The sequence below is a fragment of the Pseudoflavitalea rhizosphaerae genome (assembly GCF_003991355.1).
GTDB lineage: Bacteria > Bacteroidota > Bacteroidia > Chitinophagales > Chitinophagaceae > Pseudobacter > Pseudobacter rhizosphaerae.
In genome coordinates, this window is sequence record NZ_RCSU01000001.1 from 115,344 (window position 1) to 230,686 (window position 115,343).

Consider the following 115,343-nt stretch of genomic DNA (forward strand, 5'->3'; position numbering starts at 1 on the left):
TGTGTGATCAGTTTTGAAAGCTCAGGTTGGAAACAATAAATGGCACCGGTGAGGCCCATAACAAAAACAACCAGCCCGGTAGCGAGACCGAGCCAGAGATGTATTTGCAATATGAGCTTTTTCAGGGTCATGTTAGAATTTCAGTCCAAGGCTCACCAGGAAATTGAAAGGTTTCTGGGCGATGCCATTGGAATTCCAGTATTCTTCGTTCAATAAATTATTTCCCTTTAGAGAAATACGGTAAGCAGGCTGGTCATAGAAAACAGTTGCATACAGTAAGGTATAAGCAGGCAGTATGAACTGGTTGCCTGAATCATACCAACTATCGCTAACATAGTTGCCGCCGGCGCCGATACCGAATCCTTTCATACTGCCTTTCAACAAGGTGTAGCTCACCCAGAGATTTGCTGTGTTTTTCGGGCTGGCCATAACATATTTTCCCGTAAGCGCAGGACTGGCCTTTTTGTACCTGTTCTCGTTGAAAGCGTATCCTGCATTGATGTTCAGGCCGGCAACAGGAGCGGCGATCAGTTCCACTTCAACTCCCTTGCTGCGTTGTGTACCATCCTGCAAAGTGAATATCTTTCCATCGATCGTTTCATTCCGGGTGGAATTGGTAACGGCAATATCGTACACACTCACAGAACCGATCAGCTTGTTATGGAACAATTCCATTTTCACACCAGCTTCCATTTGGTTCCCGTATTGAGGTTTCAATACCAGGATGGTCCCGTCCGGTTGAGCAGCAGGAGCCAGGTTAAGGAAGCCATTCATGTAATTGGTGAAGAGAGACAACCGGTCTTTCACAACCTGGTACACCAGGCCGAACTTGGGACTCCAGGAAGTTTGATTGTAGCCACCCGCATATTTCCCGGTAGCGGGAGAAAAAGTTCCATCAGTGGTGAACCTGTCCATACGAAGACTAGCCATTGCTGTCAGCTCCGGTGTGATATTGAAGAGGTCCGACACATACACACTGTATGTGTTCGATTTGGTTTTGCTGGCGGCGAAGCCTCGCTGCTGGCTCAATACCTCTAGTTGATCTGCACTGAAGCCGGGCGTATTGTACCTGAGGTTCACAGTATCCACGGGTATGCTCACACGATAAAGATCGTTGTAATTGTAATTGTAATCCAGCCCTATCACTACCCTGTTGCGGAATTTACCGATCATGAAATCACCCACAAAATTCTGTTGGGCCTGGATATTACCAAATGTTTCAGGGGTCTGGTTCCTGGTGCTGCGCGCAACTGTTGAATCCGTCAATAAAGTAAGTGTTGTCCAAAGGAAGTCTTTATAAAATCCTTGTGAGTACAGGTAATTGGTCTGCGATTTCCATTTTTCAGAAATCTTGTACTCTATCTGTGCCTGCACATTGTTGATACCATTATTGATATCGATACTGTTATTGATCAGCGATTGTTTATAACCGATAGGAATATCCTTCATGTTCCGGGCAGTGATCTTTGAAAGATTGCCCAGTGCAAATGAAGTGGTAGTATAATTGCCACGCGTGAATTCAGCGTCGAGATTGATGGTCAGTCGGTCGTTTACGATGTATTTGAAACTGGGTGCGATTGTATAATTCTTTGCGAAGCCCTGGTCCTGGAACGAGCCTTCATTTTGAAATGCGCCAACGAAGCGAAAATATGCGTTCTCTTTTCCTTTAATGGTTAATGGCGTATTCACATCTGCTATGATACGGTTGAACCCGTAGCTGCCACCGGTATAGCTGATCTCGCCACCAAAGGTTTCATAGGGTTTCTTTGTTACATAGTTGTAATTACCACCGAACGTGATACCACGTCCGCCACCGAATACAGTGCCAACGGGTCCTTTGATGAATTCGATCCTGTCTATGATGACGGCGTTCATCGGAACGATGGCGCTGGTGGCCAATCCATTCCTGGTACCCTGCGTATTCTGGAAACCGCGCATGGTCAGCCCTTGTGAACCACCTGCTGAAAAGTTTGGAACTGCACCGGGAATGTTACGGTATACTTCATTTCGCTCAATAATATTCTGCTCAGTCATCAGGCTTTGCGCCACCACATTGTATACCTGTGGATTTTCCAGGTTACGCAGAGGCATACGCGCAACCGTTTCAGTTCTCTTTGTGGCAAATCGATTCTTCGCATGCACCACAATCACCTCGGTCAACTGCTGGCTGGATACATTCAGTTGCAGGTTCAATGCGGTTGTTTGATTGCTTCCAACAATTACTTCCTGCACCAATGGTTCATAACCTACAAGCGTAACCTCCAATTGATAAGTTCCGGGCTTTACTTTTTGAATAAGAAAACTTCCGTCATCCTCTGTAACAACGGAGCGTTTGGTGCCTTTCAGGGAAACGGTTACGAAAGCTGCGGGTTTATTGTCGCTGGTGGTAACCTGTCCTTTGATGATACCAAAATCAGGTTCATTGCTGTTGCTATTGCCAAAGCTGAAGAAGGGAATTGCTGCTAAAAGCCAAACCAAGAATCTCATAACCGGTTTTGTATTTGCCGGCAAATTTCACTACGGTTTGCCGCAGGAAACATCCCAATCAGGAAAAAGCAGTTACGCGAAGCGGAAAAATGCTGAAAATCAGCGGCAATGGCAACAAAAAAGGGCCTGACTGCTGGAGTCTGTCCCTCCCGGGGTGCAGTCCCATCGGTGCAGTCGCTCGCGTCTCCGCGAGTGACTTTTGTTTAGTCGCCTCCGGCGACGCGGGGTTCGCCGGAGGCGAACAAATAGAAGTCACTCGCGGGGACGCGAGCGACTGGGCACACCCTGATAACTTAAAACAGTTCCGGCTGGTCGTTCGCTTCTTCTTTCTTTTCTTTCATCACCCACTCAAACTCGGTGCTTTTGCTGAAATCCGCGAGCTTGTTCCCCACGGCTTTCCAGCCCATCACTTCAACAAAATCATTGATCTTGATCTTTGATGTCCGTTGCTGCTGACCGCGCCCCTGCCTGATGAGTACGATGGGTTCAGGATGGGTGCTCACCGCTTCGAGATAATTGTCGGGCCCTTCCTTGATCATCGTGAATTTATTGAACAGCGTGGTGGTCTCGATACGGAAACGCTTCACGTTGAACTGTTGTTTATCGTAATCCAGATAAATGGCGGTAACTGTTTTTTCCGGGTTGAACTTCTCGATCCTGATCACGTTCTCGGGATCGAAACGCTGGGTCACTTCCTGGTCTGTGATCATGTAAGTACCATCGTGGTAGAAAACCAGCAGTCTGTCTTCCGCCTGGAAGCTGCCCAGGTACTCCCCTTTCTCTTCGGTGTTGAGCCTTCCGAACTGGTCGTCGAACCAGAGCTTGCGGCCACCGAGCGTGGATTTACCGGCTTCCTTGAACTTCACGTTCTTGACCGGGTACTTGGTCACCTGGTTGCCCATGCTGCTGCGTCCCTTGATCTCTAGTTCTTCAAAATAGAAATCGAATTCCTTGATACGCGCGCTGGCATTAGGACTGAGGATCACTTTCACTACTTCGGCTTCACCATTGGGATTTGCAGTGAAATAATGCACTTTGCTTTTCTCAGCCCCCTTGGTGAGGTCGTATTCTTTATCACGGGTGATACCGGTAACATTGAATCGCTTCGCGAAGCTGATGCCGCTCTTCGCATCAACATAGATCATGTTGTAAGTAGTGCGTTCATCGTTCTTCTGGAAGATGGCGATATGGATGATGTCTTTCCCGATGAATGTTTTGTCAGACACTTTCACGATCTTCATCTTACCGGCCCTTGTGAACACGATCACATCATCCAGGTCGGAACAGTCGGCCACAAATTCATCTTTCTTCAAACCTGTGCCCACAAAGCCGTCTGCACGGTTTACATAGAGCTTGGCATTGGCGATGGCCACGGCTTTCGCTTGTACCACTTCAAAAGGCTTGATCTCCGTTTTGCGCTCTCTTGTTTTACCGTATTTCTCTTTAAGCCGCTCATAATATGCCACGGCGAAATCTACCAGGTTATTGAGATCATGCTTCACCTGTTTGATCTCTTTCTCCAAACCTTTGATCTGGTTGATCAGGTCATCGATATCGAGTTTGTAAATTCTGCGTACAGGCTTCTCCGTGAGCTTGATGAGGTCTTCGCGGGTGATCTCGCGTTTCAGTTGGGCCTTGAAAGGATTGAATGCCTTATCGATGGCGTCCAGTACCTTATCCCAGGTCTCATGTCTTTTCTCCAGCTCTTTGTAGATCTTTTCTTCGAAGAAGATCTTTTCGAGAGAAGTATAATGCCATTTTTCCTGCAGTTCCGCGAGTTTGATCTCGAGTTCACGTTTGAGGAGGTCTTTTGTTTTCTCCACGGAAACGCGCAGCAGTTCGTGAACGCCGAGGAACACGGGCTTCTTGTCTACGATCACGCAGGCGTTGGGAGAAATGCTCACTTCGCAATCGGTGAATGCGTAGAGGGCATCGATGGTGATATCGGGAGAGATGCCGGGGGCCAGGTCAACCTGGATCTCCACATCGGCAGCGGTATTATCCGTTACTTTTTTGATCTTGATCTTACCCTGATCGTTGGCTTTGATGATGCTCTCGATGAGCGAAGTAGTAGTAACGCCGTAGGGTACATTTTTGATGAGCAGGGTCTTCTTATCGAACTCCTCGATATTGGCGCGCACACGCACTTTGCCGCCGCGTTTACCTTCATTGTAATTGGTAACGTCTATCATTCCGCCGGTCTGGAAATCGGGATAGAGTTCGAATTTCTTTCCGCGGAGGTATTTGATGGCAGCGTCTATGAGCTCATTGAAGTTATGCGGCAGGATCTTGGTAGCCAGACCAACCGCGATACCTTCAGCTCCGTGGGCCAGCAGCAGCGGGAATTTCATGGGAAGCGTTACCGGCTCGTTCTTGCGGCCGTCATAACTGGTTGCCCAATCAGTTGTTTTATTATTGAAAGCAACGTCCAGCGCAAATTTGCTGAGGCGCGCCTCGATATAACGGGGTGCAGCCGCATCGTCTCCGGTGCGAACATCGCCCCAGTTACCCTGGGTATCGATCATCAGGTCCTTCTGTCCCATATTCACCAGTGCATCACCGATACTTGCATCACCGTGTGGGTGGTACTGCATCGCCTGACCGATGATATTGGCCACTTTGTTGAACCTGCCATCATCCATTTCTTTCATGGCATGCAGGATACGGCGCTGTACGGGTTTCAATCCGTCTTCCACAGCCGGTACCGCACGCTCCAGGATCACATAAGAAGCATAATCAAGGAACCAGGTCTTGTATTGTCCGGATACACCTGAATTGCTTTCCAAAGCCTGCTCTGATATTTTCGATTTAGCCATAAGATTCTTTCAGCCTGAGCTCTTGTATATTTTTATATTATTGTTCCTGTTCTGAATTGGCCTGAACTGCCGACTTTCCTTTCACTTCAAAGTCCTTCATTCCTTTTAGTTCACCCTGCACATCGTATTCGCCGGCAGCGAGGATCTGCTTCAATCTCCACAGCATATACGCGTCACCGGTAGTTTGCTTGTTTTTGGTGAGGAAATTATGGATGATCTTGCTTGCCTTCTGCCAGTCGTTGGTAATGTACTTTTTCAGATCGGCATCATAGAAATCATAATCAAAATGACCGAGCTTCTTACCACCTTCAAGGATGCGGACCCCTTTGTCCTCCTGCATCAGTTTCTTCCATTCGTCGGGGTCCACTTCAAATTCGCTGAGTGTGACAGGGCGCGCCAGTTTCCTGGCTTTCAGGAATTCCTTCGGAGGAATTACGGATAACCATTCGGGATAGAAGATGAGACCTTTTTCATTGATGAAAGGCAGGTTGTTCAGGTAAAGGATGAATACCCTACCCTGGAATTCCGCCATATAGTTGAGCAGCCAGTAATAGCCACATACATCATGTTTATTTTGTGCAGCCCAGATCCAGATGATCTCATCGGGATTGCGGCGCATGGTGCCCACCAGTTCGGCAATGGTCTTGTAATCGTTCACTTCATCGGTTTCCACTTTTCCATCATAATCACCGCCGGCCAGTACTTCTTTCCACCATTGCTTCCTGGCTTCGATGCCTTCGCCTACATAGATATCGGCAATAGGACCAACAGCGTAATCATCCCTGATCAATACGATATCGCCCTGCATGGATTCCTCCAGCTCGATGGCTTTCTGAAGCACGGCTATATCAGGTTCATTGAAAACGATATGAATCATAAATTCTGGTTTGTGCCTATTTAGCAGTTTCAGTTTCTTCGGCCAGGTCCAGCTCTACGCGCAGGTTATCGATGATGAACTCCTGGCGTTCCTGGGTGTTCTTGCCCATATAGTATTCCAGCAGCGCCTGCACGTGTTCGCCCTGCTCGATGATCACGGGTTGCTTACGCATTTCAGGACCGATGAACCTTCCGAACTCGTCCGGAGAGATCTCGCCCAGTCCTTTGAAGCGTGTGATCTCGGGTTTACCACCTAGTTTTTTGATAGCCTTCTGCTTTTCTTCTTCGTCATAACAATAGATGGTCTCCTTCTTGTCCCGTACACGGAACAATGGAGTTTCCAGGATGTACACGTGCTGGTTCTTCACCAGGTCAGGGAAGAACTGCAGGAAGAAGGTCATCATCAGTAAACGGATATGCATACCGTCTACATCAGCATCGGTAGCGATCACGATATTATTGTAACGAAGCCCTTCATAACCTTCTTCGATATTCAATGCATGCTGAAGCAGGTTGAACTCTTCGTTCTCGTACACAACTTTTTTGGTGAGGCCAAAACAGTTGAGTGGTTTACCGCGAAGACTGAACACCGCCTGTGATTCAACGTTGCGGCTCTTGGTGATGCTTCCGCTGGCTGAATCACCTTCGGTGATGAAGATGGTGCTCTCCGCTTGTTTTTCGCGAATGGCATCTTTATCTTTTCCTGTGGGCTCGTCGTTGTAATGATAGCGGCAGTCGCGCAGTTTCCTGTTGTGCAGGTTGGCTTTTTTTGCGCGCTCGTTGGCGAGTTTCTTGATGCCAGCCAGTTCCTTGCGCTCGCGCTCACTCTGCTCGATACGCTTTTTGAGCGCTTCAGCAGTAGTTGGATTGCGGTGCAGGAAATTATCCAGTTCCCTGGCGAGAAAATCGTTCACGAAATTCTTCATGGTAGGCCCATTCTCATACACTACCTGTGAACCGAGCTTGGTCTTGGTCTGGCTTTCGAACACGGGCTCCTGCACACGAACGGAGATGGCGGCGCAGATGCTGCCACGGATATCGGCGGCATCATAGTCCTTTTTATAGAACTCGCGGATGGTTTTCACGAAGGCTTCGCGGAAAGCGGCGAGGTGTGTACCGCCCTGCGTGGTATACTGTCCGTTAACGAAAGAGTAATATTCTTCACCGTAAGAATTCTCGTGTGTGATGGCCACTTCTATATCCTCCCCTTTGAGGTGGATCACCGGGTAGCGGATCTCGTCTTCATTGGTCTTGCGCTGGAGAAGGTCCAGCAGGCCGTTCTTGCTAACGTATTTTTTACCGTTGAGGTTCATCACCAGGCCGGCATTGAGGTAGCAATAGTTCCAGAGCTGTCCATCGAGGTATTCGTGGAGGAAGTGGAAGTTCTTGAAGACTGTTTCGTCGGGGATGAAGGTGATGAGTGTGCCGTTAGGTTCGTCGGTCTTTTGTTCTTTGTGTTCTTTGGTGAGCACGCCTTTCTCGAACTCGGCGGTCTTCTCTTTTCCGTCGCGGTAAGCAGTCACTTTGAAATAGGTGCTGAGGGCGTTCACGGCCTTGGTACCCACACCATTCAATCCAACAGATTTTTGGAAAGCTTTGCTATCGTATTTGGCCCCTGTATTGATCTTGCTCACAACGTCCACCACTTTTCCGAGAGGGATGCCCCGGCCATAGTCGCGTACAGACACATTTTTGCCTTCTATAGAGATCTCAACCTGTTTACCATAGCCCATTGTATGTTCATCGATACAGTTGTCGATCACCTCTTTGAGCAATACATAGATCCCGTCATCTGGACTGGATCCGTCGCCGAGTTTCCCGATGTACATCCCGGGTCGGAGGCGGATATGTTCCCTCCAGTCGAGACTGCGTATCGAGTCTTCGGTATACTCGCCTTGAACGGTGGTTTCTTTTTCTTTTGCCATAGTCTAGTCCTGTTCGTAAGCTACTTATATATTAAAATAAATCAGTTGCAATAGTAAGGGATGCTGTAGAACGGGCAAATATAGCAAAACAGGAGCAGAAGGTTTTTGTGTGAGATATTCAGGTATGTGGAAAATTGGGTTTGCAGCGTGCTGGCAGTCGCTCGCCTCCGGCGAGTGACTTTTGTTTAGTCGCCTCCGGCGACGCCGGGGTTCGCCGGAGGCGAACAAATAGAAGTCACTCGTCAGAGGCGAGCGACTGCCAGCTCTCCGCCCTTTTTAGTCAGCCCCCAAATAAAAAGGGCCAACTCTGAAAGCTGGCCCTCCTGAGAATGGTTGAATGGATCATGGTCTTGCTTCCTCTACTTCCGTTTGTTCGGAGTAGGTGGTGCTAACCTTAAAGATCCGGGCTATTTGTTTTCGATTAATGGCAAGGACAAACTGAACTGATCTGATATCACCTTTTTCGATCTTGAAGCGGCGAAGGTTATTGCCTTCATAGTACACTTCGCGGTGGAGATCCTGGCCGGCTTCGTTTCTGATGGTGAAATATGACTTTCCGGGTACAGAGGTCTTCACTGTGAAGATTAGGAAATTGCCTTCTGTTCCGTTGAAGGTCACATCAATCATGGGAGCAACAGGATCAGTGGTGTTAGCGGCAGCCAGGGGTTGGGTCTGTACTGCGGCAAATCCATTCGCTGCAAAAAACATTGAACTGATCAGGAGAAGGTTGTACAACCATTTTGTGGTTTTCATAATCCAGTTTTTTGTTTGTGATTTGTTTTTTTTGATCACAGCACAAAATTGCGATACGTTCATTACCACAATATGACCTGATATTAAAGGATACGTTAAGAAATAAAAATGCGCGGAAACATGTAACCGGTGTGGATTTTCTTGCTCATACATTATGAAACAAAAAAAATACTCCGTTCTAAATAATCATGCCATCGTTTTTTTATTCACCAAAAATATTTATGGCACAGTCATTGTTTTCTTGCAACACAGAACTAACCACCCCACCTGCTCTAACGTGTGAATGAAAATGTTGAAGAAAGATTGTTGAAGAAAATAGCAAACCATTTTTATTAACCTATAATTTTTCATTTATGAAAAGCATCAAGGTAAGCTTGGTAGCGCTCACTATTGCTACCGCTGGATTATTTGCGTTCAAAGGCATCCAAACAGGATCCATCAAAGGAACAGTATCTCCTGCAGACGGCGCTGAGCGCGTGTGGGCATTGTCCGGAACTGATACGCTGAAAGCGACAGTTGAGTCAGGTGCATTCACGATCACCGGCGCAAAAGCAGGTACTTACAGAGTGATTGTAGAAGCTAAACCACCTTATAAGAATGCTGCTAAGGATGGTGTAACAGTTACTGATGGTCAACCTACCGATGTTGGCGAAATCAAACTGGAACAATAAGCAGTTCCTATAATTTTCCTCTTTGCAAAAAGGAAAACAGTGCATCGCGCTGTTTTTCTTTTTTATGCTCATCTGTTTGTAGATTGCAGGATGCAACAGCCTCCCATCCTACAACTGATCGATGTTTCCGTAAAGCTCGGTGCACAGCAGGTACTGGCCGGCATTACCTTCAGCATCCATAACGGTGAGCAATGGGCGCTTATTGGAGATTCAGGCAGCGGCAAGACCGTTCTCGCCCAAACCATTGCAGGTCGCCACTTCTACAGCGGGCATATCCGGGCTGCATTTGGTACGCCGGAAACCTATCATCACCAGATAGTGCTGGTGGAACAACAACACAAATTCAAAGCACGCAACAATACGAACAACCTGTATTACCAGCAGCGTTACAATTCATTTGATGCGGAAGATACCATCACTGCCGCTGAAGCGCTCGGTGTTGCTATTGACTTACCACATGTTGCAGCTATTATTTCCACACTGCAATTGCAACAGTTACTGCATGAACCGATCATCCAACTCAGCAACGGCGAGAATAAGAGATTGCAGATTGCGAAAGCATTGTTGCAGCAACCATCCTTTCTCATTCTCGATAACCCTTTTCTGGGACTCGATACACATGGCCGCGCCATCCTGAACGAGATCTTAACCAGGCTCAGTGAACAAAAGATCCCGTTCCTGCTCATCACCACGCCGCATGAGATCCCTGCCTGCATCACGCATGTGGCTACGCTTTCATTGGGCAACCTGGTTACCGCGCTTCCTAAAGCAGAGTATATTCCACCGGTTCAGCAACAGCTGCCTGCATTCTCGCCGGAACTCCTGCGATCTTTGATACAACCTGTAAAAGCGGAATTTACATTCGCTATCAGGTTGAAAAATGTAAATGTGAGCTATGAAGGAAAACAGATCCTGAAAAATATCAACTGGGAAGTGAGAAAGGGAGAACACTGGAGTGTAGCCGGACCAAATGGCGCCGGCAAATCCACCTTACTGAGCCTGCTCACCGGAGATAACCCTCTCGCCTATGCGAATGAAATATATCTGTTCGACAGAAGAAGAGGCAGCGGGGAAAGTATTTGGGATATCAAGAAAAGGATCGGCTATGTTTCGCCGGAACTCCACCTTCACTTTGACCCGCTGGCCACCACTTTCCAGGCCGTAGCAAGCGGGCTTTTCGATACTATCGGATTGTTCAGGCAACTGAGCACAGAAACCGAAGCACTGGTGATGCAATGGCTGAAATTATTTGAACTGGATAAGAAAGCACACCGGTTGTTGAATATGCTTTCCGCAGGAGAACAGCGCCTCGCATTGCTGGCGCGCGCCCTCATCAAGAACCCACCAGTATTGATTTTGGACGAACCATGCCAGGGACTGGATGAAATCACCACTGCACGCTTCCGGCAATCCGTAAACGAGATCTGCTTATTGTCAGGTACTACCCTGCTGTATGTAAGCCATTACCAGCAGGAATGGCCGGAGTGTATCGATAAACATCTATCATTGAATAAGGGCGAAGCCAGTATCAGTTACTCATAGAGCAATCTTTCTTTCCACATTTATCTCTTTCAGAAAATAAGCATCGTGCGAGACTACCAGCAGCGTTCCTTCATACTCGTTGATTGCTGTGGTAAGGATAGCAATATTCTGAATATCCAGGTTATTGGTCGGTTCGTCCAAAACTATCAGGTCCGGCGCTTCGCCGCTGATGGTCAAACAACATAACATCAGCCGCATTTTCTCGCCGCCACTGAGCGTTGCGCAGGGTTTGTCCCAGTACTCCTGCGTGAACAGGAACCTGGTGAGCCTTATCTTTATTTCGTGTTCCTGCAACCCGGATTGATTGAACTTTTCTGCCTGCTCGAATACATTCAAACGGTCATCTATCAACGAATAATCCTGGTCTACATACAGGGCCTTGTTCATAGCCCTGTAAATGGTCCCCGATGCGGGTTCCAGCTGCCCGAGTATCAATTTTACCAAAGATGTTTTGCCGGACCCGTTGGCGCCTGTGATCACAATCCTCTCACCGCTGTTGATCTGGAAGTTCAACGGCTCGGGCCAAAGTGGTTTTGTATGGTATTGCAGGTTTACATTTTTTGCCTCTGCAAGGATCTTCCCTTTGTGCAAACCAGAATGATCGAAGCCTATCCTCATCTTGTCTTTATCCGGTAATTCTTTCCTGAGCTCGTTCAGCTCCTGCGAGATATTTCCTGTTTTTTCCTCATGAACTGATTTGATCCGTGCGGTGCTTTTTTCTGCATTGTTCCTGAGCGTGTTCATGGAGATGGTGGGCAGTCCTGCTTTTTCCTGTTTCTTTTTACCCCGCGCGTCGAGTTTCTGCTGACGCTCGATACTTTCTCTTTCCACTTCTTTCGCTTTGCGTAAGGCCTTCTCTTTGCTTTTTACATCCTGCGCCAGTGCGCCAGCTTCCAGTTCCTTTTGTTCCAGGTAGAAATCATAATTGCCGCCGTATTGCGTGATGCCGCGTTTGCTGAGCTCGGCTACTGTATCCAGCAGGTTCAGCAGGGTTCTGTCGTGGCTCACTACCACCATTGTGCTCCTGCTGTTTTTGATGAGCTCATACAGTTGTTGCCTGGACTGCATATCCAGGTGATTACTGGGTTCATCCAGCAGGATGATCTCCGGTTGATGAATAGCGATGCCTGCCAGGAAGACCTTTGTTTTTTGTCCACCGCTGAGCGATGCCAGGGATTGATCAAACTCAAGCCCTGCCAGTCCCCAATGGGCAAGCGCTTCACGGGCTCTTTCTTCGATGGTCCAGTCGTCGTCCAGAATAGTGAGATTTGCTTCTGTGACCTGTCCGGCAAGGATCTCCTGCAATGCTTTCAATTTACTTTCTATCTGCAGCGCAGCAGCTACGGAGAGATGATTGAACTGACCGAATACCTGTGGCATGTAGTAAGACCTGGAATCAGCCACCATATTACCTTCCGTGGGAACCAGCTGCCCTGCCATGATACGCAGCAAGGTTGATTTACCCGCTCCATTGTTGCCGATCAATGCCAGTTTCTGATGAGCGCCGATATTGAACTGAATATTGCTGAACAACACATCCTTATTGGGATGCATATAAGTCACTTGCTGTAAGGATAACATAATTTCTTTCTTCAGGAGTGAGAAATGTAAATGGCCCGTAAGCCGGATACCTGTCTGATTTGTTGAAAGAAATTAAATTCTACATGGAGATTATCAATTGTAAGAGTCACAAAATTACGGGGAACTTTGTAAAAAACAAAACAGGCTCGCGAATGCGAACCTGTTTTTCCATATTAGCTTGTAACATTGAAGCTATCATCATATTCCACAGTCCCTTCCGGTATATTTCCAGTAAATGAAAGAACCTGGAAATACTCAGCAGGGGCATGCAGGTACTGCAAACGGTCATCGGTACTGAATCCGAAGCGGCCATAATAAGAAGGCTCGCCAAGCACTACACAGCCGGCAGCATGCATTTCCTTCAAAGCATCGATAGCTGCCCTGATGAGGCCGGAACCCACGCCAGATCCCTGTTTGGAAGGGGCCACCGATACGGGCCCCAATCCATACCAGCCTGAACGTCCTGATGAAACAGTTACAGGCGATATTGCAATATGTCCTATCAAATCACCCTCATCCTCTGCAACCAGGGAAACTGTCAGTTGACCACTTATGCGCAGGGCTTTGATGATGAACGATTCTGTTCCACTGCTATATGCTGCGGAGGCAAACGCCGCCTTTGTTACCTGATCGATAGCATCGATATCAGAAGGCTCTTCCCTCCTGATAGTATAATTATATTTGTGCATCACTGTTAGAGTTGAATAAAAATAAGAGAGTACTCCTCTGCTAAATCAGCAGAGGCCATGAATAAAATTCTCAGTTGAAGATGTAATTACCTCTAATGGTAATTACTGTAATACAATATCCATCATACGCTCAAATTGAAGAAAAGTGGAATTCCATCCGAAAATAAAGAAAACGGAGGGAATGGCATTTCAATACATAAAAAAAGCGGCCGAAGCCGCTCTGGTGACCCCCCTGGGGCTCGAACCCAGGACCTACTGATTAAGAGTCAGTAGCTCTAACCAACTGAGCTAGGGAGTCAGATGGGTTGCAAAAATAAACAAAGTAGTAATATCTACCTAATAGTTTACAAATATTTTGCACCCAAGATATTAAGCCTCAGTGTCTGAGGAAATAATCAAGCATCTGGTATTTCTGGTTCTACCAGTTTGGCAAGTTTCTCCAGCGATTCCTGCCAGCCCAAATAACACATTTCAACCGGGATCTGAGCAGGAATTCCCTCCTGGGTGATCTTTATTTCCGTACCGGCAATATTCTTATTGAGAGAAACAGTAGTGATCATTTCACCCGGCAGATTGGGGTCGTCGAACTTATCAGAATATTTTAAGAATTCATTCGGCCTGAGCTCGAGATATTCTCCACCAAATGAATGACTGTTGCCGGTTGAAAAATTCTGGAAAGACATCTTAAACGTTCCTCCTTTCTCCACTTTCATTTCATGAACGGTACAAAGAAATCCATAAGGAGGCAACCAGGCAGCCATTGCAGCAGCTTCCGTAAATGCACGGTATACCTTTTCAGGCGAAGTTTTTATTACCCTGTGTAATGAAACAGCATTGCTAGACATAAGATAAATATTTATTCCTACTCATCTGGCTTTTCGGTACCGCCCGTTTTTGTAGTGGTCACTGCTCCACTTTTTACTAATCTGATAGAACAAAGTTAAAACCTGCAGACTTCTCAAATCAGGTGTACTTGCGGCAATATGGAGGTGGTTTGCGGCTACCACTTCACCTGAGCCGCGCAGACAAGCAAAATGAGCTATGGAAGAAAACAGCCCCCTGCACCCTGGCCGATCTTTGTATCCTCATTTTAAAAAAACAGTACAATGATCTCAAAGATTGCTTTAGGAAAGAACGGACCAATTGTGTCGAAGCTCGGATTAGGTTGTATGCGCATGTCTTCCGTATGGGGAGGTGAAACGAAGGATGAAAGCGAAAGCATCGCCACCATTCAATCAGCACTGGACAATGGTATCAACTTTTTGAACACAGGAGATTTCTATGGAAGCGGCCACAATGAGCTACTGGTAGGGAAAGCCATCAAAGGAAGAAGGGACGATGCATTTATCAGTGTAAAGTTTGGGGCTGTGTTTTATGGCGGCCATTTACTTGGACTGGACCTTCGTCCCATGTCCATCAAAAACTTCATCAATTATTCCCTGGTGAGATTGGGCGTAGACACAATCGATCTCTATCAACCCTGCAGGCTTGACAACAGTGTTCCCATGGAAGATGTGATCGGAACCGTTGCCGACCTCATCAAAGAAGGGAAAGTGCGCTATCTCGGCGTTTCTGAAATTACAGCAGATCAATTGCGCAAGGCCAATAGTATTCACCCTATAACTGCACTTGAAATAGGTTATTCCCTGGCAGACCGCCAGATTGAAAGCGACCTGCTCCCTGTTGCCTATGAGCTTGGCATCGGTGTAGTAGCCTTTGCCAATACAGCAGAAGGACTGTTAACCGGCGCAATGCAAGCACCTCTTCCTGACGATTCTTACCTTAACCATTTTTCCCGTTTTCAGGGAGAGAACCTGATAAAGAATCTGGAAAAAGTAGAAACATTGAAACAAATGGCAAATGAAAAAGGCTACACACCGGCACAGCTGGCCATCGCCTGGGTGAACCTGCAGGGAGGCCATATCATGCCATTGGTTAGCATGAGCCGCAGATCAAGACTGCCGGAGAATATGCAGGCCATGGATATCACATTCAGCTCAGAAGAATTGAATACACTCGATACAGTATTTGCTCCGGGCGCGATTACAGGCAGCACCTATCTTCAGCGATAACAGAATTGAACATAAGGCGTGCAGTTTTGTATTTTTATAGAATGATGAATCCAACTGAAATACTTCCGGGGGTCATTTTTTTCTCTTACTACTCCACCATGCGAAAGGAGAAATGTGCGTTCATGGAGGACAATACGCTTGTATTGCAGGTCCTTGGCCGGTTTACCCTGGAAACCGCGAATCAGAAGATATCGATGGGCGGTGGTCAGATGATGCTGATTAGAAAGAATCAACTCGGTGAGCTTACCAAAACACCTGAGGATTTACAGGGTTATCAAACCATTGTCATTCGGCTGAAAGAAGAATTACTCAGGAAAATTGCTCTTGAAGAGCAAATAGTGATAGCTCAAAAATATACAGGCCCTTCCAACTTACTGATCCCCGGAAATGATTTCCTGCACGCTTTTTTTCAATCCACTCTTCCCTATGTACGCCATCCGGAGAAAAAGATAACCACCGAAGTAGGTATGCTCAAAGTAAAAGAAGCCGTATACCTTCTTTTGGATGCCATGCCGGAGCTGAAGGAATTTCTGTTCGATTTTTCCGAACCTCATAAAATAGACCTGGAAAAATTCATGCACAGCAATTTTCATTACAATATCCCGGTTGAGCAATTCGCAAGGCTGACAGGAAGAAGCCTTGCCGGCTTCAAGCGGGATTTTCAAAAAACTTTCGGGATGCCGCCACGGCAATGGTTACTTGAAAAACGTTTATCTGAAGCAAGGTACCTGATAGAAAAAAAGAACAGGAAACCATCGGCCATATACCTCGACCTTGGCTTTGAAAGCCTGTCGCATTTTTCGCATTCCTTCAAAAAGAAGTTTGGCAAAGCACCTACGGAATGGCTGGCACAGTACTGAGCCTTAAAGCTGGACTGCTTTTACTATCCTGCCTTCAACATAAACACGCAAAATATTCCCGGCAATCCTTACCAGGCTATCTCCTCCCCCCTGAATACAAATTTTCCTGTAGGCAGATCTTCTTTCAACAGGAACTCAACTATCGGCTCAATGGCTTCCGGGATTTCCAATGGAGCATATTCACTTCCCATATCTGTTTTCACCCAGCCGGGATGAACAGCGTTCACTTTTACATTTTTATCCCTCAGAGCATTGGCCAGATGAATGGTATACATATTCAGTGCTGCCTTGCTGGCATTGTAAGCAAAAGTGCGGGCCAGCGGGTGCTGCCGTGCATGCAATTGCAATGAGCCCATATCACTGGAGATATTCAATATGCGGGAATCAGGTGTTTGCAATAAAAAAGGCAATACCTGGTTTGTCAGTTCCACCAATCCAAAGAAATTGGTATCGAAAGTTTTCCGTAGGCGCTCTACCGCTATATCTGTAGTGGAATCTTTCATTACATCACCATCCATCATTATACCGGCATTATTAACGAGGATCTGTAAACGATAATCTGCGTGATCCAACTGTTTTACTGCACTGCCCACTGAAGCAGGATCTGAAACATCCAGCAACAGCAATGTTGCCCGGTCAGGATTTGGCAGGGTCTGCAATGCCAATTCTCCTTTTTTCAAATCCCGCACGCCCATGAAAACGAAGTACCCTTTTTTATTAAGCTGCTTGCAAAGCTCCAGTCCCAGTCCACGGTTGGCGCCGGTGATCAGCGCTGCCCTCTTATCGATAGTATTGTGCATGAAATGTTTTTGGCCACAAGTATAGCAGGCTGTCCATGTATTCCAAACCAATCAGCATCGAAGCAGGAATAATTCAATCCCGGTTGAAGGAATCGCATGCTGGCGAAAAATCGATTTCATCTCTAAAGGTCAATATCAATACCAGCGGATGGGACCTGCCCAACCAGGAAATTACAGTTATGGGCAATGTAATAATGTAAAAGACTATCTTTGTATCGCCCTCCTTTAAACGTAGTAAGCCCTGATCATTCCTGCGGATTTTATTAAATACAGGTATCAATTCCTGGTACCATCTTTTCACTAAAAAAATCGCGCAATGAAATCACTGTTCCTCACAACCACTTTGTTTTTCTGCAGCTTCGCAAACCAGTCGGATGCCTGTACCCGTGTGATGTACAAGGGTCTGAACAACCTTATCCTTACAGCCAGATCAATGGACTGGAAAGAGGATATCATGCCCAGTTTGTGGATCTTCCCCAAAGGCATGCAAAGATCAGGAGAAGCAGGTCCCAACTCACTGAAATGGACATCCCAATATGGCAGCGTTGTCTGCTCCGCCTACGAATTCTGCAGCACCGATGGCATGAACGAAAAAGGCCTGGTGGCTAATCTCCTCTGGTTGGCAGAATCGGAATACCCAACTTATACATCCGGCAAACCCGCACTCAGCATTGCGGCCTGGGTGCAGTATGTTCTGGATAAATTCTCCACTGTGGCCGAAGCAGTAAAAGAACTGGAACAGGAGAAATTCATCGTGGTATCTGATAAAGTACCGGGAGAAGACCGTATGGCTAACCTGCATCTATCGATCTCCGATCCATCGGGCGACAATGCGGTTCTTGAATACATCAAGGGAAAACTGATCATTCACCATAGCAAGGATTACCTGGTAATGACCAATTCTCCCACCTACGACAAGCAGCTTGCACTGAATGAGTACTGGAAAGAGATAGGCGGCACCGTTATGCTTCCCGGCACCAACCGCGCCTCGGACAGGTTTGTACGCGCTTCCTTTTACACCGAAGCCATTCCCAAAACAGATAATACGCGTGTAGCCGTTGCCAGTGTATTCAGCGTGATCCGAAATGCTTCCACACCTTATGGCATAACAACGCCGGACCAGCCAAATATCTCATCAACACGTTGGAGATCCGTTTCCGATCACAAGAACCTGGTGTATTACTTTGAAACTGTACTTACCCCCAATACCTTTTGGGTGAACTTCAAAGACGTAGATTTTTCTGCAAATGGAAAAGTGAAAAAACTTCCGCTGTCTAACGGAGAAATGTATGCGGGAAATGCAGCTGCACAGTTCCGGGATTCAGCGCCATTCAAATTCCTGGGATTGACTCTGTGACCGTCACAATGAAGGTATTATTTGGATAATCCGGAATGGAGAGCCCAGTTTGCAGATAACTGGCAAACCTAATCCTTTACCAGAGCTATGGCCTCATTCAATATCTCCTGAATGGTCTTTACGGGGAAATCTTTATCCATATCTATCAAGAATATCTTCATCCGGGACCGCTTCTCCGTAAGCTGTTCTATCTTTTTAATACGAGCTGGTATAATTTTTTTATGGTTCCCTGTAAAACTTCATATGATCGATCAACAATACAGGGATTGCATTGAAGCCTGCCTGGCCTGCGCCAGCGCCTGCCGTCAATGCACTGTGGAATGCCTGAAGGAACAGGATGTTCAGATGCTCACCAATTGCATCCGGTCCAATCTCGAATGCGCCGCAATCTGCGAAGCCGCTGCTGAGATAATGAGCCTTGAAGGCGCTTTCTCCGAACAGCTCTGCCAGCTTTGCGCCGCTGTTTGTGAGCGCTGCGCGGATATCTGCGATGAACATGCCCGGCATGGCATGGAGCATTGCAGGATTTGTGCGGAAGAATGTCGTCGTTGTATGAAGGTCTGCCTGCAAATGATCAATCTCTGAACAAACCGAAACCACAATAAGGGAACCAGGTAGCTTAACAAACACTGGTATTTTCCGATCCTGCCAGCTATACTCCGGGCCCTGTAAACCTGCCTCAGGAATGTTCAGGAGGATCATTCTTTTCAGCCGGCATGCTTACTTTTCTATTTTTCTTTTTTTGCGGGTATCTCTCAGGATGCAATGTTCTTCTGAAGATGCCCCATAACTGTTCCTGCCAGCCGATCAGCTGACCGATCAGAAAATAATCCTTGAGGTTGTTTCGGATACTGCTGCGCATCACACGCATCACTTCATCCCTGTCCACCTCCCCGGTTTCCTTCACCCGCACCAGGAACTCCAGTGAAATAAAGGCAAGCACCGCCCCTATCAGGAAGAGGAAATTCCATTCATGCAGGCTGATCAGATGTAATACCTTATTGACCTTCGGGCCTGTGTATTCGATATTGATCACGATCTTCCTGCTGGTGAAATAATCTGCCAGCAATCCGCCCACCAGCGGAGCCAGGGATGAGAAAACGGATGTAACGATATTCTTCGCTGACAGGTAAACGATAGACTCATTGCGGGTTGCCAGTTTCAGCCCGATATTGGTAAGCGACAAATTAATCCCCGCAGTAGCAATTCCACTTGCGATGAAAAGCAGTACCAGCAAAGCAAAATTCACATAAAAGCTGGAATAGATCCCCACAAAACACCAGCCGATCAACACCAGGATATACAGAGGCGCACAGATGGCAAGTATGGTCTTGTTACTGTAGCGGTCTGAGAACACGCCCCACATCCTTACTGTCAGGATACTGGCAAGCTGGCTCAGGATGGTCAGCCCGATGATATAGGATAACGACATACCCAGCGTCTTCATCATAAACACATTGAAGAACGGGGTTGCCAGGTTGAAAGCAAAGATCCAGGCAGAGTTGAACATCAGTAGCTTCCTGAAATTCGCGTCCTTCAACGGTTTGGCCAGCAGTTTGAAAATATTCTCGTTGGTGAGTGTTGATCTCGGCTCAGGCGCTTTGGACAAAACAATGGCGCCAATGACGCCTGCAAGACCTGCACCGATGAACATCACAGAATAAGTGGGGAGTTCATATTGCGGGAAATAATCTTTTACATAATCGATAGACAGGGCCAGGGTAAGGCTCAGCAGCACATTCAGCAATTGCATATTCCTGGCCCTTCTTGCAAAGTAAGAACCCAGCAGGGATTCAGGCACCAGGTCCTTCATCCATGCATTCCAGCTCGGACCTGCAATGCTTCCGAAGAGAAAATAAAAAAAAAGGAAAAAGATAACAGGCTCAACGGTAGTAACTCCGCCCATCAACGGCAGGCACCCGATCAGTATCAGCGGTGTTCTGGCAAGCAGGGAACAGATCACACTGATGGCTCTCCGGTTATTGTACCGCCTTACCAGCCAGATGGAGATCAACTGGAATACATTCACTAAAGTGGGAAGCGCAGCCAGTAATCCGATCTCGAAGTTATTGGCACCAAGCAAGAGCGCAAATGCAACCATGAAGGCGCCGCCGGTAAGCGTATTCATCGCTTCCGTTGCCAATCCATCCCCTATCACATACCTCAATCCCGTCTTGATCTCCTGTTCGGTCAGTGTGTCCTTCGGTGAAAGCCTCATAGGTATCGATTACTTGTTTCAAGTTACAAAATCCTTGCTCAAAACGATCAGACCAACCGCGCTGGTATTTGGAGAAAAAAAAATCCCTTACACAATTGTATAAGGGACTACAGTCTGGACAGGTAATAATTACTTTCCCAGCGCTGTGGGTGGAATAGCGGCTGGCACTACATTCTTCACACCGGTTGTTTTCAGGTATGCGTAGATCGATTTAAGATCGATGTCTTTCATTCTTGTATAATTCATCCAGGGCATGGGCGGCAGCAGGGGTCTGCTGTTCTCAAGGCCTTTGTATTTTCCTTCACGCATGGCGCGGAAGAACTGCGCTTCTGTCCAGCCACCGATACCGGTGGAATCACCAGTAATATTGGCTGCGAAAGAAACGCCCCAGGGACCCGCCACGGCTGTGTTACTGTGGTTGAACAATGCCCATGACTTCAGCTCGCTGGTATCCACTTTCGGAACGGGTTGACTGGCAGGATGGCCGGACAATTCCAGTCCAGGCGCCGGCATCGGGCCCTGCGGTCCCATTACTTTAGGAGAATGGCAATCGCCGCAGCCGATCACCGTTACAAGATACTCGCCACGCTTCACCAGGCTGTCTGCACTCAGTGATGCATCTGCAAGCGGCTCCTGCACTTGCTGATTATTACAGGAAACTACAATGGCCAGGCCAATTGAAACGGCGCTAAAAAACAAAACACTCTTTTTCATTAGACTTGTTGATTGAATATGGGATGATTGATAAAAGGATACCGTTGTTTTGTTTTCCCGGAATTAAGGATGTGTAAATTGAAACCAGGATGCTTAACAGACATGCTACCTGAGCTTCGCAAAGGTAGAGCGATCCTGCACCACTACCTATCGCCCAAATATGTGATTTTTTACGAAAAATTCATAACAAAAAAGCGTAACACGGACCTTGGTCCATGTTACGCTTATCAAATATCAAATGCTATGGTGTTTTACATTCTGAATGAAGTGGCAAACAAATTCAGCTCTTCCGGACTGAGTGTTTTGTTTCCATTCTGGACTACGATGAGATAACGGAAGGTTACTCTGTCACCCGCCTTCAATGTCAGATTGGTGGCCCCCTTCCCATTAGTGAATACTGCTTCGCCCAGCGGATTGGCGGCAAAAAGACCGTAACCTCGCGCATGCCACCAGGTGGGATAGTTCACATTCTTAGGATGATCGATTATGGTTACGCTTACTGAATCATTTCCCATTTTTCCATAGAGTTTGCACCAGCCGCCCCTTGTGCCCCAGGCATCATTGCCCTGCTTTCCTTCACTGGTGAGGTAATTGCCATTGGCGATACTGTCCACCTGCCCTTTCACCAGCGTTACCACGCCATGTTCATCTTTATATTCCTTGTCTTTCAGTTCCGGGATCTGCAATGCATGCGCCACGCGAAAACCGAGCATTCCATCCTTTACATCTTTGAAAACAACATCAGTTCTTGCCTTGAGCTCGGTGATGCGTTCAATGATACGGATCCCATCCCTGCCACTGAATTGAAGTGTTGTGGATTCTTCCAGCAAAACATCCTTTGCCTGGTTGGTCCAGTTGGCGCGGTAGCTTAGCTGGTTGCCTTTGACAACGGGTTCAGGAAGTGTTTTGATCCAGCCATATTTCGGTTTACGTGCCGGAGGAATGGCGTAAGAGTTGTTCCAGAAATCAAGACCATTCACGCTTTCGTAATTGAACCAGATACCGATATGATGCGGATGGTCCGTGGGATCACCCGGCTGCGGGATCATGGGAAAGCCGCGCGTGACCATTGTTCCTGCCGATGTATGCACAGGGAACAATACCGGCTTTTCCAAAGAATCCGGATATAGAAAAGACGTGAAGAACTTGCCACCGATCAGCACATCGATCTTTTTTTCATTTTTCTTCTTTTCAAATTTCACGGCGTCCTGTGCAGATGCGCTGGCTGCAATGCCCAGTGCAAACAGGATGCCGCTGACCGGTTTGTTAAGGTTTCTCATGTTACAGGCTTTGAGGATCAGTATTTGAAAATTTTACCGCCGGCCATCACTTCCTGCGTTTTGGCATCGAAAGTGGCTTTCTCGCCGGTACGCGCTGCAGCTGTGGTCATGATGGTTGCGATGGAATGACTGTATCCTGCTTCCACCGGCGCATTGGGCTGCTTTCGGCTGCGCACGCATTCCATCCAGTTGCGCACATGGTTACTCGTTAGTATATCGCCACCGGTATTGGCTGAAGCAGATACAGCAACGGAAGCGCCAAGGCTTTGTTCCGGTAACAGGTTTGCCTCCATTTTCATGGCCTTTGCATGATTGGCGGTAAGGCCACCGGCGGGAGAAACTTTATTGGTATTGAGATTGAGTTCACCGCCATTGGAGTAATAGATCTCAGCAGGACGTTCATCACCGTTATGCATACGCGAACCGAAGGTTACCTGGAAACCTTTGCTCAGATCATCCAACGGACCGTAATCGAAAGCGGCCATCAGCGTATCCCAGTTCTTCCTTCCATCCTTCCACATGTAGATGCCGCCATTGGCCACCACGCTGCGCGGATGCGGGAGGTTGGTGAACCAGTGTACCGTATCGATCTGGTGGCTCATCCATTGACCGGGCAGCCCGGATGAATAAGGCCAGAACAAGCGATACTCAAGATATAAGCGCGGATCGAATGGCTCATAGGGCCTGTTGAGCAGGTATCGCTTCCAGTCCGTATCCGATTCTTTGATCTGGTCCAGCAATCCAGGTCTTCTCCAGCGTCCGGGCTGGTTCACATTCCAGGTGAGCTCTACCATGGTAATCGGACCAAACCTGCCGCTGCGGATGAATTCATTGGCTGCATGATAATTGGTGCCGCTTCTGCGTTGTGAACCGATCTGCACGATCTTTCCGGTTTCCTTCACGGCTTTGAGCGCAGCACGGTTGTCTTCCATCGTTTCGGCAAAAGGTTTTTCCACGTACGCATCGCAACCTGCCTTCACTGCTTCGATGGTATGCAGCGCATGTTGGAAATCAGCCGTACTGATGAACACAGCGTCCACTATTTTCTTTCCATACATTTCTTCATTGTTGCGGCAGGCGATCACATCACGCATCATCTTTTCCTTCCAGGCCGATGCGCCCTCATCACGTCTTTTATTCCATATATCGGATACAGCCACTATTTCGAAATTCAATTCCTTATAATGGTTCATGAAACAAGGCATATGGGATTGACGATGGCGGTCTGAATAACCTACCACGCCTACGCGTACGCGGTCATTGGCTCCCAGGATCCGGCGATAATGAAGTGCGCTGATTCCGGAATGGGCTGCCAGCACGCCTGCGCCGGCAAGTGCAGTATTTCTCAAGAACGATCTGCGGGACTTTTTCATATCAGGGACATTTGTGTGAATGTATTGTTGCAAAACATACCAATTGTCAATCATATTGCCATACTTGTCCGGCCAATTGGCAATATCCATTACCGGAGCAGGTAAAAAATTACTAAAAAATCGGAAAGGAAGGAAAGCTAAATTCATTATCTTCGGCATCAAACCAACCAGGACGCATCAAAAAGCGAGCTCCCGCTTTTTATTTTTACCTTTTTTCTGATATGAAACTGGCAATGCCATGATCTGCTTTGCAATGGCCGCTGTGCCTGCATTCCGCAGTTCTGTTATTCCATTTTCAAACAAAAAACAATTTTTTCATGTCAGAAAAAAAGCATCGTCCCATCAGGCTACCGGCCAATCCTCCCAGAAAGATCCCCCAGATCGTAAAAGAGCTGGTGAAAGCAATGAACCAGCAGCAAACAGATGTGCGCAGTTTTGCCGCTTCCCAGAAGATCAGTTTCTCGAAAGTGTACAACTGGATTGCCGGTAAGGCAGAACCGAAAAGGAATTCTACGGATATCATTCTCCGTTATTTCAAAAAGATCAGGTACGATTATGTTCCCATCGCAGAAAAACAAATTCCCGCCAAAACCGGGAAGGCCCTTCCCTGCCGTATCGATCCATCCATTGCTGTAAACATGAAACAAATTGTAATATCATTGAAGGAACAATCAGAACAATTGAAGTTACTACAGGAGCTGGTAGAGAAACTGGCAGAAAATACAGAAAGGATTCCGGCAATTGTGAAAGTGAAGAAAGCCGTAAAGGCAAGAAAAAAGGAAATGTAGATACATTTCCTTAGTGACTTAAACGGGGTTGTCACACTAATTTCCTGCGATTCGAAACCAGATAGACTTCTCGCGGAAAATCAGTTTCAAACTGTACATGAGAAAAACCAAATGCCATAACGGCACGGTTTATATCAAAGTAACATTGATTCTGTTTCATTTTGCGAGATAGTACACGAATACGCCAATACATTCCATCAACGGGGTTGTTTTCCGCATGAACAGGCCGGATAACCGAAAAAGACAATTTGAGGAATGTCAATAAATAAAAAACCACTCTTTCCTGAGCCCCGTGAAAACGGGGCCAGGATAAGAATGGAACCTTTACAAGAAACCCTTGGATGCTTATTCCTTGTACCTCTGGAATAGCATCCGATTTTGAACCATGATCCAAGAACTATCTTAATAGCTCAGTTTGAGCTCTACGCGTCTGTTGAGTGTTCTGCCTTTGGCAGTTTTGTTGTCTGCGATGGGGTTGGAAGAACCAAAACCGGCTGCAGTCATCCTGCTTTCGTCAACACCTTTTGATTTCAGATAAGCCAGTACTGCCTGTGCACGTTTTTCGCTCAGCGGCTGGTTTACTTTATCAGTACCGGTATTGTCGGTATGACCTTCAATGCTCAGTTTGAGGTCGGCATCTTTCTTCATTTCAGCAGCTACCAGGTCCAGAGAGGCATTTGATTTTGCCATCAGTTTGGAAGTACCGGTGGAGAAGAAGATCTTTCCGGCTGCTACATTCACTTTTTTCACTACTTCCTCTTTCACTACGGGGCAACCATTGTTCTCTTTGGGGCCAGGCAGGTTGGGGCATTTATCTTCTTCGTCGTTCACGCCATCCTTGTCGGTATCGGGGATTGGACAACCATTGTAACGGGCAACGCCGGCTACATTGGGACATTTGTCTTCTTCGTCGTTCACACCATCCTTATCGGTATCAGGGATTGGGCAACCGTTGTAGCGCACCAGTCCTTTTACATCAGGGCATTTGTCGTCTTTATCAGGAACACCATCGCCATCAGTATCAGGGCAACCCTGGAACTGGGCCAGGCCTTTGATATCAGGGCATGCGTCCAGGCTGTCTACCACGCCATCGCCATCTGTGTCTTTCGGCGCTTCGATAACGGGAATGGGTACTGTTTTAACAGGCGCGGATTTTTTGGGCTTGGAGATATTTTCTGTGAAGCCGATAGACCAGAAAAGGTTATCGTCATGTTTTTTCTGGTTGAATGCCAGGCGGTAATTGGCCTGTACAAAGAGATAGGTAAGGCCAGCGAGATTCACCTGTGCGCCGATACCGAGTGGAGCGTAAGGAGACCATCTGCTGCCGTAATTGCCAACACCAACACCAGCTGTGAGGAAGGGGTTCACGGTATAGTTATCGTTCAACAGGCGTGCATGCAGTGAACCCTCAAACTCGTTGGAATACTCATTGGAAGAACCGTTTTTGGAGTAGTTGGTGAATAATCCATTGTAACGGCCTGAGAAGTCGATCTTGTTGGTGATTCCCTGCCAGTACATAAGCGAGAATCCAAAATCATGATTCTTGAAATTGTGCCAGTCACCTTTTTTCCAGGTGTCTTTGAAAGAAGTGGCTTTGATGTCGTTAGGAGTTTTGAAGTCGGTAGCGTTTACGCTGAATCCGATAAGCTTTCCTTTCTTTTTGGAGATTTCCTGGCCTGATGCTACAGAAGCGAAAAGCATCGCGAAGGCCGCGAGAGGTAAAATTCTTCTTATCATTTATATTATTTTAGATCCGGACGGTTACATCACATGATGATACATTCCAATCCTGACGGCTGCAAAATTACTTAATGAAGGAAAAGAATCAGGTAAGATATCTACGAAGATATTGTAGTATTACTTCTATTTCACAGTAATAGCTCTATATAGTTCCAGTACTTATGCTATAACAAAAATGGCTCCGGGAAACCGGAACCATCAGTCATTAGTTATACAGTTCTTCTGACCTGCGAATAAAAACCGGTAGCATAGAAATGCACCAGGCAAGCACGTGTTTTCGAAATGATATTGGAAAATACTATACTGCCGCAATACATGCGCAGCAGGCTTTACAAAGGATTGGCGATTGGTATAGAGAAAATGAAATAATGAAAATTCCGGCAGGATTGCCGTTGAACTAAGTGGAGCTGCTATCAGAGTAAGTAACCTATGATCAATCCTCTACTGTAACTATGACTGATCTACGTGTGTTGAGAACCGGTATATCCGATTGACCACACAAATATATTTTAACATTTCATAAGCAGATGTAGTAAGTGTTCAAATTTCGTGTAGTAAAACTTCGATATTGTAGCAGAGATACGTGTAGAAATAATATTGTATCTTGGCATCGTTTTTAGCAACTTGGTTATAACGGGTAACCTGGTTTGGCAACGCTCTGTACTGAAAACCATTGAAACACACACTATGCCGAACATCTTGATTGCGGATGATCACGCGATCGTACGCTACGGAACTACCCTGATCATCAAAGACCTTATGCCTGGTGTTCACGTATCCGAAGCAGAAAACTTCAGCCTGGTCCTCAAATTACTGAACCAACAAAGGTTCGACCTGCTTATCCTCGACATCAATATCCCCGGCGGAAACAATCTCCAGATGATTGATGTAGTACGACTTCACCAGCCCCAGATCCGGATCCTTATTTTCTCCGGCTATGATGAACAACTCTTCGCACTTCGTTACCTGCAGGCAGGAGTAGACGGATACCTGGTGAAACATTCACCTGAAGAAGACCTCAAAACGGCTATCCGTACCATTCTAAACAACGAGAAATACATCAGCTCCACCGTGAGGCAGCACCTGCTCAACGGCCTCAATACAAAATCAGACATTGCAAAGAATCCCCTGCAAGCCCTTTCCAACCGGGAAATGGAAGTGATGCAATTACTCATTAAAGGTTCAAGTGTTGCCGATATCGGCAGCATGCTCAGCCTGCAGATTTCTACAGTGAGCACATACAAAGCGAGGATCTTCGATAAACTGGATGTTGCCAATGTAATAGACCTGGCAGAAAAAGTAAGATTGTACGGCGGACAGGCATCCTGATCCGCTGCTATCATTTTGTAAAGATCAGCTCCACAACTGTTCCTCCTTCTTTCCCGTCTCTGACCCTCACACGCCCCTGCATCTGCGCCACAAGGTCTTTGACAATGATAAGTCCCAAACCCGATTTGCTGCTAACGCCATTGGTGGCTACCGCAGTACCCGCTTCATCATTACACCATTCCTGCGTTTGCTTGTTCATACCAAAGCCACTGTCCTCCACAAGGATACTAACAGTATCTTCATCTGTAGTTGCCGATATTTTCACAACACCTTCGAAAGTAGCCTTCACTGCATTGTCGATCAGGTTATGCACTATGATCCCCAGCAGGTGATGATTGCTCAGCACATAAGTTTCCCTGGGAATATTGTTCTCGATCCTGGTGGATTGCTCCGCAGCGATCTCATTGAAGATCTGCAGCTTGTTTTCCACCAGTTCATTCAAACAAAGCTTATCCATTACGATGCTGCCCTGTGAAGAGTTCAGCTTGATATATTGAAGCAGGTTATCTGTCAGGTGGTACATCCTGTATCCCGATTCGTAGATCAGGTGGGCGCTTCGTTTCTTATCATCCATCGCCTTCTCCCCTTCGGTGCTTTCGAACAATCTTCTGGCTGCGCCGGTAAGATATTTGAGCGGCGTTTTAATATCATGCGTGATAGCAGCAATCAGCCGTTCCTGCATCCGCGTTTGCCTGCGCATACTTTCTTCCGATTGCTGCAATTCCTTCAGTGTTGCCTGCAACGCCTTTGTTCGTTCATCGATCTTCTCCTCCAGTTGCGCATTCTTCCTGCGGATATACCGCAGTTTGATCCGCATGTACAAAAAGAACCCGATGATCACAAGCAATGCTATCAGCAAACGGAACCAGGCAGTTTCATAAAAAGCCAGCGGCACTACCAGCAACACGCTTTTCACCAGGTGGTTATTGGCGCCAAACCCATTCGCCTTCCGGATCCTGATCTCATAAGAACCCGAAGCCAGCGAAGAAAGCTTGATACTTCCATCACCATCAACCGGCAACCAGGTGCCGGCATTCCCATCTTTCACCAGTGAAAAATCGAGATGCCTGTTATAAGGATTACCAAAATAAGGGGTAGTAACGAAGAGCCGGAAGAAATCGAAATGTTTGTCCAGCGAAATGGTATCGGCCAGCGGAATGGAGTTGCCATCAATCTCGATCCTGTCTATAAAGAGATTGAGTGAAGGCACTTCCGGCACAAGCTTCGATGGATTACCCACCACCAGCCCATTTAGAGAAGGCAGCGAGAAATAACCACCCTTGAGTTTCAGGCCACAGGGCTGGCATCCGCCGTTGAATTCATTCGTATTGAAACCGGTGTATTTATCGTAATACAGGTAGTACGGACTGTGCAGTTTACCTGCGGCATAATCCAGCAGGTCCTGCCTGGCAGTCTGGAACAATCCCTTATTGGTGGTGATCCAGAAAAAACCATTTTCATCTTCGATCACACAATGCGCTGATGCGAGGTATCCCCCTTTGTCCATCGGCATGGCAACCAGCTTTTTTCCATCGTAGAGGTAAAATCCATCTTCATGAGTGCTGACCCAGAGCTCGCCTTCCTGCCGCACATACAAACTTCGTATATACTTGCCCGATAATTCTTTAATGGAATCGATCTTTCCGGTTGCCTTATCGATGCAGTACAAACCATTTCCGCAGCCCATCCACATCCTTTTTGCCCCTTCTTCCTGAATATAACAGAGATCCTTAATCGCAGGATATACGATGGCAGGTTTTGAGCGGGGATCATTCAGACTGAATCGCCAGGCAGGATGCCTTTTGGCGCCAACGATCAGGTTACTGTCCTGGTCTTCATACAACATGGTGATATTATGAGGAAAACTGAACTCCCTCAACAGCTTCCTGCCTTCCGGATCGAAGCAATACAACTTCATCCGGTGCTTCACCCAGATATTCTTATCATGGTCCAGCACCATACTGGACCTGTCTTCCTTCATTCTTTTATTGAGTTCAGGCAACACTTCATGAATATCCTGCAGGTTGAACAGGTACCCCTGGGGCGTGATTATTCTATTATTCCCCAATTCAGCCTGTGCATAATACACTTCATCTGCGTCGGACTGACCAGAGCGTATCGTAAAGAAAGGCTTCCTCGTAAACAGGAACAGCCCACGGGTTTGGCTTCCCATGAAGAGCCGCTTGAAACGGGTATCATAGCAGATAGTTGTGATCCTGTTGGCTTCATAATCGAATTCCCGCATCAGCAGTTCAGTGGTAAGCCCTTTCTTTGCTCCCGGCTTCACCATGTACAGAGTTTTATCCATTACAACAAATACCTGATCGGCACAGGTACTCCAGTAAACCTTCGGTTTCTCCTTCCCGTTAAGGAACCCGGGATGAAGACGAATATCTCCCTGCAATTCTCCCGTTGCAATATCACGCCCGGCTTCTATTAATGTGATCTGTGTACCCTGGATCTGGTATAACCTGCTTCCCATCAGGAAAAACTGCCAGAAATTTCCAGACTTGTACTGTAAGGAAAACTCCATTTTTCCCTTGTCCCAGGCATAGACGGAATCATTAGTGAGCAAATAGTACCTGTCAGCCGTTGGGCTCATCTTATATCTTTCAACATGGATCAGGCTGGCGTACACATTGGGAAGGCCCAGTGCACTGTATGTTTTGAAGTTTTCATCTTTTGTATCAGGCTCAAGATCAACTTCAGAGAATAATGGATGGTCCGATAACAATGTAGCCTGTCCATCCTGCATCCGGATCAGCTGGTTCCTTTCAGTAACGCTGATCAATGCCCCTGTCCGGAGATCAGGATGCAGCCAGGACATGCGACTGCTTACAAGCGGTAGCTGATTCTTATTGAAGGAGCGGAAGAATTGTCCATCAAATCGTACAACGCCATTCTCCGTGTTCATCCAGAGAAAACCGCTTCTGTCGAAGCCCATTGCCTTGACGCTGTTTTGCGGCAGACCATTCTCATCAGTATACTGCCGGACAGTGTACTGCAGGGAATCATGCGCAAGAATACAGGTTGGAAATAATAAAAGGATAGAATACAGTACAACTACTTTCATAAAGTACAGGCCCGGTTTGAGCGGGCGGGTTTAATGTAATGGTTTCGAAAGGGAGCGTTGCCGGTATTACCTGTGTAACGGAAGGATAAGGTTTGAAAAGGTATGCGCAAAACTACAATAATATCTTTCCCGGCAATAAAAATACTACAGCGATTATGAAAGCAAAAAATAAAGTGGAATAGAAGAAAGGAAATTCATCAGCAATACGGGAAGCACCAGCCTGGATGCCGGGAAATCTTTCCGGCAAAGCTTCAATACAATGAACTCTACCAGCAGCGCCTGCGCGCAAAAGATCAGCACCAGGTTCCAGGGAAAGGAAGAAGATGCCAACAGCGGTTCAGCAAACTGCATCAACAACAATCCACCTGTAACAACTGAAATGGTATTGGCCAGCGAAGCAAATACCAGACAGGCCAGCATGGAATGGTACCTGAACCTATACAGCAACAGGGATTCTATTACAACGGTGATGAGTAATTGAAACAGGAAGAGGGGTATTACAAGAAGGTCTGTATTCATGAATGTTCTGATAACTCTTGTTAAGACGATAATCCGGGCTAAAACAGGCTTTCCCGCAACGATTTTACGGCAAATCATTTGCAACCATCAATTATTGTCCCACTTTCCCAACAACTTTCACCACTTTTTGTGCCTGAAGCTTACCCTGATTAGCGAATTATAAACAGAAATTGTCCGGCATTTGGCAGATTTCTGCAAAAATTGGTAATATTGGTTTAATGAAAGTCCTCCAATTTACAGTTCCGATTGTCCAAAAAGGCTCTCTGGCGGTACAGGAAGACATACTTCCCTACTTTTACAATTATTATCACCGCCACGCCGAAGCCCAGATCACGCTGATCATCAAGGGCGAAGGCACTTTCATTGCCGGAAATTACACACAGCCATTCAAACCAGGTGAAGTTTATCTGCTTGGCGCCAATCAACCTCATATCTTCAAGGCCGACGCACATTATTTCGAAAACCAGCAGGAAAATAATATACATGCCATACATGTTTATTTCGACCAGGACTCGCTCCTCAAAGGCATCCTGAACCTGCAGGAGTTGGATGGGATCAGGAAATTCCTGCTCAATGCCGGTAATGGCTATCAGTTACCGGAACAATATTGCGGCATGGCTTCGCTCATGATCAAGAGGATCAATACTACGGACAGGGCAGAAAGATTGTTCGAATTTTTCAGGCTCCTGCAATTTTTTGCCAATGAAGTGAAAGACTGGAAATCCCTGTCGAATGGATTCTCCAAATATTCATTTACAGATAGTGAGGGCCTGCGCATGAACGATATCTATCAGTATACCGTAGAGCATTATGCGGAAAACATATCCCTGAAGAAAGTTTCTGAAGTAGCCCATATCACTCCGCATGCTTTTTGCAAGTACTTCAAGAAACATACAAGGAAAACCTATATGAGTTTCCTGAACGAGATCCGCATCAATGAAGCCTGTAAAAGGATCATCAACGGCGATTTCGATTCCATCTCTTCTATCGCCTATTCCATCGGCTTCAACAATACCATTACATTCAACAGGGTATTCAAGAAAGTAACTGGTATGACGCCTTCAAACTATATCTCCGGTTATAAACGGAAATAGCAACTTACCTGAGCATTTCATTGATATCGCCATAACTCAGCGTTCCAGCATTATAAGAGAAAGTCCCGTTTTGTTTTATTTCCTCTGCTGCCTTGTAGAAACCGCTATAGGCGGCCCTTACAAGAGATGAACCCAGACTCACTCTTTTTACACCGAAGGATGCCAGCTCTTCCAGCGTGAATCGGGTGATGCCCAGTCCGATTACAATATTCACAGGTTTGGGAGCTACTGCTTTCACTACTGTTTCAATTTCTTCGCGGGTAGAAAGCCCCGGAGCAAAAAGCACATCCGCACCTGCTTCAGCATAAGCAACGAGACGTTTCACCGTATCTTTCAGATCTGGCCTGCCATAGATCAGGTTTTCAGCCCTCGCGGTCAGAGTGAATTCAAAGGGAAGATCACGGGCTGCATTCACGGCAGCGCGTACGCGCTCCACCGCCAGTTCAAAGGGGTAGATCGGATCACCGGGCCGGCCTGTGGCATCTTCGATGGAACCACCGGCAAGCCCAAGCACAGCTCCTTCCAGGATGGTCTTTGCACAATCCTCCGGCTCATCGCCATATCCATTTTCCAGGTCTGCAGAAACGGGCAGATGCGTAGCAGCAATGATCTCCGCTACATTCTCGAAGGTTTCGCCTTTGGTTAGAGCTCCTTCCCCATCCGGTTTTCCCCTGGCAAATGCCAGTCCTGCACTGGTGGTGGCGATAGCTTCAAAACCAATGCCTGTCAATATTCTGGCCGAACCTGCATCCCAGGCATTAGGGATAACGAATATGCCTGAACGCTGATGCAGTTTCTTCAGCGCTTCTCCTTTCTGCAATTGCGAAACTGTTTGCATATTATTCCTTATTGATTAAAAATGCATCCTGAAGTTAACAAGCATTGGGATGACGATGGAAAAAATATTAAATTTGTTTTATCCGCTTTCCAATTTTGTTTTGTATGACGAAGACAGACAGCCCGATACATATTGTTATGGCAGATGATGATGCAGAGGATCTTGAGCTGCTGCAGACAGCTATTCATTCCATCGAACCGGAGGTACAATTACACCTGTTCAACAATGGGATTACCGCTTTAGAATATTTGATGGGGAGTGATACAATACCAATGCCTTCCCTGATCATTTTCGATTACAATATGCCTCAGAAGAATGGCGCACAGTTGCTGCTTTCGCTGAATGAAGATGCACGCTATTCCAGTACACCCAAAATAATCCTCAGTACTTCCAATGCGCCATTGCACATCGAGGAATGTTTGAATAACGGCGCTACCGATTACCTGATCAAGCCCTTCCACCTCCAGGAATGTTATGAACTGGCGCGGAAGCTATTGCGGTTATGCAGGGCCTGATCCACCAGGGGAAAGTATATTCTGAAACTGGCCCCCTCTCCCGGTATACCATCGGCTTCTATGGCCCCATTATGGTTCTGCATGATCCTTTTGCAGATAGCCAGCCCGATCCCAGATCCCCTTATCGAAGCAGCAGGAATCAATCGCTGGAAGATCTCGAAGATCTTCTGAGAATATTCCGGATCGAAACCAACTCCATTGTCCTTCACCGTTAGTTCCAGGTAATCTTTGGAAACATCAGGCAATTGACTCAGTGCTGTTCCTTTTACTAACCGGTAATTTATATCGATCTCCACTTCCCTGTCAGGATGTTTGTACTTGATGGCATTGTCGATCAGGTTGTAAAAAAGTTGTTTTAACTGAAAGGAAACGCCGGCAATTTTCGGAAGATCATTCCTGCGAATCACAAGGCCGTTCATTTTCGGATCTTCCTTGTAACCTGTTTCGATCTCATCGATGATCTGCTGCAGGTCTGCAACTGATTCCTGGTTGGTTTTGGCAGTTGCCCTGGAATAAGCCAGCAGGTCTTCGATCAATTTGTTCATCCTGCTGGCGGCCTTGATGGAACGGTCCAGGAATATCCTGGATTGATCATCGAGTGTATTTTCATTATTTTCCGCAATGTAACTATTGTACAAATGGATCTTCCGCAATGGCTCCCGCATATCGTGCGATGCCGCGTACACGAATTGCTCCAACTCGCGATTCTGGAATTCCAGTTGCTGAAGATATTCTTTCACACGGTCTTCAGTCAGTTTCCTTTCTGTAAGATCGCGGGTGACTTTTGAAAAACCGATGGTCTTGCCTGCTTCATCATGCAATGCAGTGAGCACGATACTTCCCCAGAACGCACTTCCATCTTTTCTTTTACGCCATCCTTCATGGATTGCTTTTCCATTTGTTCTTGCATTCTCCAGCAGGCTCAATGGCAATCCCCCATTCCTGTCAGCTTCGAGATAAAATTCCTGGAAACTTTTTCCTATTATTTCATGGTCGCGATAACCTTTGATCTTTTCCGCTCCTTTATTCCAGTTACGGATGATGCCATTGGCATCCAGCAGGATGATGGCATAGTCCTCCACTTCTTCGATCATCTTATGGTACATTTCCTCCATCTCGGTGAGCTCGGAAGCTTTTGCGCGGAGCAGTTGCAGTTCAGATTCCTTCAAATCGGATGTATCCAGGAAAACATTCACCGCTCCCATCAATTGTCCATTATCATCAAAGATCGGATTGACATTTACTGTAGCATGGAACTTAGTTCCATCAGGCCTTTCCACGATCGCCTGAACATTCCTGAACGACTGTCCGCTTTGGAGTGCAATGGCCATTGGTGTCTGGTGCGGGTGGACATACGCACCATCCACGAAAACTTTACAGCAGGCGCAATACCTTAATGTTTCATCGGCTATGCCTGGTGTATAACCCCAAAGATTCACAGCGGCTTCATTGAAAAAAGTGATCCGCCCTTCCACATTACAGGTATACACTGCAACGGGTAATGCATTCAGGATCGATTTGCCGGCGGATGAGATCGGAAGCAGGGATGAGAAGGGAAGCTCCCAGTTTTGCATTCACGTCTATTTTGTTTAAAGTTAGGTAATTATTGTTGCCGAATTTGTAAACATCATTTTGTGTAAATCAAAAAGCAGCCCGGGCGGAGACTGCTTTATCAGGAATCGATCAGTTTGTAGAATTCATTCCACAAGGGGGCTTCCGGTTGCGGAGATTGTATCGCCCAACCAGATCCATTCACCGGAAGTCTGACCAGTCACTTTGATCTCATATTGTTTGATTGTTCTGCGCTGTAATTTCTCTCCATAATGAATTTCCACTTTTGCCTCATCGGCAATTCCTGGCAGTTTGGGCAAATTAGTATACACACCCTTCTTGTACAATTCAAGTTCTCACATGACCTTTACCCATATTGAATAATCCGCTTCAGGAAATTGAAAGCTGAGAACTCATCTGTTCACCTGATCATCCACTCCGGAATCAAAGAAGACGCCTGGATAAGGATCACCGATATTTCAGGACGCATCATCGCCGCAGAAAAAGTAAAACTGGAAAAGGGAACAAATAGGGTGAGGATACCTGCATCCATCATAAATGGTAATGTGTACATCGCTACGATGAACATGAATGGTCAGACACAAACGGTAAAATTCCTGAAGAAATAGAATAAAATCGCTTCAAATCGGCACTGAAAAGGCCTTCCCAATTCTTTGGGAGGGCCTTGCCATTTGTACAGTATTATCTTTTTTATTTTTCTATTTTTGTTCCTCACATAATCAATTCATTTCAATTCAAGGTATTCAGATGCAAGAACAACTGACAGATTTGATCCAAAGCCTCAATGCCAATGCAATTCCTTTCAAAGAAGTGATCGGCTTCATTGAAGCCCGCTACAAACACCAGCCTGCTGCCTTCAAAAACGGCGAAGCTTATAATGAAGCAACGCAGAACCAGGGCAGTGCAAAAGTTTTCTCCTTTGCTCAACTGAACAACCTGAGCAAAGAAGACACCTTGTTATTATTTGCGGAACATTATCAGTCTGTGCTGAATACGCCCGATGGAACGGACCACCAGAACATCAGGCAGTTCATGAAACATGGATGGGAAGGGATCGCTTTTGAAGGGCCGGCCCTTTCAGCTAAATAATGCATCTTCAAATTCTTGTTCAGTGAAATCACTTAGCTGATTGACAACCCATTTACCAGAAAACGAGAGAGCATTACTGATGCTGGTTGCCGAAGGTGATGAAACCGCCTTCAGCCAGATATTCCATGACTATTATCCCCGCCTCCTCCATTTCCTCAAACGCTTCGATCAAAACCCTGACCAGGTGGATGAAGCTGTTCAGGAAACTTTTATCAAAGTATGGCTCTCGCGCGACCAGCTCCCGCAGATCGAAAATTTCCGCGCCTGGATCTTTACCATCGCATCGAGAGAAGCCATTGCACTGATCCGGAAAAACCTGCTGAAAGAAAGAACAAGCCAGACATTTTCCATGAACCAGTCCGGCCTCGACCTGGAAACCCCGGCTGAGCTTACACATGCAGGGGAAGTAAAACGCCTTGTGGCTGAGGCCATAGCAGAAATGCCGCCCGCCAGGCGCCGTATTTTCCTGATGAGCCGCGAAGAAGGATTAAAGCCCGCAGAGATCGCATCCCGCCTGAATCTTTCGGTCAGCACGGTTAAAAACTCATTGGTTACGGCTTTGCAGGATATCCGTCAGTTCCTGCAGGAACAAGGCCATATTTTTCTTCCACTATTTTTTATTGATTTTTTCTTCAATGCAATAGTACGTTCCGGCACACCACTCTTCTATTAATATACAAAGCGATCAAATGGCCATGAAAGCAACCGCCAAAGATCTTATAGCCAAATATTGCAACGGCACCCTCACAGATGAGGAAAAGCTGCAGCTACTTCGAATAACCGATAACGTTAGTGATGAAGCAATGCAGGAACTTTTCCGTGAAATGACTGAAGAGCCTGTAAGCCCTGTTGACAGCAACCGCCTCAGGCTTTCCCTGGAAAAAGTACTGGCAGTTGATAAGGACCTGGCCCTGCCGGAATCCCGGTCAGACCTTGCACGTACCCGCAGGATATGGGGATTGGGAACAGCCTGGGTCCGTTATGCCGCAGCCATTGTTTTGATAGCAGGTGCAGCCATATACCTTTGGTCAGGGAAAGACAGATCACCAGCGAAGGAAACAGTGATTGCACAACCGGTGAAAGATATCGCGCCCGGTGGACAGAAAGCCGTACTCACATTGGCTGATGGAACTGCCATTACATTAGACAGTAGCAACAATGGTCAACTGGCCATTCAACAGGGCAGCCAGATTCAGAACAGTAACGGACAGGTGATCTATGCTCCGTCAAATAATAAACAAGCCGCCCCGGCATTCAATACATTGCGTACACCCAGAGGCGGAACTTACCGGCTCACACTGTCTGACGGCACTACAGTATGGTTGAATGCCGCAAGCTCTATCAGTTATCCTGTAACGTTCTCGGGCAGGGAAAGATTAGTGGAAATGTCAGGAGAAGTTTATTTCGATATTGCCCCGCATGCAAAGATGCCATTCAAGGTAAAGATCAACGATAAGAACATTGTGGAAGTGCTGGGCACACAGTTTAACGTGAAAGCTTATGCGGAGGATGAGGTTGTTAATACTACCCTCATGCAGGGTGCCGTTCGCGTTACCGGCAACGGACAACAGGTAACATTGAAGCCCGGACAACAAGCGCAGGCTTTCGCTCAGCAATTGTCTGTAAAAAAACTGGATCAGAAAGGCCTTGCACAGGCCATCGCCTGGAAAGAAGGACGATTCAATTTCCAGGATGTAAATCTGCAGGAGATCATGCGACAGCTGGCACGCTGGTACGACCTGGAAGTAGTGTATGAGAATGGAGTGCCCAACCTGGATTTCATTGGTGAAATAGAAAGATCACTGCCCCTTTCCGAAGTACTGAAAGGCTTGAAAATGTCCGGCGTTAATTTCCGGCTGGATGGAAAACGCCTGATAATATTTCCTTAAAGAACCTCTTCCTCTATAGGATCAACGATGCACCAGGACCGGTCATTGCTGTATCACGGTTGGCGCCGGCCGTGATCGGAATAGCTATTGCTCATTTTTTCAACCAAAACTGTCTTTTAATGATTGCTCAATCAAAACCTGTAGCATTGCAATGGAAAGCCGTATGGCTTGCTGCACTGCTACTGGTAACCAACCTGGGTCTGAATGCCCAGACTTCCGGGCCGCAGATCACTTATACGGGTAAAGATGTACCACTTGTAACCGTTTTCCAGGTTATCAGGGAACAAACAGGATACAGTGTATTTGCAGGCAAGGACCTGCTGAAGCATACCCAGCCCGTTACCTGTGCAGTACGCGATATCTCGCTGACAGCATTTCTCAACCTCATACTGCGAAACCAGCAACTCTCTTATGAGATCAGCAACAAAACGATCTTTCTAAAAGTCCGTCCTGCTACGCCTTCAAGCGAAAAATCAGGAGACACGGGCTCGCTCGATGGCACTGTGAAAAATGAAGCAGGGATTCCCGTAAACAGGGCTACAATCATACTCGAACCACTACAAAAAGGTTCGGTAACGAATGAGCAGGGTGAATACAGGTTCACGGGCCTGCCTGAAGGATTCTATACAGTAAAGATTTCCTGCATTGGTTACCGGGCAGAAGAGAAAAAAATATTCATCAGCAAAGGCTCCACCTTACATACAGATTTTGTATTGAGCGAAGCATCCAGCCAGCTACAGGAAATTGTTGTGAATAGCGGCTATCAGACATTTTCAGTAAAACGAAGCGCAGGGGCCTATGCCAAACCCGATATGCAAACGCTGCGCAACAGAACTACTTCCATGAATATCCTGCAACGGCTGGATGGCCTGGTCCCCGGACTCACGGTAAATAATGCTCCTTCTGCTTCAGCCACGCCGGTGCTGATCCGCGGCCTTACTTCCATCAACAGCAATAAGTCGCCGCTGGTAGTGGTAGATGGTGTGCCGCTGGACAATATCAATTCCCTCAATCCGCAGGACGTTGAAGATATTACTGTTTTGAAAGATGCCTCTGCAGCATCGATCTGGGGTGCAAGAGCCGCCAACGGTGTGATTGTGATCACAACACGCAAAGGTGGCAGGAACGAAAAGCTGGCCATCGAATACGACGGGTTCGTGAATTTCCAGGGACGGCCCGACCTGGATTACTATCCTGTTCTCAGCAGCCGGCAGTTCATGCAGGCCGCTACAGAGATCTTCAGGCCCGATCTCTATCCCTGGTCTAACGTCAGCGCATATACGGGATTAGGGTCTACAGGCGTGCCGCCACATAACGTTATCCTCTACAACCGCCACAGGGGGCTAATTTCAGAAGCACAGGCAGCCGCCAGTCTCGACAGTCTGGCATCCATCAATAACCTCAGCCAGATCCGCGAGATCTGGTACCGTCCTGCCCTGCTCACCAATCAAACCCTCTCTGTACGAGCAGGCGGAAAGTCTTACGGCATCTATGGCTCACTCGCCTACACCGGCACACAAAGCAACAGACCCGGTGAAACGAACAACGCATACAAGATCAATATCAGGCAGGACTATAACGTGAACAAACACCTGGACCTGTACCTCATCACAGACCTTACCAAAATAAATACCAGCGCACACAGGAATATCGAAGTGGATAATCGCGCCCTGCCTTACCAGTTGTTCAGGGATGCAGCAGGCAACCCGCTTTCCATTCCCTATGTAAAGCAGCTTTCGGATTCAACAAGAAAAGCCTTCGAAGAAAAAAGCGGTATCAATCTTGATTACAATCCACTCAGGGAATACGATTACGGCTATACCAAAAGCGATCAGATGATTGCAAGGGTCACCGGTGGACTAACGCTGAGATTGATAGAAGGGTTATCTTTCTCCGGCGTATATGGACTTTTCCGGACATCAGAAAGAACGCGTTCCTTCGACGATAGCCGCAGCTATCTCGTCCGCAATGAAGCCGTACAGTTTACAGTGCCTTCAGCCACACCCGGGCAAAAGCCCGTATACTATCTTCCCGTGGAAGGAGGAAGGTATGCGCTCAGTAATGCTACACAAAACAACTGGACAGTTCGAAATCAACTGGCCTATGAACGGTCATGGAACAACAAACAGCACCAGCTTTCGCTGCTCGCAGGTCAGGAAGCCCAGGAGCAGCTCATAGAAAACAGCCAGTCCCTGACAAGAGGATATAACGAACTGTTGCAAACCTACCCTGCTATCGATTATGCAACACTGTCTACTACCGGTGTGGCCAAACCGGTAATGCCCAACAATGGCACCAGGAGTTTACTCTCCGCAGCACAGCCTTTCGGCGAAACAGAAACAAGGATCCGTTTTCTTTCTTATTTCGGCAACCTGGGTTATACATACAACCGGCGCTACACAGTCACCGGCAGTATTCGTATCGATCAATCCAACCTGTTCGGCAAAGACCGCTCTTCACAGAACAAACCGGTTTGGAGCGTTGGCGTCCGCTGGGAGCTGGGTGAAGAACCATTTATGGAACAAGGAATTTTCAACCAGCTTTCTGTAAGAACTTCGTATGGCCTTACAGGTAATTCCCCTATTCCCGGAACCGCTGCCTCCTATGATATCCTGGCCGCTCAGTCCGGCAATGCCCTGCCCGGTAATACCGGGCTTACCATCAGTACGCCCGCCAATTCAGCGCTCACCTGGGAAAGCTCACGCACACTGAATATTGGTATCGGCTTCGGTACTCTCGCTGGTAACAGGCTTAGCGGCTCCGTTGATTTTTACAGCAAACAAACAGACAACCTGATTGGCCGCATGGAAGTGAATCCCCTCTCTGGTTATAGTACCGTAACAGGCAACTTCGGAAATATGCGCAATACCGGTATCGAGATTGCCCTGCGATCAGTGAATATGGAATCAGGTAAGTTCCGCTGGATCAGTCAACTGGTACTTGCCTACAATCAAAATAAGATCACCAGGCTCAACCAGCCTGCCGCCATCGCCACAGGGACGCAGAAAGCAAGCAGCATCTATCTTGCAGGCCAACCGGCCTTTGCCATTTTTGCTTATGATTTTGCAGGACTCAACAACGAGGGTGACCCGCAGATCAGGCTGGCATCAGGCAAACTCACCACAGAAAGGAATGCAGCCCTGCCGGAAGATATAATGTATATAGGCACCTACCAACCTGTATGGAACGGCGGGTTGACCAATATCCTTACATTCGGTGATCTTGAACTAGCCGCCAACATCGTCTACAATTTCGGCAACGTAATGCGACGCGATGTGAATGACTTTTACGCCGGCAACGGATTGATACCACTCACCGCCAACAATGCCATGCAAAGCGGTGATCTCCGCTTCCGCAGCGGCAATGTGCATGCTGAATTTGCCAACAGATGGATGCAGCCGGGTGATGAACTGAAAACGAATGTGCCCTCCTGGATCCCCGTGAACAGTGTGAACACCAGCAGGCGGGACACGCGATATTATACGCAAGGGGACATCAACGTAGTAAGCGCCGCTTTCATCAAGCTGCGCGACATATCCCTTTCCTACAACCTTCCCCGCACGCTGATATCCCGCGCCAGATTGAACGGCGTAAGGTTTCGCCTTCAATTCTCGAACCTGATGTTATGGAAAGCCAATCAATATGGGATCGATCCTGAATTCCAGGACGCAGCAGGTGGCAGCATTGCCGGAGAAAGGGCCGGAGGTATCCGTTACATGCGCAGCAATCAGGGTACTGTAACCGCCGGCGTGAACATCCGTTTTTGATAAACCGATTTCTGTAAAAACGAAATAAAGGACATGAAAAATTATATCGCACCGGTTTTCCTGTTACTGATAGCCGGCATATCCTGCAATAAAGATTTCCTGGAAGTGCTGCCGAAAGGCAAAGTGATTGCAGTGAACTATAAGGATTACGAACTGATGCTGAACAATACCAACCTGCAGAACACAGGCACAGATGCACAATTGTTATTGGGTGATGAAGTAACTGCCGAAGAACCCTATTACAGCGGTCTAACCCTGCGCGAGCAACGCCTGTTCAGCTGGAGCGCGCAGGTGTACCAGCCTGATGAGGAAGGCCCGGAAACAAATGGTCCTCTTTCCGCCATCTATACTTACAACAAGATCATCCGGGAAGTGATGGATGCCCCGGACGGAACAGCCGAACAGAAAAAAATGGTACTGGCGGAAGCGCTTGCAGGCAGGGCCTGGACCTATTTCCTGCTGATCAACTATTACGGTAAGCCATACCTGAAATCCACAGCTGCCAGCGATCCCGGCTTCCCTATCATTTCAACAGCGGATATCACTGTGAACCATTTTACACGCGCCACTGTGCAGGAAGTGTATGATCTCATCACCACCGATCTTCAAAAAGCGATACCGGACCTGTCGCCAACAGTTTTCCATCGCCTCCGCATGAGCAGGCCCGCCGCTCAGGCGCTGCTGGGAAAAGTGTATGTTTTCATGCAACGATTCGATGAAGCATTACCCCTGCTGGAATCTGCCATGCAGGGACTCGCCACGGCACAGGCGCCTGTTCGATTGTATAATTACAACGAGACTTTTGCACCCGATGGAATTTTTATGCCACTCAGTATATTCGGCCCCAATTATCCTGTTACCAGCAATAACGAGGAAGTGATGTACCTGCGCCAGTTCTCGAATTTCCATACCCTGTTCAACACATTACAGGTGAACAGCGCAACCATGGAACTATACGAACCGTCCGATTTACGATTGCTGCTTTACGCCAAAGAGCCCTTTCCCACCGGCGCTGCATTTCAGGCAGGAGCGCACAGAAGAACAGCGCCAGGCATCGTTCCCTTTGGAGTTGGCGTACCTGAGCTCTACCTGTTACTGGCGGAATGCCAGGCGCGTCTGAATGATCTTGATGGCGCACAAACCACATTGAAAGCCCTCCGCTCCAACCGCATGCCACCAACCGATGCAGCCCTACCCGGCGCTGTAGCAGGTAATCGGCAACTGTTACTGGAATTTGTATTGGAGGAGCGATTGAGGGAATTTGCCGGGCTTGGGTATCGTTGGTTCGATATGCGAAGACTTTCTGTGGATCCATTGTTCCCTACTCACGCATATACACATACGCTTCGTCTTCCGGATGGGAACTTCACTGAATACAACCTGGACCCTAAGCGCTTTGTGCTGAGGATACCACCGAAAATATTGCTGGCCAATCCGGGAATGGAAGACAATCCATGATAATCCGTGCATGGCCCAATCGTCTCATACAAAAAACTTACCTGAAGTATAAAAGATTACAACATGATTAGGATCAAACTCTCATTACTTGCTCTGCTTTGCAGTTTTACATTATTAGTGAATGCACAACAGGAAAACAAACTGATGGCGCAAATGAAGCAACTGAACAGTGAACGTGACCCGGAAAAAAGTGTGGCGCTCATGAAAAAGATCATTGCAGATAATAAGCTTCACAAGGAAAGGGACGCTTCCACCATGAATATGCTGAATGGTACAGTGGCGCTCAATTTTCTCCGCAATCAACAATACAAGGAATTTGAAAAGTACATCGGTAAGATCAATAGCAAGTTTGACCAGACTTCCTATATGAACATGGGTGCGGACATTCTTCTGCGTGAGAAGATCGATCCCGTGAAGGCAGAGCAATTATCAAAGCAAACCCTCGATCTCTATTTTTCCTATAAGGATGATCCCAAAGCAAAGCCAAAGGATATGCCTGAAGCCGACTGGAAACGTTTCATGGATTTCGCACAGTATCCCTATTACGACACTTATGCCGCCGCGCTGACCGCCAACGGTAAATTCAAAGAAGCCTTATCATTCCAGGAGAAAGCTTTCAATGGACCTGTGGAGGAAGGTTTCGGTAATTCCATTGAGCGATATACGTTATTACTGGCTAAGAATGGTCAGGAAGATAAGGCTTATCAAATATTGGAGATGATGGCTAAAACCGGCAAATCAAGCGCAGCCATGAACGCCCAACTGAAAGCACTCTATGATAGAAAACATGGCAATACCAAAGACTTCGGGGAATATTTTGGTAAACTGCAGGAAAGCGTTCAGGCATCACTGAAAGAAACACTTCAACCTAAAATGAAGGATACAATTGCGCCAGCCTTTACATTATTTGACTTGAATGGAAAAAAAGTATCCCTTTCTGATTTCCGCGGCAAAGTGGTAGTGTTGGATTTCTGGGCTACCTGGTGCATGCCCTGTATCGCCTCATTCCCGGGGATGCAAAAAATGGTGCAGCAGCATCCTGAAGTGGTATTCCTGTTCATCGCCACACAGGAAAAAGAAGCAGGCGCACTGGAAAGAGTGAAAGCATTCATGGAAAAGAACAAGTATCCCTTCCGGGTACTGATGGACAAACCGGAAGCGGGAGTTTACAAAGTTGTTGCACAATATAAGGTGAAAGGCATACCTGCCAAGATGGTGATAGATGGAAAGGGCAGGCTGCGTTTTGTGAGCACAGGCTTCTCCTCTGATTCAGAACTGATCAATGAGTTGGAAGCGATGATAGAACTGGCGAAGGAACAATCCTGAAGACAAAAAGGAATTGATAACCCGCTTGCATAAACGAAAAAAGGAGACCTGGCTGGTCTCCTTTTTTGTGGAGCTGGCGGGACTCGAACCCGCGTCCAAACATATCCTCCAAAAGCTTTCTACATGCTTATCCGATTATTATTTGTCGGGAACAGGCAGGGAAACGGCAAACCAATCTGTTCCTTAGTTGCGATAGTCTTAAGCTGCAGTCACAACACCCTGCAGCAGCAACCTGTTTTGGTTTGTTAGTCGGCGGCGGGGCGTGGTAACAGGTCAACCTGCCCGGTTCCGGAGAACCCCTTGCGGACGCGGCCCTAATGACTACTTAATCACTGATTAAGCGGCCATGGCATACTGAGTATTGCCATATAAAAGTTTGAATATTCAGATTTACGTGCTAATTATCCAACGCACGACATGCTTACACTTTCAAAGATCTACGCTGTCGAAACCAGTACAGCCCCTGAAAAAGAACAGGCTCTGTGTTATACAGAGCCTGCAAATTTAATGCTATTTAGGGCTCCTGCCAAATCTGCAGAAACTATCCTTTTCCTGTGATCGTTCTCCAGATATCCAGGCCGAACGCATAGGCCATCAAAGCCAGCAGCAGCACCATGCCCACCATCTGCGCATACTCCAGGAATTTCTCGCCGGGCTTTCTGCCGGTGATCATTTCATAGAGGGTGAACATCACGTGACCGCCATCCAGCGCAGGGATCGGCAGGATATTCATGAAGGCCAGCACCATGCTCAACAGGGCTGTCATGGTCCAGAACCTTTCCCAATCCCACTGATCGGCAAACATATTGCCGATGCTGATGAAGCTGCCGAGCGATTCACTCGCTTTCACTTCATCGGAAGTGAAGAGCAGTTTGAAATTCTTCACATTCATGCTCAGTGTTTCCCAGCCCTTACGGATTCCGGCGGGGATAGAAGCGAAGAAACCATATTTCTGATCATAGGCGCCTGCCTGTTTGTAAATATCGGTATTGAAACCAACGGAAGCGTTGCTGTCTGTTTTCGCACGCACTTCAACGGTGTCGGCTCCACGAAGAACGGTCATGCTGATCTCCTGGTTCTTCAGTTCTTTTTTGGATTTGAGGAACTCATCGAAGTAAGTAACAGCTGATCCGTTCAGGGCAATGATCTTATCGCCTTTCACCAGGCTGTCCTGCGTGAAGTTGGTCACTGCTCTCACAACGGTGTCCACTATGGGATATACCCTGGGTTCAACCAGTTGTGCCTTGCGTTTGATCAGGCTATTGATGGTTCCTTTTGGAACAGGGATATCCATTTTCTGGCCATCACGCTCCACCTGCAAAACCTGTGCTTCATCGAGGATCACATCTTTGGTGAGGGAGAAGAAATCGTCAACAGGCCGGCCATCGATGCTGAGAATCCTGTCGCCACTCTTCAGTCCTGCATTCTCACTGATCACATTGGTGGCAATGCCATGCGGCAGATTGGCCATGGGCAATTTTCTTTCACCCCAAACAAACAGGATCATCGCAAAAAGCAGGAAGCCGAGGATCACGTTCACGGTAACACCGCCGATCATGATGATCAGTCGCTGCCAGGCTGGTTTACTGCGGAACTCCCAGGGCTGCGGCTCTTTTTTCATCTGTTCTTTGTCCATGCTCTCGTCTATCATACCGGAGATCTTCACATAACCACCAAGCGGCAGCCAGCCGATCCCGTAAACGGTATCACCTATTTTCTTTTTAACGATGGAAAAGTAAGGATCGAAGAAGAGGTAGAATTTTTCAACTCTGCACTTAAACCATTTGGCCGGAAGAAAATGGCCCATCTCGTGAAGCACTACCAGGATGGACAAACACAATAGTAACTGTACCGCCTTAATGCCTACTACTGCCCAATCGATTGCTAACAATGTTATCATATAAATCAGAATCCTGTTGTAAAATTTTTAAGTGAATAATTCCAGGTTTTCAATGTACGATTAAAAATGCTGAAATCATTACATATCAGTGTTCCGGTGCTGCCGTTGAGATAAATTGCCAATTTCTTAACGGAGATCAAAAACACCCGCCGCCCGGCTGATGGCCTGAAAATCAAAGTTTAATTGCCGAAGCCGCGAAATTACGGGCCTCCGCATCACTCTCAAAATATTCTTCCAGTGTGGGATGCTCAATGAATGGGATCGCCTCCATGGTTTTCTCTATCAGGTCCGTCATGTCCAGGAAGCCGATCCTGTTGCGCAGGAAGGCATATACCGCAATTTCATTGGCCGCATTCAGCACACAGGGAAGATTACCACCTTTGAAGAGGGCGTCTGTGGCCAGTGTGAGATTGCGGAATGTTTTCACATCGGGCTCTTCGAAGTTCAGTTGTGAAGGTTTGCGGAAATCATATCTGGGGAAATCATTCGGGATCCTTTGCGGGAATGCCATCGCATACTGGATGGGCAGTTTCATATCGGGCAGACCCATCTGCGCTTTGACGCTGCCATCTTCGAACATCACCATACTATGGATGATGCTCTGCGGATGCACCAGCACTTCTATCTGCTCAGGCTTCAGGTTGAACAGCCATTTGGCTTCGATCATTTCCAGCCCCTTGTTCATGAGCGTAGCGGAGTCGATAGTGATCTTCGCTCCCATATTCCAGTTAGGATGTTGCAAAGCATGATCGCGCTTCACATTCACCAGGTAATTCGGTTTCTTCCCGAGGAAGGGGCCGCCGGAAGCTGTGAGTACTATCTTCTCGATGCGGTTGCGTGTTTCGCCTACCAGGCATTGAAAGATGGCGGAATGCTCGGAGTCTACCGGTATCACGGGCGCGCGGTACTCCACGGCTTTCTGCATCACGATATCCCCTGCCACTACCAGTGTTTCTTTATTGGCGAGCGCAATCGCCTTGCCGATCTCCAAAGCTTTGAGGGTTGGCCGAAGGCCGGCAAATCCAACGATGGCGGCCAGCATCATATCATAACAATCCATCGCCGCCACTTCTTCCAGCGCCTGTTCACCTGCAAATACTTTCACGTCCGTGGAAGCCAGTGCCGCTTTCACTTTGGCATATTTCTTATCGTCGCCGATAACAACAATATTAGGCTGGAACTGTAATGCCTGCCTGATCAGCAATTCATCATTGCTGTGCGCAGTCAGAACCTCGGCAGTGAACTTGTCGGGATTGGCCGCAATCACTTCCAAAGCCTGTGTTCCGATAGAACCTGTGGATCCAAATAATGCAATACGTTTCTGAGGAAAACTGTTTGGCATGTCTTAAATAGAATTGGTCAATCGTCTGATGAAAATTCAATCGCTTACTCAATGAACTGCTCGAGTGCAGTTGCGATCTTACGGTCGTTGCTTAAACGGGGCACTTTGTTCTGTCCTCCCAGCTTCCCGATGGATTTCATGTAATCTATGAAACCATTTTTCTTCACAGAACGGATATGAAGCGGTAACAGTATATTACCTGTGATCAGATCGTTGTAATAAATATTCTTCTGACGAAGATAATTGTCAACCCTGTTGGCGAAGCCACTCAGGTCAGCCGGCGCATTCTCGAATTCAATGAACCATTCATGATAGCTCTTCCCTTTGCCCTGCTGAACAAATGGCGCCACGGTGAATTCTGTGATATGTACTCCTGCCTCTTCCGCAGCCTTGATGAGACTGTATTCCACTTCTTCACCGATCACATGCTCACCGAAAGCGGAGATGAAATGCTTTGTCCTCCCGGTAACCACCAACCGATAAGGATTGGTAGACACAAACTTCACGGTATCCCCGATATTATAACCCCAGAGCCCTGCATTGCTGTTCACGATCAGGGCATAGTTCTCTCCCACTTTCACATCCTTCAGGCTGAGCCTGGTTGGATTGGGTGAGAAGATCTCTCCTGCCGGAACAAATTCAAAGAAGATGCCACTGTTGGTATTGAGCAATAATCCTTCTGCGTTCTGGCTGTCCTGGAATGCAAAGAACCCTTCAGATGCAGGAAATGTTTCCACTGCTGCGATCTTTTGCCCGATGCTCTCGAACAATTTCTGGCGGTAAGGCTCAAAATTCACGCCACCATGCACCATCACTGAGAAATTGGGAAAGATATCTTTGATTTTTTTACCATCGCTGCGTTCCATCAGCCGGTCGAAATACATTTGCATCCACGGTGGAATGCCGCTGATGAGCGTCATATCCTGTTTGATGGTCTCTTCCACAATTTTGTCCAGTTTGGTTTCCCAGTCTTCTACACAATTGGTTTCGTAGGAAGGCAGCTGGTTGCGGCGGAGATAACTGGGCACGTGATGGTTCACGATGCCGCTGAGCCTTCCGGTGGGGATGCCTCCCAGTCTTTCCAGTTCGGGAGAACCGGAGAGGAAGATCATTTTCCCGTTGGTGAACTGGCTGTTACCGCTCTCTGCGATGTAGCAGAGCAGGGCATTACGCGCCGAGTTGATATGATTGGAGATCGATTCTTTGGAGATGGGGATATATTTCACTCCGCTGGTAGTGCCGGAAGTTTTGGCAAGATAGATGGGCTTGCCTTTCCAGAGCACATTGTGTTTGCCTTCCTTGATCTTTTCGATATAAGGTTTGAACTGTTCGTAATCACGGATGGGGACGGCCTGGATGAACTCTTCGTATACGGAAACCTGTTGCAGGTTATGGTCTTTGCCGAATTCGGTCAGTTTAACCGTTTTGAGAAGTTCTTTGAAGATATTCTCCTGATCTTCCACTGCCGTGTGCATTCCCTTCCTGATACCTTTATATATGTAGTGGGCAAATGGTTTTGCCAGTAAAGATTTGATCTGCATAAGTCCCAATCAACGTTAAAAAACAAACCTACGTCAATTCATTAAATGAAACAAAGGTTTACGGGTCGAGTTTACATGATTTGAAAACCAGGGTGATGAAGATGCAACTTTGTGAGACTGAACAACATCTTTGTAATACGATCTGAATGGATCGTCCCTTTTTATTCCCACCCTGGACCGGCTACAAAACTATACTGAAACGGGCCTGATAATCAGCATATTGCGTTTATGACGACGATCAGGCCCGTAATATTTGAAAAAAACTATCTCTAAATCCTTCACAATCTGTTACAAAACCCTACCTTTGCACTCCTAATTTTTGGAAACCTATGTTCGCAGTTGTTAAAATCGCAGGCCAGCAATTCAAGGTTCAGAAGGACCAGACTTTATATGTTCCGCGCGTAAGTGGAAACTCCGGAGACAATGTGTCTTTCGCTGAAGTATTGCTGACAGATTCCGATGGAAATGTATCCGTGGGCGGTAATGTAAAGGCTACCGTAAAAGCCGAGATCCTGGAGCAAGTACAGGGAGATAAGGTGATTGCCTTCAAAATGAAAAGAAGGAAAGGCTTCCGCAAGAAGCATGGTCACCGCACTCAGTATACCAAGATCAAAGTAACTGAAATCGCATAAGCCAACGGTGATTATCACACGGAGTTGTTCATGCAATACATGAGCATGCCTTGTGATGAACCTGAAGCTCCTGACAATCCAGATTTAAAAATTCTCAAACTCTTTTATCATGGCACATAAAAAAGGGGAAGGTAGCGTAAAGAACGGTCGTGACTCACAAAGCAAACGCCTTGGCGTTAAGATCTTCGGTGGTCAACCTGCTATCTCCGGTAACATCATCGTTCGTCAACGCGGTACTCAATACCATCCTGGAAAAAATGTTGGTGTTGGTAAAGACTTCACGCTCTTCGCACTTAGTGATGGCGTTGTAGAATTCAGAAAGACGAAGGAAGATAAGACTGTAGTGAGCGTTGTAGCGATGTCTTAGGACATGCCATAGCGCTTTTTTGTCATTTTTTGTGAAATTTTTTTTGGTGATTTGAAATTAGTTTATACTTTTACCTTAGAAAGTTTCTATTTACTAACCGTTAAATTCACAAAAACATGGCAACTAAGAAAGCTGCAAAAAAAGCCGCTCCAAAGAAAGCCGCTAAGAAAGCTGCTCCTAAAAAAGCTGCAAAGAAAGCTGCACCTAAGAAAGCTGCAAAGAAAGCCGCTAAGAAAGCTGCTCCTAAAAAAGCTGCAAAGAAAGCTGCACCTAAGAAAGCTGCAAAGAAAGCCGCTAAGAAAGCTGCTCCTAAAAAAGCTGCAAAGAAAGCTGCACCTAAGAAAGCTGCAAAGAAAGCCGCTAAGAAAGCTGCTCCTAAAAAAGCCGCTAAGAAAGCTGCAAAGAAGGCTTCTAAGTAATCCTTTGGAACGCAGAACATATCAAGTCCCGGAGTTTCTTCGGGACTTTTTCTTTGTATATACTGCTCAAATCTGCACCTGGCCAAGCTTTCAAGCCAGCACCACTTCGCTTCAGGTCCGCATCAAGCTCCGCCTCTCTCCACCATTCTCCTGTTATTGATCCATCACAATCTCCTGTATTTTCTTTTCAGTTTCTCTTCTGTTTAACGTTCCCTACCTTCTCATTCCGAAAACGACATTCTATCATTATCCTCTCCCACTTAACAGAGTACCATCTCCGTTTACTATTTTTGTTGTATCATGACTATCGACAATTACTTTATCGCCGACCAGTTCTCCCTGCTTGCAAAACTGATGGACATACATGGAGAGAATAGTTTCAAAGCGAAATCCTATTCAACTGCTGCCTTTACCATAGAAAAACTGCCACAGCAACTGTCAGATATACCCGCAGATAAGTTAAGCTCCATTAAAGGTATCGGAGATTCCGCCGCAAAGAAGATCAGCGAGATCCTGCAGACGGGAGAACTGAGTGTATTACATGAGATCATCGCCAAAACGCCTCCGGGTGTTATCGAGATGCTCAACATAAAAGGCCTCGGCCCCAAAAAGATCGCTACAGTGTGGAAGGAAATGGGAATCGAATCGCTCGGTGAATTGCTCTATGCCTGTAACGAGAATCGCCTCACTCTTTATAAAGGCTTTGGCGAGAAAACACAGAAGAACGTTCAGGACGCGATAGAGTTTTATTTCCGCAACCAGGGCAGTCATCTTTATGCGGAGATCGAAAAATATGCAATGGACGTTCAGCAATTACTTTCCGCCCGGTTCCAGGGCCAACAGTTTGCCCATACCGGTCCCTTCCGCCGTCAACTGGAGATCATTGATGAACTGGCATGGGTAACCACCGCCTCTAACGATGAACTGCAACCGTTCTTTGAAGCGAATAATTATGCTACGGTCGATACAACAGAAAACACATTCACCGTCAAAGGAGCCGAAAATATTCCGCTGAAATTTTACCTGGCGAGGCCAGATAATTTCTTTGCCACACTTTTCAGCACCAGCAGCAGCGAAGATTTCAGCCAGGCATGGCAATCCCTTCCCGGCGCATTGGAATCCGCCACACAATCCTTCCCTTCCGAAGAAGCCATCTTTGAATCGGTGAAGCTCCCCTGGATCGCGCCTGCATTGCGGGAAACCGCAGCCATCCTGCAATCCCCGGCCAATGGCCAGCTCATCCAGCCAACAGATATCAAAGGCATCATTCACAGCCACAGCAAGTGGAGCGATGGTTCCAACACACTCGAAGAAATGGCCCTGGCCTGCATCGCGCTCGGCTACGAATACCTGGTGATCAGCGACCACAGTAAAAGCGCCTTCTACGCCAATGGACTAACGGAAGAGCGTATCCGCGCGCAACACCAGGAAATAGATGAGCTCAATGCGAAACTCGCGCCCTTCCGCATCTTCAAAAGCATCGAATGCGATATCCTCAACGATGGCACCCTGGATTACCAAGACAATATCCTTTCCAGCTTCGATCTTGTTATCGCTTCTGTGCATTCCAACCTTAAAATGACGGAAGAGAAAGCAATGATGCGCCTGCTCACGGCTATCAAAAATCCTTACACCACTATCCTTGGGCATATGACCGGAAGACTGTTGCTTAGCCGTCCGGGTTACCCCGTGAACCACCAGCAGATCATAGAAGCCTGTGCAGCACACCAGGTGGTGCTTGAGATCAACGCGCACCCGCGCAGGCTGGACATCGACTGGCGTTTCATCAATGCCGCTATTCAGCAGAATGTGTTGCTCTCCGTGGATCCGGATGCGCATACTATTGATGGTTATGCCGATTGCAGGTTTGGTGTGTTGGCTGCCCAGAAAGGCGGACTGACGCGCGAGAAGAACCTGAGCAGTTTCAGCAGAACAGAACTGGAGAACTATCTGGCGGCAAGAAAAGCGAAGTACTCGCTGTAAGCAATTCAAATCTTGGTAAGCAAGTCAATTGCAAGCGGCACTTTATCGATGCTTTCAAAGTACGGGATGAGGTCAGGGTTGATCCATCTTATCAGGTCATAGAGTTGTGCATGGATGATTTGGGCGGTAGTGCAGTCGGTGGTATATCCCTGGAAGCAGAGCGGTTCGCAATGATTCATGCGGTTGCGGAAGTCTCTTATCAGTTTTAGTCTGCTATAAAGACTGGCCCGGTTTTCTGAAAGGGGCTTATTGCCAAACACTGCAATTGAGCGTCCCTCCACCAATGTATAATGATGAGGAAGAAAAAAAGCGAGCCAAAACCCAAACATTTGATTGGAAATAATCTTGTCTGTTGTTATCGGAATATTTTGACGCCTTAACTGCCGTACCGTTCTAAAAATGCTTTCTCTCAAAAAATAATCGGAAGACGCCAGTGTAGGATTATTCATAAATCCGGTTCTTTGATTAATAATCCAATCCGGATCAGAAAAATAATTGGTCAATACCTTATTTAGCGCATTTCGCAGAACAACTTCAAACTGACTGACAATAGGATGAAATGCCTGCGCAAGGCGCAGATTTGCCACATACAATTTCTTTGCTTTATCCTCCTGATTTCCCGTTGCCAGCAGGTAACGTTTGAATCGCGGCGATGACAAATACTTTTCCCTTAAAATTTCTTCCATACCTTGGGTGGATTAATAAATAATAGTAAATTTGAGGTATCCGGACTTGGTAAAGCCTCTTTCCTTCGTGGAAACGTAACCAAGCAATAAGACTAAGGATTCACTTTTTGTGGGTCCTTAATCTTTTTAGTATATCCCTGGTATGGATAGAATTGTGTGAAAGTCAATGTCAGAAAATCAGAAGATTACAGGGAATCTTACCTACCTTGAATAAGCGATTCCAAATTAAGCAAGTTTTCAGTCTTCACAAAACAGATTTGATCATCTCCTCGCATTGCATGCAGAAAATTATTTCGTATATCCATGATAGTTTGCTGGATCAATGAAATCGATCTTCATCAATTGGACGTCCTCAACACTGGCAGCTTCACATAAAACGCAGTTCCTTCTCCTTCAACGGTGCTGAACCAGATCTCCCCCCTCGCCTGTTCAACGATGCCTTTGCTCATAGCAAGCCCCAGGCCCGTTCCGGAAGATTTTGTAGTGAAATTAGGGGTGAAAATTTTCGACCTGGTCTGCTCCGGAATGCCTTCACCATTATCGGAAATACTCACAATGATATGATCGTCTTCCAGCTCCTCACGCATGCGAACGATCCGCAGATCATGGCTGGAAGCGGCTTCCAGCGCGTTCTGCATCAGGTTCGTGAACAAACGGTTGAGTTGCGTTTTATCGGCAAACACCATCACTTTGGACGATACAGGCTCCCAGGCAAAATCCAGGTTCTCTGTAGCTGTATAGAGAGAAGATAAAGAATATAAAAGTTCATGAAGGTCGAACACTTCATTGCGCGGGTTGCCGATATTGGCAAACTGCGAGAAATCAGAAGCGATCTTGCTCAGGTGATCGATCTGCTCCACCAGCGTGCGGGCCACATTGCCCGTCATGGTCTTCACATCGGGCGAATTGTTGTCGATCGCTTTCTGCAGGTACTGGATGCTCAGCTTCATTGGCGTGAGCGGGTTCTTGATCTCATGAGCTACCTGCCGCGCCATTTGTCTCCAGGCGCCTTCGCGTTCGCTCTTGGCGAGCGCATCGGCGCTCTCTTCCAGTTTCTGCACCATCTTGTTGTACTCTTTCACCAATACACCGATCTCATCATTTCGTTTCCATTCGATTTCCTGGTTCACCTGCCGCAGGTTGATATCGCGCATCTTCTGGGTGATGATGGTGAAGCTCGATGTGATCCGGTTGGTGATGAACACCGCGATGGCCCCGGAGATGAGGAAGATGAAAGCATTCAGGGTAATGATGGTTACCAGGAAATTGGAGATCTCCTGTTTCAGTTCTCCCTGCGTACTGTAAGAAGGGATATTGAGATAAGCCACGGCATTGCCCGATTCATCACGCACCGGGCTGTAAATACTGAGGTAATTGATCTTGCCCACCTGTTCATCGGTTACAGCCTGCACCTGGTGCAGGTTATTGAGCCGGTAGAAAGCCAGCGGGTTCATCTTTTCGCTCAATACTCCCCGGTAGTAAATATCGGCATGCGAGCTCACTTTGAGATTGCCGAGTGTATCGTAAAGGTTTACATCGGTGCCATGGATCTCGGAGATCTCTCCCATGAGGTCTTTCATCTCATCGTTGAAACCGGGCTCATAGAGCATTACGCCGTCGTTGAAAATGGCATGGTCCACGATCTTCTTCTTCACTTCATTGCCCATGATCTGGATGGCGCGGGAAAGCCTGTCCTGGTTATTGCGATGGTACCTGTTCACGAAAAACAGAATAGTTGCAATCCCGATCACCACAAAGGAAAGCAGGCTCACGCTGATGATGGTGCTATGGATCTGAGAGCGGATGCTGAGTTGCCAGCTTTGTTTGATGGCCGACCATTGCAGGCGGCTCTTGATCAGCAGGCTCACCAGCCGATAGGAAGCCAGCAGGAAAAGGAAAGTACTGAACAGGTAAGCGAACAATGTGATCGCTTCCATGAAGGAACTGTTCTTCTGTGCAATCACCACTACTTTATCCGGTAGCCCGCGGTACCAGAGCTCTTCATAATCACCTTGGCTCACTACCCTGAACTCATCGCGCGAGATCTGTCCGGGTTGCAGTTCTGTCGGGAAAGGATAATCGTTATAATGGTTCACCAGCCGCAGCGAGTCATAGATACCATAAGAGTACACAGTGCTGTACTCCGGCACCAGCTCCCTGGATTGCTTGAACAGTTCGGGGATCAGCGCATCGCTCTTGTATCTTTTGGGGTCGGAGAGAATGAAGAAATAACCGATGGCGCTGTCGTTCGCATCACGCACTTCCTTGCGGAAAATATAGGAATATTTGTCAAAGCTGCGTTCGAAATAAGCCATATCGGGAATGGAGGTAGGCTTACCCTGGATCCGGAAAATAGTATTGAGTGTATCGAAGGAGCCTGGGTCTGAGTTGAACAGCGGCTCAGTTTCTTTATTGAATGTATAGACCTTGGTATCGTACTTGTTCAGGTAGGCTGTGAAATTGGTTTTCACGATACTGTCCTTCAACATGGCATTGCTCTGCCGGTCTTCAAACCGGTGGAAGTTCGGGGCCAGGAAATTGTTATCGAGATAGGCCATGGCGATGCTCAGCAGCCTTTCGCCGGAGGGATCGGCCTGCATTGTGAGCTTTTCCGCAAAACGTTTGCGCTGTTCAAATTCGATCTTCCTGTTCTCGAAAATGATCACGGCGGAAATGGAAGAAGAAAAGAGGGCGAGCCAGAACAATACTTCCGAAACATTCAATCGCAGGTTGAGGCCTGCAAAGATTTTCAATTGCATCAGCCACACGAATATCACCAGCCAGGGCAAAACAAAAAGATTGAGCTCCACAACGGAATTATTTCGGTTGAAACTGAGCAGCAGTAACCCGATAAATCCTGTAATGATGAAGGTGATATAATTCCTGTCGCCCACCAGTCGTCCTGCGATCGTGAGGAGGATCTGTGATAAAAAGAAATAGCTCAGCGCCAGTGTGGCGAGGATCACAAAGCCGATGAAACTGTATTGTGTAAGACTGAAGAAATTGGTTACGTTGAAAGAAATCTGCGCATCAGCAACAAGGCTTTGTACGATGCCTGCGAATGTGAAAGTGAAAATAACCTGTGCTGTGAGGATCACGCAGAGCAGCATCCAGTTTTTCCAGGGCTCGCTGTACGGATTGATGCGCGAGGTATCGAAGCGGCGGTTGATGAACACGATGATCCAGGTAAAGAGCAAAGAGTTGATCAGCAGATCTCCCAGGGAGCTCAGCACAAAGCTCGATCCGTAAATTGCGGGATCGAAGAGCTCGAACTGCCGCAGGTCCAGCACATCAGGGAAATAATAGGTACCAAGGCGAAGCAATACAATGGAACCGATAAGGAACAGCACACCGTACCAGAGCCCATACATTTCGCGAACGCGGTCTGCCACCTGGTGCAGGTAAAGGAACAGGAAAAAGAAACCGATGGCCACCAGTGCAATGCTCCAGTTGCTGTGCTGTAACTGGTGTACGCTGGTGCGTTGCAGGTAGAGCAGCACATCGCCATTGAGATCGCTCACAGGGAATTCTGTAATTGAATTGGCAATATCCACTCTGCGCACGGCATCGGGTGCATCTGCAAATTCTTTGCGCAGGTTTTCGTTTTCTACAAAATATTTGTGCAATACAGGAATGAGCGCTTCCACTGAATAATTCTTTCCATCTTCCAGCTTCATCAGTTTCACCACATGGATGTATACGCCATTATTGAGACGCAGTACCTGGCTGGTGTCTCTATACTGAGGCACGGCCGGCGGTATGGCCATTTGCGTATTCCAGAATTTGAGTTGGGGTTCAACAAAAGCTTCATGGCGGAAAATGAAGATACCATAGCCTTTTCGGGTATCCAGTACCGATTGAAGGGTAGCTTCTGTATAAGAACGGTCTGCCAGTGAACTGAGGAGGTCCACATCGGCGGCAACCTTATTGAAATCTTTTTCTTTTTCCTGGATCTTCTTTTCGATCTGGCGGGCGTAGTAGCGGGCCGCCGTATTATCGATCACATATTTATTGAGGATGAATGCTGCAGCAAAGAGTGCGATAGCCGCCAGCAGGTATACATTCTTTAATAGCCAGTTTTGCTTCAAATGCCTCGATTTTGTTTTTTAATGAGGTCCCAGATGGCATCCATTTCAGCCAGGGACATTTCATTAAGGTTTTTTCCCTGCTCCATGGCCATGGCTTCCATTTTGGTGAAACGCGCCATGAACTTCTTATTGGTCCTTTCCAGCGCATTTTCGGCATCTATCCGCAAAAACCGTGCGTAATTGATGAGGCTGAACAGGAGATCGCCGAATTCCTCTTCCATCTTACCGTGATCATTCAGTCCCACGGCCTCTTTCAGCTCAGCAGTCTCCTCTTCCACTTTTTCCCAGACCTGTTCTTTGGTATCCCATTCAAAGCCCACCTGTTTTGCTTTCTCCTGGATCCGGGTAGCTTTCACCACGGCAGGAAGTGATACCGGCACACCGCTGAAAATGGATTTCTTTCCTTCTTTCAATTTCAGTTTCTCCCAGTTCTGTTTTACTTCTTCCTCGTCTTTTACGGTGATATCGCCGTAGATATGGGGATGGCGGCTGATCAGTTTTTCACAGATGCCATTAAGCGCTTCTTCCAGTGTGAACTGGTTCTGCTCGGCGCCGATCTTTGAATAGAACACCATGTGCAGCATGAGGTCCCCTATCTCCTCTTTGATGCCTTTCCAGTCTTTGTCTGTAATGGCATCGGCCAGTTCATAGGTTTCTTCGATAGTCATCTGGCGAAGGGTTTGCTCGGTCTGCTTCCTGTCCCAGGGACATTTCACTCTCAGATCGTCCATGATATTCACCAGCCTCATGAATGCTAAAGCAACAGGTTTCTTTTCCATGCTATCAATTTAGGTACGAAATAATGACAAGAACAGGAAAGCAACAAAAAGAAGTACCAGTGAAACACCACAGAGCATATTGAGCAGGATGAACTTCAGGAAGGTCTTTCCTCTCCCCTGTTCATAGAACTTGCGCATCGCTTTATAAGTATAATAGATACCGGCCAGGTATTGCAGGAAGATCAGCCATCCCAGCCAGAGCCATTCGTATTCCTCATATAACTTGACCATAGCTATCTGGACCAGCAGGAACAGGAATGTAAAAATGTACAAATGGATCAGGAAGAGTGCATGGTCAACATACAGGAACTGTTTCCTCCGTATGTACAATAATTTCAGGAACAATGCATATAAGGGCAATGATACAAAGAGCAGGTAGGGGAACATGTGCAGGAACTTGTTGATCACATCCACCGTATATGCTTTGTTATCTCCCTGGTATTTGTCCTGCACTTCTATTCTGCGGTACTGGAGCTTTCTCTTGATGAAACCATCCTTCTCAGATTCAGGAAGTGTTGCCTGCACTGAATCGTAGGCTTCTTTGGACCGATATACGGAATCAACAAAATTGAAACCCTCCCCTTCAGGTTTGAATTTCAGTTCCTGATTCCGGGGGTTCAGGAGCACCTGTTCACGCATTTTCCGGATGGCGTCGTAAGCGGCTATCACATCTGCCGAATCCGTTGCGCTCTTTGCCTTCTTCAGCATTTTCTTTTCCGCTTTATCCAGGTCCAGATTGTTGGTGCCCTGCATCACAGCAGTCACTTTTCCATCGAAGTCGTCCCGCTCAATCTGGAAAGTGGAAAAGAAGATCAGGAAGAACAATGCCGATGTGAATACATACATCCTGATCGGATGCAGGTAACTGGCCCTTCTTCCCGCGATATATTCTTTGGAAAGGAAACCGGGACGGGTTACCAGATAGCGGACAGTGCTGAAGAATTTGCCGTCGAAATGCGTGATATCAGCAAAAAAATGACTTACCAGGCTCCAGACAGTCTCATGCGGTTCGATATTTTCCTGGCCGCAGTTTTGACAGAATCTCCCAATAAGTTCGGACTTGCAGTTTAAGCAGATTTTCTCGTGACGTTCTTTACCGTGGGACACTTGAGGGTTATTTTTGTCTAAAAATAAGGAAAGACGCTATTTTGGAGAAAATTTTGCGATGCCTGTATAAAAAGAAGGCACACCTACGTTAATAACCGTATATGAAAGCACTAACTTTGATCGTTTTGGGATTGCTCAGTTTTTACACCGGTTTCAGCCAGTTCTGGTACAATGATGTGCTGATGACCAAAGAAACCATGAAAAGAAGGGACCTGCTGGTACAGAACCGCGTGAGCAGTGTAGACTTCCTCAGTTTCGACGGCGCCAACCAGCCCATCGAAGGTTTTTCCAGCCAGCAGGTGATCACCGGTAATGGTTCTATTCTAACCACCACTACAACTACTCCCCTCAGCGGCGCCAACCGCAATATTGCAGAATACGATACAAAAGGTTTACTCAGGTCTACCATTGACACCAGCGATGGCAACAGGACCAGCATTGAATATTATTACCTGCCCTCCAACAAACTCAGCAGGCTGATCAGCTCTTCCACTTCAGACGGACAATTCATCCTGAAAGAAGAACATATCTGGACCTGGAACAATAATGGGAAACCGGAAAAAATGCTGAAGATCAAAAACGGTAAAGACACCACGCAGGTGAACTTTGTTTTTGATGAAGAAGGCAACCTGGTAGAGGAAAGAAGTTATTTCCGTGGCAGGGAACAACCTGCTGTTTTCTATTATTATGATGAGCAGAAACGCCTGACCGATATCGTTCGATTTAATGAAAGGGCACAACGGCTCATCCCTGATTACATCTTCGAATACGATACCAATGGCCGTATCGCTACAATGCTTGTGACTTCAGAAGGGGATTACCAGAAATGGTTCTACACATACGATGAAAAAGGACTGAAAGCAAAAGATGAATGCTATTCCAAATCAAAAGTGCTGATCGGGAAAATCCAATACCAGTACAAGTACTGATGCAATCAAAGGCAAAAGCCGCTCAAGATAAAGCGGCTTTTTATTTTTCAAACACTACAGCATCGGGCTGAACACCCATTTGCTCCAGTGCGCCATTGACATCTGAAATCATTTTATCAGGGCCGCAAACATAGAAGTGCTTGCGGAGATCGGTAATATTGGTATCGAGAAAAGCCTTGTTGATGTATCCGTGCTCGTAACCTGGGGTTTCATTTTTGGTCAGAATGAAATGAGCATCTTTGCCAAGGATCTCGTACAACTCCTTTTCAAGGATTACATCAAAGGCCGTCTTATTGGAAAAATACAACACATTCCCCGAAGCCCGTCCATCTTTTTTCAATAGTCGCAGAATTGCGATAAATGGGGTAATTCCCGCCCCACCAGCAATGAAATATCCCGGGCCTTTATATTCGATGGCTCCCCACACATCGCGCAGGATCAGCTCATCGCCGGGAACCAGTTGATGGATCTGGTTGGTAACTCCGTTGTGGTCTGCATATCGCTTGATGGTAAATTCCAGCGAAGCCTCGTCATTCAGCGAGGTGAAAGTGAATGGCCTCCGCTCCTTTTCCCATCCCGGCTTGTTCACAGAAACCTCCGTTGCCTGGCCAGGCGTAAACCCGTACCCAGACGGCTTTTCGATGCGAAAACTTTTTACATCATGAGTAACTTCTGTGATCGAGAGGATCTTAACGATATGCTTCTCCATAAGATGTATAGCAAGCTAATGATTTTTTTGATTCATCACTCACCAATATTCTCTATATTGGGCAAAATCCCCTGGTATGAAAAAGTTCTTCTGGCTACTCCTGCTTGCACTGGTAATCATTCAATTCTTCAGACCCGAAAAAAATATTGCCGCAGCGGCCTCCCCCAAAGATATCGCCACTAAATATGCAATTCCCGCAGAGGTGAAACCCATACTGGACAAAGCCTGTTACGATTGCCATTCCAATAACACAAATTACCCCTGGTACAGTAATATCCAACCCGTTGCCTGGTGGCTGGCCAGTCATATCAAAGATGGTAAACGCCATCTCAATTTCTCAACCTTCACCGCTTACTCATACAAACGAGCCGATCACAAAATGGAAGAAGTGATCGAAACTGTGGAAAAACAGGAAATGCCGCTCCCCTCTTATACCTGGACGCATAAAGACGCCAAACTCACAGACGCCGAAAGGACCACACTGAAAAACTGGGCGCAACAGGTGAGAGACCAGATCCGGAAAGACACCAGTTTCTGAGCCACCGGAAAATGTTGCAACAGCAAATGAATTAAGCATCAGTTACGCCCTGTTCTGCAACTTATAAGCCCGATGCCCTCCCGATTTTTTCGATTACACTATCCTGTTATACTAACAGTCATGCACAGGGTATTATCATCAATTCAAAAGACAGCGATCGATCTTTTGCGTGAAGATTCATCAGCCGCCAGGAAGACGCCGCAACAAAAGTCTGGCAGGAATTTCCGGAAATTGGAAAATTCTCTCCCATTATTAGACCATTTCCTTTTTTTTCGTTTTTCCATTATTACTGGGAATCAATCCTTTCGGATTGAAAATCCTGCTGGCACAGATATGGAGATATACCAGATGGTAAACGAAGCATATGAAAAAGCCAGTACATAAGCCCCAACAACACAGCACTTCCGCCTGGTTCCGGAAAGCATTCAACCTGGACCTCCCGCATCTTGGCACTGCCTGTACTGTTTTGATGATCTCATCTCTCAATAACCGGATGGCAAATGGTCATTTTTTAAATATCGCTTCAAAAATGCCGGGCATCCGTTTCAAACTTATGTTGATTGAACCCATCAATGAAGATGTGGTCCGCAATCATATGGGTATGTTGCCGGCTAACTGCAATGTATTTGGAGCTCAGCCTGATCTTCTGCCATTTTACAAGGAAGCCCACCTCGTACTCAACCTCACTGCTCCCGGTGATGACTCCACGATTTCCGACCGGAGTATCCTGGAAGCGATGGCCTGCGGCCGCCCGGTGATAGTGCCGGACCAGGATGGGAAATATGATATGGTAACAGATGGCTGTGAAGGATTCCATATCGATCCAAACAATGAGGATAAATTACTGACAGTGGTCCGCGAACTTTGCTCGGATTCAAAGACATTTCATCGTTTTTCAATAGCAGCAAGGGAAACAGCGCTTCACTTTCCGTTGAAGCAAATCAGTCAACATTGAGAATTATTCCGGCTCTTCCGCGTTAGTCAGTCCGAATCTTTAGCCGTTCCGCGCCGGAAGGAACGGCTATTTTTTGAACACTTGTTGATAATGGATGCAACGAAACAGATTGGTTATTGATCCGTATTGGATACTTTTGATATAACCAAAAAGTAAAAACATGAAGAAGACCATCTTACCTGCATTCATTTCTTTTTGTGTAGTGGCGGCATTCAGCTGCAATAACCAGTCGCAAACCAGCGAACCGGGAACTGATACAGTAAAAGTGAACAGTAATACAGCTGCACCCGCTGCCGCTCCGATGGCGTCAACCGACAGTACAGGACTGAAGGAAAAATACTGGAAGCTGACTGAGATCAATGGCAAGCCGGTGAAAGTGGACAGTACATTCATGAAAGAGCCGCATGTGATCTTCAAAACAGACCAGAACCAGGTAAATGGCAACGGTGGCTGTAACGGATTCGGAGGCCAGTACGAACTCAAAGCTCCCAACCGGATCAAGATCGACAGGCTTGTATCCACTCAAATGGCCTGCCCCGCACTGGACATAGAGAACCAGTTCACAAAGGCGCTGACCGAAGCAGACAATTATTATGTCAACGGGGATACGCTTGTACTCAACAAGGCCCGTATGGCGCCACTGGCAAGATTTGTGGCCGTGTACTTGAAGTAGCGACACCAATGAATCGTTTCTGAACAGGTTGACAGGGTTCAACCATGAATTTACAGAGCCGCAATGTTTGCGGCTTTTCTTTTTTCCATCTTATCCTTCCCATAATACTTTAGTCCCTCCTATTGGTGATTTATCGGAATTATTGAAATGCAAAAGAAGTGTCCGCTACTTTCGCTCCCGCATTTTTGCCCCGTTTCAACTTAAACCACCATCATGAAAAGGATCATGCTGCTTTCCCTGATCGTACTTACTTGCTTACACTCCAATGCACAGGGCATTGCCATCACAACAGACAATACCGATCCGCACACAAGCGCCATGCTGGACATAAAAAGTGATAATAAAGGGTTCCTGCCGCCACGTCTGACCGAGGCACAAAAAAAATCGATCAGTTCTCCGGCAAACGGCCTGATCATTTTCCAGACAGACGGACAGAAAGGCCTGTATATCTTCGAGGACTCCTGGAAACCATTGTCTGATCAGTTGGGCAAACACCAGGCAACAGAAAATCTTCGGCTTGGCGGGTATCGGCTCAGCAATTCCGATACAACTGTAGGGATCAGTATCGATGAAAATAGTGCAGTGCTCATCAAATCGAAATTCCAAAACGGATTACCTGTGAACCGTTTTCAGTTCGATCCCTCCGGCGCCATCACTTCCAATGGAAAATTAAGCGAAGGCAGTATCCCTGAAACCGGCGCAGGCGCCAGGTTTATGTGGTATCCTGGAAAAGCCGCTCTAAGAGCTGGTTCATTGGAGGAGAGTAAAGGGCATCTATGGAACGAAGACAGCATTGGCTTGCATTCCTTTGCATTCGGACAGAATAACGCAGCGGCCGGGCTGAACTCCTTTGCATTGGGCAGTCTCAATTCCAGCGCCGGGGCGGGATCAATATCCATTGGCGTATCAAACCAAATGTATGGCCAGGGCAGTATTGGTGTGGGAAGAATGAATACTATTCATGGGAATCAGGCTATGGCTCTGGGTCGTTTCATAACTATCAATGGCGCTTACTCGTTTGGAATTGGTACGCAACTCACCACCGGACCAAATGCTCTTTACTCCCTTGTAATGGGAATGGATATGAAAGCAGACCATCGTGGCACAGTTTTGATCGGGGACGCATCCGCAGTTTCAACTGTTTCGAGCACTTCCGATAATCAGTTCACAAGCAGATTTGGTGGAGGTTATCGCTTGTACAGCGCCGGCAACCTAAGTGCCGGGGTTATATTATCGCCGAACGGCAACAGTTGGAGTATCTTGTCTGATTCCACAAAAAAGGAAAGGTTCGTTCCCGCCAATGGTATGGAAATGCTGAGCAAATTACGCAACCTGAAGATGGGAACCTGGAATTATAAAGGCATGCCGCAAAGACATTATGGCCTTATGGCGCAGGAGTTCTTTGCCGCTTACGGAAAAGATCAATATGGTGTGATTGGAAACGACACTACCATCAACCAGGCAGACCTGGAAGGTGTAATGATGATTTTGATCCATGCCCTGGAAGAACGCAGCAATCAGCAATGGCAGGAAATCATCAAACTGAAACAAACGAATCATTCATTGCAGGAAAGGCTTTCAGCCGCTGAAGAACAAACCAAAAAAATCGATCTGTTGATTGCGCTCCTGAAAAATAACCATGCCACCCAAGCCCTCGTTGCTCAGTTGGAAACACTCCTGCCTTCAAGGGAAAAAAGTTGCTGCGAAAAGTAAAGATCATGAAATCAATCTTAAGCTGTTTTATACCCGTTTGTTTAGCCATTGCCGGAAATGCACAGCAGATCAAGGTTACAGAAGGAACTACCATAACAACAGCCAACCAGTTACAACTGGTGCTCAGTAATGGAATGAATTTTGAAAACAATGCAGACCTCGAATTACCTACTCTTACGGTTTTGGCATCCGGCGCCGCCGACAACCGGATCACCGGATCAGGAATGCTGACCATCGGTCAGTTAAAGATCAACAAACAAGCGGGTGCAAAACTGATTTTAGAGAAAGACTGCAGTATAGCAACCGAAGTAAATTTCATGAAAGGATTTCTCGATTTGAATGAACATACATTGTATCTGCAACCGAATGCCATACTGAAAAATGAACAGGCCGGAAGCCGTATTATTGGGAATAATGGAGGTGCGGTGCAACTGACAATCCTCCTGAAACAACCATCCAACTTAAACCCCGGCAACCTGGGCCTTATCATCAGTACAGCCACAGACCCCGGACTAACGGTGATCCGCCGCAGCCATCAGGTTTTCAGGAATGGTGGTGGCAGCAGTATCAACAGAAGCTTTGAACTATCACCAGCCAGTAATACAGGATTGAACGCCTCCATCACGTTGCAGTATTTCGATGAAGAACTGAACGGATTGAATGAAAGCCTGCTGGAATTATACCAGTCGCCCAACAATGGTAAAAGCTGGTACCCCAGGGGATTCAGTGAAAGGAATATTGTTTCCAATGAGGTCAGCGCAGACTTCATTGCTTCTCTGAATACTTTCACACTTTCAACCATCAATAATCCGCTGCCAGTAAAACTGTCTTCACTTTCTATCAGTTGCAACAACGATCAACCAACCATAAAATGGAAAACTGTAAATCCGCAGGATGTTCAATCATTCCGTATCCAAAAAAGTTCCAGTGGCCTTCTATGGGAAACGGTTAGCGGAAGTATTCAGCCACAACCCCACACCCAACATGAATACAGTTACACAGACCAGCAAATTCCTGCAAAATATTACCGGATTCAAAGTTTGGAACAAAACGGAGAAATCAGCTATTCCCCGCAACTCCGGACTGATTGTAAAGTGAAAGAGAATTCATTTTCCTTACTTCTCAATCCTGTAAGGGAAAATTTACAGTTGAAAATTACAGCGGGTAATCCAAAACAATTGCAACTTCAGATTATCGATCCCCAGGGACGCATCATTAGGAAAATGAATTTAGAAATTCATAGCGGTCATACAATCCAAGCCATACCGTTACCAGCAGGGACCAAAGGCCTGTACCATATCCGGATTTCTGAAAAAGGAGAAACTCTGTGGACGAAAACATTCCTGAAAATGTAAAGAGGAAATTATTGGAAGGCTTTCTCATGATCCAGCAACCACTGTTTACGATGAAGGCCTCCCCCATAACCTGTAAGCTTTCCATCTTCCCCTATCACCCTATGACAGGGCACCAGTATCGAGATCCTGTTCATGCCATTTGCATTGGCTACGGCACGGATGGCTTCAGGCCTTTCCAGTTTCATTGCCTGCATCTTGTAAGTCCTTGTATCGCCATAAGGAATTGTGATCAGCATCTTCCAAACGGACTGCTGGAATATTGTTCCGGGCATGAAGAGCGGTACCGAGAACTCTTTTCTTTTTCCATCGAAATATTCCTGCAGTTCCTTTTGCAATTGATCAAAATGTTTGTTGGCACCCTGCACAATGCTTGCATTGAGGTGCTTGCTCAACCATTTCAGTTCTGTTTCCAGCATCTTGCGGTCTGTGAATTCCAGCAAACAAATTCCCTCTTCCGTGGCACAGGCAAACATGCTGCCCAATGGTGTTTCAAGCCTGGTGATATTGATAAGCCCTTTCTGTTTGCTATTGGATGGAGATACCCCGTAAACAGTCCTGAAAGAATCTCCGAAAGCACTGAGTGATTCATAACCTGCATCATAGGCTGCTGCTGTTACGCTTTCGCCATTCCGGATCTTTGTGAATGCAGTATTCAAACGGAACATCCGCTGGTAGGCATGAAATGTGATCCCATGATTTTTAAGAAACCAACGGCGCACCTGGCTGGGCTCAAGTCCCAGCTGCAAGAGGTCCCAGTCTTTCAATTTAGTGGCGGGGTCATCCTGTATTTTCTTCATGAGGGCTCTGATCTGCCCAGGCGCTTCGCCCATGCTCTCCAGCGGATGGCAGACCTTGCAGGGCCTGTATCCCCTGCGCATGGCTTCAGCTGTGGAAGGCAGGAATTCCACGTTCTCGGGTTTAGGCTTACGAGCCGTACAGGTAGGCCGGCAGAAAATGCCGGTGGTTTTTACTGCCGTGATAAATTGCCCTTCAAAGGAAGGGTCCTTATCGATAATGGCCTGGTACATTCTTTCATTCGTCAACATCTTCTTTTCTTTTTTGCTCAAAGGTAGAAGGGTGCAAAAGCCTGAACAACCGGAAAATTGACAAGTATTTTTCTTATGCCAGCCACTATGCTTACCAGTTATTCTCCTGGTCTTTATTGGACCTCTCCAATGGTGCCGGAGGATTGGTTTTCCAGTCTATATCGTAGCGGACAAAGAATGCCAGCCAGCCGGTACGGGCCACGCGCATCAGGTACGGCTGCAGCAGTATCAGCAAGCCCGCATTGATGCCGAGCCACCAGAAGAAACGGTTATCATAAACAGAAAAACCTATCAGCACCCACCAGGCAACGAAAGTTGCTGCGCTGATTGCGATGGAAAGCGCGTAGCTGACATAGCTGGAACCATAATAGAAGCCCACTTCAATGTTAAACGGTTGTTTACACACTGGGCACACATTGTGCATTTTCATGGTTGTTTTCAGGTTCCAGGGATTTTTGGCAGCGAACATATCGCCCTGCCTGCACCTGGGGCATTTGCATGCCAGCAGATTTAAAATGGTTGGTTTCTTTTCCGTTGCTGTCAGGTCCATATTTTCAGAATGTGGGATCATATAGAACTATTTATCGAGTATACTTTTTCTGAATGCTTCGGGTGTTTGTCCTGTATATTTCCTGAAGAATTTCGAGAAATAGGAATTGTCTTCAAACTCCAGTTCAGAGGCCACTTCCGCAATGCTCATATCTTCGTTTACCAGTAACCGTTTTGCTTCCAGGACCACACGGTCGCGGATCAGTTCCCCTGCCGGCTTGCCTGTTACATGTTTGCTTAATGCATTGAGGTGATTGGGCGTTACAAACAGCATGGCCGCATAATCCCTGGTAAGCTTTTTTTCCCTGTAATGCAGATCAATCAGCTTCTGGAAATTTTTCAGCAATACTGAATTGTAGTTGGCTACAGGTATTTTTTCAGCAGGCGTTGCCAGCCTGTTCACATGAATGAACAATTGTATCATCGCCGTTCTGATCATATCATCTTTCAGGTCCGCTCCAGCTGCTTCTTCACGCAATATCTTTTCCAAAAGTTGCACCAGCTGCGGCCGCTCCTGTTTCGGAATTTTGATCACCTGTTCAATGGCATTACCGGAAAAGAATAGGAACTGGTCCAGGTAACGCGCATTCATCAACAGGGTATTGATATAGTTTTCGGAGAAATTGATGATATATCCTTCAGGAGTTTTTTTGAAATTCCATTCATGGACCTGGCCCGGCGTCATGAAATAGATCTGGCCGGGCTCCACGGGGAAATTGATGAAATCGATGGAATGACTACCGCTTCCTTCAGTAAAAAACACCAGGTGATAGAACGAGTGCTTATGGGGGAAATGCAGGTCTTTGTGTGCTTCCAGGTAATGGGAGAAACGGTCTGTCATGAAATCGTTCTTCGTTACCGGGGTATCAGCGATGCTGCAAATACTGTATGTAGGAAGGGGCTGCTTTGCCATTGCCTTAAATTCTTGCACAAAGCTATGAATACTACAATGGCTTTGGAGGTAGTTTTTAATGGATTTATGGTACTTTTTACTGATCCCGGGAAAATACCCGGGATGGAATTCAGGAATCAGGATTTCCTTGTGATCAGCAGCTTATCGATCCGCGGCCCATCCATATCCATCACTTCAAATGCAAAATCACGCCACCTGATCTTCTCACCGGCAATTGGGATATGGTTCACCTGGTCCAGGAAAAGACCACTCAGTGTATTGTAATTCCCCATGGCATCATCTTCCTCGATATCGAAATAATGCAGGAACTCGAAGAAGGGATATTGTCCATCTGCCAGCCAGCTATGATCATCCCGCTGCTGGATGGAATATTCCTCCTGGTTGTATTCGGTGGAATCACCCAGCAGTGCGTCCAGTACGTCGTCCATCGCCACCATACCCTGTACGGTACCATATTCATCCACCACTACGGCATAGTGCAGTTTCTTTTCTTTGAATTGTTCCAGCACTTTGTAAGCTGGGGTTGATTCATGAACCATCAGCGGCGCCCTGAGATAACCGGTCAAACTGAAGGTTTCATTACTCAGTTCATCCGGGAAAATATCTTTCACGGATACTATACCCGCGATATCATCGAGATTACTCTTACGGCAGACGATGTAAACCGAATGTTTCTCTGCGCCTGCTTTTCTTTTTACCGTTTTCAGGTCATCATCCAGGTTGAACCAGATGAGATCTCCCCGATGCGTCATCAGTTCGCTTACACGGCGGTCGCCCAATGCAAACACGCGGTGCACGATGGTTTGCTCGATCTCGTCTATCTCACCGCCTTCAGCGCTTTCCAGTACCATTGCCTTGATTTCCTCTTCGCTGATGATACCCTCTTTCTGCCCTTTCAATCCAAAGATGGCCAGGAAAAGATCATTCGTTTTCGTAAGCAACCAGATAAATGGCTTGGTGATCACAGATACGAGGGTCATCGGTTTGGCTACTGTTGCCGCAATCTTTTCCGGGAACATCAATCCGATCCTTTTGGGCAAGAGTTCTCCGAATACGATACTCAGGAAAGTAACAACCACCACAACCGCTGCCACTGCAATGGTATTGGCATAAGGACGGAGTATGTCTATTTTCTCAACTGCCATTTTTAGTGAAACAGTTATGGTATCACCGCTGAAAATACCTGTGAGAATGCCTATCAGCGTAATGCCGATCTGAACGGTAGACAAAAATGTATTTGGACTATTTGCCAGCTCCAGGGCTTTTCGTGCATTGCTGTTGCCTTTCCTGGCAGCAGCTTCCAGCTTGAATTTGCGTGAAGACACCAGCGCGATCTCGCTCATCGAGAATATGCCATTGAGCAAAATCAGAAAAAGGATGATGAGAATTTCCATGATATATTTTATTAGGGTAAGGGCCGGGGATTATGCTTTTACTGCTCCATTATCCTGGAATAGTAAACAAAAGAAATTGTAAGCAGTTCGATCACAACCATATTTCAGACCGGGTTCGATGCAATGGGTATTTCCGGAGGTGGCGAGAAGATATTCAGAAATCCTTTAAGCAGGTGGGCAGTCTGCGCATTTTGGTACAATGCACAGGAATAGTTGGTGGATGGGGAATATACAGTATGAGGTCTGTTCACAGGAAGCAGAATTGGATATGCTTCCAGCTTCTCCTGTCCGGCAAAGACGGGATAACCGCTATCGTCATCCTCATCTGGCACCAGTTGGTCATTGCCGCAGATTTTTTCAAGGAAGAATTCTGCGATGGTATCGATATCATCCAGTTCGCCGGAATGATAAAAAGCAAAATCAGCACGGATAGAATAATCGAGATCGATGCTCTGATTAAGGACATTGAATGCTGTAAGGACCAGTATCCAGGTGGATAGTATTTTTTTCAGGCGTTTCACCGTTCAGGCAAAATTAGTGGAATCAGGGCAGGAAAAAGAGTATAAATAAATGATAAAATAATACCATTTAATTCTGCCGCTTGTCTATTCTATACCCCGAATTGCCTGAGGTGGTGGTCGGCATGCTTATAAGCGAATATGCCGATCTGTTCATCGGTCATCTTTCCAAAGAAATCATGTACGAACCGTGGATTGGAATAATTCGCATAGGCTTCAACGTTCTCTATCCAGGCTTTCTTTTGCATTTCCAGATCACCGGAAAATTTCTTTATTACATGAGGACCGGCGGGCATTCCTTTTCTCATGGGTGTATTATCTTTAGTCTGAGATCTGAGCGCCAGTTTGCCAAAGATCTTTCCCAGCAGGTCCTGTCTGTACGCTTGTCCTTCTTTCTTACCCAGCACCCATTCATTCCAGTTATTCATGTGCTTTGCCATTTCACAGACAGTCATCTTCCCCCATTGCCTTTGGCTGTTATCATTCAATGATTGAATGCGAAGGATCAATGCTTTCCGGATAGCAGGATCAAAAATAGATGTGATCATTGGTGGATGTTTTTATCGATATACTATTGATTCAACACCACAAATTTGCACGGAAATGCAATAGGAAAGCGGGTGCAACGCTGTCAAATAAAGGGTGTAAATGCGGCACGGCGGCCTCAGAGGCTTTCAGCCGGAATCTGCGCTTCCAGGTGAGTGATCAGATTTCTTTTGATTTGCGCGTAAGCATCATCCTTAGCTTCAGCGAAACTGACATTGTATTTCCTGGTGATCTGCTGCAGGTCTTCCGGAAACTTAGCCAGTAAACTATCATAGTAATTCTCCAGTTCTGTTTCATTGGGCATTTCGTAGGAGATACGGAACTGGAAGCGGCGCAGCAATGCGCTATCGATGATATCAGCGTGGTTGGTAGCGCAGATCAGCAATGATTTTTCGGGAAAATAATCGATAAGCTGAATGATCGTGTTCACCAGTCGCCTCATCTCACCCACATCCTGTTCCTGGTTATCACGGGATTTACCGATCAGGTCGAATTCATCCAGGAACAGTACAGCACGCTCCTTTGCAGCCTTATCGAAGATCTGCTTCATGTTCTGGGAAGTTTCACCGATACGGGAATTGATCACATTGCTCAGGTTGAGGATCAGGATCGGCCTGCCCAATGCATTGGCAATGGCTTTGGCGGTGGTGGTCTTTCCGCATCCGGAACTACCGTGCAACAGGAGTTTGTTGCTAACGGGCAGGCCATACTTATGTAGTTCTTCTATGTATTTGTGCTCCCTGATCAGTTGCAGGATAAAGGCCCTGCTTTCTTCTTTCAAAAAAACTTCGTCCAGTTTTACTGTTTCCTTGTCGTTAATGATCAGATCGAATACGTTCATAGACCGCCTGCATTTTCAGGCCGCAAGATACAACAGCCTTCAGTTTTGCAGGCCATCTTTATTTTTTATTGGTCAAAGGCTGGTATTCGCCATACACTGCATCCCTGAAAGTCTTGTGTAGTTTGACGGGGTCGTAAGGGAAAAGCTGAGTGAATAAAACTACCGTGATCTCATTCACAGGATCCACCCAGAACAATGTGCTGGCCGCCCCATCCCAATAAAACTCGCCCGTGGCGCCATTCGTCTCTTCCCTGGTAGCTGGCGGGCCAACTCGCACGGCAAAATCGATACCGAATCCAACATTGCCTTTTCCCGGCAGCCAGCTTCTTTTGGTAAGCGTATCCGGCAATTGGTTGGTGGCCATCAGCGCTATGGTTTCCGGTTTGAGTATCCTCACTTTACCGAGCGCTCCTTTGTTCACCAGCATCTGAGCAAATTTTGTATAGTCGTCAAGCGTGGAGGTTAGCCCCCATCCTCCCGGTTTCAATGTCCAGTTCTTTAAATTGAATGTGCTTGCCTGCTCGTCCGGTACGCGGGACAAAACGCCTTCATTGTTTCTGAAATACACCGCGGCAAATTGTTTCCTGTCTTTTTCCGGCACTACATAATGTGTATGCTTCATACCGAGCGGATCGAGGATGTTTTTCTGAATATACTGATCGAAAGGTTTTCCGGAAATACGCTCTACCAGGTATGCCTGCACGTCAACCGAAGGGCCATACAACCATTCATCGCCGGGATGGAATTGTAATGGAACGCTGGCGAGTTTGGCAGCCATCTGCGCCAGTGAGTTGTTTGGATTGAATGCATCTGCATTTTTCACCAGTGTAGCCAGCGCTGGAATATCCGTTCCGGGAAAACCGGCCGTATGGCGGGTTATATCGCGAATGGTGATCGGTCTTTTAGCAGGTTCCAGGATCATTTTCCCGTTGGCATCTACGCCTTTGTACACCTGCATATTGGCAAACTCCGGTGCATATTTTGCCAGGGGTTCATCCAGATGAAAAGCGCCTTGCTCATAAAGTGTCATCAGTGCAACACCGGTTATGGGTTTTGTCATAGAGAAAATGCGGACGATAGTGTTCCTGTTCATTGGAACATTCGCTTCTTTGTCTGCAAACCCAAAAGCATTGAAATATATTTCTTTTCCTTTTTCGAAGATCAGTGCGGAGAGTCCGGCGGTTTTACCTGCATCGATAAAATGAGTGAGTGTGGAATCGATCCTTTTTTTGACAGCAGCACTGATAAGGGGATCTGACTTTTTATTAGTTGATTGACCTGTGACTGGTTGAATACCGGAGAACAGGAAAATGACCAGGAGAAGGGAAATGATGATTTTCATTTTTTTCGTTTTGTCTGTGCATGGGAAAACAATCTGAATGTAATGAATTTTAAAGGAAAGTCCAATGCATGTACAAAACGAAAATGGCCACCCGGAGGCGGCCATTATTACTTATTGATCTGTTGTACCCCGGACAGGAGTTGAACCTGCACTTCCCTTTCGGGAAAAAGGATTTTAAGTCCTTCGCGTCTACCGATTCCGCCACCGGGGTGTTTACATTCACTAATGAATCTAAACAAAAAATTCCATTCAACATTTTCAGTAGAATGGAATTTATCTGAGCGGAAGACGAGATTCGAACCCGCGACCCTCACCTTGGCAAGGTGATGCTCTACCAGCTGAGCTACTTCCGCATTTGCTACTTTTTACAGCAGCGATATTTTTATAAAGAACTGATTATCAATCGTTATTGGGAGTGCAAAGATAGGGATTTTTTTATTCTGCCAAAATTTTTTTCCCTTTTTTTCTCCCTTTTTTATTTGTACTCGGGAGTGTACAGGGTGCTGGGTTGCACAGTAACTTCAGGCTTACCCTTGTACTTGTGTTTGTACAGGTTGTAGCAACCGCCCAGCACAAAAGCCATTACACAAAAAACCTGCAAATAAAACAGAAACGAAGAGGAGTTTACCCAATTGCGTTTGAAGTCTTTGTCGCGATAGTCTTTTTCTTCCAGATGTTGTTCCATATGAGTGAATTGCGATGCAAAAGTAATAATTCAGTTCCAAAAAAATCAACATTTTGACGAAACAATTTTCACAAAAGTTTTTTTACCGTGCACAAAGTAGGCCCACACAACACTCTTGTGTAAATACCCCTGCAATTTGCGATGCTTGTTCAACCCTGTCCTGTCCATTTTCTTATGAGCACATAACCAATACAGGAATGCCCAGTGAGCTTTCACTACGGCAACAAAATACGTAACCTCCCCTGCCATCAGGCTTTTGAATGCAGAGATGGCATCCAGCCAGAACCGCCAGGCGATCTTTACAAATGCTTGTCCGGCAGGAAGGTTCTTTGCCATCATCACTAAATTATTTCTGAAATTCAGGAACACTTTGCGCGCATTCCCTTTAGGTAGCGTTCCGCCGCCAACATGGTAAACAACGGACTGTGGGCAAACATATACCTGGTAGCCTGCCAGCTGCATACGCCAGCAAAGATCGATCTCTTCCTGGTGCGCAAAGAAGAACTCATCAAAGCCATGCAGCCTGTGAAATAGTTCCGCCTGCACAAACATCGCTGCACCACTGGCCCAGAAGACGGGAGCAGCATCATCGAATTGACCTTCATCTTTTTCACACTCGTCGAACACCCTTCCTCTCGCAAATGGATAACCGAGATAGTCCAGCCACCCTCCTGCAGCTCCGGCATATTCGAAATATTCACGTTGATGGAACTGCCGTAATTTCGGTTGACAGGCCCCGATAGTTTTGTCGGACTCCATCAATGCAATCACCGGCTCAACCCATCCCGCCTCCACTTCCACATCTGAATTGAGCAATACATAATAATCGGCCTTCACCTGTTTCAGTCCTTCATTGTATCCTTTTGCAAAACCATGGTTCTTTGTAAGCAATACTACCTTTACAGCCGGAAAGGATTCACGCAGGAACTCCACTGAATCATCGGTAGAGGCATTATCGATCACCACCACTTCCTTATTGGCATAAGTGGTGCCCATCACAGAAGGCAGGAACTGCTCCAGGTAACGGCGGCCGTTCCAGTTGAGGATTACGATCGATACTAAAGGTTGATTCATGAATGCGCTGAATTGACAACTGTTATAACGGATGCAAAGGAACGTTATTTTGGGGATTCGTTCAAACGGCGACTACCACCCCATCCTGCAAATTAACTTTACGTATATTAGTTGCATGATCCAACCGCTATTCAACTGGAGAACAGGCCTGGCGATAATTGCCATCGCAATCGTCAGCGGCACTATCTTCTATTCACAATTCCTCGCCCGTAAAATCGCACGTGAGGAAAGAGCAAAAGTGGAACAATGGGTGGAAGCCGGCAAACTCCTCCTGAACGATACAACGGGGCTGAGTGACCAGCTTGCCGGTATGATCATCACAGAAAATACCACCATCCCCATCATCGAAACGGATGAGAAAGATCAGATCACGCAATACGTGAACTTAGATTCAGCTTCCATTGCAGAAGACAGTACCTGGCTGCAAAAGAAAAAAGAAAAATTCCAGAGCGATAATGATCCCATCATCTGGACGGACCCCCGCGACAGCACCCGCATCAACCATTATTATTATGGTCATACTTCTTTACTCAACCAGATCCGTTATTATCCGATCGTGCAATTAATGATAGTTGGGCTCTTCATCATCATCACACTCACAGCGCTCACAACCAGCTTCCGAAGTTCGCAGAACCAGGTATGGGCCGGCATGGCAAAAGAGACCGCACACCAGTTGGGCACTCCCCTCACCTCTTTGCAAGGCTGGATGGAAATGCTGCGCGAAGAAAAAGCCAATGAAAAGATCGTGGCCGAACTGGAAAAAGATATCGACAGGCTCAAACTGGTGTCTGACCGCTTCAGCAAGATCGGCAGCGCGCCCAAACTGGAATCACACAATCTTGTTACTCAGGTAGGCGGCATGATCGAATACATCCGCAAGCGGGCAACAGGAAAAGTGCAATTCAGTCTGGATGTGAACAACCAGGAAAACATTTCAGCGCTGATCTCCCCTCCGCTGTTCGACTGGGTGATAGAGAACCTGCTCAAGAATGCACTGGATGCGATGGAGGGAAAAGGACAGATCAGTATTCAAATACAGCAAAACCCCAACAATATTATTATAGATGTGACCGATACCGGTAAAGGCATCAGCAGTCAGCATATCAGCAAAGTGTTCAAACCCGGCTTCACTACCAAGAAACGAGGATGGGGACTGGGACTGAGCCTTAGCAAGAGGATCATTGAACAATATCACCGGGGTGAACTGTTCGTAAAGCAATCAGAGCCGGGAAAGGGCACAACTTTCAGGATCGTGCTGAAGAACAAAACGCAGGTCAGATAAGGATTGCACGCATAATCGATTAAAACAGACCGGTTTATTCCAAAAAAATATTCAAGTTTTTTGAAAAAGAATTTCGTGGATTGCAAAAAGGTTTTACATTTGCAACCCCGAAAGGGAATGGCGCCCAGGTGTTGAAACTGGTAGACAAGCCACTTTGAGGTGGTGGTGTTCGAAAGGACGTGCAAGTTCGAATCTTGTCCTGGGCACAAAAAAGGTTGTAAGTGATTGCTTACAACCTTTTTTCTTTTAGTCAAAAGCTTTCCAGCATATCCATCTATTTCCACCAATAATAATAATTGTGGTTGCCATCATACTCAAACCCACAACGTGGATAGAGCTTGTTTCCTATGTCATTTGATTTTTCAGTTTCAAGCATAAGTCCACAAGCACCTGTTTCATCACACCACTGTTTGGCCCGGTCAATCAAGGCCACAGACAGTCCTTTGCCTCTGTAACCAGGATGAACGAACAAATCGCTTAACAGCCATTGCTTGGCAAGTTTGATATAGTGATATAATTTATACAATTGAACAAATCCCGCCGCTTTCCCATCAACATAAATCATAAAGAAATTGGACTGATCGTTATCCAGCCTTGCCTTGATAAAATTCCTGCATTTTTCTAAATCGTCTGCCTGACGATAAAAAATCCGATATTGATTGAACAACTCCGCAGCTGTATCTAAATCTTCAAGATTTGCCTTTTTGATGTTGAAATCCATTTTCAAGTATTTTGTTTTAAAGTGCAAATCTATTTTTTAATAGGACTACCTTTATGATCCAGTTTCAACAAACACAGTAGTCCAGATGCTTCCGTACGATCGAATTATAAATATTGATAGAGACCTGAAAATCCCCGTTTACAGACAGATAGCCGTATCAATAACCAATGCTATCAGGAATGGCGTATTAAAGGCGGGTACTCATCTACCCGGAAGCCGTGAGCTTGCAAATTTTTTGGATGTACACCGAAAAACGGTAATAGCTGCTTATGAAGAATTGAACGCACAGGACTGGATTGTGGTTACCCCAAGAAAACACGTTGCTGTATCGGAACATATACCAGTTTTGAAACCACGGAACTGGAGCAACTTAGTTCCTCCAAAGGCGTACAGAAATAATTTCAGTTTACCGTTTAGGATTGTGGAGAAGAATGGATTAGTAAGCAATATTACATCCGCTTCTGATATTGTTATTGACGATGGACATCCCGATACAAGGTTATCACCGATAGATAATCTGCTGAAAAATTACCGAATGCTGACTACACGTAAACATGCCATAAAGGATGCACATATCGGCACAGCACAGGGAACATTGAAGCTAAGGGAAGAACTGGTTGCTTATCTGTCAGAAACAAGGGGATTGAGTATCACTTCCGAAAACCTGCTCATTACGCATGGTGCGCAAATGAGCATCTACCTTTCATCACAGTTGTTATTACACAACAGCACAACCATGATAATTGGAAAGCCTAACTATCCAATTGCAAATAGTGCCTTCAAAGAAACAGGAAGTAAAATCATAGAGGTCAATGTAGATGACAACGGTATAGACGTGAATGCCATTGAAAATATATGTAAAAAGAAAAAAATAGACGCAGTATACGTCATTCCGCATCATCATTATCCTACAACGGTTACTTTAAGTGTAGAAAGACGGATGAAATTACTGGAACTTTCAAATGAGTTTTCGTTTACCATCATAGAAGATGATTACGACTATGATTATCACTATAGCTCATCACCGTACCTGCCATTAGCAAGTGCAGGTCATAACGGGAATGTAATTTACATAGGCTCGTTCTCAAAATTGTTAGACCCGGCCATAAGGATTGGATTTATGGTAGCTCCGAAAAATTTCATAATTCAATGTACTGCCTTACGAAACGCGATAGATGTGGGAGGGGATGGATATATGCAAAATGCGCTCGCCATGATGATAAAAGAAGGTGAACTGAAAAGACATATTAAAAAAGCAAAGAAAATATATCATGATCGCAGAGATATTCTGGACAGTCTCTTAAAAGAAAAACTGGATCAATACATTACCTATTCACTACCAACAGGCGGTATGGCGATCTGGGTAAAACTGCTTTCTCAATATCCCATCAGTGAGTTGGCAGTGATGACTGGATTAAAAATAAAACAAATCAACATAGAGCAAAATGCATTTCGCTTTGGGTTTGCTTCAATGGATGAAATGGAACTTAAAAATGCCGTTGAACAATTAGCATATCAATTTCGAAAAGCACACTTATTAATATAACACGTTGGTCAAAAAGATTGGAATGATCAAATAATTTCTTTGGATGCTATTTTCTTCCCGGCGGTATCGGGAAATACAGATGTTTCTTGAAATAATCCCTGAGCCGCCGTTGATAATAGAGTTTGTAATCGCCCTCATAGCTATGGCTTTGGCCGGGAAGGATAAGCATATCAAAGTCCTTCCCGGCATGAATCAGAGCATCAGCCATTCTGTACGTATTACCCGGATGTACGTTCTGGTCCACCTCGCCGGCAACAAGCAATAAATGTCCATTTATGGAAGAAGCGAGTTCCTGGTTAGTTTTTACTTTAAAATTGAAACTGGAATCGGTCCCCTGGTAGGTTTCGCCCCATGTACGGTTATAAATCCTGTTATCATGATTACCAGCTGAAGCAACTCCTACTTTGTAGAAATCCGGATACTTACCCAGGGCTGCCACTGCCATCATTCCTCCACCTGAATGTCCGAAAATGCCTACCCTGCCTGTATCCATGAAAAGATAACGTTTGCTTAGCTGCTCAAGGCCTGCTTTGTCATCTTCCAGGGCATAGTCGCGCAGGTTTCCGTATCCATAAGTATGATAAGCCTTGCTTCTGTAGGGAGATCCGCCACGATGACCCATCACTACAACAATGAACCCTTCCTGCGCCAGCGAAGTATTGTTATAGCGGTCCAGCACCGTGAACTCAGACCAAACGGTTTCTATCTGAGGGCCCGGATATACCTGGGATATCACGGGATATTTTTTAGTGGAATCGAAACTGAACGGCTTCCACATCAGGCCATAGAGATCCGTTATTCCATCGGCCGCTTTTATAGTGAACATTTGTGGTTGCTTCCAGCCATACCTGTATAAGCGGCTCATATCTGGTTTCCAGGCTTCCATGATCTCGTTACCATTCATATCCCTCACTACTGTACGGGGCTCCAGATCGATGCGGGAATAGGTATCCACCATATACTTTCCATTGACGCCGAAGAACACCTTGTGCGTGGCATTGCCCGGAGTAAGCAGGGTGATCTTGTTCCCTGAGAGATCCGCCCTGTATAACTGTGAGTAGTAAGGATTGATCCCCTTCTCCCTGCCATATCCATAACAATATATCGCGTTGGACAATGTATCAACCCTTACGATCTTTCCTGCCGTCCAGTCGCCGGAGGTAACGGCTCCCTGTAACCGCCCTTCCCCATTATAGCGATAATAATGTCCCCAACCTGAGCGGTCGGACCACCAGAGGATGGTTTTCCCGTCCTGCAGGATATGCACTTTGAAAAGATCTTCATTGATGAATGGTTTGCTTACTTCATGGATCAGTATTTTCACGGCGCCGGTTGCTGTATCCACGGCACAAAGCTCCACTTCATCCCTGGTCCGTTTGTACCGGAGAAAATAAACTTTACTTCCTGCATACAAAACTTCCAGCTGCTGGTCCTTCCAGCGCTCCGTGTTTACACGCAGGAAAGTTCCTTTGGCCGCGTTACCGATATAGAGCTCATATTGCGTAACATCTTTATCCAGGGGCGTTTCATACTTGTATGATACCGTTCTCGGCCTCGGCTGGGAAAGCGTATGCACCACCGTCATCGTGCCCACTTTTCTTCTATCCTTCCTGACTGCATAATAGCATTCCGATCCCTTTATCCAAACGGCCTCCGAATTTGTTTCCCGCCTGCTGCTGGTATCTTCATCATTTACATTGAACGAGTAATACAAACCGGCATCACTGGTGAGCGGTTGCTCCAGGCTGTCTGCCGTACGTTTCAACCACAGGTTGTGTTCCCGTGCAAACAATTGCCATTTTTTGTTGGTGGAAATCCCGATCCGGTAATCCCCGTTGTACGAGATCCTGCCCGTGTCCTTTACCAGTTTGCCTATGGCAAACAAATAGTTGTATTTGTCGGTCCTGTATTGAATGCCCAGACCACGTTGGAAGTTCAGTCCCGGGCCTGTAATTTTAATAGCAGAGGTATCGATCTTTTCCTTCCTGATCCTGGCCAGTTCTTTTGCCAGGAATAATTTGTCCGATATATTCCATCGTTTCCTTTTTGAAGGATCCACCAGGAAATAATTCTTTTCAGAACTGTCTGAAGCCACAAACCAGAACCTGTCTTCTTTGCCGGCAAAAAAAGGAACAATGGCCATGGAGCCGATCTGCTTACTCAGATTGTGGGCATCAAAGTAAGTGGCAGGATTTTCCTGCGCGTGAGCAAAGCCAGGGATCAGTACAGTCATGATCAGTGTACTACAAATAAGTCTTTGCATGCCTTACCAGGTTTGGGTTTTTTGAATGTGCTGCCGTTTCTTTGATTACCTCTATCCAGCGGGGAAAATCTTTCCTTTTATAAGCAGGTATAAAAGAGACGAAATCAAAAACGATATTCATGTTATCGCTGTTGAACTTACCAACATGATCGGCCAGCAGGTTTACCACTTTGTTACCGTCTTTCTTACACGCAGCTTCCGCAATATCCATCATCACCAGCAGGTCTTTTTTATCGGGTACCCGTGTACGTTTGATCTGTTTGCGGTACCTGGCAAAATCTTCTTTATTGTAGCCGAAGTTTTTCTGGTAATATCCTCTCAGACAATAGCCTGTCATTTTCCGGAACACCCCCGATATCTTCTGGTCCACCACTTCCTTACCCTGCACAGCCGCAAAGGTTTTCCAGTTGTCTACCAGGTAATTGAAATTATGACTGTTCATATCAGAGAGCTCGCGGGAATAATTATTCTCTCCAAAGAGGAACCAGTTCTCTTTGACCGTTCTTTCTGCCGGGGTTAACAGGTTGAAGTATTCGAGCGCCAGTTCCTGCGCAGGTTTTCTTTCCAGCATTTTCAGGGATTCCCAGATATAGTCGCGCATCAGCTGGTGAGAGCGGTCGCCTGCATTGTACCTGCGCCAGATCTTAACTATCTCATTGTCCGGATCGATACCTGTTCTGATCTTTTTCATGAATTCGGGAGCAGAAAGGCCTCCCACGAATTTGTACAACAAGGCTCCTTCACCATCGAAGATCAGGAAACTGGGATAGGCGCCAACCTTATATTTCTTACCGGCTTCCGGTCCTTCTCCCTTTTCCATATCCAGTTTCAGGTTGACGAAACGGCTATTGAAGAAATCCGCTATGGAGTCGAGGGTGAATACATATTTCGACATCTGTTTGCAGGGTCCGCACCATTCCGTGTAGCAGTCTACAAACACGAGCTTATTTTCCGCTTTTGCACGGGCAATGATACCTGGCAGGTCTTTGTGCTCGAAATTGATCTCCCTGTTCTGTGAAAAACCAGGCTGCAGGATCATCAATAACGGTAATAAACATACGATCTTCATCATTTTTACTTGTTTATTTTGGCAAAGAATTCTTTTTCGATCTTCATTGTCATCAGGCTATAGTTTTCTTTCGTGAGCAATTGAGTATGTTCCCTGCTCATTTCGTTCACCTTTCCGGCCAGTCGCTTAATATAATAGTGCAGCAACATATTGCCGTCGCCAAGTCCCTGACTGATATTGTTCTTAAAAGCGGCCTGACTCAGGTTAGTTACAAAACCGAGCTGTGTAGCCCGTTGCGCGGCAGTCAGGTTTTTATTCTTATCAAATGAGAAGAATATTTCCTTATCCAGGAAATCAAAAAGTGCTGATGTGGTCAAAGCATCTTTACTTTTCTCTTCCGCAGCGGCCAGGTTACCGAGTACCTGCACGGAAACGATCTTATTCAGCACCGCATCTTTGAGTTGCATATTCCACTCCTGCACATCCAGCACTTTCCCATTGGGCGCCAGTTTTACATTCATCCACGATGGAGGGCCGTTAAAAACCTGGTCTGCCAGGAATTGAAGCGCTTTCTTTTGCTGAACAGCCGGCACTTCAATACGCTTTCTTTTACGTACAGAAACCCCGCCAACCTGATCAGCCACTTCCATTACATATTTGGTGAACTCTTTTTGCAGGGCGCCATACAGTGTTCCATTTACATTGAAGAGATCTTCCGTACCATCGAGGAGAGAGGATATATTTCCCAAATGCGGATACAGCGCTTTCAGGTTATTGATGCCGAGCGCAGCTGCTTCAGTGATATCATTGGACAAATCAGCGCGGCGAACGATGGGATCATCCTTTTCGGAAGTTTGGCTAATATCATTAACAGGATATGTACCAGTGCCATAGGCCCATTGAATGGCTGCAATATCATCTGCTCCTATCCGTGGGATCAGTTCATCCACGGGGATTCTGTCAGCAGGCTGCGCCAGGTAGTTGAAACCAAGCTCATCCATAATGGAACCGCTGATGCCATTTTGCCGGAGGAATGCGGCATTACGCAACTGTGCAGGTGAATAGCGGGTACTGCCCAGCAGGTTGTCTTTCAGCCCCAGCACTTCACCCATCGCACGCATCACTTTCCATTGTATGATAGCTGATGCAATCTCTTTGTTTTTGAGGTCTTTGGTGATACGTGGATCTGTTGCTCCGCATTGCACCAGGTATTTCAGCATCCATTCGTCCAGCAGTCCATTGGTTAGGTTGACCCTGGCCGTTATGATCTCGCCGGTTTCAGGATTATCCACTGTAGCTGTGAGTACGCTCATATAAGCATTGGCCCAGTTGACCACCACTTTTCCAGGAGCCAGTTGCAGGTTCTTTCCCGTACTCACTTCAATCACATCCTGGAAACCGGCTGCATTGAACGCTTTATTCCAGGCCAGTATGCCGTACTTTACGGCATTACGGTAGAGTGCTGGAGTTGCCTCATCGATCACCACATCGATCTTCCTTTCCGGCGCCACCATGCCCTTATGTTTCTTTGAACCCGGACGGATATCCCACTTACGGATAAACGAAGTTTTACGGGCTGTATAGGCTGCCTTGCCATAATCGATAAAACTGAAGGTTTCAAAACCGGTTTCTCCTTCAGCGATCTTCCTGGGCATTTTTTCTACCGGTAGCAGGGAGATCAGCAGTTCTACCTCAAAACTGGAATAGTTTGCGGATTTGGGTCCCGCACTGGAGCGGGCCAGGTAATCCGTTTGAGAACGCTCCACCAGGAAACGGACCCCTTCTTTTTCCGGCGACACCTGCTGCACAAAAGATCTTTGCGGATCAGGGCTGCTCAGGTAACTCTTATCTGCAAAACTAAACCAGTCGCCACTTTCCATGAGCTGCCTGGTGATCTCTATGATATAACTTTCCTGTTGTTTTCCATATGCTTCTATCCTGTAACCATAGTTCACCGGTAACATTGCGGAACGTTGCATTGATCTCTCCATTTCACCATTGGCATCGCCTGAAGCGCCTTCACTGAAAAAGGGCCTGGTCACATTCATGAAATCGTTGGTCCCTTTACTGAAACGGATGATGCCGGTGGATTTGGCAATGGCAGAAGCATTGCCCCGGCTTACATATGCCATAACCAGAACATCCCTGTTCAGGTACTCAGCAGGTATTTCCAGGTAAAAGCTTTTTCCTTTCTGGTACACAGGAAAAACTCCTCCGGTCATCTTCATCTCATTGGTAAAGAACTTATCGAAGTCAACCGGACTTTTAGCGGGCACCTGGGCCTGTGCAGTCATTACCAGCAGGTAGGCTGAAAATATCATCGTTCTTATAAACATCAGTCCTGTTTTATTGCATTATTTGTTTGCCATTATTGTTGTTACAGCGCCTGTTTTCCAGATACTCACCAGATCAGACAGGGATTCCAGATGCGTTTGGGTAAGCAGGTCACTGGTTACAGGAATTCCTTTTTTAATTTTATCCTGTATAGCATCAACCAGTATCGACATCTGTAATGCGATATCATTTGAGTAGTTTGCTTTTGACTCAGCAGAAGTGATGAGGTTCACCAGTAATGTCCGCTGCTGGACCCTCCGGAACGTATTCACCGGCTGACCATTACCGATACCGTCAAAGATCTTATCGGATAAACGCCTGATGAAATCCATCGGATCGATGTTTGTCTGTCCGGAAGCCAGGTAGTTCTGTCTGACCTGTGCAAAACTGAAGAATAGTTTTCCCAGGCCTTTTGCGAAGGACGGCATTCCATCTTCTTCAAAGGAGAACCCTGCTTTCTGCAACACTGCCGGAGGGAAGAGCCAATCCGGGTATTGGATAAGGTATTCTTCAAGAAAGGCAAGTGCATCCAGCTGGTCATTGATGCTGGCGGCCTCAGAAGGTTTCATGCCTTCTTCCGGAAGCGCATCCTGGTTATTGTACCGTGCGCCGATCATTCTTTCCACATGCCCGATATAAGAATGGAATCTTCCCACCATACTACGGTACTGTTGCGCATAATAAACATCATCCGCTTTCATCTCTTTCATCCAGGAATCGAAATGCTGCATGATCAGCTTCAGGTTCTTCATACCCAGCCTGCCTGCTATTGCAGCATTATGCCCTACATCTTCCGATTGAATGCGGGGATCATACAATTCACTTTCACTTCCAAAAACAAGCCGTGGATCTTTTCTTTTTGCAGACACCCATTTGCTCAGTGAATCAGCTTCCTGCCTGGGAGAATTGAATTGCGGCAGGTAGCGATAGCCCCATTCAATAGCAAAACGGTCGTATATGCCGATACTTGGCAGCAGCAGTTCCACCGGCATTTTATCTTCCGGCTGCACTACATAATTATAACGCATATAATCCATCACGGATGCGCCGAATCCATTGCGTTTCACAAATTCCGGATTGCGGATACTGTCTGTATTATAACAGGAGCTGCCGGCAAAATTGTGACGAAGTCCCAGGGCATGTCCCACTTCATGCGTGATCACATTTTTGAGGAGTTTACCAACCAGTTCTTTATTCATCGGAAATTGCCTGGCAGCAGGGTCAAGCGTAGCGCACATCGTAAAGTACCAGCGTGAAACAAGGTCCATGATATTATGGAATACCGCCACCCTGGAACTGATGATCTCTCCTGAACGGGGATCGCAAACCATCGGGCCATAGGCATTGGGCACCTGTGAGGGCTTGTAGGAGATATAAGAATAACGTACATCCTCAATCGAATAGCTGCTATCAGTTTCCGCCGGTTCCGGTTTGGCGCTGATCGCATTTCTGAACCCAGCCTGTTCAAATACTTTGGACCATTCATTCACGCCATCAATGAAGAATGGTACCAGGTAGGCGGGAAGGTCACGGTCGATATAGAACAGGATGGGTTTTTCAGGTACCACCAGTTCACCAGCCAGGTATTTCTGAAGGTCCTGTGGTTTAGGTTTGAGGTTCCACCTGGTGGCCAGCTGAACGAAGCGCGGATTATCGGGGTAATTGTCCAGATCACGTATGCTCCTGGTAAAGTACCCTACTCTCTTGTCGAAGAAACGCTGGGGCATTGGGTTTTCAGGCAACAATATCCAGCTGGCCCCAACCTCCCAGATGGAGGCATCCAATGGTTTTTTTCCTGACCCCGCCCCTGGCATCAATCCGCCTTGTCTGGAGGCAGCCGGTACACCGGCGCCATAACTCCTAATGGAACGGAAATTGATATTGCCCGGGAAGGTTTTCACACCGGTTATATAGGATTTGTCTTTTTGCATTTCACCAATGCCCAATTCATCTTTGGCACCTTTGAGGGAGAACAGTTCCGCATCGGCATTGTACAGGTCTGTGATATCGATGAGCACGGCATTGGCGGACACAGCTTTCACATCAAAACTGTGCATCACCGGCAGGAGCTTGTCTGCAAGAGGTTTGTAGTACGGCGTACTGCTGTCTTTCGCATTGAGGAAATAAGGCTGAACAAAAGTCATGCGCTTTCCATCATCCGATTTCTTGAATTGAAAAACGGTTTCGAAAACAGCGTCGCCTGAAAAGCCATATCGTTTATCGGCGCCGCGCTCTTTCTGCGCTGATCCTTTTACGATAGTGATGGCTGCCAGTACATCGCGGCCATTCAAAGCATCCGGTATTTCCATCAGGTACCGGCCTTCCTGTACATAAATATTGCACATTCCTTTCTGCAACTTTGCTCCGGGCTTTATAAAAGTTGTCAATGGTGGCAAAGCACCCGGCTTGCCGGCCACCTGCCCTAAGGACAGTAAGGAAGCAGGCACCAGCATGGCTGATAACATTATGGTACGAAGTATATTCATGGTTTTATTTCCTTTTCCGGCAATTCACTGCATGTTGCATTCCGTTGCCGGATGCATTCATAAATGCTGGTGTTGTTATTTATCTGGATAAAGAAGCGTTACCGATCTTTTGCAGATCTATATTGTACTTTTCGATAAAATAATTGCGAACGATATTATACCGTTGCCTGATCTTTCCGAAGCGGTCCTTGGTTGGATTCAAAATACCCACGAAAGATTTTGTGGTATTGGGAGCGCTGGTATTCAATACAGATTCCGGGTAACCTGTCATGGCCAGGATATATTCTTCCCAATCCTGCACTGGTCCTGAACCATAATAATTGGTAATGGTCCCTGCATCATACGCAGCCGGCTGTGAAGCAAAATTGGAGGCATAAGATGTCACTTTCACAAAATCAGCGGGAGGATCAATAGGTTTGCGGGCAAAAATATTCCGCATGAACATATTGTTCACCTTAAAGATGAAGGTGCCGGAATCCAGGGCAGTCATATTTTCAACGGCCGCACTGCCATAGTTCACACAGATATTATCGAGATTGAACCAGGCCCCTACTGCTTTATTTACCTGCGTGATGGTAATAGGGGTTGTACTGAAATCGTATTTTAGCGAGGAAGAGTCCACTGAAGAACACAAGAGGACCTTTGCCGGCAAAAATGTTTTCAGGAACTCATCTGAATAATACCCAAACCAGCAGGTCTGTATAAGGTTGAGTTGTTTGGTGATATACGGTTCTTCGGCGGGTTTCACCAGAAATCCTGTGGTCCAGGCTTTGGTAGCTTCATTGTACCTGGTATTCTTCCAGCCGGAGGGGGTCCAGTAAGCATCCCTGTCGGAAAATTTATACAGCATATAGGAGCCGTATTTATCGAAGTACTGGACAATAGTTTTGTCGAAATCGTTATTACCCTGCGGCAACGTATATCCCTGGCTGCTTTCGGTTGGTTGCAGTTTATCCTCTTTTTTGCAGGCTCCTGCCAGCAATACAAAAACGCAGACTATATATAAGTTGAGTTTCATGATTGATGAAAATTTAACGTGGGTTAGGGATCAGGTTATTGTTCCTGTCTATGGCGGTAGCTGGTATGGGCAGTGCATAAAGCGGGCTGTTGGCCGGAAGCACAAATTGCCTGGTATCCCCTTCAGCATCCACCAGGTTATGGGTAACGGAAAGGCCTAAACGCTTGATATCTGCCCATCTGGTATTCTCTTCAAAACTGAGTTCCCTTCTGCGTTCTTCCAGCACAAATGTCAGCAATGCATCTCCGTTGCTGAGATCAACCGGATCATAGGTGGTATTGCGCGTATCGTACCTGCTTTCGCGGAGATCATTGAGATCTTTGAGGGCAAGAATACGGTCTGCATCCTGTGCTGTTCGCAGAAATCTTCTTGTGAATGCTTCTGCCCGGATAATGTATACTTCGCCGGTGCGGATACCTTTATCACCGGCTGTGATATTCATGCCGATTTTAGCAGTACGGGAGGGGTATTGGACACCTCCGTTGGTGTATTTGAAGAAGTTCAGCGTGTAGCGGAGGTCTCCAAAATTATTATTGTCTGGTCCTATAAAGTAACTGTTGCGCAATTCATCTGAAACCGAGAAAGGTGGATTCAGGTTGGAGAAGGAATTGGCCGCGGGATAGAATGTTGCCAGCGAGTTGGGGTTGGACCCATACTGCCAAAGAATTTCAGTACTCCTTTGCGGATCATAGATTCCCGACATGGAGATCACATTTCCGGTGCCGATATAATTCTTCAGTAAGGTCAGTTGGGGGCGTTCACTGATCACCAGTCCGGCGTACTCGATGGCTTTGTCCATATCCGAATCCTCCCCCCTGTACAGGTAAAAACGGGCCAGCATGGCATAGGCTGTAAGATGCCCCACTCTGAAAGTGGAAGGCGCTACGAAATTATCTTTCAGCAATTGCGCTGCTTCCAGCAGGTCAGCCTCGATCTGGTCGAATGTTCTGCGCAAAGTATGACGTGCAACATGTTCATCGCTCACCTGCATAGTAAGAATAAGAGGTAATCCAGGTGTGGTTTCCGGGTTCACTCCGGCGCCCCTGTAAGGCAGGCAGTAAAGCTGTGCCAGTTTGAGGTAGTAATAGCCGCGCAGGAACAATGCCTGACCACGCAATGCCATTTTCTTCGTATCCAGCCCATCCACTTCAGGCGTGTAATCGATAACAATATTACAGCCTTTGATCTTGTTGTAATAGTTCTTCCAGGCATCCACGGCGGTAGCAACAGATCCTGTAGTTCCTTCCAGTTCCAATGGATCGAACCCAAAAACGCCCTTACCATTTTCCTGGAATGGTATGTATGTAGTATTGATGGTACCGTTGGTATTTTTAGGAAGGCCATTTGATTTAACATCATCCGTAAGCATATCTGAAAACCACTCCAGTGCTGTTGTATACGGGTAGGCATCACTGTGCATGAATGCCGTCATGTCTTCCACTGAAGATGGCCTGATCTCATCAGAACTGGTTTCTTCAAGGAATTTTTTACAGGAAGTGGCAAGCAAACAAACCGGCAACAGGTATATGAATATTTTTTTCATTTCAATGTCAGATTTTAAGATTAGAAACTGGCGGAAACGGTGAGTGTATACGTTCTCGTACGCGGTTGCTGGCCTGTAGCCACTTCCGCATCCCGGCCTTTGAAATCTTTACTTACAATCGAAAACAACTGACTCACACCGCCTCCGAAATTGATGGCATTACACCTGAGCTTTCGGGCAACACTTTCGGGCATGCTATAGTTGATGCCAAGGTTATTACATTGAAGAGATGTGGCATCCACTACCCTTGCGCTGCTGTTATTGTACATTTCATACACCTGAGTAAAAGTGCGCTTGTCGGGCAACTGGAATGACGCGAGTGTATAATCCGGTAATCCGGGAAATGAAGCGGTTTTGTTAGAGGGAGTCCATCTTGCCAGCAACTCTGCTGAGATGTTTTCGTACTCAGACGGCAATCTTCCGCCGGTTGCATTATAAGCAGGGAGCAGGAATTTTTTTCCGCCCAACCGCAGATTGAGGGAAGTGTTGAGCGACCAACGTTTGTACCTGAAGCTCATTCCGATTCCAGCCGTAAAATCAGGGTCCAGTTTTCCCATGTATTTCATGTAAGTGGTAGGATCGCCGATGGAGTCTGCACCCTTTGCCACCTGTGTGTTGAAAACAGGGTAACCATTTTCTGCATTGATACCTGTATAATCGAAAGCCCAGAACCCTGTTACCGGGTATCCCGCTTTATAGTACGTTCCACTTACAGCAGATTTCCAGTTGACAAGCTGCGTACCTGTTCTGGTGATCTCGTTGAAGTTCTTAGAGGTATTCATACTGAGATTCCAGGTAAAGTCCTTTGTACGCACCGGAGTAAAACTGGCGCTGATCTCAAGTCCGCGATTGATCATGCTGCCTCCATTGATGGGCATGCTTTCCACACCATACTCAACCGGTACTTTCAACTCAGTGATGAGGTCGCGGCCTCTCTTTTCGTAATATTCAACTGTGGCCATTACCTTTCCATGGAAAAGACTGAGGTCTACTCCGAAGTTGGCGGAGGAGTTCTTTTCCCAGCGAAGGTCCGCATAAGGCAGCTTGCTTAATGTGAGCAGGTCTTCTCCCGTGAATACATCAACGCTGTTGGCAGCGGCTCCGGTGGGAATGCGCACGATCAGATCAGGACTGACGCTGCTCACGATATTACGCTGATAACCGAAGCTGGCGCGCAGATTGAGGTCTGCCAGCCAGTTCGTCCTGTCGAACCATTTTTCACGCGCCATATTCCATCGGACACCACCTGCCCAAACGGGATTGAATTTTTCACCGGTGTATTGACCAAAACGGTTGGAAGCATCTGAACGCACGCTGGCATTAAGCACATACCTGCTATCGTAGGAATAGTTCATTGTTGCGTAGTACCCCATATTATTGGTTAGCCTGTCAACATTCCTGCGGGATGCCTGCATATCCGTATACAATGCATTGGGCGTTCTGTTGGCAGTGTAAGTAAGCGGAACGGTGGCAAAGGATTTACCACGATAGTGCATATAGCCGTATGTAGTGGCGCTGCCTCCTGTGAGCCTGGTACTGTTGGCTTCCTGACCCACCATCACAGTGAGCGCATGCACCTGCCTGAATACCCTGGAAAAAGACAAACTGTTCCGCCAGTTCCAGGAAGTGGAGGAACTCCTGTTTTCATTCAACTCTCCACCAACCGGTAAACGGCTGTTGATATATCTTGTATCGGTTGGGTTTACAGTTCCATATTCGTAATTCCTGATTTTGGCAATATAAGCCGTCCTTTCAGTAGCCCATGATTTACCTTCCACAGTGGTGGTATTGTAACCGAACATCGTTTGAAAACGAAGTCCGGGGAGAATATCATAATTCACATCGATGCTGGTGTTGATGCCAAGGGTTGAGTTTTCCAGCCCGGTATTGTCGCGCTCATTGAGAAAGTTGAACCTGAAACCACTCTCATTGGGGTAGTAAGACAATGCACCGGTTTCATCGTATGCTTCCAGGGCGCGGTTGATCTTTGTGGCGTAAGCATAAGGACTAACCAGATAGAAGCCTTTTGTTTTTTTCTGCGAACCAGATAAACGCAAGTTCACATTCAGCTTGCTGGTAAGACGGGAATTGATGCTCACATTACCTGTATACCCTGTATTATCGTTACCAATGGCGGTGCCTTTGGTGGAATTATATCCGACAGATGCATAATACCTGGTATTGGCATTGCCCCCGGAAATACTCAGGTTATGGTTCATACTTACGGGTGCCCGGAAAATCATGTCGAACCAGTCTGTATTCACCGTTTCCAACCTGGCAACTTTCTGATTGAATTCATCATAAGTGATCCGCTTGTTGAGAAAGTCATTCAATACACCTGCATACCCAATGGTATTGTTCAGGTTATTGGTGATCAACCCACGCTCATAAATCTCTTTGGAAACAGCCACACGTTCCTTGGAATTCATCATTTCAAGGCGGTCATAGGTTACTTTTTCCGTGATGCTGGTGTTAACAGAGTAGTTGATGGAAGCCGGGCCTATCTTTCCTTTCTTGGTAGTGATCACAATTACGCCATTGGCTGCACGGACACCATAGATGGCGGTGGCAGAAGCGTCTTTGAGAACAGTAATATCTTCAATGTCGTTCGGATTCAGCCAGCTGATGGAATTGCCTACAAAATCCCTGATATAATCGAAATTATCCTGGTTGATCTCACCCAGTGCATTGAGAGTGGCGGTTTTGAAAGGCAGGGGATCTTCCTGGATAATGCCATCCACCACCCATACAGGTTCCTGCGTTCCCAGTAAGGTTGAAGTTCCGCGCACGCGAGTACGCTGGCGGACACCGGTAAGACCTGTAGGATTGGAGACCACCACGCCTGGCAGTTTACCTTGTAATGCCTGTTCCAATGTATTGACACCATTGAGATAAAGCTCTTCCGCTTTGATGGTGCTTACAGATCCTGCCACTGTGGTTTTTTTGAGCGATTGATAACCGGTAACTACCATTTCATTCATGGTAGCTATGTCTTGCTGCAGGACAATGAACATTTCTCCTGAAATGGCCTTTACAATATTACTTCCGGAAAGAGTGATGGATTTGCCGGCTGAAAGGGCTGCGTATTTGTCGAGTGGCATTTCAAGTTTAGCATGGCCAACATAAGAAACGATGAGGATGTCATCATCTTCTGCATCGATGGTAAACCTGCCCTGGGCATCGGTTTGCACGGTACGTTTCTTGTTTTTCACCATAACAGTTGCACCCACCAAAGGCGTGGCCACATTGTTGCTCACCCGGCCTTTTATGGGATCCCTTTTTTCAGCTATAACAAGCGGCTGAAAAAGGTTCATGGGTTTGGCGGTGATCACAATTGTGTTGCCCTGGATCTCGTAAGAAAAGGGCTGATTGCCCAACACTGAAGTAAGTGCTTCACGGATCGTAACTCCATTCAATTCCACTGATACAGGCCTTGCGTTCTTAAGCTCTGCGTCATCATAAAAGAAAACATAGCCTGTTTGCTTTTTGATCACTTCAAATACCTGTTGTAAACTCACCGACTTTGCAGTGTAATTTACCAGTTGGGCTTTGGTGCCGGCGCTCACATGAAGGAATGCGCCCAATAATAAGATCGTCGTTAGTTTCATGACTAACAGTAGTTTGGTTGAAAACTGCGACTTCGGTTTTCTCCATATGGATAACCCGTCGCAGTACGCATGAATTTGCATACTTTCGCAATGTTTAGGTTGATATTAAGCAGTACAATTCCTGTAAGAGATCGATCTTAAACTAACCGGGGCAGGGTGCAATCTGATCCCCGGTTTTGTTTTGATCCGTCTCTTTTTGCTTCCGTGGCCAGCAATAGCCGGAAGCGGGTTTTTCAAAAGTTTGTTCAGCTTTTTTTAATGGTGATCTGTTTATCGTTGTCGATAGTATAATTGATGCGGATGGTGCGCAGGATAGCCAATACCTGTTGAAGGCTTAGCTGCCGCCCGATCTCGCCGGAGAAGGTTCTTACAGGAATACCGCCATCGTACTTCACTTCCACATCATACCACCTGCTTAACTGCCGCATGATCTCTTCCACATTGGCGTTGCTGAAATGGAAAAGTCCATTTCTCCAGGCAGTCACTTCATTGATGTTTGCGATGCCGGTACTTATCTTTCCGTTCTTATCCAATTTTGCCAATTGCCCGGGTTTCAGGATTTCCGACTGGCTCCTGTTCCCATTCAATACTTTAACAGCGCCATCAACCAGTGTTGTTTTAATAATGGGCTCATCCTGGTAGGCGTTTATATTGAAACTTGTTCCCAGCACTTCCACTTCCGCACGGTCATCCACATTTACCTGAAAAGGACTGTTCGCTATTTTTGCAACATCTATATATACTTCTCCTGTGACCTTCACTTTTCTGATACCTTTTGTAAAGGCCATGGGATAAGTAACAGAGCTTCCGGCATTGAGCCATACCCTGGACCCATCTTCCAGCAAAACCTGGAATGTTTTTCCGTTGGGAGTGGATATGGTGTTCAGGCTGGTCACATCCGCGACTGTATTATTTGTGTAAGTGATCTTTCCGTTATCAAGCAGCATACTGGCGCCGGAAGGATCTTTTATCTCTCTTTTACCTGATTGGTCCAGCACCAGTTTGCTCCCATCGGTACGGGTGAGAATAGCCCCTTCTTTCCCCGGAGCAATATCGTTCACTGGTTTCACGTCCGCCACCGCCGGCGGTTGTTCCGGGGCGCGGTCCCACCACCAGATACCGGTTGCCAGCGCCAGCAACACGGCAGCCGCTGCTATCCTGGCAAGGTGCGCCATACGTAACAGTCTGCCTTTTTTTTGCGGCTGCAATTCCACACGATCAGTATCCAAAATTTGCTGCGCAATGGTTGAATAAGGTAACAGATCGGTACGGCTATGTACATGAGCATCCAGGAAGGCCTCTCCTGCTTCGAGCGCCAGTTCCTGATCTTCACCTGATTGAAGAAAAGTGATCAATACTTCTTTTTCACTTTCCGAAATGGTGTTATCAGCGTATCTGTTCAGTAAATAGGCAAGTTCAGATTTGTCCATGGTGTATAGTACTTGTACATTAACCCTCCAAATGAACAATTAGGGGGTATAGGTCAAAAAAAAAAAATAAAAGAAAGATAAGATGGCAGGTAAAAGCCGGCCCGATTGACGAAGTTTTTTGCGGATCTTCTTTAAGGCGGTGGCCAGTGTTTTCTTTACGTAATCCTCCGAGAGGTGTAGCGAATCAGCAATTTCAGAGATGCGCTTTCCCTGTTCACGACTGAGTGCATAGATAGTGTATTGCCTGGGCGACATTTCACCGATCGCCTGTTGGATAAGCACCCTCGTCTCGGAAAGTTCAACCCGCTGTTCAGTCGGGTGTGTTGCATGCAGGCTCCCGGATGTATCGAGGTTATGATGCAGTTTGTCCCGTACCTGGCTTTTCTTGATATGCCGGTAACATTCATTGATAATGATCCTTCGTACATATCCGCCAGGTTGCGCAATTTCCGGGAATTTATCCCGGTTCAGCCAAACGCGCATAAAGGATTCCTGCAGCACTTCAGCCACATCAGCTTCAGATTTCACCAGCTGCATCACCGCTCCACTAATAATGGTCATGAAGTGCTGGTATACCTGTTTAAAAGCCTCTTCATCCCCATTAGCTATCCGGTTGAACAGTTCCCTTTCCCGGAGATGATCATACATACCGTCAGTGGACATTTACATTTACTTTGGATTGCATTCAATGTACAATGATACCCAAAATTGCGGATAGGCGCAGTTTTTTGAGCGAAGTTCTCTGGCTTGTAAATGAACTGAAAGGATTTCAGAAGATCATGCTGAAGAAAGGTGAATCGAAAACGATCCAGTCATTCTGGTTGAAGTAAAGCACTAATTTGAAGAAGGGGTTTCATGCAAAACACAAACACGCATGAAACCCCTTCCTTATGCAGGATACCAAACAATTTCATCACCAGAACCTGACATACAGCAGTGTCAGCAAAATGATCGTTATCACAATCAGCAATGCCGTACGATTATTGATCCTGAACATCTCCCGGTCAAGCACAAATGCTTTCGGATTTATCTTCGGACCGGCAAGGCTCATACTGATCATGACCAGCATCGTAAAGAAGAACGACCATCCCATATTGATGAGAAAGGGAATTCTCCAGACAGTCTTTACAATATCCCCGGATTTCTCCTGTGTTTCGAAAGCTGTATACAACCAGGTCTCATGTCCAAATACCGATGGAGCATAGTTATTGAAGAATACAGACAGTACAAACCCGGTGATCACGCCTGCAATGGCCGCTGCACCGGTGGTCCGCTTCCAGAACATCCCAAGTATGAACATGGCAAATACGCCGGGACTGATAAAGCCGGTATATTTCTGAATGAAGGTGAATCCACCTTCCCCTCCTATTCCCAGAAGATCTTTCCATGTGAAGAGCAAGGCCACGATCATCGCCACCAATACCGTTAATCTTCCTATCCAAACCTGCTGCTTCTCACTTGAATTACGCGCGAAGTATTTTTTATGGATATCGAGGGTATAGATGGTAGAGATACTATTGAGCTTTCCTGCCAGCGAAGCCACGATGGCTGCTGTTAAAGCGGCCACCGACAAACCCTTTAAACCTGCTGGTAAAAAGCTCAGAATGGCAGCATAAGCACCATCTTTGCTTCCGCCTTCCAATTGCGGAAGCTGTCCATTTTTATATAAAACGTATGCAGCAATTCCTGGCAGCATTACAATCAATGGCATCAGCAATTTGAGAAAACCGGCAAACAAAATACCCGTCCGTGCTGTCTGCAGATCGGCTCCCAGTGCGCGTTGCGTTATATATTGATTACATCCCCAATAATTGAGGTTCACGATCCACTGACCTGCAGCATACATGGCAATGCCCGGTAATACCAGGTATTTGTCCACTTCTATCTGCGGAGTACCGGCCGTTGGTTTATCAAAGATCATATGAAAATGGTCCGGTGCATCTCGCATCAGGATCTCAAAGCCCCTGATGGCGCTGGCGCCTTCACCGGCCCGTTCAGCAACAATACTAAGTGCGAGATAGGTTGTGGCCAGGCCACCTACAATGAGTACGGCCACCTGGATCACATCAGTATAGCCGATCACCTTCATGCCTCCCAGTGTAATGAGCAATGCAAACACCGCCAGGCCGATCATGATCACATGCAGAGAACCTCCACCCATCAGACCGTTGATCGCAACAGCTCCCAGGTATAATATTGATGTAAGGTTCACAAACACGTACAGGAAAAGCCAGAATATAGCCATGATCACCGCCACCGTTTCATTGTATCGCCTTGTGAGAAACTGCGGCATCGTGTAAATCTTATTCTTCAGATACACAGGTATGAACCAAACAGCAATAATGATCAGGGCAATAGCAGCGATCCATTCATAAGCAGCCACAGCTATACCTGCAAAAAAACCTTCACCGCTCATTCCGATGAATTGTTCCGCAGAAATGTTCGAGGCAATCAGCGATGCGCCGATAGCCCACCATGTCAGTGAGCCTTCTGCAAGAAAGAAGTCCTTGGTATCGGCCACTTCTTTTTTCTTTTTACGGTAGATCCAGTAACCATAACCGGCAACGATCAGGAAATAAACAAGAAAAATGCAATAATCAATTGGCAGCAATTGTGAATTCATGTTAGTATTAGCTTAATGGAGTAAGGTAAAAATGAGTACAGGAATTTTTTTATCGAAAAGAAGCGTCATTCCATCGCAACTCGTTCCTGAAGTATCTTAGTTTCGTTTCCTTATCTATCAGCACCAGCTCCATTCCCGCCATCAGAGAAAGATCCTCCAGGTGCTGTGCTGTAAGATTCTGACTGAAACAGGTATGATGTGCGCCACCAGCCAGGATCCAGGCAGTACAGGCGGTATTGATATCCGGATAAGGTTCCCACAGCACCCTGGCCACCGGTAATTTTGGCAGTTCGTTTTCGGGAGTCACAGCATTTACTGTATTCACCAGCAAACGGAAGCGGTTCCCCATATCGATGATGGACGCATTCAACGCCTCCCCGCCTCCTGCATTGAATACCAACCGAACCGGATCTGCTTTTCCTCCAATTCCCAACGGATGCAATTCACAGTTCGGTTTTCCATTTGCAATAGATGGACAAATTTCGAGCATATGCGCACCGAGCACCAGCGGCTGGCCGGGCGACTTCGCAAAGTGATAGGTATAATCTTCCATAAAAGAATTCCCTCCCGGTAGTCCTGCAGCCATCGTTTTCATGATACGCACCAACGCCGCTGTTTTCCAGTCACCCTCTGCTCCAAAGCCATAACCATCTTTCATCAATCGCTGCACCGCCAGTCCTGGCAGTTGCTTCAGTCCATGAAGATCCTCAAAGGTGGTGGTGAAGCCCTTATAATTCCCAGCCTCCAGAAACCTGCGCAATCCAATCTCGATCCTTGCAGCTTCCCGGAGAGCAGGATTGTTCTTCAGAGAAGCAGCCAGCGTATATTCATCAGCGTAATGCCGGCATAGTGTATCTATTGCATCCTGTTCAACGGCATCCACAAATTTGACCAGGTCACCCACCCCATGCGTATTTACCGAATAACCGAATTTCATTTCCGCCTCCACTTTATCCCCTTCGGTAACGGCAACATAACGCATGTTATCGCCGAAACGGACAAACTTCGCACCCTGCCAGTCGTGCCATCCTGCTGCCGCCCTCATCCAGGTATCAAGCTGCTTCAACACAATATCATCCTGCCAAAAGCCGGTCACTACTTTTCTTTCCAGGCGCATCCGGCTCATGATAAAACCAAACTCCCTGTCGCCGTGCGCCGACTGGTTCAGGTTCATGAAATCCATATCGATCTCATTCCACGGGATTTCCCTGTTGAATTGCGTATGCAGATGCAGTAGCGGCTTTTGAAGAATTTTCAAGCCCTGGATCCACATCTTGGCAGGTGAGAAAGTGTGCATCCAGGTGATCAGTCCAATACAGTTCTTTATTGCATTGGCATCGATACAGAGCTGGGCGATCTCTTCAGGTGTTTTGACAATTGGTTTATAAACTATCGTAACCGGTATGCTTTCATTCGAATCAAGATATCCGGCAATGTGTTGCGCATGTTCCGCTACCTGCCGCAGTGTAGCTTCTCCGTACAAATGCTGGCTGCCGGTCACAAACCAGCACTCCAGCTGTTCAAAGGGTTTACTCATTGTATGTTGATGAATTTGTAGATGGTAGTTTGTGTATACACCTGTCCGGGCTGAAGAATGGCGCCGGGAAAAGATGGTTGATTGGGACTATCAGGGAAATGCTGTGCTTCAAGGCAAAGTGCGGCATACTGCACATAGGGCTTTCCATTTTTTGTTTGCTTCAGGGAACCATCCAGAAAATTGCCGGAATAGAATTGCAAGCCGGGTTCTGTGGTCCAGACTTCCATTGCTCTTCCGCTTTTTGTGTGCGACAATACAGCTGCTTTCTGAAGAGATGCTCCAGTTTTGTTCAATACCCAGTTGTGATCATATCCACCAGGAACCAGTGCAATATCACGGCCAATGAGTTTGGCGCTACGGAAGTCCAGTGGAGCCGTAACACTATCGATCCTGCCGGTGGGTATCAACAATGAATCAACCGGCGTATATCCATCAGCGTTGATCTGTAGCTCATGGTCCAGAATGGTAGAATCGGGCCCTCCAGATAAATTGAAATACGCATGCTGTGTGAGATTTACAGGCGTGGGTTTGTCGGTGGTGGCTTTGTACTCTATCCTCCAGGTGTTATCATTGGTCAATGTATACACCACTTCTATATCCAGGTTGCCCGGATATCCTTCTTCCCCGTCTTTGCTTTTGTAAGTGAGCAGCAGGCTGCTATCGCCCGGCAGCTTTTCAATCTCCCAATAAACCTTATCGAAGCCTTTATTACCACCATGCAATGAATTACCGTGATCATTGGCCACCAGTTGGAACTGTTGTTCGTTCAATTTGAATGTTGCCTGGCGGATCCTGTTGGCATAGCGACCTACCAGGGCTCCGAAATAAGGATTGTTTTTTTGCAGGTAGCCTTCCAGGCTTTCAAACCCCGCTACAACATCTCCGGGTTCTCCATTGCTGCCCGGAACCACCAACCGCGTAACAGCCCCACCATAATTGATCACATTTAATTCCATTCCCTGCTCATTGGTGAGGGTGTATTCTGTTACAGCTTTCGATTCATAGGTACCAAAGGGCTTAGTCATAATGGACCTGGCTTTTTTTTGTGGAGCCTGCCCGCAGGCTGCCAGTAATAAGAAAAGGGATAAATATTTCATTGGCTTGATCGTTGAATAAGTTTATTGACCGTAGTAAGAATGAGGACCATGTTTCCGTTCAAAATGTTTTTGGATCAGGGCATCTTTCATTTGACCGGATTGCGAATTGATCTGCAGTGTCAGTAATGCCATTTTTGCCATCTGCTCCAGCACGATGCTATTGTATATAGCCTTCGCAGCATCACGGCCCCAGGTGAATGGAGCATGATTCCCCACGAGGACCATTTCGATCTCCCTGTGATCGAGCCCCCGTTCCAGCAGGCATTCCATGATCTGAAAGCCGGTAGAATATTCGTAGTCTCCTTTGATCAGTTCATCGCGCATCGGCGCTGCACAGGGAACAGCAGTGGTGCAATGATCTGCGTGTGTGGTGCCAAACAAGGGAATATCTTTCAGTGCCTGCGCCCATGCTGTGGCATAAGTGGAATGCGTATGGCAAATCCCTGCCACCTGTGGCCAGTGCTTGTACAACACAGCATGCGTGAGTGTATCGGAAGAAGGCCTGAGTGAACCTTCTATAACCCGGCCATCAAAATCCACGATCACCATTTTTGCAGGAGAGAGCTGATCGTAAGGAACGCCGCTTGGCTTGATGGCAAATAATCCCGCAGACTGATCGGCAGCGCTCACATTACCAAATGTGGCCACCACCAGCCCTGCAGCAGGTAATTGCATATTGGTCTCCCAGGCCTGTTCCCTGATTGCCTGAAAACGATCATTGACTTTTTTTCGTTTAATGGACTGCGCACCAAGGGCCTGGTATCGTTGATATCTTGCCGCGTAGTATGCGGTAAGTTCTGTGCGGGGATGGTAAGTATGCTCAAATCCCTGGCCCATAGCCTCCATAGCCGCTTCCGCTGTGGGATGGATTTTGGCAACTACGGCAGCAAACATGGCGGCGCCGGCAGCACAGGTCTGCTCCGACCTGTGTATTCGTATAGGCATCCCTGTTACATCCGCCATCAGTTGCATGATATAGGGAGATTTACGGGCCACTCCTCCCAACCCTATCAATCCTTTGATAGGTACTCCTTCAGAAACAAATCTTTCCACTATCGCCCTTGCTCCAAAGCAGGTGGCCTCCACCAATGCCTTGAATATCCTTACTGCATCACTGCCCAGATCCAAATTGCTGATTGTGGCTTTCAATTCCTGGTTGGCATCCGGCGTACGCCTTCCATTGAGCCAGTCCACCGCAATCTCATCGTTTTCTCCCAATGGCAAAGCAGCAGCAGCACCGGACAATTCAGTGATGGAGCGGTTCACCAGATTACTGAACCAGGCATAGGTATCGCCAAAAGCAGACTGACCTGCTTCAAGGCCGGTCATACCGGGGATCACAGAGCCAGGGACTTGTCCACATATACCTTTCACAACAACATCCTGCATTTCATCCTCTGGTATCGCCAGCATATCGCAGGTGGAAGTGCCCATTACCTTACTGAGGTAATAAGGTTCAATTTGTCCTCCCACAGCTCCCATATGCGCGTCGAATGCGCCAATCCCAATAATCACATCCGTGCTAAGCCCCAGTCTTCCGGCCCAGTCGGCACACAATGTTCCGGCAGGAACATCGGAAGTATAAGTGGTGGTAAAAAGATGATCTGTAAGTCCATCCAGCAGGGGATCAATTTCCGCAAAGAAACTGTTCGGAGGAAGGCCGCCAAATGATTCAGACCATAAGGCTTTATGACCTGCCGCGCAAATGCTCCGTTTCAAAGCATGCACATCCTTCCCACCCGTCAGCAGGAAAGGCATCCAGTCGCAATGCTCTACTAACGAGTATCCCTCAGCGCGGATCTGCTCATCATTTCTCAACAGGTATAACCATTTAGCCCAGAACCATTCCGAAGAATAGATCCCGCCGCAATACTGCAAGTATTTAGCGGCCTCCGGATGACGGTTGATATCGGCCGCTTCCCGGATGGCGGAATGATCTTTCCATAATACGAACATGGCATTGGGATGCTCTTCAAAACCCGGCAACAATGATAATGGTATTCCTTCCCGGTTCACCACTACAGGTGTGGAGCCCGTTGTATCCACCGAGATGGCCCTCACCTGCGCTGCCGCAGCCGCTCCTGCCTGTTCCAGGCAATCTTTTACCACAAACTCCAATCCTTCCATATAATCCAGGGGATGCTGCCGGTATTGCTGCCGGGAAGCATTACAATAAAGCTGCTGCTTCCAGCGAGGATAAGCGAATACGGAAGATGACAGCTCTTTTCCATTGCCGGCATCAACCAGTATGGCCCTTACAGAGTCTGTTCCGTAATCGACCCCAATAACGTAATTCTTGATTTCTTTATTAAGTGTCATATTAACATTTATAAACCGGGGCAAAAAAAATCCCTATTGGAAAATCTCTTTGTTCGGTAAAAAACTGATAAAAGACCGCAGGCTTGAAGGGTACTTGCGTTTATCCGGTTTGAATAAGAAGGAGCCCTTCTTTGACGACGCCTTTTCTTTTTCTTTTTGACGGATGATAAGACCTGAGCTTTTCAACTTCCGGACGAAGTTCCGCTTATCCAGTTCTTTACCGTAAACAGCTTCATAAAGATCTAACAATTGACGGATCGTGAATCTTTCAGGCAATAGTTCAAACAGAATGGGATGCAGCGCAGCCTTGTATTGCAGCCTTTCCCTGGCTCTTTCCACCATCTGCTGGTGATCGAAGATCAGGAGTGGTATAGCTGCCATCGGAAACCATTCGGCATGAAAATCTTCACTCAGTTGTTTTCTGTACCGGCCGATATCCACCAATGCATAATATACAACCGAAATAGTCCGTTCCATTGGGTCCCTTGAAGGATCTCCGAAGGCAGCGAGCTGCTCCATGAACACACCTTTGAGACCTGTAAGTTGTTCAAGGATACGGATAGCGGCGTTATCGAGACTTTCCTTTGGCCGTACGAAACCGCCCATCAAACTCCATTTGTTCATCTGAGGTTCAAATCCCCTTTTGATCAGTAACAATTTCAGTTTTTCTCCGTCGAATCCGAAGATCACGCAATCCACCGCTACGAGCATTTTATCAACCGGGTAATGTGTTACAGCCATTTCTATTTATTGGGAAGCGGTGTATTTTCAGTGAATCTAAGATGATATTTTCAAAATTCAAATTTTAAGTGTCTGTTTTACACTTATTTTTTTGATTCCGGGCAGTCATTCATTTTTCAAATTTCCAGCGATCGAAATTGAAGAGCTCACGCCCGGCCACCAGGTTCCTGCCATTGAAAGAAAAATAGAGATCGTGTATACCTGTAAGAGGCGTCAGAACCGGCGCTGTAAAGGTTTTCCATTTATCCCACCCGCCGGTTCGTGTAATTTGGATGGTAGTCAGTTTAACCCCACCGATACTGTCTGCAAACACTTCCAGGATGCCACCGCTCAGGCCGGCAGCCAGATCTGCCGAAAATTTTTTTGGAGCGCTTTTTCCGAAATCCACTGCACGCACTTTTATCCATCCTTTTGAGCGGATACCGGTAACAAAAACGCCGGTGCGCGTGTCCTGCCCTGTAGTGCAATTCTCTGCCCAGGCAATGGTCTCGGCCTCAACAGAACGATAAGGATCGATGGAACCAACTGCCTCAGGACCGGTTGCAGATATGGTAATGGCAGGAATGGTGCCATCATCATTATACCTGAAAGATTCTATGGCAGTGGAACGCCCGAAACTCCCTCCACCTTTCAGCAACCCTGTATGATAGAACAGATATGACCGGCCTTTGAAATCGATGATCCCGCCATGATTGGTGAAACTGTTGGTTGGCTGTTTGGTCATGATCTTCCCCTGGTAGGTCCAGGGACCTTCAGGAGATGTACTCATCGAGTAGGAAAGACATTCGGTCCCATTTTCCATTCCTGCAAACATCTGGTAATAATGACCATTCCTTTTGTAGAACCAGGGGCCTTCCACAAACATGTCTTTGTTCTGTTCTGCCTGTCTGTTTTGACTGGAATCCCTGTTGGGCGCCCTTCTCACACCACCAAATGAAGCCACAGACAAGGGAACTTCATTGATATTCCCTGTATAGCTGATCATATCGGAATTGAGCTTCACGTAATAAAGCTGGCCATTCCCCCAGTACAGGTATGCCTGACCGTTATCATCAATAAAAACGGTCGGATCTATATTGGACCAGCTGTTGGTTGTGATCAGCGGCTTGCCGATTGCATCCCTGAAAGGTCCGGTAGGTCCGTCACTCACTGCTACCCCGATAGCCATATTGTTCTTGTCCGTTTGCATACAAACGTACCAGTAAAATTTCCCGTTACGCCGGATACATTGAGCAGCCCAGGCCCTGTCTACCCCCCAGGAGAAACTTTCCAGTGAAATGGGCGCGCCATGATCAGTCCAGTTGACCATATCGGCTGATGAGAAAACCCTCCATTTTGTCATGTAATAAAATCCGTGTCCCGGAATATCGTCTCCCGTATATACATAAACGCTGTCTTTGTATACCATCGGCGCCGGATCAGGAGTATAATGCGTTTGGATAACAGGATTCTGCGCATGCAAGAGGTTGCCTGTAACAAGTGCAGACAGCAGGAAAATCATCGATCTCATCATTACAATTATTTTTTTTAAACGAAGAGCTTCCATATTATGGGACCACCACATCATTGGCAGAAGTAGCATACAGGCCGATGAGCGCACCTGTAAAACCTCCTGCCACATCAGTGCTCAGGATGTCACCCGAAACTACGCCTCCAATATTTTTGAACTGCTGGCCATCCGGAGAAAAACTGAAAGAATAATCATCGCCCTGTGCCGCCACTCTCAACAAAATACCGTTCCCGGAGGCGATCTTTTCACTGCCCAGGATCGTGGATTTACCATGACCGGTCCTTTCCAGAACGAGGTAGAGATCATCCCCTTTCCGTGTTATTCCGAATACATAATTGAAAGTTTCCTTCTGATAACAAACGATCCCTGCCAGGTCCTTTTCCGATTGTGGATTGTATTTCATCTTTACAGTTGCTTCAAAGCTGGCATGCTGTTGCCTGCAAAACAAAGTGGAAGTAGGTTCTGTAGCTTTGATAGTAACCGGCAGGGGTCTTATTTTCACGCCTTCCTTAGATGTGCTGATAAAATTTTCACGTGCTCCTCTTACTCCGATCCACCTGTAATCGAGTGAAGAAGCCGAAAGGTCATCCGTATAGGTAAAGTTGCCATTGGGAAGAAATCCATTCTGCCCGGTAAGATTGGTAACGCCTTTAGGCATCCGCACCCTGGGCTTCATCGGCACCAGTCCGTTCTCGAAAACGGGAAACTCCCCGCTCCAGTCAACAGGCAGGATAAAGGTTTCCCTGCCGGTATTCACCCTGTTCTTTTCATTGGGTCTAACGGCCAGGAATACCCCATAATATTTTCCATCCGGTCCTTCCACCAGGTCTGCATGACCTGCCCAATCCACCTTATTGTTCCTGTCTCTCGGAAAATAGCGCTGGGTGAGGATCGGATTACCGGGTGCTGGTTTGAAAGGTCCTTTTGGATCATCGCTCACGAAGATCACTTCACTATGCCATCCGCCTGTTCCACCTTCCGCACACATGAGATAATACTTTCCATTTTTCTTATAAAGATGTGGTCCTTCGATCCAGATGGGTTTCTGCGTTATATCCACGCCGCCATCCACGATGATCCTGTCTGTTCCAGCCACCACGGCATCTTTTTCCAGGTCGTATTCCCATAGCTTGATCACCCTGTGTCCATTATATAACTCTTTACCTCTGGGCGGGGCATCATTATGTACAATATAGGCTTTACCATTATCATCGAAGAACAGGGCCGGGTCGATGCCATCGAATTGCAGTTTGATGGGATCGCTCCACCCTTTAGCGGGGTCCTGTGATTTCACTACCATGTTACCGATGCCGCCGGCAATTTGGGTAGTGATCATATAGAATGTATTGTTATGCGGATTGTATTTGATGTCCGGAGCATAGATCCCTGCTGAGGTCCCGGCTTTCTCCACTTTCAATTGAGATGGCCTGTCTAGCACATGTCCGATCTGTTTCCAGTTCACCAGGTCTTTTGAATGAAACAAAGGAACGCCGGGCACCATTGAAAAAGAGGAATTGATCAGGTAATAATCATCTCCTTTTCGTGTAATGCTGGGATCGGGGTAGCATCCCTGCAAGATCGGACCGTAAAACTCTCCCTCATTCAATGGATTGTTCCTGTAGATCCTGTCGTTGCCCTGGTAAGTGAATTGTGTGAAAACAGGTTGGTTACCGGCGCTTATCCTTTTCTGTGAGAAAGCAGCAAAAGCGGACAGAACAGCTATCAATATACCTGACATTGACAGCAGTTTTCCGGAATTAATTTTACCGATGATCTTCTTCATTATTGAATTGCTTAATTATGCTTTGATATTTGAGGCTGAATTCTTTTATGCGTGGCTACGCTTAAATTCAATGAGGGCTTTTATATTCAGGCAATGCCAGCATCCTGTCTGCATACCGGGCTCCCAGGACCCTATACCCTTCAGCATTGAAGTGTAATTTGTCCGGAGCGGCAGCACATCCCTCCGATGATATTACCGAGGCTGATGGGATCAACCGGGGAAGTGTTGCAATGATCCTGTTCATGCTTGCGCAAACTCCACCCTGGTCTGCATGCACCAGCTCTCCGGCCAGGAGCGGCAGGCTATTGGGAGGCAGCTCCAGGTCCTTTAGAAGATTGTCGTATACCTTTTTTACTTTCAAAGGCCATAGTGTATCGTTGGTATTGGATTCACCCTGATGCAACAGGATGCCTTTGATAACACCATCGCGTTGCGCCAGTCTGGCCACTTCTACCAACCGGGCATAGGGATTACCCCCGTATTCATTAGCCATATTCTTTAACCAATCCGGGGCGGTGGCTATATAAGACAGGCAGCTATCTTTATCGAAGAGTTCAATTTTACAGCCGCCAACGGATACGTTGATCACTCCCACGCGTATATCGTCAGGCAGGTTGGCCACCAGTTTTCTTCCGAAATAATCTGCCGGCGTGAGGCCGGTATGGCAACGGCATAATGGAGGCCTGGCTGTATACCATTTTCCCATAGACCTGCCCAGCCTGGGACAATCCACCGCTTCCATTACCTGGAATCGTTCATTCACGGTAGTATCCTGCGGTTCAATCCTGGCGCTGCCTTCCATGTTCGACTGGCCGAGGCATAGATAGATATGGAATTTTTTGTCCTGCGCGTAAGAAGTTGCGTCTAACAAAACAATAAAAAAGAGCAGAGAACAGGACGATCTGATCAGCTTGCGTAGTAATTCTTTTTTCATACGAGTTCATATGGCATTCTGATCAAAAGTAAACCGGTGGTATTCTCTTTGTTGGGAGAAATGGAGAAAACAGTAGCACAAATGTTCATCAACAAGATGCCCGGCCATTCAACATTTGTGCTACACATTTTGACATCATACCCATTCCCGTTTTTTCTGTTCGGCTACATTTGTTGGTGATCGAATCTTACGCTCTTCCGCGCTATCCCGGCTATTTGCGTATGGCTGGCCAGGTTACCATCTAAAATCATAACGATCATGATATTGATCCATAAAGCAATTGTTTCATTACTGATATTCCTGATAGTTGTGCAGGCTAAAGCCCAGGATGGGGCCGGAGAACAGGCAAAGAACCCGGTAATATTTGCAGATGTTCCTGATATGTCCGTCATCCGCGTTGGCGACACCTATTACATGAGCAGCACCACGATGCATATGAGTCCCGGTGTTCCAATCATGAGATCGAAAGACATGGTGAACTGGACCATCGTTTCCTATGCATATGATATCCTCGATGATATGGGCCCCCTCAACCTGGAAAACGGGAAAAACAGCTACGGTCATGGTTCCTGGGCCAGCAGTCTGCGTTATCATAAAGGAACTTTTTATGTAAGCACTTTTGCAGGCAATACCGGCAAAACCTATATCTACACTACAAAAGATATTGAGAAAGGGCCCTGGAAGAAGATCAGCTTCGCTCCTTCCCTTCATGACCATTCTCTCTACTTCGCAGAAGATGGCAGGATCTTTATGGTGTATGGCGCTGGTAAGATCATGATCGCGGAGTTGGCAGAGGATCTTTCCGGCATCAAGCCGGGGACCATACCAACAGTGCTGATAGAGAATGCCAGCGCACCTGCCGGCAGCAATGTTGGTTTACAGGCGGAAGGTTCACAATTGTTCCGCATCAATAATAAGTTCTATCTCTTCAATATCTGCTGGCCGCGAGGCGGTATGCGTACCGTCATCATTCATCGTGCAGATAAACTGGAAGCCCCCTGGGAAGGACGGGTTGGCCTGCAGGACCTGGGCGTGGCGCAGGGCGGACTGATCAGTACGCCTGAAGGTAACTGGTATGCCTACCTGTTCCGGGATTACGGCGCAGTTGGACGGATCCCCTATTGGGTCCCTGTAAAATGGGAAAACGACTGGCCGGTATTGGGTGAGAATGGAAAAGTTCCTGTTCAATTGAACCTGCCTGCCAGCAAAGGATTGGAACCCGGTATCGTTACATCGGATGAGTTCAAACGCAAAAAAGGAGAACCAGCTCTTCCACTCGCCTGGCAATGGAACCATAACCCGGATAATAATAACTGGTCGCTCACCAAACGCCCTGGTTTTCTCCGTCTCACCACGGGCAGGATAGACTCTTCCATAATACAGGCACGCAATACGCTTACACAGCGGACCTTCGGTCCGCAATCATCCGGGGCTACGGCTATAGATGTATCGAATATGAAAGACGGTGATTGTGCAGGTCTGCTGCTATTGCAAAAAAAATATGGATGGGCAGGCGTTAAGATGGAGAATGGTGAACCATATATTGTGATGGTTAGTGCTGAATCAGGAACCCCCATCGAAATGCAACGGGTAGTGCTGAAAGGGAAAACGGTACATCTCAGGGCTGACTGCAACTTCATGGATCTTGCGGATAAAGCCGATTTCTATTACAGTTTGGATGGGAAAAAATGGACACAGATCGGAGGATCACTGAAGATGTCGTACACCATTCCCCATTTCATGGGTTACAGATTCGGGTTATTCAATTACGCTACGCTTTCAACAGGCGGATTTGCAGATTTCGATTATTTCCACATCGGTAAAACATTATGATGCAAGAGATCACTTACCAATAGTGGTAGTTTCATATAGCAATGAGCCCGATGTTTTTACATCGGGTATTTTTTTTAGAACAAGCCCGGACTATGGTATTGCTCACGATATTTTCCCGGAGTAAGACTGGTAACTTTTTTGAAAACTTTCATGAAATGCGGGAGGGTGTCAAAACCCAATACCTCACTGATCTGGGCAAGAGACTGATCAGTGGTTACCATCAGGTATTGCGCTCTTTCGATCCTCTTGGTGTGAATATAAGACAAGGGCCGCTCCCCTGTCATTTTCAAAAACAATCTTGAAAGATAATCCGGATGCAGGTTCACCATATTGGCAAGCATCTGTACAGTGAGGGTTTTATGAAGGTTCAGCTCGATATACCCTATCAGGTCCACCACTTTGGAAGGCAGTCCGGCAGCATTCGACTGCTGCAGTTGTTCAGGCACCAGGAATCTTGAAACGAGTTGCAGGAGAATACCCTGGGACTCCATAAACAGCGCATATCCCTGATTGTTATTCAGCTCTGCATATTCCTTATAATAAATGTTTTTCTCATATACCCTGGGATTATCGGAACGGTTGATCTTCCGGAATGGGTTGATCTCCAAAAGCCGTTGAACATTCAGTATGTCCTGCCGGCCGGCTTTTAGCTTCACTATTTTTCGCCTGTTATGGAACAATGAGATCCCTTCAGCTGTATCCTCGAAAAAATGAATGAAATATTGTTTCATCGATCCCGCACAATAAAGATTGCATAACGTAAAGGCAGGGATCAGGTACATAAAACCCGGTTCCAGCATACAGGTCCCGTCCTGATCAGAAACCTCTCCATGCCCTTCATCGATATAGTAAAGGCGGTAATAGGGACTCAAAACATTTTTGTAATTCCACTTTTTGCCCAACTGAACATGGTCTACGTTGAGCAGTGTGAAAGAATGCCTGAGGATCCTTTTGATCATAAGAGTTGAAGTCGGATTTATATAATGTAAAGTCGAATCTATGTATTTTTTCCTGCTTCCTTCGATTTTAGATTTAGACTGCAAATCCAAAGAATAGCAATATGGTACAACTCCCTCCTGTGATAGCGGGGACCAGTTCACTTGGCAATCTCTACACAGCTCTTCCTCCTGAAAAAAAGAAACAGATCGTGGCAGCATACCTGGAAACAGCTGGCAGGCCTGCAGTATTCGACTGTGCCGGAAAATATGGTGCGGGCCTTGCATTGGAGGCACTGGGCCGGTGTCTGAAAGAACTGGGTGTTCCTCCTGAAGAAGTGATGATCAGCAATAAGCTCGGCTGGGTCCGGACACCTCTTGAATCAGCTGAACCGGTTTTTGAACCGGGAATTTGGAAAGACCTCAGGCATGATGCCCGGCAGCAGATCGGTTATGATGAGATCATGGAATGTTTTGAACAGGGCAATGAGCTGCTGGGAGATTATAACGCAGGAATGGTTTCCATTCATGATCCGGATGAATATCTTTTTGCTGCCGGCAGTGAAGAAGATGCTGAAGTACGGTACACAAATATTCTCGATGGATACCGGGCCCTTACGGACCTGAAGCAACAGGGGTTGGTGGATTCCATCGGCATAGGTTCAAAAGACTGGAAAACGATACAAAGGATCAGCGGGGATATAATGCTGGATTGGGTGATGTTTGCCAATAGTCTTACAATATACAGTCATCCCACGGCATTGATGAATTTCGTGAATGAACTATCGGCTAATGGGGTCACAGTGATCAACTCTGCCGTGTTCCATGGAGGCTTTCTCACAGGTGGTGATTATTTCAACTATCGGCGGGTATCCAGGGATATTGAAGCACACCGGGATTTGTTTGTATGGAGGGACCGCTTTTATACCATCTGCAGGGAGTTTGGGATCAATCCTGCTTCAGCCGCCATCAGGTTTGCACTCGATATTCCCGGCGTGCACAGTATCGCGCTTAGCAGCAGCTCGCCGGCCCGCACCAGGGAGAACCTGTTGATGACTGATGCAGTTATCCCACAGGAGTTTTGGCAGGAAATGAAGGTACGGGGACTTCTATCTGAAAATGTCAGCAACAGCATCGATCAATAACCAATACTTGAATAAGCAATGAAATTCTTAAGTTGTCAGGAACCCGGCAAACTTGAATATGGCACAGCGACTGACCCAATCCCGCAGGAAGGGCATGTAATCATCAAAGTGAAGCATATCGGCGTTTGCGGAACCGACTTACATGCATACGAAGGCACCCAGCCCTATTTCACCTATCCAAGGATACTGGGTCATGAAATAGCCGGTGAGCTGGCAGACAATAATGGAATTACGGATTTAAAAGTTGGTGAGGCAGTCACCATCGTGCCATATTTTTCCTGCGGACATTGTATAGCCTGTCGCAGTGGAGCATTCAACTGCTGTGTATCCATCAAGGTATTTGGTGTACATATCGATGGAGGGATGCAGGAGTATATCAGCGTTCCCGCCAACAGCCTGGTGAAAGGTGAAGGATTATCGTTGCAGGAACTTGCACTAACGGAGCCGCTGGCCATCGGCGCTCACGCAGTACAAAGAGCGGCCATCTCTCCCGGCAACACGGTTGTAGTCTGCGGTGCAGGCGCTATTGGCCTTGGCATCATGGAAATGGCCAGGCTGGCCGGCGCCACCATTATTGCCATCGATGTAAATGAAAGAAGACTTGAATTCTGCCGGGAAAAAACGGGCGTCACGCACACCATTCATGCAGGCAGAACCAATGCGGTGGAAGCAGTAAGCGATATCACATCCGGCGATATGTCAGCTATTGTATTTGATGCAACAGGGAACCTCCAAGCCATCGAAAAAGGGCTCCAATACCTGGCACACAGCGGGAAATATATCCTGGTTGGTTTGCAAAAACAAGCGTTCAGTTTTTCCCACCCTGAGTTCCACAAAAGAGAAACAACGTTGATGAGCAGCCGAAATGCACTACGAAAAGATTTTGAAGCGGTTGTTTTGGCAATACGCAATAAAAAGATCGACCCGGCGTCCTTCATAACGCATACAGTACAATTCAGTGAGGTTGCGAATAATTTCGAAAGCTGGCTGAAACCGGAAAGCGGGGTGATCAAACCTATGGTCCGGTTTGACTGACCACAGACCGGCACGGTCAGCTCTAATAACCGATCAAGCTGTAAACACTTCCCTTCTGCGTATGCAGATCATATTCCCTTGTTGCCCTGATAACGGGAGCAGTGATAGTGGCTTTGGGTGAAACAACTGCCGGAGCTGTTTCTATAATTTGGAAGAAAGGGTTTTTATTTTCTCCCTTCGCAGGAGTAATTGTGAAGCGGCCTGCGGGCTTCAATCCATTGGGAGTCCGCAGCCGCAGGTTGCCTCCCAGCGTTGAGCGGATAACCAGTTTTGAAACCTTTCCATCTTTCCACTCCATTTGCACAATTTCAAAACCTCCCCATGCCCGCAGCCCTGATATTTTTCCTGAAGGCCAGGCATCGGGTAAGGCAGGTAAAAGATCGATGGCGCCATCTGCACATTGCAGCAGCATCTCGGTTATCCCTGATGTACAACCGAAATTCCCATCTATCTGGAATGGGGGATGTGCATCGAACAGGTTATTATAAGTTCCTCCACCGTCACGAATGACACCTACTGGTGTAAGCTGATTACGGATCAGCCTATAAGCATGATTGCCATCACGCATACGTGCCCACCAGTTCACTTTCCAACCCATGCTCCAGCCGGTTGAAACATCTGAACGCTGGATCAGGGTGTTCCTGGCAGCGCTGTACAGGGCTGGTGTTCTAAATGCAGAGATCTGATTGGATGGAAAGAGGCCATACAGGTGGGAGATATGACGGTGATGATCATTCGGATCATCGATATCATCCAGCCACTCCTGCAATTGCCCGTGTTGTCCAACCTGCATGGGCGGCAGGCGGTCCCGCATTCTTTTAAGTGTATCACAGAGAAGTTGATCTTTCCCCAGGATCCTTGCTGCACGGATCACCGTGTTGAATACATCGAAGACGATCTGGTTATCCATGGTAACACCTGCATCCAGTGATGAGCCCTGATGCGCGGCAGGCGCATTCTCCGGCGACAAACCAGGATTAACAACCAACCAGCGCCGCGCAGGATGCTCTACGAGGAAATCCACATAGAATAAAGCTGCATCACGTAACACAGGGTATACAGAGTCAAGGAACTTCTTATCTCCGTTATATAAGAAATGTTCCCAGAGATGCTGTACCAACCATCCCCCACCGGCGGTCCATGCCCCCCATTGTGCGCCATCAACAGCTCCCGTGACGCGCCAGATATCAGTATTGTGGTGGGCCATCCATCCTCGGGCGCCATACATCACGCGGGCTGTTTCACGTCCAGTAACAGCCAGTTCCCTGATCATTCGCAGGAAGGGCTCATGCAATTCAGAAAGATTGGTCCGTTCAGCCGGCCAGTAATTCATTTCAGCATTGATATTGATCGTATACTTGCTATCCCATGGTGGGCGCATGTGCTGGTTCCAGATCCCCTGCAGGTTGGCAGGCTGCCCGCCGGGTTGCGAGGAAGAGATCAGCAGATAACGGCCGAACTGATAATAGAGTGTCACCAGGTGTGGGTCCTCCGTGCTGTTGAAAAGTTTCAACCTCTGGTCGGTTGGTAATTTCGCAGCATCCGTATGTCCAAGGTCCAGCTTCACCCTGTTGAAATAATGGCGGTAAGCGGCTATATGTGCCGACCTGATAGCGTCATATGAAAAAACAGCAGCCTTCTTCAAAGCTGCTGCTGCCCGCTCATGCTCATTCCCACTGAGATCATTGTAATGTTTGAAATTGGATGCGATCGAAATATAGATGGTGGCAGAATTGGCTCCCTGCACAATCAATGCAGTATCATTCGAAACCAGTTTACCACCTTCCTGCTTCACACGAACCAGTCCTTTGAATTTTATCTTTCCGGTTACTCCTTCATGATCGATGGTAGTACCGGCAATCTCAAGCTCCATATTGGCCGATACATGTGTTGTTGCCCCGGGCTGCGGCGTAGTAAAAAATGCTTTGAAAGAAAGCTGTCCGGGTTTTGAAGCAGTCAACCTCACCACTACAACAGGATGCGCCAATGATGCCAACACTTCCCTCGTATACAACACATCCCCTGATGTATAAGAAGTTTTGGTTACTGCATTTTCTATATCCAGTTCCCGGTAATAATCAGCGTACGACTCATGACCTTCGAACAGCAGTTGCAAACTGCCAACAGGCTGAAACATCTGGCCATGTGATCCTTTGCTAATGATAGCTTTGTCCGCCAGTTTTTCCGCTTCTTTTTGTTTGCCTTCAAAAATAAGTTTCCTGATCTCCGGCAACGCTTCAAGAGCAGCCGGGTTATCATTCCTGTTAGGGCTGCCACTCCATACCGTATGTTCATTCAACTGAATGGTCTCGCGGGATACATTGCCATACACCATCGCCCCCATCCGTCCGTTACCAACTGGTAATGCATTTTCCCAGGTTTGACCTGCAGGGTGGTTGTACCACAATTTCAGCCCGGGAGCCTGCGCTATCCCTTTTACATGGAGCAGTACCAAAGCAAAACAAAAAAAGCGAAGTATGTATCTTGTCATAGGACCCGGAACTTAGGTAATAGAAATTCATTTAAAGAGCAGCGGCGCGAAAGAAAAAAGGTTGTTCCTCCATACCGGCCAAGTATGACCGCCGGGATATTCGCTATAGGAATATTTTAAAGAAAGGCCGTCGAACCTGGCAAGCATGTTTTTGCAATTATTGTAGGCAATATCTTCTTTACCTCCCATCGCGATCCACAGTAATTTAAGATTATTGTTGATAGCTGGAAGATTGTTGCTGATATAACTGTATTGCGCATCCGAAATGCTTTGCTGGGCAGGCAACCAACCAGAGCTGAATACACCCAGGTATCCGAACATATCTGTATTCTTCATTCCTGCGTAGAGAGTCTGGATCCCTCCCATCGAAAGACCTGCCAATGCCCTGTTTGCGGACCCTTTGGCTATCCGGAAATTATTTTCCACAAAAGGAATTACCGCCTGTTTCAGTTCATTTTCAAAAGCGCGCAGTACCTGCTCCGTAA

General features: G+C 46.8%; 93 protein-coding genes, 4 tRNA genes and 1 other RNA gene (2 of these 98 cut by a window edge). 35 read left to right on the forward strand and 63 right to left on the reverse strand.

Features of this window, described 5'->3' with window-relative positions; genetic code table 11:
* The 6 genes from D9Y29_RS00465 to D9Y29_RS00490 form a co-directional block, all read right to left on the reverse strand.
* A protein-coding gene (locus tag D9Y29_RS00465; protein ID WP_127124473.1) for a PepSY-associated TM helix domain-containing protein crosses the window boundary here: on the reverse strand, positions 1 to 131 show its 5' end (the start). Its footprint begins 1,036 nt before the window's first position; the window shows 131 of its 1,167 coding nt (coding positions 1-131); it begins with the start codon at positions 129 to 131; the stop codon falls past the left edge of the window.
* Between the two features lies 1 nt (position 132).
* The gene (locus D9Y29_RS00470; RefSeq protein WP_127124474.1) at positions 133 to 2,487 is read right to left on the reverse strand and encodes a TonB-dependent receptor; all 2,355 of its coding nucleotides are present in this window, start codon (positions 2,485 to 2,487) and stop codon (positions 133 to 135) included.
* A 293-nt stretch (positions 2,488 to 2,780) separates the two neighbouring features.
* Complete coding sequence (locus D9Y29_RS00475; RefSeq protein ID WP_127124475.1) at positions 2,781 to 5,303, reverse strand: DNA gyrase/topoisomerase IV subunit A; 2,523 nt, start codon at positions 5,301 to 5,303, stop codon at positions 2,781 to 2,783.
* A 37-nt stretch (positions 5,304 to 5,340) separates the two neighbouring features.
* A complete protein-coding gene (locus D9Y29_RS00480; protein WP_127124476.1) occupies positions 5,341 to 6,180 on the reverse strand; it encodes a DUF1835 domain-containing protein in 840 nt (279 codons plus the stop codon).
* A 16-nt stretch (positions 6,181 to 6,196) separates the two neighbouring features.
* Positions 6,197 to 8,104, reverse strand: a complete 1,908-nt coding sequence (locus tag D9Y29_RS00485) for a DNA topoisomerase IV subunit B (RefSeq protein ID WP_127124477.1) — start codon at positions 8,102 to 8,104, stop codon at positions 6,197 to 6,199.
* Between the two features lie 342 nt (positions 8,105 to 8,446).
* Complete coding sequence (locus D9Y29_RS00490) at positions 8,447 to 8,857, reverse strand: hypothetical protein (RefSeq protein WP_127124478.1); 411 nt, start codon at positions 8,855 to 8,857, stop codon at positions 8,447 to 8,449.
* A gap of 353 nt (positions 8,858 to 9,210) precedes the next feature.
* On the opposite strand from D9Y29_RS00490, the gene D9Y29_RS00495 reads away from it, so the two are divergent.
* Positions 9,211 to 9,528: a carboxypeptidase-like regulatory domain-containing protein gene (locus D9Y29_RS00495; protein WP_127124479.1), complete on the forward strand. Its 318-nt coding sequence runs from the start codon at positions 9,211 to 9,213 to the stop codon at positions 9,526 to 9,528.
* A 90-nt stretch (positions 9,529 to 9,618) separates the two neighbouring features.
* Positions 9,619 to 11,070 (forward strand): ATP-binding cassette domain-containing protein, encoded by a 1,452-nt coding sequence (locus D9Y29_RS00500; protein ID WP_127124480.1) that lies wholly within the window; start codon positions 9,619 to 9,621, stop codon positions 11,068 to 11,070.
* Here the strand turns inward: D9Y29_RS00500 and abc-f are convergent.
* The 4 genes from abc-f to D9Y29_RS00520 form a co-directional block, all read right to left on the reverse strand.
* Positions 11,065 to 12,651: a ribosomal protection-like ABC-F family protein gene (gene abc-f, locus D9Y29_RS00505; protein ID WP_127124481.1), complete on the reverse strand. Its 1,587-nt coding sequence runs from the start codon at positions 12,649 to 12,651 to the stop codon at positions 11,065 to 11,067. The genes D9Y29_RS00500 and abc-f overlap by 6 nt on opposite strands.
* A gap of 173 nt (positions 12,652 to 12,824) precedes the next feature.
* Positions 12,825 to 13,340, reverse strand: a complete 516-nt coding sequence (locus tag D9Y29_RS00510; RefSeq protein WP_127124482.1) for a GNAT family N-acetyltransferase — start codon at positions 13,338 to 13,340, stop codon at positions 12,825 to 12,827.
* A gap of 221 nt (positions 13,341 to 13,561) precedes the next feature.
* Positions 13,562 to 13,638: transfer RNA gene (locus tag D9Y29_RS00515), tRNA-Lys, on the reverse strand.
* A 97-nt stretch (positions 13,639 to 13,735) separates the two neighbouring features.
* Positions 13,736 to 14,185, reverse strand: a complete 450-nt coding sequence (locus D9Y29_RS00520) for an SRPBCC family protein (protein WP_127124483.1) — start codon at positions 14,183 to 14,185, stop codon at positions 13,736 to 13,738.
* A gap of 261 nt (positions 14,186 to 14,446) precedes the next feature.
* Between D9Y29_RS00520 and D9Y29_RS00525 the strand changes: the two genes are divergently transcribed.
* Together D9Y29_RS00525 and D9Y29_RS00530 are read left to right on the forward strand one after the other, a co-directional pair.
* The gene (locus D9Y29_RS00525) at positions 14,447 to 15,412 is read left to right on the forward strand and encodes an aldo/keto reductase (protein ID WP_127124484.1); all 966 of its coding nucleotides are present in this window, start codon (positions 14,447 to 14,449) and stop codon (positions 15,410 to 15,412) included.
* A gap of 41 nt (positions 15,413 to 15,453) precedes the next feature.
* Positions 15,454 to 16,272, forward strand: coding sequence for a helix-turn-helix domain-containing protein (locus D9Y29_RS00530; RefSeq protein WP_127124485.1), 819 nt, complete (start codon positions 15,454 to 15,456; stop codon positions 16,270 to 16,272).
* A 68-nt stretch (positions 16,273 to 16,340) separates the two neighbouring features.
* Here D9Y29_RS00530 and D9Y29_RS00535 read toward each other — a convergent pair whose 3' ends face one another.
* Complete coding sequence (locus D9Y29_RS00535) at positions 16,341 to 17,072, reverse strand: SDR family NAD(P)-dependent oxidoreductase (protein ID WP_127124486.1); 732 nt, start codon at positions 17,070 to 17,072, stop codon at positions 16,341 to 16,343.
* Positions 17,073 to 17,107: 35 nt separating this feature from the next.
* Here D9Y29_RS00535 and D9Y29_RS26440 point away from each other — a divergent pair, with 35 nt between their 5' ends.
* From D9Y29_RS26440 to D9Y29_RS27115, 3 genes are all read left to right on the forward strand, one after another.
* Complete coding sequence (locus tag D9Y29_RS26440; protein WP_164735185.1) at positions 17,108 to 17,272, forward strand: hypothetical protein; 165 nt, start codon at positions 17,108 to 17,110, stop codon at positions 17,270 to 17,272.
* Between the two features lie 116 nt (positions 17,273 to 17,388).
* Positions 17,389 to 18,429 carry a linear amide C-N hydrolase gene (locus D9Y29_RS00540; protein WP_127124487.1) on the forward strand — a complete coding sequence of 347 codons (1,041 nt, stop codon included), beginning with the start codon at positions 17,389 to 17,391 and terminating at the stop codon, positions 18,427 to 18,429.
* A gap of 243 nt (positions 18,430 to 18,672) precedes the next feature.
* On the forward strand, positions 18,673 to 19,014 hold the full coding sequence (locus D9Y29_RS27115) for a four-helix bundle copper-binding protein (RefSeq protein WP_127124488.1): 342 nt from the start codon (positions 18,673 to 18,675) through the stop codon (positions 19,012 to 19,014).
* A gap of 94 nt (positions 19,015 to 19,108) precedes the next feature.
* On the opposite strand, the gene D9Y29_RS00550 is transcribed toward D9Y29_RS27115, so the two are convergent.
* The 4 genes from D9Y29_RS00550 to D9Y29_RS00565 all read right to left on the reverse strand — a co-directional run bounded on the left by D9Y29_RS00550 (position 19,109) and on the right by D9Y29_RS00565 (position 24,014).
* Positions 19,109 to 20,647, reverse strand: coding sequence for an MFS transporter (locus tag D9Y29_RS00550; protein WP_127124489.1), 1,539 nt, complete (start codon positions 20,645 to 20,647; stop codon positions 19,109 to 19,111).
* A 129-nt stretch (positions 20,648 to 20,776) separates the two neighbouring features.
* On the reverse strand, positions 20,777 to 21,361 hold the full coding sequence (locus tag D9Y29_RS00555) for a diheme cytochrome c-553 (RefSeq protein ID WP_127124490.1): 585 nt from the start codon (positions 21,359 to 21,361) through the stop codon (positions 20,777 to 20,779).
* A gap of 251 nt (positions 21,362 to 21,612) precedes the next feature.
* Positions 21,613 to 22,641: a DUF6807 domain-containing protein gene (locus tag D9Y29_RS00560; RefSeq protein WP_127124491.1), complete on the reverse strand. Its 1,029-nt coding sequence runs from the start codon at positions 22,639 to 22,641 to the stop codon at positions 21,613 to 21,615.
* Between the two features lie 17 nt (positions 22,642 to 22,658).
* On the reverse strand, positions 22,659 to 24,014 hold the full coding sequence (locus D9Y29_RS00565) for a Gfo/Idh/MocA family protein (protein WP_127124492.1): 1,356 nt from the start codon (positions 24,012 to 24,014) through the stop codon (positions 22,659 to 22,661).
* Positions 24,015 to 24,331: 317 nt separating this feature from the next.
* On the opposite strand from D9Y29_RS00565, the gene D9Y29_RS00570 reads away from it, so the two are divergent.
* Entirely contained in the window at positions 24,332 to 24,802 is a 471-nt protein-coding gene (locus tag D9Y29_RS00570; RefSeq protein WP_127124493.1) for a hypothetical protein, read from the forward strand.
* A gap of 402 nt (positions 24,803 to 25,204) precedes the next feature.
* Here the strand turns inward: D9Y29_RS00570 and D9Y29_RS00575 are convergent, their stop codons facing one another.
* Positions 25,205 to 26,539, reverse strand: a complete 1,335-nt coding sequence (locus D9Y29_RS00575) for an OmpA family protein (protein ID WP_127124494.1) — start codon at positions 26,537 to 26,539, stop codon at positions 25,205 to 25,207.
* Positions 26,540 to 27,229: 690 nt separating this feature from the next.
* Here D9Y29_RS00575 and D9Y29_RS00580 point away from each other — a divergent pair.
* Complete coding sequence (locus tag D9Y29_RS00580) at positions 27,230 to 27,871, forward strand: response regulator (protein WP_127124495.1); 642 nt, start codon at positions 27,230 to 27,232, stop codon at positions 27,869 to 27,871.
* A 10-nt stretch (positions 27,872 to 27,881) separates the two neighbouring features.
* Here D9Y29_RS00580 and D9Y29_RS00585 read toward each other — a convergent pair whose 3' ends face one another.
* Together D9Y29_RS00585 and D9Y29_RS00590 are read right to left on the reverse strand one after the other, a co-directional pair.
* Entirely contained in the window at positions 27,882 to 30,944 is a 3,063-nt protein-coding gene (locus D9Y29_RS00585) for a sensor histidine kinase (RefSeq protein WP_127124496.1), read from the reverse strand.
* A gap of 153 nt (positions 30,945 to 31,097) precedes the next feature.
* Positions 31,098 to 31,463, reverse strand: coding sequence for a hypothetical protein (locus tag D9Y29_RS00590; RefSeq protein WP_127124497.1), 366 nt, complete (start codon positions 31,461 to 31,463; stop codon positions 31,098 to 31,100).
* Positions 31,464 to 31,681: 218 nt separating this feature from the next.
* On the opposite strand from D9Y29_RS00590, the gene D9Y29_RS00595 reads away from it, so the two are divergent.
* On the forward strand, positions 31,682 to 32,557 hold the full coding sequence (locus D9Y29_RS00595) for an AraC family transcriptional regulator (RefSeq protein ID WP_127124498.1): 876 nt from the start codon (positions 31,682 to 31,684) through the stop codon (positions 32,555 to 32,557).
* A 4-nt stretch (positions 32,558 to 32,561) separates the two neighbouring features.
* Here the strand turns inward: D9Y29_RS00595 and D9Y29_RS00600 are convergent, their stop codons facing one another.
* Positions 32,562 to 33,395 carry an isocitrate lyase/PEP mutase family protein gene (locus D9Y29_RS00600; RefSeq protein WP_127124499.1) on the reverse strand — a complete coding sequence of 278 codons (834 nt, stop codon included), beginning with the start codon at positions 33,393 to 33,395 and terminating at the stop codon, positions 32,562 to 32,564.
* A gap of 104 nt (positions 33,396 to 33,499) precedes the next feature.
* Between D9Y29_RS00600 and D9Y29_RS00605 the strand changes: the two genes are divergently transcribed.
* Positions 33,500 to 33,910: a response regulator gene (locus D9Y29_RS00605; RefSeq protein WP_127124500.1), complete on the forward strand. Its 411-nt coding sequence runs from the start codon at positions 33,500 to 33,502 to the stop codon at positions 33,908 to 33,910.
* Here the strand turns inward: D9Y29_RS00605 and D9Y29_RS00610 are convergent.
* Together D9Y29_RS00610 and D9Y29_RS00615 are read right to left on the reverse strand one after the other, a co-directional pair.
* Positions 33,868 to 35,484, reverse strand: coding sequence for a PAS domain-containing sensor histidine kinase (locus tag D9Y29_RS00610; RefSeq protein ID WP_127124501.1), 1,617 nt, complete (start codon positions 35,482 to 35,484; stop codon positions 33,868 to 33,870). The genes D9Y29_RS00605 and D9Y29_RS00610 overlap by 43 nt on opposite strands.
* Positions 35,485 to 35,607: 123 nt before the next feature.
* Positions 35,608 to 35,793: a hypothetical protein gene (locus D9Y29_RS00615; RefSeq protein ID WP_127124502.1), complete on the reverse strand. Its 186-nt coding sequence runs from the start codon at positions 35,791 to 35,793 to the stop codon at positions 35,608 to 35,610.
* A gap of 66 nt (positions 35,794 to 35,859) precedes the next feature.
* Between D9Y29_RS00615 and D9Y29_RS00620 the strand changes: the two genes are divergently transcribed.
* The 7 genes from D9Y29_RS00620 (at position 35,860) to D9Y29_RS00650 (ending at position 45,011) form a co-directional block, all read left to right on the forward strand.
* The gene (locus D9Y29_RS00620; protein ID WP_164735187.1) at positions 35,860 to 36,090 is read left to right on the forward strand and encodes a T9SS type A sorting domain-containing protein; all 231 of its coding nucleotides are present in this window, start codon (positions 35,860 to 35,862) and stop codon (positions 36,088 to 36,090) included.
* Between the two features lie 139 nt (positions 36,091 to 36,229).
* Entirely contained in the window at positions 36,230 to 36,571 is a 342-nt protein-coding gene (locus D9Y29_RS00625) for a HopJ type III effector protein (RefSeq protein WP_127124504.1), read from the forward strand.
* Between the two features lie 79 nt (positions 36,572 to 36,650).
* Positions 36,651 to 37,244, forward strand: coding sequence for an RNA polymerase sigma factor (locus D9Y29_RS00630; protein WP_164735188.1), 594 nt, complete (start codon positions 36,651 to 36,653; stop codon positions 37,242 to 37,244).
* Positions 37,245 to 37,260: 16 nt separating this feature from the next.
* Positions 37,261 to 38,460: a FecR family protein gene (locus D9Y29_RS00635; RefSeq protein WP_127124506.1), complete on the forward strand. Its 1,200-nt coding sequence runs from the start codon at positions 37,261 to 37,263 to the stop codon at positions 38,458 to 38,460.
* A gap of 119 nt (positions 38,461 to 38,579) precedes the next feature.
* Positions 38,580 to 42,227 (forward strand): SusC/RagA family TonB-linked outer membrane protein, encoded by a 3,648-nt coding sequence (locus tag D9Y29_RS00640; RefSeq protein ID WP_127124507.1) that lies wholly within the window; start codon positions 38,580 to 38,582, stop codon positions 42,225 to 42,227.
* Positions 42,228 to 42,260: 33 nt separating this feature from the next.
* The gene (locus D9Y29_RS00645) at positions 42,261 to 43,685 is read left to right on the forward strand and encodes a RagB/SusD family nutrient uptake outer membrane protein (RefSeq protein WP_127124508.1); all 1,425 of its coding nucleotides are present in this window, start codon (positions 42,261 to 42,263) and stop codon (positions 43,683 to 43,685) included.
* A 63-nt stretch (positions 43,686 to 43,748) separates the two neighbouring features.
* Complete coding sequence (locus D9Y29_RS00650) at positions 43,749 to 45,011, forward strand: TlpA family protein disulfide reductase (RefSeq protein WP_127124509.1); 1,263 nt, start codon at positions 43,749 to 43,751, stop codon at positions 45,009 to 45,011.
* Positions 45,012 to 45,076: 65 nt separating this feature from the next.
* Here D9Y29_RS00650 and ssrA read toward each other — a convergent pair.
* From ssrA to D9Y29_RS00670, 4 genes are all read right to left on the reverse strand, one after another.
* Positions 45,077 to 45,475: a transfer-messenger RNA gene (gene ssrA / locus D9Y29_RS00655) on the reverse strand.
* 77 nt (positions 45,476 to 45,552) lie between these two features.
* Entirely contained in the window at positions 45,553 to 46,911 is a 1,359-nt protein-coding gene (gene rseP, locus D9Y29_RS00660; RefSeq protein WP_127124510.1) for an RIP metalloprotease RseP, read from the reverse strand.
* 172 nt (positions 46,912 to 47,083) lie between these two features.
* Positions 47,084 to 48,253: a 1-deoxy-D-xylulose-5-phosphate reductoisomerase gene (locus D9Y29_RS00665; protein WP_127124511.1), complete on the reverse strand. Its 1,170-nt coding sequence runs from the start codon at positions 48,251 to 48,253 to the stop codon at positions 47,084 to 47,086.
* Positions 48,254 to 48,297: 44 nt separating this feature from the next.
* On the reverse strand, positions 48,298 to 49,794 hold the full coding sequence (locus D9Y29_RS00670) for a GH3 auxin-responsive promoter family protein (RefSeq protein ID WP_127124512.1): 1,497 nt from the start codon (positions 49,792 to 49,794) through the stop codon (positions 48,298 to 48,300).
* 329 nt (positions 49,795 to 50,123) lie between these two features.
* Between D9Y29_RS00670 and rplU the strand changes: the two genes are divergently transcribed.
* The 4 genes from rplU to D9Y29_RS00690 all read left to right on the forward strand — a co-directional run bounded on the left by rplU (position 50,124) and on the right by D9Y29_RS00690 (position 53,195).
* The gene (gene rplU, locus D9Y29_RS00675; protein WP_127124513.1) at positions 50,124 to 50,426 is read left to right on the forward strand and encodes a 50S ribosomal protein L21; all 303 of its coding nucleotides are present in this window, start codon (positions 50,124 to 50,126) and stop codon (positions 50,424 to 50,426) included.
* 109 nt (positions 50,427 to 50,535) lie between these two features.
* Positions 50,536 to 50,793 (forward strand): 50S ribosomal protein L27, encoded by a 258-nt coding sequence (gene rpmA, locus D9Y29_RS00680; protein ID WP_127124514.1) that lies wholly within the window; start codon positions 50,536 to 50,538, stop codon positions 50,791 to 50,793.
* Between the two features lie 116 nt (positions 50,794 to 50,909).
* Positions 50,910 to 51,212, forward strand: a complete 303-nt coding sequence (locus tag D9Y29_RS26450; RefSeq protein WP_164735189.1) for a hypothetical protein — start codon at positions 50,910 to 50,912, stop codon at positions 51,210 to 51,212.
* A 300-nt stretch (positions 51,213 to 51,512) separates the two neighbouring features.
* Positions 51,513 to 53,195, forward strand: a complete 1,683-nt coding sequence (locus tag D9Y29_RS00690; protein ID WP_127124516.1) for a DNA polymerase/3'-5' exonuclease PolX — start codon at positions 51,513 to 51,515, stop codon at positions 53,193 to 53,195.
* A 5-nt stretch (positions 53,196 to 53,200) separates the two neighbouring features.
* Here D9Y29_RS00690 and D9Y29_RS00695 read toward each other — a convergent pair whose 3' ends face one another.
* The 4 genes from D9Y29_RS00695 to D9Y29_RS00710 form a co-directional block, all read right to left on the reverse strand.
* Positions 53,201 to 53,881, reverse strand: coding sequence for an Abi family protein (locus tag D9Y29_RS00695; protein WP_127124517.1), 681 nt, complete (start codon positions 53,879 to 53,881; stop codon positions 53,201 to 53,203).
* Between the two features lie 338 nt (positions 53,882 to 54,219).
* On the reverse strand, positions 54,220 to 57,969 hold the full coding sequence (locus D9Y29_RS00700; RefSeq protein ID WP_127124518.1) for a sensor histidine kinase: 3,750 nt from the start codon (positions 57,967 to 57,969) through the stop codon (positions 54,220 to 54,222).
* Positions 57,966 to 58,748 carry a nucleoside triphosphate pyrophosphohydrolase gene (mazG, locus tag D9Y29_RS00705; RefSeq protein ID WP_127124519.1) on the reverse strand — a complete coding sequence of 261 codons (783 nt, stop codon included), beginning with the start codon at positions 58,746 to 58,748 and terminating at the stop codon, positions 57,966 to 57,968. Before mazG ends, D9Y29_RS00700 begins: the two co-directional genes overlap by 4 nt.
* A gap of 9 nt (positions 58,749 to 58,757) precedes the next feature.
* Complete coding sequence (locus D9Y29_RS00710) at positions 58,758 to 59,669, reverse strand: DUF3667 domain-containing protein (RefSeq protein WP_420902503.1); 912 nt, start codon at positions 59,667 to 59,669, stop codon at positions 58,758 to 58,760.
* On the opposite strand from D9Y29_RS00710, the gene D9Y29_RS26725 reads away from it, so the two are divergent.
* Complete coding sequence (locus D9Y29_RS26725) at positions 59,604 to 59,819, forward strand: hypothetical protein (RefSeq protein WP_241237816.1); 216 nt, start codon at positions 59,604 to 59,606, stop codon at positions 59,817 to 59,819. The genes D9Y29_RS00710 and D9Y29_RS26725 overlap by 66 nt on opposite strands.
* Positions 59,820 to 59,956: 137 nt before the next feature.
* The gene (locus tag D9Y29_RS00715; RefSeq protein WP_127124521.1) at positions 59,957 to 60,784 is read left to right on the forward strand and encodes a hypothetical protein; all 828 of its coding nucleotides are present in this window, start codon (positions 59,957 to 59,959) and stop codon (positions 60,782 to 60,784) included.
* A gap of 40 nt (positions 60,785 to 60,824) precedes the next feature.
* On the opposite strand, the gene D9Y29_RS00720 is transcribed toward D9Y29_RS00715, so the two are convergent.
* Positions 60,825 to 61,493, reverse strand: coding sequence for an FAD-binding oxidoreductase (locus tag D9Y29_RS00720; RefSeq protein ID WP_127124522.1), 669 nt, complete (start codon positions 61,491 to 61,493; stop codon positions 60,825 to 60,827).
* 76 nt (positions 61,494 to 61,569) lie between these two features.
* Between D9Y29_RS00720 and D9Y29_RS00725 the strand changes: the two genes are divergently transcribed.
* The 5 genes from D9Y29_RS00725 to D9Y29_RS00745 all read left to right on the forward strand — a co-directional run bounded on the left by D9Y29_RS00725 (position 61,570) and on the right by D9Y29_RS00745 (position 66,727).
* Complete coding sequence (locus D9Y29_RS00725; RefSeq protein ID WP_127124523.1) at positions 61,570 to 62,031, forward strand: heme-binding domain-containing protein; 462 nt, start codon at positions 61,570 to 61,572, stop codon at positions 62,029 to 62,031.
* 364 nt (positions 62,032 to 62,395) lie between these two features.
* Complete coding sequence (locus tag D9Y29_RS00730) at positions 62,396 to 62,986, forward strand: glycosyltransferase (RefSeq protein WP_127124524.1); 591 nt, start codon at positions 62,396 to 62,398, stop codon at positions 62,984 to 62,986.
* A 160-nt stretch (positions 62,987 to 63,146) separates the two neighbouring features.
* Positions 63,147 to 63,659, forward strand: a complete 513-nt coding sequence (locus D9Y29_RS00735; protein WP_127124525.1) for an META domain-containing protein — start codon at positions 63,147 to 63,149, stop codon at positions 63,657 to 63,659.
* A 213-nt stretch (positions 63,660 to 63,872) separates the two neighbouring features.
* Positions 63,873 to 65,372 (forward strand): tail fiber domain-containing protein, encoded by a 1,500-nt coding sequence (locus D9Y29_RS00740; RefSeq protein ID WP_127124526.1) that lies wholly within the window; start codon positions 63,873 to 63,875, stop codon positions 65,370 to 65,372.
* 5 nt (positions 65,373 to 65,377) lie between these two features.
* Positions 65,378 to 66,727: a T9SS type A sorting domain-containing protein gene (locus D9Y29_RS00745; protein WP_127124527.1), complete on the forward strand. Its 1,350-nt coding sequence runs from the start codon at positions 65,378 to 65,380 to the stop codon at positions 66,725 to 66,727.
* 8 nt (positions 66,728 to 66,735) lie between these two features.
* Here D9Y29_RS00745 and D9Y29_RS00750 read toward each other — a convergent pair whose 3' ends face one another.
* The 12 genes from D9Y29_RS00750 to D9Y29_RS00805 form a co-directional block, all read right to left on the reverse strand.
* Complete coding sequence (locus D9Y29_RS00750) at positions 66,736 to 67,794, reverse strand: bifunctional transcriptional activator/DNA repair enzyme AdaA (RefSeq protein ID WP_206513673.1); 1,059 nt, start codon at positions 67,792 to 67,794, stop codon at positions 66,736 to 66,738.
* A gap of 70 nt (positions 67,795 to 67,864) precedes the next feature.
* Positions 67,865 to 68,344: a DUF983 domain-containing protein gene (locus D9Y29_RS00755; RefSeq protein WP_127124528.1), complete on the reverse strand. Its 480-nt coding sequence runs from the start codon at positions 68,342 to 68,344 to the stop codon at positions 67,865 to 67,867.
* A gap of 6 nt (positions 68,345 to 68,350) precedes the next feature.
* Positions 68,351 to 69,235 carry an AraC family transcriptional regulator gene (locus D9Y29_RS00760; protein WP_127124529.1) on the reverse strand — a complete coding sequence of 295 codons (885 nt, stop codon included), beginning with the start codon at positions 69,233 to 69,235 and terminating at the stop codon, positions 68,351 to 68,353.
* A gap of 116 nt (positions 69,236 to 69,351) precedes the next feature.
* Positions 69,352 to 70,629, reverse strand: coding sequence for a hemolysin family protein (locus D9Y29_RS00765; RefSeq protein WP_127124530.1), 1,278 nt, complete (start codon positions 70,627 to 70,629; stop codon positions 69,352 to 69,354).
* A 104-nt stretch (positions 70,630 to 70,733) separates the two neighbouring features.
* Positions 70,734 to 71,150 (reverse strand): hypothetical protein, encoded by a 417-nt coding sequence (locus D9Y29_RS00770; protein ID WP_127124531.1) that lies wholly within the window; start codon positions 71,148 to 71,150, stop codon positions 70,734 to 70,736.
* Between the two features lie 89 nt (positions 71,151 to 71,239).
* Positions 71,240 to 71,695: a DUF1569 domain-containing protein gene (locus tag D9Y29_RS00775; protein WP_241237817.1), complete on the reverse strand. Its 456-nt coding sequence runs from the start codon at positions 71,693 to 71,695 to the stop codon at positions 71,240 to 71,242.
* Positions 71,696 to 71,811: 116 nt separating this feature from the next.
* On the reverse strand, positions 71,812 to 72,534 hold the full coding sequence (locus D9Y29_RS00780) for an AAA family ATPase (protein ID WP_127124532.1): 723 nt from the start codon (positions 72,532 to 72,534) through the stop codon (positions 71,812 to 71,814).
* Positions 72,535 to 72,592: 58 nt separating this feature from the next.
* On the reverse strand, positions 72,593 to 73,876 hold the full coding sequence (locus D9Y29_RS00785) for a serine hydrolase domain-containing protein (protein ID WP_127124533.1): 1,284 nt from the start codon (positions 73,874 to 73,876) through the stop codon (positions 72,593 to 72,595).
* A 125-nt stretch (positions 73,877 to 74,001) separates the two neighbouring features.
* A tRNA-Leu gene (locus tag D9Y29_RS00790) sits at positions 74,002 to 74,087 on the reverse strand.
* A gap of 69 nt (positions 74,088 to 74,156) precedes the next feature.
* Positions 74,157 to 74,229: transfer RNA gene (locus D9Y29_RS00795), tRNA-Gly, on the reverse strand.
* Positions 74,230 to 74,351: 122 nt separating this feature from the next.
* A complete protein-coding gene (locus tag D9Y29_RS00800; RefSeq protein ID WP_127124534.1) occupies positions 74,352 to 74,561 on the reverse strand; it encodes a hypothetical protein in 210 nt (69 codons plus the stop codon).
* A 45-nt stretch (positions 74,562 to 74,606) separates the two neighbouring features.
* Entirely contained in the window at positions 74,607 to 75,635 is a 1,029-nt protein-coding gene (locus D9Y29_RS00805; protein WP_127124535.1) for a glycosyltransferase family 2 protein, read from the reverse strand.
* A gap of 115 nt (positions 75,636 to 75,750) precedes the next feature.
* Between D9Y29_RS00805 and D9Y29_RS00810 the strand changes: the two genes are divergently transcribed.
* Both D9Y29_RS00810 and D9Y29_RS00815 read left to right on the forward strand, forming a co-directional pair.
* A complete protein-coding gene (locus D9Y29_RS00810; RefSeq protein ID WP_127124536.1) occupies positions 75,751 to 76,917 on the forward strand; it encodes a sensor histidine kinase in 1,167 nt (388 codons plus the stop codon).
* 122 nt (positions 76,918 to 77,039) lie between these two features.
* Positions 77,040 to 77,123, forward strand: a tRNA-Leu gene (locus tag D9Y29_RS00815).
* Between the two features lie 68 nt (positions 77,124 to 77,191).
* Here D9Y29_RS00815 and D9Y29_RS00820 read toward each other — a convergent pair.
* The gene (locus D9Y29_RS00820; RefSeq protein WP_127124537.1) at positions 77,192 to 77,638 is read right to left on the reverse strand and encodes a GNAT family N-acetyltransferase; all 447 of its coding nucleotides are present in this window, start codon (positions 77,636 to 77,638) and stop codon (positions 77,192 to 77,194) included.
* Positions 77,639 to 77,723: 85 nt separating this feature from the next.
* Here D9Y29_RS00820 and pdxR point away from each other — a divergent pair, with 85 nt between their 5' ends.
* A complete protein-coding gene (gene pdxR / locus D9Y29_RS00825; protein ID WP_127124538.1) occupies positions 77,724 to 79,184 on the forward strand; it encodes a MocR-like pyridoxine biosynthesis transcription factor PdxR in 1,461 nt (486 codons plus the stop codon).
* Positions 79,185 to 79,230: 46 nt separating this feature from the next.
* On the opposite strand, the gene D9Y29_RS00830 is transcribed toward pdxR, so the two are convergent.
* The 17 genes from D9Y29_RS00830 to D9Y29_RS00910 form a co-directional block, all read right to left on the reverse strand.
* Positions 79,231 to 81,447: a S9 family peptidase gene (locus D9Y29_RS00830; protein ID WP_127124539.1), complete on the reverse strand. Its 2,217-nt coding sequence runs from the start codon at positions 81,445 to 81,447 to the stop codon at positions 79,231 to 79,233.
* Positions 81,428 to 82,519, reverse strand: coding sequence for a thioredoxin family protein (locus D9Y29_RS00835; RefSeq protein WP_127124540.1), 1,092 nt, complete (start codon positions 82,517 to 82,519; stop codon positions 81,428 to 81,430). The genes D9Y29_RS00830 and D9Y29_RS00835 overlap by 20 nt, the downstream gene beginning before the upstream one ends.
* A gap of 2 nt (positions 82,520 to 82,521) precedes the next feature.
* Positions 82,522 to 84,792, reverse strand: coding sequence for a zinc-dependent metalloprotease (locus D9Y29_RS00840; RefSeq protein ID WP_127124541.1), 2,271 nt, complete (start codon positions 84,790 to 84,792; stop codon positions 82,522 to 82,524).
* A gap of 18 nt (positions 84,793 to 84,810) precedes the next feature.
* Positions 84,811 to 87,276 carry a zinc-dependent metalloprotease gene (locus D9Y29_RS00845; RefSeq protein WP_127124542.1) on the reverse strand — a complete coding sequence of 822 codons (2,466 nt, stop codon included), beginning with the start codon at positions 87,274 to 87,276 and terminating at the stop codon, positions 84,811 to 84,813.
* Positions 87,277 to 87,355: 79 nt separating this feature from the next.
* Positions 87,356 to 88,294 (reverse strand): putative zinc-binding metallopeptidase, encoded by a 939-nt coding sequence (locus D9Y29_RS00850; protein ID WP_127124543.1) that lies wholly within the window; start codon positions 88,292 to 88,294, stop codon positions 87,356 to 87,358.
* Positions 88,295 to 88,307: 13 nt separating this feature from the next.
* Positions 88,308 to 89,837, reverse strand: a complete 1,530-nt coding sequence (locus tag D9Y29_RS00855) for a RagB/SusD family nutrient uptake outer membrane protein (RefSeq protein ID WP_127124544.1) — start codon at positions 89,835 to 89,837, stop codon at positions 88,308 to 88,310.
* Positions 89,838 to 89,857: 20 nt separating this feature from the next.
* On the reverse strand, positions 89,858 to 93,445 hold the full coding sequence (locus D9Y29_RS00860) for a SusC/RagA family TonB-linked outer membrane protein (protein WP_206513674.1): 3,588 nt from the start codon (positions 93,443 to 93,445) through the stop codon (positions 89,858 to 89,860).
* A 245-nt stretch (positions 93,446 to 93,690) separates the two neighbouring features.
* Positions 93,691 to 94,875: a FecR family protein gene (locus D9Y29_RS00865; RefSeq protein WP_127124546.1), complete on the reverse strand. Its 1,185-nt coding sequence runs from the start codon at positions 94,873 to 94,875 to the stop codon at positions 93,691 to 93,693.
* A gap of 39 nt (positions 94,876 to 94,914) precedes the next feature.
* Entirely contained in the window at positions 94,915 to 95,538 is a 624-nt protein-coding gene (locus tag D9Y29_RS00870; RefSeq protein ID WP_127124547.1) for an RNA polymerase sigma factor, read from the reverse strand.
* Positions 95,539 to 95,788: 250 nt separating this feature from the next.
* Positions 95,789 to 97,498 (reverse strand): sodium:solute symporter family transporter, encoded by a 1,710-nt coding sequence (locus tag D9Y29_RS00875; protein WP_127124548.1) that lies wholly within the window; start codon positions 97,496 to 97,498, stop codon positions 95,789 to 95,791.
* 49 nt (positions 97,499 to 97,547) lie between these two features.
* Positions 97,548 to 99,035, reverse strand: a complete 1,488-nt coding sequence (araA, locus tag D9Y29_RS00880) for an L-arabinose isomerase (protein ID WP_127124549.1) — start codon at positions 99,033 to 99,035, stop codon at positions 97,548 to 97,550.
* Complete coding sequence (locus D9Y29_RS00885; protein ID WP_206513675.1) at positions 99,032 to 100,060, reverse strand: aldose epimerase family protein; 1,029 nt, start codon at positions 100,058 to 100,060, stop codon at positions 99,032 to 99,034. The genes araA and D9Y29_RS00885 overlap by 4 nt, the downstream gene beginning before the upstream one ends.
* Before the next feature lie 93 nt (positions 100,061 to 100,153).
* Complete coding sequence (locus tag D9Y29_RS00890; RefSeq protein ID WP_127124551.1) at positions 100,154 to 102,451, reverse strand: ribulokinase; 2,298 nt, start codon at positions 102,449 to 102,451, stop codon at positions 100,154 to 100,156.
* A gap of 33 nt (positions 102,452 to 102,484) precedes the next feature.
* Positions 102,485 to 103,192 carry an NUDIX hydrolase gene (locus tag D9Y29_RS00895; protein ID WP_127124552.1) on the reverse strand — a complete coding sequence of 236 codons (708 nt, stop codon included), beginning with the start codon at positions 103,190 to 103,192 and terminating at the stop codon, positions 102,485 to 102,487.
* Positions 103,193 to 103,301: 109 nt separating this feature from the next.
* Positions 103,302 to 104,705, reverse strand: a complete 1,404-nt coding sequence (locus D9Y29_RS00900; protein ID WP_206513676.1) for a glycoside hydrolase family 43 protein — start codon at positions 104,703 to 104,705, stop codon at positions 103,302 to 103,304.
* Between the two features lie 34 nt (positions 104,706 to 104,739).
* Positions 104,740 to 106,440, reverse strand: coding sequence for a glycoside hydrolase family 43 protein (locus D9Y29_RS00905; protein WP_206513677.1), 1,701 nt, complete (start codon positions 106,438 to 106,440; stop codon positions 104,740 to 104,742).
* A 112-nt stretch (positions 106,441 to 106,552) separates the two neighbouring features.
* Positions 106,553 to 107,419 carry a sialate O-acetylesterase gene (locus D9Y29_RS00910; RefSeq protein ID WP_127124554.1) on the reverse strand — a complete coding sequence of 289 codons (867 nt, stop codon included), beginning with the start codon at positions 107,417 to 107,419 and terminating at the stop codon, positions 106,553 to 106,555.
* 258 nt (positions 107,420 to 107,677) lie between these two features.
* On the opposite strand from D9Y29_RS00910, the gene D9Y29_RS00915 reads away from it, so the two are divergent.
* Positions 107,678 to 109,252, forward strand: a complete 1,575-nt coding sequence (locus D9Y29_RS00915) for a glycoside hydrolase family 43 protein (protein ID WP_127124555.1) — start codon at positions 107,678 to 107,680, stop codon at positions 109,250 to 109,252.
* A 74-nt stretch (positions 109,253 to 109,326) separates the two neighbouring features.
* Here D9Y29_RS00915 and D9Y29_RS00920 read toward each other — a convergent pair whose 3' ends face one another.
* Positions 109,327 to 110,211 carry a helix-turn-helix domain-containing protein gene (locus D9Y29_RS00920; protein WP_127124556.1) on the reverse strand — a complete coding sequence of 295 codons (885 nt, stop codon included), beginning with the start codon at positions 110,209 to 110,211 and terminating at the stop codon, positions 109,327 to 109,329.
* A gap of 101 nt (positions 110,212 to 110,312) precedes the next feature.
* Here D9Y29_RS00920 and D9Y29_RS00925 point away from each other — a divergent pair, with 101 nt between their 5' ends.
* A complete protein-coding gene (locus tag D9Y29_RS00925; RefSeq protein WP_127124557.1) occupies positions 110,313 to 111,332 on the forward strand; it encodes an aldo/keto reductase in 1,020 nt (339 codons plus the stop codon).
* Positions 111,333 to 111,350: 18 nt separating this feature from the next.
* Positions 111,351 to 112,367, forward strand: coding sequence for a zinc-binding alcohol dehydrogenase family protein (locus D9Y29_RS00930; RefSeq protein ID WP_127124558.1), 1,017 nt, complete (start codon positions 111,351 to 111,353; stop codon positions 112,365 to 112,367).
* 22 nt (positions 112,368 to 112,389) lie between these two features.
* Here D9Y29_RS00930 and D9Y29_RS00935 read toward each other — a convergent pair whose 3' ends face one another.
* Positions 112,390 to 114,858 (reverse strand): glycoside hydrolase family 95 protein, encoded by a 2,469-nt coding sequence (locus tag D9Y29_RS00935; RefSeq protein ID WP_127124559.1) that lies wholly within the window; start codon positions 114,856 to 114,858, stop codon positions 112,390 to 112,392.
* A gap of 27 nt (positions 114,859 to 114,885) precedes the next feature.
* Positions 114,886 to 115,343: the 3' end of an alpha/beta hydrolase-fold protein gene (locus D9Y29_RS00940; RefSeq protein WP_127124560.1), read on the reverse strand. The gene runs 1,459 nt beyond the window's last position; only the last 458 of its 1,917 coding nucleotides appear in the window; its start codon lies beyond the right edge, outside the window; the stop codon is at positions 114,886 to 114,888.

Coding starts and splice junctions, on each gene's coding strand:
- D9Y29_RS00470 (WP_127124474.1), bottom strand. CDS start 2,487: ATGAGATTCTTGGTTTGGCTTTTAGCAGCAATTCCCTTCTTCAGCTTT.
- D9Y29_RS00475 (WP_127124475.1), bottom strand. CDS start 5,303: ATGGCTAAATCGAAAATATCAGAGCAGGCTTTGGAAAGCAATTCAGGT.
- D9Y29_RS00480 (WP_127124476.1), bottom strand. CDS start 6,180: ATGATTCATATCGTTTTCAATGAACCTGATATAGCCGTGCTTCAGAAA.
- D9Y29_RS00485 (WP_127124477.1), bottom strand. CDS start 8,104: ATGGCAAAAGAAAAAGAAACCACCGTTCAAGGCGAGTATACCGAAGAC.
- D9Y29_RS00490 (WP_127124478.1), bottom strand. CDS start 8,857: ATGAAAACCACAAAATGGTTGTACAACCTTCTCCTGATCAGTTCAATG.
- D9Y29_RS00495 (WP_127124479.1), top strand. CDS start 9,211: ATGAAAAGCATCAAGGTAAGCTTGGTAGCGCTCACTATTGCTACCGCT.
- D9Y29_RS00500 (WP_127124480.1), top strand. CDS start 9,619: ATGCAACAGCCTCCCATCCTACAACTGATCGATGTTTCCGTAAAGCTC.
- abc-f (WP_127124481.1), bottom strand. CDS start 12,651: ATGTTATCCTTACAGCAAGTGACTTATATGCATCCCAATAAGGATGTG.
- D9Y29_RS00510 (WP_127124482.1), bottom strand. CDS start 13,340: ATGCACAAATATAATTATACTATCAGGAGGGAAGAGCCTTCTGATATC.
- D9Y29_RS00520 (WP_127124483.1), bottom strand. CDS start 14,185: ATGTCTAGCAATGCTGTTTCATTACACAGGGTAATAAAAACTTCGCCT.
- D9Y29_RS00525 (WP_127124484.1), top strand. CDS start 14,447: ATGATCTCAAAGATTGCTTTAGGAAAGAACGGACCAATTGTGTCGAAG.
- D9Y29_RS00530 (WP_127124485.1), top strand. CDS start 15,454: ATGATGAATCCAACTGAAATACTTCCGGGGGTCATTTTTTTCTCTTAC.
- D9Y29_RS00535 (WP_127124486.1), bottom strand. CDS start 17,072: ATGCACAATACTATCGATAAGAGGGCAGCGCTGATCACCGGCGCCAAC.
- D9Y29_RS26440 (WP_164735185.1), top strand. CDS start 17,108: ATGTATTCCAAACCAATCAGCATCGAAGCAGGAATAATTCAATCCCGG.
- D9Y29_RS00540 (WP_127124487.1), top strand. CDS start 17,389: ATGAAATCACTGTTCCTCACAACCACTTTGTTTTTCTGCAGCTTCGCA.
- D9Y29_RS27115 (WP_127124488.1), top strand. CDS start 18,673: ATGATCGATCAACAATACAGGGATTGCATTGAAGCCTGCCTGGCCTGC.
- D9Y29_RS00550 (WP_127124489.1), bottom strand. CDS start 20,647: ATGAGGCTTTCACCGAAGGACACACTGACCGAACAGGAGATCAAGACG.
- D9Y29_RS00555 (WP_127124490.1), bottom strand. CDS start 21,361: ATGAAAAAGAGTGTTTTGTTTTTTAGCGCCGTTTCAATTGGCCTGGCC.
- D9Y29_RS00560 (WP_127124491.1), bottom strand. CDS start 22,641: ATGAGAAACCTTAACAAACCGGTCAGCGGCATCCTGTTTGCACTGGGC.
- D9Y29_RS00565 (WP_127124492.1), bottom strand. CDS start 24,014: ATGAAAAAGTCCCGCAGATCGTTCTTGAGAAATACTGCACTTGCCGGC.
- D9Y29_RS00570 (WP_127124493.1), top strand. CDS start 24,332: ATGTCAGAAAAAAAGCATCGTCCCATCAGGCTACCGGCCAATCCTCCC.
- D9Y29_RS00575 (WP_127124494.1), bottom strand. CDS start 26,539: ATGATAAGAAGAATTTTACCTCTCGCGGCCTTCGCGATGCTTTTCGCT.
- D9Y29_RS00580 (WP_127124495.1), top strand. CDS start 27,230: ATGCCGAACATCTTGATTGCGGATGATCACGCGATCGTACGCTACGGA.
- D9Y29_RS00585 (WP_127124496.1), bottom strand. CDS start 30,944: ATGAAAGTAGTTGTACTGTATTCTATCCTTTTATTATTTCCAACCTGT.
- D9Y29_RS00590 (WP_127124497.1), bottom strand. CDS start 31,463: ATGAATACAGACCTTCTTGTAATACCCCTCTTCCTGTTTCAATTACTC.
- D9Y29_RS00595 (WP_127124498.1), top strand. CDS start 31,682: ATGAAAGTCCTCCAATTTACAGTTCCGATTGTCCAAAAAGGCTCTCTG.
- D9Y29_RS00600 (WP_127124499.1), bottom strand. CDS start 33,395: ATGCAAACAGTTTCGCAATTGCAGAAAGGAGAAGCGCTGAAGAAACTG.
- D9Y29_RS00605 (WP_127124500.1), top strand. CDS start 33,500: ATGACGAAGACAGACAGCCCGATACATATTGTTATGGCAGATGATGAT.
- D9Y29_RS00610 (WP_127124501.1), bottom strand. CDS start 35,484: ATGCAAAACTGGGAGCTTCCCTTCTCATCCCTGCTTCCGATCTCATCC.
- D9Y29_RS00625 (WP_127124504.1), top strand. CDS start 36,230: ATGCAAGAACAACTGACAGATTTGATCCAAAGCCTCAATGCCAATGCA.
- D9Y29_RS00630 (WP_164735188.1), top strand. CDS start 36,651: ATGCTGGTTGCCGAAGGTGATGAAACCGCCTTCAGCCAGATATTCCAT.
- D9Y29_RS00635 (WP_127124506.1), top strand. CDS start 37,261: ATGGCCATGAAAGCAACCGCCAAAGATCTTATAGCCAAATATTGCAAC.
- D9Y29_RS00640 (WP_127124507.1), top strand. CDS start 38,580: ATGATTGCTCAATCAAAACCTGTAGCATTGCAATGGAAAGCCGTATGG.
- D9Y29_RS00645 (WP_127124508.1), top strand. CDS start 42,261: ATGAAAAATTATATCGCACCGGTTTTCCTGTTACTGATAGCCGGCATA.
- D9Y29_RS00650 (WP_127124509.1), top strand. CDS start 43,749: ATGATTAGGATCAAACTCTCATTACTTGCTCTGCTTTGCAGTTTTACA.
- rseP (WP_127124510.1), bottom strand. CDS start 46,911: ATGATAACATTGTTAGCAATCGATTGGGCAGTAGTAGGCATTAAGGCG.
- D9Y29_RS00665 (WP_127124511.1), bottom strand. CDS start 48,253: ATGCCAAACAGTTTTCCTCAGAAACGTATTGCATTATTTGGATCCACA.
- D9Y29_RS00670 (WP_127124512.1), bottom strand. CDS start 49,794: ATGCAGATCAAATCTTTACTGGCAAAACCATTTGCCCACTACATATAT.
- rplU (WP_127124513.1), top strand. CDS start 50,124: ATGTTCGCAGTTGTTAAAATCGCAGGCCAGCAATTCAAGGTTCAGAAG.
- rpmA (WP_127124514.1), top strand. CDS start 50,536: ATGGCACATAAAAAAGGGGAAGGTAGCGTAAAGAACGGTCGTGACTCA.
- D9Y29_RS26450 (WP_164735189.1), top strand. CDS start 50,910: ATGGCAACTAAGAAAGCTGCAAAAAAAGCCGCTCCAAAGAAAGCCGCT.
- D9Y29_RS00690 (WP_127124516.1), top strand. CDS start 51,513: ATGACTATCGACAATTACTTTATCGCCGACCAGTTCTCCCTGCTTGCA.
- D9Y29_RS00695 (WP_127124517.1), bottom strand. CDS start 53,881: ATGGAAGAAATTTTAAGGGAAAAGTATTTGTCATCGCCGCGATTCAAA.
- mazG (WP_127124519.1), bottom strand. CDS start 58,748: ATGGAAAAGAAACCTGTTGCTTTAGCATTCATGAGGCTGGTGAATATC.
- D9Y29_RS26725 (WP_241237816.1), top strand. CDS start 59,604: ATGCAGGTAACTGGCCCTTCTTCCCGCGATATATTCTTTGGAAAGGAA.
- D9Y29_RS00715 (WP_127124521.1), top strand. CDS start 59,957: ATGAAAGCACTAACTTTGATCGTTTTGGGATTGCTCAGTTTTTACACC.
- D9Y29_RS00720 (WP_127124522.1), bottom strand. CDS start 61,493: ATGGAGAAGCATATCGTTAAGATCCTCTCGATCACAGAAGTTACTCAT.
- D9Y29_RS00725 (WP_127124523.1), top strand. CDS start 61,570: ATGAAAAAGTTCTTCTGGCTACTCCTGCTTGCACTGGTAATCATTCAA.
- D9Y29_RS00730 (WP_127124524.1), top strand. CDS start 62,396: ATGAAAAAGCCAGTACATAAGCCCCAACAACACAGCACTTCCGCCTGG.
- D9Y29_RS00735 (WP_127124525.1), top strand. CDS start 63,147: ATGAAGAAGACCATCTTACCTGCATTCATTTCTTTTTGTGTAGTGGCG.
- D9Y29_RS00740 (WP_127124526.1), top strand. CDS start 63,873: ATGAAAAGGATCATGCTGCTTTCCCTGATCGTACTTACTTGCTTACAC.
- D9Y29_RS00745 (WP_127124527.1), top strand. CDS start 65,378: ATGAAATCAATCTTAAGCTGTTTTATACCCGTTTGTTTAGCCATTGCC.
- D9Y29_RS00755 (WP_127124528.1), bottom strand. CDS start 68,344: ATGATCCCACATTCTGAAAATATGGACCTGACAGCAACGGAAAAGAAA.
- D9Y29_RS00760 (WP_127124529.1), bottom strand. CDS start 69,235: ATGGCAAAGCAGCCCCTTCCTACATACAGTATTTGCAGCATCGCTGAT.
- D9Y29_RS00765 (WP_127124530.1), bottom strand. CDS start 70,629: ATGGAAATTCTCATCATCCTTTTTCTGATTTTGCTCAATGGCATATTC.
- D9Y29_RS00775 (WP_241237817.1), bottom strand. CDS start 71,695: ATGATCACATCTATTTTTGATCCTGCTATCCGGAAAGCATTGATCCTT.
- D9Y29_RS00780 (WP_127124532.1), bottom strand. CDS start 72,534: ATGAACGTATTCGATCTGATCATTAACGACAAGGAAACAGTAAAACTG.
- D9Y29_RS00785 (WP_127124533.1), bottom strand. CDS start 73,876: ATGAAAATCATCATTTCCCTTCTCCTGGTCATTTTCCTGTTCTCCGGT.
- D9Y29_RS00800 (WP_127124534.1), bottom strand. CDS start 74,561: ATGGAACAACATCTGGAAGAAAAAGACTATCGCGACAAAGACTTCAAA.
- D9Y29_RS00805 (WP_127124535.1), bottom strand. CDS start 75,635: ATGAATCAACCTTTAGTATCGATCGTAATCCTCAACTGGAACGGCCGC.
- D9Y29_RS00810 (WP_127124536.1), top strand. CDS start 75,751: ATGATCCAACCGCTATTCAACTGGAGAACAGGCCTGGCGATAATTGCC.
- D9Y29_RS00820 (WP_127124537.1), bottom strand. CDS start 77,638: ATGGATTTCAACATCAAAAAGGCAAATCTTGAAGATTTAGATACAGCT.
- pdxR (WP_127124538.1), top strand. CDS start 77,724: ATGCTTCCGTACGATCGAATTATAAATATTGATAGAGACCTGAAAATC.
- D9Y29_RS00830 (WP_127124539.1), bottom strand. CDS start 81,447: ATGCAAAGACTTATTTGTAGTACACTGATCATGACTGTACTGATCCCT.
- D9Y29_RS00835 (WP_127124540.1), bottom strand. CDS start 82,519: ATGATGAAGATCGTATGTTTATTACCGTTATTGATGATCCTGCAGCCT.
- D9Y29_RS00840 (WP_127124541.1), bottom strand. CDS start 84,792: ATGTTTATAAGAACGATGATATTTTCAGCCTACCTGCTGGTAATGACT.
- D9Y29_RS00845 (WP_127124542.1), bottom strand. CDS start 87,276: ATGAATATACTTCGTACCATAATGTTATCAGCCATGCTGGTGCCTGCT.
- D9Y29_RS00850 (WP_127124543.1), bottom strand. CDS start 88,294: ATGAAACTCAACTTATATATAGTCTGCGTTTTTGTATTGCTGGCAGGA.
- D9Y29_RS00855 (WP_127124544.1), bottom strand. CDS start 89,837: ATGAAAAAAATATTCATATACCTGTTGCCGGTTTGTTTGCTTGCCACT.
- D9Y29_RS00860 (WP_206513674.1), bottom strand. CDS start 93,445: ATGAAACTAACGACGATCTTATTATTGGGCGCATTCCTTCATGTGAGC.
- D9Y29_RS00865 (WP_127124546.1), bottom strand. CDS start 94,875: ATGGACAAATCTGAACTTGCCTATTTACTGAACAGATACGCTGATAAC.
- D9Y29_RS00870 (WP_127124547.1), bottom strand. CDS start 95,538: ATGTCCACTGACGGTATGTATGATCATCTCCGGGAAAGGGAACTGTTC.
- D9Y29_RS00875 (WP_127124548.1), bottom strand. CDS start 97,498: ATGAATTCACAATTGCTGCCAATTGATTATTGCATTTTTCTTGTTTAT.
- araA (WP_127124549.1), bottom strand. CDS start 99,035: ATGAGTAAACCCTTTGAACAGCTGGAGTGCTGGTTTGTGACCGGCAGC.
- D9Y29_RS00885 (WP_206513675.1), bottom strand. CDS start 100,060: ATGACTAAGCCCTTTGGTACCTATGAATCGAAAGCTGTAACAGAATAC.
- D9Y29_RS00890 (WP_127124551.1), bottom strand. CDS start 102,451: ATGACACTTAATAAAGAAATCAAGAATTACGTTATTGGGGTCGATTAC.
- D9Y29_RS00895 (WP_127124552.1), bottom strand. CDS start 103,192: ATGGCTGTAACACATTACCCGGTTGATAAAATGCTCGTAGCGGTGGAT.
- D9Y29_RS00900 (WP_206513676.1), bottom strand. CDS start 104,705: ATGATGAGATCGATGATTTTCCTGCTGTCTGCACTTGTTACAGGCAAC.
- D9Y29_RS00905 (WP_206513677.1), bottom strand. CDS start 106,440: ATGTCAGGTATATTGATAGCTGTTCTGTCCGCTTTTGCTGCTTTCTCA.
- D9Y29_RS00910 (WP_127124554.1), bottom strand. CDS start 107,419: ATGAAAAAAGAATTACTACGCAAGCTGATCAGATCGTCCTGTTCTCTG.
- D9Y29_RS00915 (WP_127124555.1), top strand. CDS start 107,678: ATGATATTGATCCATAAAGCAATTGTTTCATTACTGATATTCCTGATA.
- D9Y29_RS00920 (WP_127124556.1), bottom strand. CDS start 110,211: ATGATCAAAAGGATCCTCAGGCATTCTTTCACACTGCTCAACGTAGAC.
- D9Y29_RS00925 (WP_127124557.1), top strand. CDS start 110,313: ATGGTACAACTCCCTCCTGTGATAGCGGGGACCAGTTCACTTGGCAAT.
- D9Y29_RS00930 (WP_127124558.1), top strand. CDS start 111,351: ATGAAATTCTTAAGTTGTCAGGAACCCGGCAAACTTGAATATGGCACA.
- D9Y29_RS00935 (WP_127124559.1), bottom strand. CDS start 114,858: ATGACAAGATACATACTTCGCTTTTTTTGTTTTGCTTTGGTACTGCTC.